The organism is Mucilaginibacter gossypii (assembly GCF_017569325.2).
GTDB lineage: Bacteria > Bacteroidota > Bacteroidia > Sphingobacteriales > Sphingobacteriaceae > Mucilaginibacter > Mucilaginibacter gossypii.
On record NZ_CP071878.2, the window covers coordinates 4495035 to 4610377 of the forward strand.

90 protein-coding genes, 2 tRNA genes, 3 rRNA genes and 1 pseudogene (2 of these 96 cut by a window edge) are annotated in these 115343 nt (G+C 42.8%); 44 read left to right on the top strand and 52 right to left on the bottom strand.

The window, feature by feature from the left end; translation table 11 throughout:
- Window positions 1-2197 carry the 5' portion of a glycoside hydrolase family 31 protein gene (locus tag J3L18_RS18730; RefSeq protein WP_129568391.1) on the bottom strand. 68 nt of this gene lie to the left of the window's left edge, so the window shows 2197 of its 2265 coding nt (coding positions 1-2197); its start codon is at window positions 2195-2197; its stop codon lies beyond the left edge, outside the window.
- Window positions 2198-2778: 581 nt separating this feature from the next.
- Between J3L18_RS18730 and J3L18_RS18735 the strand changes: the two genes are divergently transcribed.
- Window positions 2779-3165 carry a hypothetical protein gene (locus J3L18_RS18735; protein ID WP_129568390.1) on the top strand — a complete coding sequence of 129 codons (387 nt, stop codon included), beginning with the start codon at window positions 2779-2781 and terminating at the stop codon, window positions 3163-3165.
- A gap of 76 nt (window positions 3166-3241) precedes the next feature.
- On the opposite strand, the gene J3L18_RS18740 is transcribed toward J3L18_RS18735, so the two are convergent.
- Both J3L18_RS18740 and J3L18_RS18745 read right to left on the bottom strand, forming a co-directional pair.
- Window positions 3242-4144: a nucleotidyltransferase family protein gene (locus tag J3L18_RS18740; protein WP_090534248.1), complete on the bottom strand. Its 903-nt coding sequence runs from the start codon at window positions 4142-4144 to the stop codon at window positions 3242-3244.
- 96 nt (window positions 4145-4240) lie between these two features.
- Window positions 4241-5356, bottom strand: a complete 1116-nt coding sequence (locus tag J3L18_RS18745; protein ID WP_129568389.1) for a M42 family metallopeptidase — start codon at window positions 5354-5356, stop codon at window positions 4241-4243.
- A 243-nt stretch (window positions 5357-5599) separates the two neighbouring features.
- Here J3L18_RS18745 and J3L18_RS18750 point away from each other — a divergent pair, with 243 nt between their 5' ends.
- Window positions 5600-6496 (top strand): DUF6340 family protein, encoded by an 897-nt coding sequence (locus J3L18_RS18750; protein ID WP_129568388.1) that lies wholly within the window; start codon window positions 5600-5602, stop codon window positions 6494-6496.
- A gap of 37 nt (window positions 6497-6533) precedes the next feature.
- Window positions 6534-7439, top strand: a complete 906-nt coding sequence (locus J3L18_RS18755; protein ID WP_129568387.1) for a DUF6340 family protein — start codon at window positions 6534-6536, stop codon at window positions 7437-7439.
- Here the strand turns inward: J3L18_RS18755 and J3L18_RS18760 are convergent.
- Both J3L18_RS18760 and J3L18_RS18765 read right to left on the bottom strand, forming a co-directional pair.
- Window positions 7414-7848: a GNAT family N-acetyltransferase gene (locus tag J3L18_RS18760; RefSeq protein ID WP_091172066.1), complete on the bottom strand. Its 435-nt coding sequence runs from the start codon at window positions 7846-7848 to the stop codon at window positions 7414-7416. The genes J3L18_RS18755 and J3L18_RS18760 overlap by 26 nt on opposite strands.
- 194 nt (window positions 7849-8042) lie before the next feature.
- Window positions 8043-9584: an acyl-CoA carboxylase subunit beta gene (locus J3L18_RS18765; RefSeq protein WP_217633227.1), complete on the bottom strand. Its 1542-nt coding sequence runs from the start codon at window positions 9582-9584 to the stop codon at window positions 8043-8045.
- A 106-nt stretch (window positions 9585-9690) separates the two neighbouring features.
- Here J3L18_RS18765 and J3L18_RS18770 point away from each other — a divergent pair, with 106 nt between their 5' ends.
- The 5 genes from J3L18_RS18770 to can (J3L18_RS18790) all read left to right on the top strand — a co-directional run bounded on the left by J3L18_RS18770 (window position 9691) and on the right by can (J3L18_RS18790) (window position 14288).
- Complete coding sequence (locus J3L18_RS18770) at window positions 9691-10023, top strand: hypothetical protein (RefSeq protein WP_091172064.1); 333 nt, start codon at window positions 9691-9693, stop codon at window positions 10021-10023.
- Between the two features lie 82 nt (window positions 10024-10105).
- Complete coding sequence (locus J3L18_RS18775; protein ID WP_223266110.1) at window positions 10106-11710, top strand: SulP family inorganic anion transporter; 1605 nt, start codon at window positions 10106-10108, stop codon at window positions 11708-11710.
- Window positions 11711-11724: 14 nt separating this feature from the next.
- Window positions 11725-12441, top strand: coding sequence for a carbonate dehydratase (can, locus tag J3L18_RS18780; RefSeq protein ID WP_129568386.1), 717 nt, complete (start codon window positions 11725-11727; stop codon window positions 12439-12441).
- A 417-nt stretch (window positions 12442-12858) separates the two neighbouring features.
- Window positions 12859-13611: a YoaK family protein gene (locus tag J3L18_RS18785; protein ID WP_091172060.1), complete on the top strand. Its 753-nt coding sequence runs from the start codon at window positions 12859-12861 to the stop codon at window positions 13609-13611.
- A 20-nt stretch (window positions 13612-13631) separates the two neighbouring features.
- Window positions 13632-14288 (top strand): carbonate dehydratase, encoded by a 657-nt coding sequence (gene can / locus J3L18_RS18790; protein ID WP_091172058.1) that lies wholly within the window; start codon window positions 13632-13634, stop codon window positions 14286-14288.
- Between the two features lie 118 nt (window positions 14289-14406).
- Here can (J3L18_RS18790) and pruA read toward each other — a convergent pair whose 3' ends face one another.
- Window positions 14407-16044: an L-glutamate gamma-semialdehyde dehydrogenase gene (pruA, locus tag J3L18_RS18795; RefSeq protein ID WP_129568385.1), complete on the bottom strand. Its 1638-nt coding sequence runs from the start codon at window positions 16042-16044 to the stop codon at window positions 14407-14409.
- Window positions 16045-16196: 152 nt separating this feature from the next.
- On the opposite strand from pruA, the gene J3L18_RS18800 reads away from it, so the two are divergent.
- From J3L18_RS18800 to J3L18_RS18825, 6 genes are all read left to right on the top strand, one after another.
- The gene (locus J3L18_RS18800) at window positions 16197-17129 is read left to right on the top strand and encodes a DUF1444 domain-containing protein (protein ID WP_129568384.1); all 933 of its coding nucleotides are present in this window, start codon (window positions 16197-16199) and stop codon (window positions 17127-17129) included.
- A gap of 7 nt (window positions 17130-17136) precedes the next feature.
- On the top strand, window positions 17137-17520 hold the full coding sequence (locus J3L18_RS18805; RefSeq protein ID WP_129568383.1) for a DUF1801 domain-containing protein: 384 nt from the start codon (window positions 17137-17139) through the stop codon (window positions 17518-17520).
- 4 nt (window positions 17521-17524) lie between these two features.
- Complete coding sequence (locus J3L18_RS18810; protein ID WP_129568382.1) at window positions 17525-17875, top strand: VOC family protein; 351 nt, start codon at window positions 17525-17527, stop codon at window positions 17873-17875.
- Window positions 17876-18039: 164 nt separating this feature from the next.
- Entirely contained in the window at window positions 18040-18606 is a 567-nt protein-coding gene (locus tag J3L18_RS18815) for a pentapeptide repeat-containing protein (RefSeq protein ID WP_129568381.1), read from the top strand.
- A gap of 46 nt (window positions 18607-18652) precedes the next feature.
- Window positions 18653-19378, top strand: coding sequence for a M23 family metallopeptidase (locus J3L18_RS18820; protein ID WP_189549092.1), 726 nt, complete (start codon window positions 18653-18655; stop codon window positions 19376-19378).
- Window positions 19375-20133, top strand: coding sequence for a DUF4846 domain-containing protein (locus J3L18_RS18825; RefSeq protein ID WP_129568379.1), 759 nt, complete (start codon window positions 19375-19377; stop codon window positions 20131-20133). Before J3L18_RS18820 ends, J3L18_RS18825 begins: the two co-directional genes overlap by 4 nt.
- A gap of 198 nt (window positions 20134-20331) precedes the next feature.
- Here the strand turns inward: J3L18_RS18825 and J3L18_RS18830 are convergent, their stop codons facing one another.
- Entirely contained in the window at window positions 20332-21351 is a 1020-nt protein-coding gene (locus J3L18_RS18830; RefSeq protein ID WP_129568378.1) for an aldo/keto reductase, read from the bottom strand.
- A 417-nt stretch (window positions 21352-21768) separates the two neighbouring features.
- On the opposite strand from J3L18_RS18830, the gene J3L18_RS18835 reads away from it, so the two are divergent.
- Entirely contained in the window at window positions 21769-22095 is a 327-nt protein-coding gene (locus tag J3L18_RS18835) for a hypothetical protein (protein WP_091172039.1), read from the top strand.
- 399 nt (window positions 22096-22494) lie between these two features.
- Entirely contained in the window at window positions 22495-24105 is a 1611-nt protein-coding gene (locus tag J3L18_RS18840) for a mechanosensitive ion channel family protein (RefSeq protein WP_129568377.1), read from the top strand.
- A 151-nt stretch (window positions 24106-24256) separates the two neighbouring features.
- On the opposite strand, the gene J3L18_RS18845 is transcribed toward J3L18_RS18840, so the two are convergent.
- Complete coding sequence (locus J3L18_RS18845) at window positions 24257-25237, bottom strand: acyl-ACP desaturase (protein ID WP_091172035.1); 981 nt, start codon at window positions 25235-25237, stop codon at window positions 24257-24259.
- Window positions 25238-25687: 450 nt separating this feature from the next.
- Window positions 25688-26101, bottom strand: a pseudogene (locus J3L18_RS18850) (cellulase family glycosylhydrolase); the annotation flags it as partial.
- A 374-nt stretch (window positions 26102-26475) separates the two neighbouring features.
- Here J3L18_RS18850 and J3L18_RS18855 point away from each other — a divergent pair.
- The 9 genes from J3L18_RS18855 (at window position 26476) to J3L18_RS18895 (ending at window position 41449) form a co-directional block, all read left to right on the top strand.
- Window positions 26476-27822, top strand: coding sequence for a sensor histidine kinase (locus tag J3L18_RS18855; protein ID WP_091172029.1), 1347 nt, complete (start codon window positions 26476-26478; stop codon window positions 27820-27822).
- An 11-nt stretch (window positions 27823-27833) separates the two neighbouring features.
- On the top strand, window positions 27834-29921 hold the full coding sequence (locus J3L18_RS18860; protein ID WP_129568375.1) for a cellulose biosynthesis cyclic di-GMP-binding regulatory protein BcsB: 2088 nt from the start codon (window positions 27834-27836) through the stop codon (window positions 29919-29921).
- A 203-nt stretch (window positions 29922-30124) separates the two neighbouring features.
- Window positions 30125-31978, top strand: coding sequence for a glycosyltransferase (locus J3L18_RS18865; protein ID WP_129568374.1), 1854 nt, complete (start codon window positions 30125-30127; stop codon window positions 31976-31978).
- Window positions 31975-33543 carry a hypothetical protein gene (locus J3L18_RS18870; protein ID WP_129568373.1) on the top strand — a complete coding sequence of 523 codons (1569 nt, stop codon included), beginning with the start codon at window positions 31975-31977 and terminating at the stop codon, window positions 33541-33543. Before J3L18_RS18865 ends, J3L18_RS18870 begins: the two co-directional genes overlap by 4 nt.
- Window positions 33544-35718: 2175 nt before the next feature.
- Complete coding sequence (locus J3L18_RS18875; RefSeq protein WP_129571979.1) at window positions 35719-36462, top strand: hypothetical protein; 744 nt, start codon at window positions 35719-35721, stop codon at window positions 36460-36462.
- The gene (locus J3L18_RS18880; RefSeq protein WP_129571980.1) at window positions 36449-37159 is read left to right on the top strand and encodes a type II toxin-antitoxin system VapC family toxin; all 711 of its coding nucleotides are present in this window, start codon (window positions 36449-36451) and stop codon (window positions 37157-37159) included. The genes J3L18_RS18875 and J3L18_RS18880 overlap by 14 nt, the downstream gene beginning before the upstream one ends.
- 274 nt (window positions 37160-37433) lie before the next feature.
- Complete coding sequence (locus J3L18_RS18885) at window positions 37434-39326, top strand: ATP-dependent nuclease (RefSeq protein WP_129571981.1); 1893 nt, start codon at window positions 37434-37436, stop codon at window positions 39324-39326.
- Between the two features lie 131 nt (window positions 39327-39457).
- Window positions 39458-39712, top strand: a complete 255-nt coding sequence (locus J3L18_RS18890; protein WP_129571982.1) for a hypothetical protein — start codon at window positions 39458-39460, stop codon at window positions 39710-39712.
- Window positions 39713-40054: 342 nt separating this feature from the next.
- Window positions 40055-41449 carry a transposase gene (locus J3L18_RS18895; protein WP_208102422.1) on the top strand — a complete coding sequence of 465 codons (1395 nt, stop codon included), beginning with the start codon at window positions 40055-40057 and terminating at the stop codon, window positions 41447-41449.
- Window positions 41450-41570: 121 nt separating this feature from the next.
- Here the strand turns inward: J3L18_RS18895 and J3L18_RS18900 are convergent, their stop codons facing one another.
- From J3L18_RS18900 to J3L18_RS18930, 7 genes are all read right to left on the bottom strand, one after another.
- Entirely contained in the window at window positions 41571-42635 is a 1065-nt protein-coding gene (locus tag J3L18_RS18900; RefSeq protein WP_189549528.1) for an AAA family ATPase, read from the bottom strand.
- A gap of 446 nt (window positions 42636-43081) precedes the next feature.
- Window positions 43082-43321 (bottom strand): hypothetical protein, encoded by a 240-nt coding sequence (locus tag J3L18_RS18905; RefSeq protein WP_110585715.1) that lies wholly within the window; start codon window positions 43319-43321, stop codon window positions 43082-43084.
- A 207-nt stretch (window positions 43322-43528) separates the two neighbouring features.
- A 5S ribosomal RNA gene (gene rrf, locus J3L18_RS18910) occupies window positions 43529-43640 on the bottom strand.
- A 314-nt stretch (window positions 43641-43954) separates the two neighbouring features.
- Window positions 43955-46834 (bottom strand): 23S ribosomal RNA (locus J3L18_RS18915).
- Between the two features lie 225 nt (window positions 46835-47059).
- Window positions 47060-47136: transfer RNA gene (locus tag J3L18_RS18920), tRNA-Ala, on the bottom strand.
- Window positions 47137-47236: 100 nt separating this feature from the next.
- Window positions 47237-47311, bottom strand: a tRNA-Ile gene (locus J3L18_RS18925).
- Between the two features lie 212 nt (window positions 47312-47523).
- A 16S ribosomal RNA gene (locus J3L18_RS18930) occupies window positions 47524-49044 on the bottom strand.
- The 16S, 23S and 5S rRNA genes sit together here with 2 tRNA genes alongside, the layout of an rRNA operon.
- A 1613-nt stretch (window positions 49045-50657) precedes the next feature.
- Here J3L18_RS18930 and J3L18_RS18935 point away from each other — a divergent pair.
- The 4 genes from J3L18_RS18935 to porD all read left to right on the top strand — a co-directional run bounded on the left by J3L18_RS18935 (window position 50658) and on the right by porD (window position 54162).
- Window positions 50658-51584: an outer membrane protein assembly factor BamD gene (locus J3L18_RS18935; protein ID WP_129571687.1), complete on the top strand. Its 927-nt coding sequence runs from the start codon at window positions 50658-50660 to the stop codon at window positions 51582-51584.
- 31 nt (window positions 51585-51615) lie between these two features.
- Entirely contained in the window at window positions 51616-51948 is a 333-nt protein-coding gene (locus tag J3L18_RS18940) for a DNA-directed RNA polymerase subunit omega (protein WP_090529735.1), read from the top strand.
- Window positions 51949-52069: 121 nt separating this feature from the next.
- Window positions 52070-53272, top strand: a complete 1203-nt coding sequence (gene coaBC / locus J3L18_RS18945) for a bifunctional phosphopantothenoylcysteine decarboxylase/phosphopantothenate--cysteine ligase CoaBC (RefSeq protein WP_129571686.1) — start codon at window positions 52070-52072, stop codon at window positions 53270-53272.
- Window positions 53269-54162, top strand: coding sequence for a type IX secretion system protein PorD (gene porD, locus J3L18_RS18950; RefSeq protein ID WP_091173673.1), 894 nt, complete (start codon window positions 53269-53271; stop codon window positions 54160-54162). The genes coaBC and porD overlap by 4 nt, the downstream gene beginning before the upstream one ends.
- Before the next feature lie 355 nt (window positions 54163-54517).
- Here the strand turns inward: porD and J3L18_RS18955 are convergent, their stop codons facing one another.
- Together J3L18_RS18955 and J3L18_RS18960 are read right to left on the bottom strand one after the other, a co-directional pair.
- A complete protein-coding gene (locus J3L18_RS18955; RefSeq protein ID WP_129571685.1) occupies window positions 54518-55045 on the bottom strand; it encodes an adenine phosphoribosyltransferase in 528 nt (175 codons plus the stop codon).
- Window positions 55042-55911 (bottom strand): ComEA family DNA-binding protein, encoded by an 870-nt coding sequence (locus J3L18_RS18960; RefSeq protein WP_129571684.1) that lies wholly within the window; start codon window positions 55909-55911, stop codon window positions 55042-55044. The genes J3L18_RS18955 and J3L18_RS18960 overlap by 4 nt, the downstream gene beginning before the upstream one ends.
- A gap of 77 nt (window positions 55912-55988) precedes the next feature.
- On the opposite strand from J3L18_RS18960, the gene J3L18_RS18965 reads away from it, so the two are divergent.
- Window positions 55989-57743 carry a bifunctional lysophospholipid acyltransferase family protein/GNAT family N-acetyltransferase gene (locus J3L18_RS18965; RefSeq protein WP_129571683.1) on the top strand — a complete coding sequence of 585 codons (1755 nt, stop codon included), beginning with the start codon at window positions 55989-55991 and terminating at the stop codon, window positions 57741-57743.
- Between the two features lie 137 nt (window positions 57744-57880).
- Here J3L18_RS18965 and J3L18_RS18970 read toward each other — a convergent pair whose 3' ends face one another.
- The 8 genes from J3L18_RS18970 to rpsT form a co-directional block, all read right to left on the bottom strand.
- Window positions 57881-61195 carry a TonB-dependent receptor gene (locus J3L18_RS18970; protein ID WP_091173683.1) on the bottom strand — a complete coding sequence of 1105 codons (3315 nt, stop codon included), beginning with the start codon at window positions 61193-61195 and terminating at the stop codon, window positions 57881-57883.
- Between the two features lie 310 nt (window positions 61196-61505).
- Complete coding sequence (locus J3L18_RS18975) at window positions 61506-62051, bottom strand: Mpo1 family 2-hydroxy fatty acid dioxygenase (RefSeq protein WP_129571682.1); 546 nt, start codon at window positions 62049-62051, stop codon at window positions 61506-61508.
- 63 nt (window positions 62052-62114) lie between these two features.
- Entirely contained in the window at window positions 62115-63680 is a 1566-nt protein-coding gene (gene rny / locus J3L18_RS18980; protein WP_129571681.1) for a ribonuclease Y, read from the bottom strand.
- 242 nt (window positions 63681-63922) lie between these two features.
- Entirely contained in the window at window positions 63923-64213 is a 291-nt protein-coding gene (locus J3L18_RS18985; protein ID WP_090529762.1) for a cell division protein ZapA, read from the bottom strand.
- Between the two features lie 21 nt (window positions 64214-64234).
- A complete protein-coding gene (locus J3L18_RS18990) occupies window positions 64235-64525 on the bottom strand; it encodes a hypothetical protein (protein ID WP_091173696.1) in 291 nt (96 codons plus the stop codon).
- Between the two features lie 80 nt (window positions 64526-64605).
- Window positions 64606-67005 (bottom strand): phenylalanine--tRNA ligase subunit beta, encoded by a 2400-nt coding sequence (gene pheT / locus J3L18_RS18995; RefSeq protein ID WP_129571680.1) that lies wholly within the window; start codon window positions 67003-67005, stop codon window positions 64606-64608.
- A gap of 154 nt (window positions 67006-67159) precedes the next feature.
- The gene (gene radC, locus J3L18_RS19000) at window positions 67160-67858 is read right to left on the bottom strand and encodes a RadC family protein (RefSeq protein WP_129571679.1); all 699 of its coding nucleotides are present in this window, start codon (window positions 67856-67858) and stop codon (window positions 67160-67162) included.
- Window positions 67859-67942: 84 nt separating this feature from the next.
- Window positions 67943-68197 (bottom strand): 30S ribosomal protein S20, encoded by a 255-nt coding sequence (rpsT, locus tag J3L18_RS19005; RefSeq protein ID WP_090529771.1) that lies wholly within the window; start codon window positions 68195-68197, stop codon window positions 67943-67945.
- Window positions 68198-68443: 246 nt separating this feature from the next.
- On the opposite strand from rpsT, the gene J3L18_RS19010 reads away from it, so the two are divergent.
- The 3 genes from J3L18_RS19010 to J3L18_RS19020 all read left to right on the top strand — a co-directional run bounded on the left by J3L18_RS19010 (window position 68444) and on the right by J3L18_RS19020 (window position 71950).
- Window positions 68444-69202, top strand: a complete 759-nt coding sequence (locus J3L18_RS19010) for a class I SAM-dependent methyltransferase (protein ID WP_129571678.1) — start codon at window positions 68444-68446, stop codon at window positions 69200-69202.
- 87 nt (window positions 69203-69289) lie between these two features.
- Window positions 69290-70975, top strand: coding sequence for a MutS-related protein (locus tag J3L18_RS19015; protein WP_129571677.1), 1686 nt, complete (start codon window positions 69290-69292; stop codon window positions 70973-70975).
- A 15-nt stretch (window positions 70976-70990) separates the two neighbouring features.
- Window positions 70991-71950 (top strand): zinc dependent phospholipase C family protein, encoded by a 960-nt coding sequence (locus J3L18_RS19020; RefSeq protein WP_129571676.1) that lies wholly within the window; start codon window positions 70991-70993, stop codon window positions 71948-71950.
- Between the two features lie 36 nt (window positions 71951-71986).
- Here the strand turns inward: J3L18_RS19020 and J3L18_RS19025 are convergent, their stop codons facing one another.
- Entirely contained in the window at window positions 71987-72154 is a 168-nt protein-coding gene (locus tag J3L18_RS19025) for a hypothetical protein (RefSeq protein ID WP_189549484.1), read from the bottom strand.
- Window positions 72155-72341: 187 nt separating this feature from the next.
- Between J3L18_RS19025 and J3L18_RS19030 the strand changes: the two genes are divergently transcribed.
- Both J3L18_RS19030 and J3L18_RS19035 read left to right on the top strand, forming a co-directional pair.
- Window positions 72342-74453: a LamG domain-containing protein gene (locus J3L18_RS19030; protein ID WP_090529778.1), complete on the top strand. Its 2112-nt coding sequence runs from the start codon at window positions 72342-72344 to the stop codon at window positions 74451-74453.
- A 4-nt stretch (window positions 74454-74457) separates the two neighbouring features.
- Window positions 74458-75819 (top strand): vWA domain-containing protein, encoded by a 1362-nt coding sequence (locus tag J3L18_RS19035; RefSeq protein ID WP_189549482.1) that lies wholly within the window; start codon window positions 74458-74460, stop codon window positions 75817-75819.
- Between the two features lie 92 nt (window positions 75820-75911).
- Here J3L18_RS19035 and J3L18_RS19040 read toward each other — a convergent pair whose 3' ends face one another.
- The 10 genes from J3L18_RS19040 to J3L18_RS19085 form a co-directional block, all read right to left on the bottom strand.
- On the bottom strand, window positions 75912-76568 hold the full coding sequence (locus tag J3L18_RS19040) for a DedA family protein (protein ID WP_091173721.1): 657 nt from the start codon (window positions 76566-76568) through the stop codon (window positions 75912-75914).
- A gap of 45 nt (window positions 76569-76613) precedes the next feature.
- Window positions 76614-77354: a DUF4397 domain-containing protein gene (locus tag J3L18_RS19045; RefSeq protein ID WP_091173724.1), complete on the bottom strand. Its 741-nt coding sequence runs from the start codon at window positions 77352-77354 to the stop codon at window positions 76614-76616.
- 8 nt (window positions 77355-77362) lie between these two features.
- Window positions 77363-78055: a DUF4397 domain-containing protein gene (locus J3L18_RS19050; RefSeq protein ID WP_112653332.1), complete on the bottom strand. Its 693-nt coding sequence runs from the start codon at window positions 78053-78055 to the stop codon at window positions 77363-77365.
- A 114-nt stretch (window positions 78056-78169) separates the two neighbouring features.
- Window positions 78170-79294 carry a DNA polymerase III subunit beta gene (gene dnaN / locus J3L18_RS19055; protein ID WP_090529793.1) on the bottom strand — a complete coding sequence of 375 codons (1125 nt, stop codon included), beginning with the start codon at window positions 79292-79294 and terminating at the stop codon, window positions 78170-78172.
- A gap of 33 nt (window positions 79295-79327) precedes the next feature.
- Window positions 79328-81775: a gliding motility-associated ABC transporter substrate-binding protein GldG gene (gene gldG, locus J3L18_RS19060; RefSeq protein WP_129571674.1), complete on the bottom strand. Its 2448-nt coding sequence runs from the start codon at window positions 81773-81775 to the stop codon at window positions 79328-79330.
- A gap of 357 nt (window positions 81776-82132) precedes the next feature.
- Entirely contained in the window at window positions 82133-82735 is a 603-nt protein-coding gene (locus tag J3L18_RS19065) for a hypothetical protein (protein WP_129571673.1), read from the bottom strand.
- Window positions 82732-83316, bottom strand: a complete 585-nt coding sequence (locus tag J3L18_RS19070) for a hypothetical protein (protein WP_129571672.1) — start codon at window positions 83314-83316, stop codon at window positions 82732-82734. The genes J3L18_RS19065 and J3L18_RS19070 overlap by 4 nt, the downstream gene beginning before the upstream one ends.
- A gap of 114 nt (window positions 83317-83430) precedes the next feature.
- Window positions 83431-83889, bottom strand: coding sequence for a hypothetical protein (locus J3L18_RS19075; protein ID WP_129571671.1), 459 nt, complete (start codon window positions 83887-83889; stop codon window positions 83431-83433).
- Window positions 83890-83910: 21 nt separating this feature from the next.
- A complete protein-coding gene (locus J3L18_RS19080; RefSeq protein WP_129571670.1) occupies window positions 83911-84618 on the bottom strand; it encodes an ATP-binding cassette domain-containing protein in 708 nt (235 codons plus the stop codon).
- A 445-nt stretch (window positions 84619-85063) separates the two neighbouring features.
- Window positions 85064-85729: an FAD-binding oxidoreductase gene (locus J3L18_RS19085; protein ID WP_129571669.1), complete on the bottom strand. Its 666-nt coding sequence runs from the start codon at window positions 85727-85729 to the stop codon at window positions 85064-85066.
- A gap of 395 nt (window positions 85730-86124) precedes the next feature.
- On the opposite strand from J3L18_RS19085, the gene J3L18_RS19090 reads away from it, so the two are divergent.
- Entirely contained in the window at window positions 86125-87606 is a 1482-nt protein-coding gene (locus tag J3L18_RS19090) for a glycine--tRNA ligase (protein WP_129571689.1), read from the top strand.
- A 201-nt stretch (window positions 87607-87807) separates the two neighbouring features.
- Window positions 87808-88914: an AI-2E family transporter gene (locus J3L18_RS19095; RefSeq protein WP_129571668.1), complete on the top strand. Its 1107-nt coding sequence runs from the start codon at window positions 87808-87810 to the stop codon at window positions 88912-88914.
- A 340-nt stretch (window positions 88915-89254) separates the two neighbouring features.
- On the opposite strand, the gene J3L18_RS19100 is transcribed toward J3L18_RS19095, so the two are convergent.
- From J3L18_RS19100 to ligA, 7 genes are all read right to left on the bottom strand, one after another.
- Window positions 89255-90586 carry a M16 family metallopeptidase gene (locus tag J3L18_RS19100; protein WP_129571667.1) on the bottom strand — a complete coding sequence of 444 codons (1332 nt, stop codon included), beginning with the start codon at window positions 90584-90586 and terminating at the stop codon, window positions 89255-89257.
- A gap of 17 nt (window positions 90587-90603) precedes the next feature.
- Entirely contained in the window at window positions 90604-91983 is a 1380-nt protein-coding gene (locus J3L18_RS19105; protein WP_112654097.1) for a M16 family metallopeptidase, read from the bottom strand.
- A gap of 133 nt (window positions 91984-92116) precedes the next feature.
- Entirely contained in the window at window positions 92117-92815 is a 699-nt protein-coding gene (locus J3L18_RS19110) for a hypothetical protein (protein ID WP_129571666.1), read from the bottom strand.
- Window positions 92816-92968: 153 nt separating this feature from the next.
- Window positions 92969-94957, bottom strand: a complete 1989-nt coding sequence (locus J3L18_RS19115; protein ID WP_129571665.1) for a T9SS type B sorting domain-containing protein — start codon at window positions 94955-94957, stop codon at window positions 92969-92971.
- A 55-nt stretch (window positions 94958-95012) separates the two neighbouring features.
- Window positions 95013-97463: a DUF5686 and carboxypeptidase regulatory-like domain-containing protein gene (locus J3L18_RS19120; RefSeq protein WP_129571664.1), complete on the bottom strand. Its 2451-nt coding sequence runs from the start codon at window positions 97461-97463 to the stop codon at window positions 95013-95015.
- A gap of 83 nt (window positions 97464-97546) precedes the next feature.
- Window positions 97547-97777, bottom strand: coding sequence for a hypothetical protein (locus J3L18_RS19125; RefSeq protein WP_091173785.1), 231 nt, complete (start codon window positions 97775-97777; stop codon window positions 97547-97549).
- Between the two features lie 129 nt (window positions 97778-97906).
- Window positions 97907-99919, bottom strand: a complete 2013-nt coding sequence (ligA, locus tag J3L18_RS19130; protein WP_091173788.1) for an NAD-dependent DNA ligase LigA — start codon at window positions 99917-99919, stop codon at window positions 97907-97909.
- A gap of 198 nt (window positions 99920-100117) precedes the next feature.
- On the opposite strand from ligA, the gene J3L18_RS19135 reads away from it, so the two are divergent.
- Both J3L18_RS19135 and J3L18_RS19140 read left to right on the top strand, forming a co-directional pair.
- The gene (locus tag J3L18_RS19135) at window positions 100118-100732 is read left to right on the top strand and encodes a TNT domain-containing protein (protein WP_189549480.1); all 615 of its coding nucleotides are present in this window, start codon (window positions 100118-100120) and stop codon (window positions 100730-100732) included.
- A 20-nt stretch (window positions 100733-100752) separates the two neighbouring features.
- A complete protein-coding gene (locus J3L18_RS19140; protein ID WP_091173795.1) occupies window positions 100753-101088 on the top strand; it encodes a hypothetical protein in 336 nt (111 codons plus the stop codon).
- 70 nt (window positions 101089-101158) lie between these two features.
- On the opposite strand, the gene J3L18_RS19145 is transcribed toward J3L18_RS19140, so the two are convergent.
- On the bottom strand, window positions 101159-102079 hold the full coding sequence (locus J3L18_RS19145) for a DUF6263 family protein (protein WP_129571662.1): 921 nt from the start codon (window positions 102077-102079) through the stop codon (window positions 101159-101161).
- 153 nt (window positions 102080-102232) lie between these two features.
- Between J3L18_RS19145 and J3L18_RS19150 the strand changes: the two genes are divergently transcribed.
- Window positions 102233-102475 (top strand): hypothetical protein, encoded by a 243-nt coding sequence (locus J3L18_RS19150; RefSeq protein ID WP_091173800.1) that lies wholly within the window; start codon window positions 102233-102235, stop codon window positions 102473-102475.
- An 84-nt stretch (window positions 102476-102559) separates the two neighbouring features.
- Here J3L18_RS19150 and J3L18_RS19155 read toward each other — a convergent pair whose 3' ends face one another.
- Together J3L18_RS19155 and J3L18_RS19160 are read right to left on the bottom strand one after the other, a co-directional pair.
- Window positions 102560-104341, bottom strand: coding sequence for a DUF885 domain-containing protein (locus J3L18_RS19155; RefSeq protein ID WP_223266300.1), 1782 nt, complete (start codon window positions 104339-104341; stop codon window positions 102560-102562).
- Window positions 104342-104463: 122 nt separating this feature from the next.
- The gene (locus J3L18_RS19160; RefSeq protein ID WP_189549506.1) at window positions 104464-105354 is read right to left on the bottom strand and encodes an IS1595 family transposase; all 891 of its coding nucleotides are present in this window, start codon (window positions 105352-105354) and stop codon (window positions 104464-104466) included.
- 91 nt (window positions 105355-105445) lie between these two features.
- On the opposite strand from J3L18_RS19160, the gene J3L18_RS19165 reads away from it, so the two are divergent.
- Window positions 105446-105916: a DinB family protein gene (locus J3L18_RS19165; RefSeq protein ID WP_091173807.1), complete on the top strand. Its 471-nt coding sequence runs from the start codon at window positions 105446-105448 to the stop codon at window positions 105914-105916.
- A gap of 50 nt (window positions 105917-105966) precedes the next feature.
- Here J3L18_RS19165 and J3L18_RS19170 read toward each other — a convergent pair whose 3' ends face one another.
- The gene (locus tag J3L18_RS19170) at window positions 105967-107283 is read right to left on the bottom strand and encodes an alpha/beta fold hydrolase (protein WP_091173811.1); all 1317 of its coding nucleotides are present in this window, start codon (window positions 107281-107283) and stop codon (window positions 105967-105969) included.
- Window positions 107284-107569: 286 nt separating this feature from the next.
- Here J3L18_RS19170 and J3L18_RS19175 point away from each other — a divergent pair, with 286 nt between their 5' ends.
- A complete protein-coding gene (locus J3L18_RS19175; RefSeq protein WP_129570010.1) occupies window positions 107570-110014 on the top strand; it encodes an outer membrane beta-barrel family protein in 2445 nt (814 codons plus the stop codon).
- Here J3L18_RS19175 and J3L18_RS19180 read toward each other — a convergent pair.
- From J3L18_RS19180 to J3L18_RS19190, 3 genes are all read right to left on the bottom strand, one after another.
- The gene (locus tag J3L18_RS19180) at window positions 110011-110238 is read right to left on the bottom strand and encodes a KTSC domain-containing protein (RefSeq protein WP_129570009.1); all 228 of its coding nucleotides are present in this window, start codon (window positions 110236-110238) and stop codon (window positions 110011-110013) included. The genes J3L18_RS19175 and J3L18_RS19180 overlap by 4 nt on opposite strands.
- A 43-nt stretch (window positions 110239-110281) precedes the next feature.
- The gene (locus J3L18_RS19185) at window positions 110282-110662 is read right to left on the bottom strand and encodes a DUF1634 domain-containing protein (RefSeq protein ID WP_091173822.1); all 381 of its coding nucleotides are present in this window, start codon (window positions 110660-110662) and stop codon (window positions 110282-110284) included.
- A gap of 113 nt (window positions 110663-110775) precedes the next feature.
- Window positions 110776-111612, bottom strand: a complete 837-nt coding sequence (locus tag J3L18_RS19190; RefSeq protein WP_091173826.1) for a sulfite exporter TauE/SafE family protein — start codon at window positions 111610-111612, stop codon at window positions 110776-110778.
- Window positions 111613-111776: 164 nt separating this feature from the next.
- Between J3L18_RS19190 and J3L18_RS19195 the strand changes: the two genes are divergently transcribed.
- The gene (locus J3L18_RS19195) at window positions 111777-113615 is read left to right on the top strand and encodes a UbiD family decarboxylase (RefSeq protein WP_129570008.1); all 1839 of its coding nucleotides are present in this window, start codon (window positions 111777-111779) and stop codon (window positions 113613-113615) included.
- Window positions 113616-114109: 494 nt separating this feature from the next.
- On the top strand, window positions 114110-115006 hold the full coding sequence (dapA, locus tag J3L18_RS19200) for a 4-hydroxy-tetrahydrodipicolinate synthase (protein WP_129570007.1): 897 nt from the start codon (window positions 114110-114112) through the stop codon (window positions 115004-115006).
- 215 nt (window positions 115007-115221) lie between these two features.
- Here dapA and J3L18_RS19205 read toward each other — a convergent pair whose 3' ends face one another.
- On the bottom strand, window positions 115222-115343 hold the 3' portion of the coding sequence (locus J3L18_RS19205) for a BF3379 family histone-like protein (protein ID WP_090529881.1). The gene runs 58 nt beyond the window's last position; only the last 122 of its 180 coding nucleotides appear in the window; its start codon lies beyond the right edge, outside the window — the gene reads right to left on this strand; the stop codon is at window positions 115222-115224.

The following is a 115343-nucleotide window of genomic DNA, read 5'->3' on the forward strand; positions in this document are numbered from 1 at the left end:
AACCATGCAAAACAAATTTCAGCTGCGTAAACCTCGATTTAAATGAGCCTTCAACTGATGATAAACTGAGGCTCTTTTCTATGGGATTGAAACTGATAACACGTTTATAATAAACACCCTGCTCATAATCATATGATACGCCATCGTCTTCATAATAAATAAAACTATTTGCTTCCCTGCCGTTCCATACGTGTACCTGCAATATACCGTCGCCTTTTTCATTGGTGCTTTGTACAACACTTTGCATGGGGATAATACCGCCGGCCTTAACAAATACCGGCAAATCTGTTAGCGGCGCCTGAACATTAACAATCTGTTCTCCCTCATAAAACTTATCGCTGCTTAACCTATACCACGAGCCTTTAGGCAGGTAAACATCTTCGGTTAGTTTAGTGCTTTCAACAGGAGCAACCAGCATCGCGTCGCCAAACATAAATTCATTTTGAAAACGCTCATCAAAAACATTCCCGTCAAAACTATGCTCAATGGCTAATGTGCGACTTACCGGCAGGCCGGTTTGGATTGATTGATAAAAGCTGCTGTACAGGTAGGGCAGGAGTTTGTACCGTTGTTCAATGTCCTTCTTAATGATTTGTTCATTACCCTTACCCCATTCCCATGGCTCGCGCATTTTACTGCCTTGTATGGCATGGTTGCGGAACATTGGGGTATATACGCCCAATGAGTTCCAGCGCACCATGAGCTCAGGTGTAGGGTTGCCGCTGAAGCCGCCGATATCAACGCCGACAAAACTCATTCCTGTAATACCCAAACTATTTACCAGCCGTTGTCCTAAAAGCATATGGGCATCGGTGCCGGTATTATCGCCCGTCCACACGGCCGAATAGCGTTGTGTGCCCGAATAAGCCGCGCGGGTAAGTACAAACGGCCGTTTGTTTCCCATGATCTTTCTTGTGCCATCATAAGTGGCGCGGGCCATTTGCATGCCATAGGCATTACGCACTTCCGGCATAAACTTATCTCCAAACTTTACTATCCAGGGGATATTTTGCCCCCAGGCGGCAGGCTCGTTCATATCATTCCAGAAACCTTCAACGCCGGGTTGGGTAAGAGCGGTGAAGGCTGCTCCCCACCATTCGCGTACCTCTTCCCTGAAAAAATCTGGAAAGTGACAGCGGCCCGGCCACACATAGCCGGTATAATTTTCGCCGTCGGGATATTTGCCAAAATAATCCTGCTCAATACCCTCATCGTATTCCTTATAACCTTCTTCTACCTTAATTCCCGGATCAACAATGGTAACCAGCCTAAAGTCCATCGCCTTTAGTTTATCAAGCATTTGCTTGGGCTTAGAGAAAGTTTTTCTGTTCCAGGTGAATATCTTGAAATCGTCCATATAGTCGATATCGCAGTACATTACATCGGCAGGGATCTGTTTTTTGCGGAAGGTTTGGGCGATGTTCAATACTTCATCGGCGCTCATATAACTCCATCGGCATTGCTGATAGCCCAGGCTCCAGAGCGGCGGCATTTCCATCCTGCCGGTAAGCCAGGTATAATCTTCAATTATTTTGGCAACACCTTGTGCCCCGAAAAAGTAGTAATTCAAATCGCCTCCATCGGCACCGAACCAGCTTGTTTCCTCATCTGTGGATGCACCAAAATCGAAGTAGCTTTTGTGAGTGTTGTCAAGAAACAGGCCATAGGTAAGCCCGCTGTGCAATCCTATAAAAAACGGAAAGGTTTTATAAAGCGGATCGGATTCGGGCGTGTGGTTGGGCGCATCGGTATTCCAGTTTACATAGGCCGCGCTACGCCTGTCGAGGTTACCGGTTTTTTCGCCCAGGCCAATAAACCGTTCACCCTCAAACAACCGGCGATAACAGATCACCCGTTCGCCCTGCCAGTTTGTACCAAAGCGGGCGTCATCTTCACTCAGCGAGATACCTGCAGCCGTGAAAAAGTTGAACCTCAAAGGCGATTTTTGAATACTGAGCTTCAAGGCTGGTGTAGTAATATCAATATTGGCCGATGACTCATCAAAATCAAAATCGGCCAGTGGCTGCCTGATTACCGCAAAGGAAGGATCATCCGGGTTAAAATTCTTGCTGATGCTCACCCTGATAATTGTAGGGCTATAGATATAAACCCTTGCTTCGGCTTCGGCGGTTTTAATTGTTAAAATACCATCCTGTTGTTTAAAGCCCTGTACGTTACCTGCAATTTCTAAATTCATGCCTGTGGGGTACCCGGAATAGATAAAGGTACTTAAAGGCAACGTTGTTTGGTTAGGTTGGTTTTGTTAAATGTGAGTTTGAGATAAACGTCAACGGATTTTCCTCTTTTCATTTAACTCTCGCTCGTTTGTAACCATAGGTATTGGGAAGGGGAAAGTTGCTTTGGAAAACAAATAGAAACCATGTCATTGCGAGCGCAGCGCGGCAATCTCGTAGCCAATGCAAGTCCGATCTGTATAGCTACGAGATTGCCACGTCGCTCCAGGGGCTTCTTCCCCTGCGGCTCCTCGCAACGACATGGTTGTTAATTGAGCTTCAAAAACGTTGCATGGATTTTTCTATTTCACCCCCAAAAACGACCAACCCGCTTTCCTGCCCGATAAACGCCCTTTAATTTTCGACCAACTTGTAAAACACTGATAATTAGCATGTTTTTGGTGTTTGCCGAATACTTCCGGGTATTGGTCTATATCTTTTCGGTGCTGGTATAACACTTTTTAGCACTTAAAATTAATGTTGTTCATTTGATCATTGAAAATAACAAACACAAAATATTTAACACACTTAAAAGCTCAAAATCATGAAAACTTCAATAAAATTATCAGCATTATTCTTATTATTAAGCGCAGGTGTATTTGCTACTACAGCAGCTAAAGCCGCCGATGTAACTCCTAAAGCTAAAGAGGTTGTTACCTTTAAAGCCCTTGACCACGACCGCGGTGTTAAGTTAACGCTCGCAAAATCAGAAAACGGCCGTTCATTTATACGCGTTTACAGCAAACAAAATGAACTTTTGCTAAAAGATGTTGTATCAACCAAAACCGATGTTGAAAGGGGTTATGTTTTAACCAACCTTGAAGATGGTGATTACATTATGGAAGTTAAAACCAATAACCAGGTGGTTAAGAAAACCCTGCACGTTTATGAAGACGGTGATCAAAAAACATTCTTTATTTACCAGGACTAATTTAGGAAGCCATATCAAACAAAAAGCTCCCGTTCGGTTGGAACGGGAGCTTTTTGTTTGAAGGAGCAAATATTAATTAGTCCCAAAGTTTTTCGGGGTAAACGCCGCCTGTTACCAGGTCGGAGATACATTTTTGCACTATTGGCTTATCTTCCTTGTAAGTAACCCCAAACCATTTTGCACCGGTTGGGATCACCTTAAAAGAGGCTGTACCATTTTTGATCAGCTTATCGGCAACCAGGGGAATAAAGAACTCCGATTTCGGGTTGTTTTCGTTAGCAGCAACAAACTCCCTGAACATATCCTCACTTTGCTTGAAAATAGCCGGTGTAAATCCCCAGAAATTCATCGATACACGTGTTTCATTATCAAGCGGATGTTCGCCGGTTGCATCTTTATAAGCTACGCTGCCGTCCTCTTTAAAATAAACTTCAGTACGTTCGTTAATTTCAACCATGTTACCATTATCATCAACGCTGCAAACACCACGCGATACCGAGCCATAGTCAGATAATGTACGGTCAATCTGGTATCCGATTATTGAATACTGGTCGTCTTTAACGTCGGTGGTTAAAAATTTAGCCATTTTTTCAAATGAATCATAGCCGTAAAAGTCATCAGCATTGATCACACAAAAAGGCTCGTTGATCTGGTTGCGGGCCGCTAACACAGCATGGGCTGTTCCCCATGGTTTGGCACGTTCAATCTCTTTATCAATACCAAATGGCTTAAGATCAAAGCTTTGATATACATAGTCTGTTTCGATCCGGCCGGCAAGCTTAGGCTCAAAAATCGCCTTGAAGTTTTCGGCAAACTCTTCGCGTATAATAAAACTCACCTTGCCAAAGCCTGCTTTTATAGCATCATATATTGAATAATCAATAATTGTTTCGCCATTGGGGCCAAAGCCGTCAACTTGTTTCATACTGCCATAACGGCTGGCCATCCCTGCGGCCAATATCAGTAAGGTTGGTTTCATAGATAGTATCGGGGGTATTTGTTAAAAGCTATTTTATAATTAATGTTAATAAGGAATGGATTTTTGCCCTTATTGTTTTACAAATTGTACTTTTTGTTATTTGATGTACCTAAAGTCCTGGCCGGCCTGGATATTCAGCAGCGACTCGTATATCAAACGGATCACGTTATCAACATCTTCTTTGTGGATCATCTCGACGGTGGTATGCATATAACGTAAAGGTAATGAGATCAATGCCGATGGCACGCCGTCGTTTGAGTAAGCAAAGGCGTCGGTATCAGTCCCTGTTGACCGGGATGATGCCTGACGCTGGAACGGGATGCCCGCTTTTTGAGCGCTTTCAATAAGCAGCTTATTCAGGTTGTTTTGTACTGCCGGAGCATATGATACAACAGGGCCTTTACCGCAGGCTAAGTCGCCCTGGGTAATTTTGTTAATCATTGGCGTTTGGGTGTCATGCGTAACATCGGTAACAATAGCCACATTGGGTTTAATTTTATGCGCTATCATTTCGGCACCGCGTAAACCTATCTCCTCCTGTACCGCGTTAACTATATATAAACCAAAAGGAAGTTTTACATTGTTTTCTTTAAGTAAACGGGCAACCTCGGCAATTATGAAGCCGCCTGCGCGGTTATCAAGCGCACGGCCAACATAATAACGGTCGTTAAGCACCATAAATTCATCTTCGTAAGTGATAACACAACCTACGTGGATACCCAGTTTTTCAACTTCTTCTTTTGAGGTGCAACCGCAATCTAAAAAGATATTTTTAAGGGTAGGCGCTTCTTCTTTATCACCGCCCAGGCGGGTGTGGATAGCAGGCCAGCCGAAAACAGCTTTAACCACGCCATTATCGGTATGGATATTTACGCGTTTTGAAGGCGCTATCTGATGATCGGAGCCGCCATTGCGGATAACATATATTAAGCCATCGTTAGTGATGTAATTCACAAACCATGAAATCTCATCTGCATGAGCTTCAATAACTACTTTGTAATCGGCTTTGGGATTGATGATACCAACCGCGGTGCCATAATTATCAACATAATGAGTGTCAATATAGGGCTTCAGGTATTCGAGCCAAAGCTCCTGGCCTTTCCATTCAAAACCTGTAGGTGAGGGGTTGTTGATATATTTTTCAAAAAACGCGAGTGAAGTTTCGTTTACAACGGAAGTATGCTGTGGCGCGTCAGATTTCTTTTTAGCCATATTGAATTAATGTTTTCAATCTAAATGTAGTAATACAGCAAATATAATAAAGCTCATGACATTGCACTAAAATTAAACCGGATATAAGCGGTATATCAATTATATAAAATCAATATTAAACGTTTTTGAAAATATTTAGTCACAAGGAAGGCACTGGTTTGTTTTGATACAAAAATGACCGGTTATTTCATAAAGCTTTCATGCTTATGTTATACCTTTCCGCGATATTTAATTTTTAATAAGGTGAAACTATTCAGGCTAACTTGTATCCTATTTGCGGCATGTTTTTTAGCGGCATGCAGCGTTCCTCAATATGTAAATGTTCCGGTTGATTACGCGCCGAAGCTGAATTTTAACAGGGCAAAAACAACCATCGTGGTCATTAACCACTACATGCCCGATTCGACCCGTAACCGCAATAAACGCGTATTAACTACATTTAAAGCCGCCGCTTATACCGCTATAAACCATGCAGCGGTACAGCTGCATGCGCTGCCCGGTGTAAAAGTTGTACAACTGGTTGACTCGGTTAACTTTACCGCCAATACCGATTCGGTGAAATTTCTGGCAAAAAAATACAACGCTTCTTATGTGCTCGCGTTTGAGGATTTTAAAGGCGAAACCAAATTGGAGCAGGATTATTATAACGGCGTACCGTCGGTTTACCGGGTATCGGTGGTTAAAACCAGCTTTACTCTTTACGAAGCCAATGGCATCTACTTTAAAAAGCTAAACGGTGAGGCTGAAATAAATGATAATAATCCTTATGGTAATGCATCCAGCTTACTTGCCCATGGCGGGCCGTTATTTGATGCTATCCGTAATTCGGCATTGGATGCCCTAAAGGATTACCTGCCGTACACCGATTATCATGACAGGCCCCTGTATACCAATGGCGACCAGCTAAGCAGCTCGGTAGAACTGATCAAAGCCGGTAAATTTGATAAGGCTTTCCAGCTATTAAACCCGCTTATTGACGGGCCCGACCTGAAGCTTGCCAGCCGCGCAGCTTACAACCTTGCCGTAGTATATGAGGCGCAGGGCGATATCGAGGCCGCACTTGAGGTGGCCAAGATCTCGAACCAGAAACAGCCCAATGATTTTGCCAAAGCTATTATTGTTGATTTGATGAAAGAGTAAAGTCCTCAAAACCTAAACCAACCTTATTACAAATACCTTGAAAAACTTATTTGCCATTTGTGTGCTCGTTGCCATGGGTTTGGCAGCCTGCAGTGTAAATTATGAAATTACAGTACCGGTTAATTACGCCCCTAAACTGGAATTGGGGCATAACGAAACCAAAGTTGTAGTAGTAAACAGGTTTACTGTTGACTCGGTAGCTAATAAAAATAAACGCAAACGAGCTGTACTTAAGGGCGGCGCTTACAGCGCTATTGCAATGGCAGCCAAACAGCTTGATATGCTGCCCCGCATCCAAACAACAGTACTTGTCGACTCCGTTAATTTGATTGCAGATACCACGCCAATAAAAACACTTGCCGAAAAATACAATGCCAACTATGTTTTAACGCTTGACTCGCTTAGTGCCGATATCCCCGTAGAGCTTGTTGATACCATGGAAGTATATACCACGGTGGTTAATACAAGGTTTACTTTATACGAAAGCAACGGCAAGTATTTTAAAATTCTTAGAGGGAAAGCGAAGGATTTTCATTCGGAGAGCCGTTATTACGGTATAATTGCTGCCTTGCTTGTACATCCTACGGTAAAAGGCAATGGTGCGGCCATAAGCCAGTCGGCAGGTAATGCGGCTATTGATGCGATAAAGGATTATCTGCCATCTACATTAACTAACCAGCGGCAATTATATGCTGATAACGACAGCTTGAAGGTTGCTATTAACCACATGATAGCAAAGCGATATAATGAGGCCTTTAAAATACTGAATCCAATTATTGATGGGCCCGATCTTAAACTGGCCAGCCATGCGGCTTACAATTTGGCGGTGTTATATGAAGCACAGGGCGACATTGAAGAAGCTTTAAAGGCAGCAAAATTATCGAACGAAAAACAACAAAACGTTAAGGCGACTGCAATTATTCCTGATTTAGAGAAGGAGTAAGTTCTTTTTCGAGAATCTCATAATCGAAACCATTTTTTGAAAAGAAATTACCTGTGTGAATAAAACCAGCTTTGAGGTAAAATGGAATGGCCGATAACCTTGCGTTGCACCACAGGCGGGTCCCCCCGCTTACAAGGACAAAATCGGTAATATGCTGCAATACCGCACGGCCTATTCCCATGTTTTGCATGGTTTCATCAACAGCAAATTTGCGAAACTGCCAATCGTTCCCTTTATTAAAGAGTGATACTACCGCTATGATATGATTATCTTTAAATGCAGCAAAGTGATACCCGTGGTTATCCTCCTCCATCTCCATTTCGTACAGCTTGCTTTCGGGGTATAATATACGTTGCCTTAACCGCCAGGTAAGCTCGGGACGGATTTGTTCGATAGAGATATTTTTCATTGCGGATTTCGGATGTTCGATTTCGGAATTAGAAACGCAAAGGTAAACAAATCTGATTTTCTATTGCCGAAGGCACAAATAATCACGGCGCTGGCGGCCGCACATACTTGCGCCAGTAAACAGCCAGAAAGGCAATTACGGCATCTACAATAAAAAAGAAATAAATCCGAAATCGAACATCCGAATTCCCAAATCTACAGTGGAATATTCCCGTGTTTCTTCCTTGGGTTGTTCACTACTTTATTTTCCAGCATTTTAAAAGCCTGGATCAATTTAATGCGCGTTTCGGCAGGTTCAATAACTTCGTCGATAAATCCGCGTTCGGCAGCACGGTAGGGATTGGCAAAGGTATCTGAATATAATTGTTCCATCTCCAGCCATTTGGCTTCATGGTCTTCGGCCTTCGTGATCTCGCGTTTAAAAATGATTTCGGCGGCACCTTTGGCTCCCATTACCGCAATCTCGGCCGATGGCCAGGCAAAGTTCATATCGGCACCAATATGTTTGGAGTTCATTACATCATAAGCGCCTCCATAAGCCTTGCGCGTAATTACAGTAACACGCGGAACGGTGGCTTCACAAAAAGCATATAACAGTTTAGCGCCATTGGTGATAATAGCATTCCATTCCTGGTCGGTACCGGGCAAAAAGCCGGGAACATCTTCAAACACCAGCAGCGGAATGTTGAAGGAATCGCAAAAGCGCACAAAACGGGCAGCCTTGGTTGATGAATGGATATCCAATACCCCGGCCAAAAAAGCGGGCTGATTAGCCACTATGCCAATACTGCGGCCTGCCAGGCGCGCGAAGCCCACCACAATGTTTTCAGCAAAATCTTTATGCACTTCCAAAAACGAAGCTTTATCGATGATATGATCAATAACCTCGCGGATATCATAGGGTTGTGAGGCTATTGATGGCAGGATGGTGTTTAACTCGGGCCTAAGCTCGTCGCCGTTTTCGTAGGGAGCGGCAGGAGCTTTATCCTCACAATTTTGAGGCATATAGCTCAGCAGGCTTTTGATATGCTGAATGGCGGCTATTTCATTGGCACAGGCAAAATGAGTAACGCCCGATTTGCTGGCGTGGGTATTGGCACCGCCCAGTTCTTCGGAGGTTACCACTTCATGCGTAACCGTTTTTACTACATTAGGCCCGGTAACAAACATGTATGAGGTATGCTCAACCATCAAAATAAAATCGGTAATAGCAGGCGAGTAAACAGCACCACCTGCGCATGGCCCCATAATAGCCGAGATTTGCGGGATAACGCCCGATGCCATGGTATTGCGGTAAAAAATATCGGCATAACCGCCAAGGGATACCACACCTTCCTGGATGCGCGCACCGCCCGAGTCATTAAGACCGATAAGGGGAGCGCCATTCTTTAGGGCGAGATCCATGATCTTGCAGATCTTTTCGGCATGGGTTTCGGAAAGCGAGCCGCCAAACACTGTAAAATCCTGGGAAAATACGTAGGTGAGCCGTCCGTTTATGGTGCCATAACCTGTAACAACACCGTCGCCGGGATATTTTTCTTTCTCCATGCCAAAATCAATGGAGCGGTGGGTAACCAGCATCCCTATCTCCTGGAACGAGCCTTCATCCAATAAAAAATGTAAACGTTCACGTGCCGTTAATTTTCCTTTTTTATGCTGACTTTCAATACGTACCGGGCCTCCGCCCTGCATGGCTTCATGACGTTTTAGCCTTAACAGATCAAGCTTTTTATCCACAATTCAGGTTGTTAGTAATTGTCTAAAAATAGTAATTATATTGTAAGAATAGCTTTTGCTTACTTATTCTGGTGGTTTAATAACGGATTTTTATATATTTGTGTTGATGAAGATCAGGAACAATAAAATATGGGTAGTGGCGCTGTTCATGACCGTCTTTGTAATAAAGATGGGCATTTCGCTTGCACCTGTTTTTTTATATCTTGATAATAAAACGGTAAGTGCGGTGATCCTTCAGCTGGAGCAGGAAAGCAAAACTGAAAAAGACAGCCCCGAAAAAGACCTTGTGAAGGAGAAAAAAATCTTCGATGAGTATGACCTTCATACCATAAACTTCATCACATTTATTGCCGAAACCAAAGTTCTCCACAACCAGGAAAACGCATTATATAAACAGGTTTATCACCCTGTAGTTCCTACACCCCCTCCAAACGCATAAGGTGAATTTAACCGGATACTTCCCTATCCGGATAGCAATGCTTTTTAATTCATTTTAACAATCTTACTCAATTTTCATTCTTATGCAAATCAAGCAAGGTGAGGCTGCTATGGGCAATCTCAACCTAAAAAAATATTTTCTGCCCAAAAATTTAAAAAGGGATATTCCTTCAAGTGTCGTTGTATTCCTGGTGGCTTTGCCGCTGTGTTTAGGTATAGCGCTGGCATCGGGAGCGCCGCTCTTCGCAGGCGTATTAACAGGCATTATTGGCGGTATAGTAGTAGGTACGCTTAGCGGCTCGCAACTGAGTGTGGCCGGCCCTGCGGCTGGTTTAACAGTAATTGTACTTAACGCCATTACTACGCTTGGCGCTTACGAAACCTTTTTAATGGCCCTGGTACTGGCGGGTGTTTTCCAGATCATACTTGGAATTGTTAAAGCCGGAACCATTGCCAATTACTTCCCGTCATCGGTTATTGAGGGGATGCTGGCAGCGATAGGTATTATTTTGATCATGAAGCAGTTTCCGCACGCGGTTGGCTATGATGCCGATTTTGAGGGCGATGAGGGCTTTCGCCAAATTGATGAACATAACACTTTTTCGGGTATAACACGGGCCTTCGCCCGGATAAACTATGGCGCGGTGATCATCAGCGTGGTATCCCTGGCTTTTATGATTTACTGGCCTAAGTTCAAAAAGCTGGCTATAGTTCCGGCTCCTTTATTGGTGGTACTGGCCGGTATCGGGCTAAGCCTCGCGTTTTCCGGAACAGGCCTTGCCTTGCTTGATAAGCAGTTTGTACGCATACCGCTGGTGAACAGCAGTGCCGAATTTTTTGCGCTGTTTAAATCGGCAGATTTTAGCCAGATAGGCAACAAGCAGGTTTGGATAACGGCCTTCACCATTGCGGTGGTTGCCAGTTTAGAAACACTGCTGAGCCTGGAGGCTGTAGATAAAATAGATCCTATCAAACGTATCTCGCCCACTAACCGCGAACTGCTTGCACAGGGAACGGCCAATATCGTTAGCGGTATGCTTGGCGGCTTACCCATGACGGCAGTAATTGTTCGTTCGTCGGCAAACGTAAATGCCGGTGCCCGCACTAAAGTGAGCGCCATACTGCATGGTATATTGTTATTGGTTGCTTTACTGGCGATACCGTCTTTAATTAACCATATCCCGCTGTCGTGTTTGGCAGCGATCCTGCTTATGACTGGGTATAAACTGGCTCGTATAAGCCTTTTCAAGCACATGTGGCACCAGGGCTTGAGCCAGTTTATCCCTTTCGTAGTTACCATTGTAGCCGTTGTTATGACCGATTTGCTTATTGGTGTGGGCATAGGGATGCTGGTGGGGATCTTTTATATTCTGCGTACCAACCTGCGTAACCCTTATTTCTATCATCTGGAAAAGAACGGCAGCAAAAAAGTTATCAGGATTAAGCTGGCCGAGGAAGTATCCTTCCTGAACAAGGCTGCCATACAGGTAACGCTTACCAGCTTACCGCAAGGCGCCGAAGTGGTGATCGACGGATCAAACTCAAGGTATATCGATCCGGATGTGCTGGAGATCATCCACAATTACAAGCACAATGCCTATACCAAGGGCATTATTGTGCAACTGAACGAAGTAAAGGACAAGTACGATGTACCTCCTTTAAAAGAACTGGTTTATAACCCTAACTAAAAAATCGAAAAACAATGTCAACACAAGAAAAAACAAACGGTAAAGCCGTAATAGATACAAACAATATTAAACTGGCCCAGTCAAGCAGTTACAGTGCTTTAATTAAAAACAACGCCGCCTGGGTTGAGCGTAAAATTGCCGAGGATGGTGAGTATTTTAAGAACCTGGCCAAAGGTCAGAGTCCTGAAGTGCTGTGGATAGGCTGCTCAGATAGTCGTGTACCGGCTAATGAAGTAACCGGTACCAAACCCGGCGAAGTGTTTGTGCACCGCAATATTGCCAACGTATGCGTACACTCGGACATGAACATGCTGAGCGTGCTTGACTATGCCGTTAACGTACTGAAAGTAAAACACGTTATTGTTGCCGGCCATTACGGCTGCGGCGGTGTTGCCGCTGCTATGAGCAGCAAACAATTTGGCTTAATTGATAACTGGCTGCGCCATATTAAGGATGTGTACCGTTTGCATAGCCATGAACTTGACCGTATAACCGACGAGGCCACCAAAGTTAACCGCCTGGTTGAGCTTAACGTTACCGAGCAGGTATATAACCTGTGTAAAACCACCATTATCCAAAACGCGTGGAAAGAACGTCATGACCTTGAAGTACACGGTTGGGTAATTGACCTGGGCAGCGGCCTGGTTAAAGATCTGAAAGTTAGCAGCAGCAGCCCTCATAATTTAGGCTACGTATACGAGCTTGACGTTGAAGCTGTAGCAGCACACTAAAATATAATTTGATCAGTGCTTCCGACGCCGTAAGGGGCGTAGGGAGGTTTGATTGTTAAGTTGATCCCGGCTCTTAGGAAGTGGCCGGGATTTTTTTTAGCACCCCACCCAAACCCTCCCCGGAAGGGAGGGCTTAAAAATCTTTAATAAAAAATGTCATTTCGATAGAGCAGCGTGGGGATAGAGCGCAGGTGCGAAAGAGAAATCTTCTACGCCCTGTAAAGTGGATGCGCATAGTTCACGTATAAGATTTCTCCTCACTCCCCTCGCTTTTCCCCCGCATACTGATCGTCGAAATGACAATTTTTATATTTATTCCCAATTCGTTTAAAATATTATCCCTTGCATCAAACAAGCTTATATAAACGCGGTTAAGTTTTTTGTAATTTTAACAGAAACCCCTGCCGTGAAATATCTATGCTTAAAGCTGTAAAAGAACAACGTACCCTTAAAGAAAACCTGATGCTGGCCTCATCAACGGCATTTGTAGCAGGCGTTACCAATGTGGCGGGCATGCTGGCTTTTTTGGCTTTTACCTCAAATATTACCGGGCATGTGGCTAACCTCGCCAAACACATTATTGAACAGAACTACCGCCAGATGATCATCTTTTTAGTTTGGCTGCTAATGTTCTTTGCCGGGGCTTTTGTATCCAGTTTTATTGTACGCTCATTTGATGATAAAAGCAGGTGGCGGGCAAACTCCACCCCAATGGTAATTGAAGCTGTTATTTTACTGGGAGTTGCCATTTACGGGCATAATTTTTACCGGGAAACACAGATGGAGCGCGAAATTGTGATCAGCGCTATTTTGTTTTCGATGGGATTGCAGAATAGCCTGGTTTCCAATATCTCGGGCGGCCTGATCAAATCGAGTCATTTAACCGGTTTATTTACCGACCTGGGCAGTGAGGTGGCCGAATGGTTCCATCCGCGTACCAAAAATACGGAAGCCGCCGGTAATAAAATACTGATCAGGTTTACTGTGCTTGGCTTTTACCTGTTCGGCGCACTGGCAGGCGGATACTTCTTTAACCTGTATGAGTTTGCCATATTTTATTTTATCCCTGTTATTTTGCTTACCATTATGTATTATGATGTTTCGCCGCTTGCTTTGCATAAACTTAGCCGTATGTTTGCATCAGGCAGAAAACGTCAAACCGCATCTTAAAACATCAATTTTTTAAATATATGTGTGCTCAAATTCATGATACCAGTCATATCACCTATGAAGGCTTACTGGAAGGAAACAAAAAATTTATTGAAGGTGCTTTAGCCGAAGATCCTCTATATTTTGATAAACTGGCTAACGGGCAAAAGCCTCCTATACTTTGGATAGGCTGCGCCGACAGTCGCGTACCTGCCAACCAAATCACCAATACCGCCCCGGGCGAGATCTTTGTGCACCGTAACATTGCCAACATGGTTATCCACTCGGACATGAATATGCTGAGTGTGCTTGATTACGCGGTGAACGTATTAAAAGTGAAGCATGTAATTGTTACCGGTCACTACGGCTGCGGTGGTGTTAATGCGGCCATGGGCAATACCCAGTTTGGCCTGATTGATAACTGGCTGCGCCACATCAAAGATGTTTACCGCTTACATGCCGATGAGCTTGACGCCATTGAAAACGAAACCGAGCGCAGTAACCGCCTGGTTGAACTGAACGTGATAGAAAATGTGAACAACCTTTGCAAAACATCTATCGTGCAAAATGCCTGGAAAAATGGGCAGGAACTTTCGGTACACGGCTGGGTTTACAGCCTCAGCACCGGCCTTATCAACGATATGAAAGTAAGCACATCCAGCAATGAGAAAATGGATGCTGTGTTTAAGTTTAAGTAACCCCCCGGCCCCCTGAAGGGGGAGGAATGGTGCAAAAGAAAAAGCCTGTTTCCAATTGAGAAACAGGCTTTTTAATATAAAGTCTTTCTTTAACCTCCCCCTTTAGGGGGCCGGGGGGCTACACTTCTTTAGCCAAAAACGGGTATCTGTAATCCTTTGGCGGATCAAAGGTTTCTTTGATAGTTCGTGGGGATACCCAACGTAACAGGTTAATCATTGAACCGGCTTTATCGTTAGTGCCCGATCCCCTGGCGCCGCCAAATGGCTGCTGACCAACTACCGCTCCTGTAGGTTTATCATTAATGTAGAAGTTACCTGCCGCGTTGCGTAAACGGGTGGTAGCTTTTTCAATAGCATACCTGTCCTGCGAAATGATTGAGCCTGTAAGCGCGTAGATAGATGTTTTATCTACAACCTCAAGGATTTCATCAAATTTATCATCTTCGTAAACATATACTGTTAGTACCGGGCCGAAAAGCTCCTCGCACATAGTTACGTAATACGGGTCTTCAACTTTTAGCACAGTTGGCTCAATGAACCAGCCTTTGCTTTTATCGTAGTTACCGCCGGCAACAATTTCAACACCTTCGTCGGCTTTAGCAGCGTCGATGTATTTGGCCAGTTTGTCAAACGACAATTCGGTGATCACGGCATTGATGAAGTTTTCAAAATCTTCTACCGGGCCAATTTTAAACGAAGTAATGTCACGCTGCATGTTTGCTTTTACCGCAGGCCACAATGAAGCCGGGATATAAGCCCTTGAAGCAGCCGAACATTTTTGTCCCTGGTATTCAAAAGCGCCGCGAACAAGGGCAGTGCTTACCACATCGGCGTTAGCGCTCGGGTGGGCAAGTACAAAATCTTTACCACCTGTTTCGCCTACAATACGTGGATATGTTTTGTATTTGTGGATATTGGTACCAATTGTTTGCCAGATGTTCTGGAACACTTTGGTTGAACCGGTAAAGTGGATGCCCGCAAAATCAGGGTGGTTAAAGATCACCTCGCCTGCAACCGGGCCATCAACATAAATCAGGTTGATAACGCCATCGGGTACGCCGGCTTCTTTAAAAATCTTCATGATCACGTTAGCAGCGTAGATTTGCGTATAAGCAGGTTTCCAAACCACTACATTGCCCATCATGGCTGCAGATGCAGGCAGGTTCCCGGCAATAGCCGTAAAGTTGAATGGCGTAAGCGCGAACACAAATCCTTCAAGCGGGCGTTGTTCTACACGGTTCCAAACACCTTTGCCTGATACCGGCGGCTGTTGTTTGTAAATCTCGGTCATGTACTCCACGTTGAAACGCAGGAAGTCGATCAGCTCGCAAGCCGAATCGATCTCGGCCTGGTAAGCGTTCTTTGACTGGCCAAGCATAGTGGCTGCATTGATTTCGGCACGGTATGGGCCGGCTATCAGTTCGGCAGCTTTCAGGAATATGGCAGCACGTTGTTCCCAGGCCAGATTTTCCCAGTCGGCTTTGGCTGCAAGGGCAGCATCAATGGCTGCGGTAACGTGGCTTGCATCACCTTCGCTGAAGGTAGCCAGTAAATGTTTATGATCATGCGGCGGACGAATTTCCAACTTGGTGTTGGTACGTACTTCCTTGCCGCCAATGTACATAGGTATATCTAATTGTTGGGCACGACCGGCTTCTAAAGCTGCCTTAAGCGCCACACGCTCCAAACTCCGCGGACCGTAATTTAAAACGGGCTCATTTACCGGTGCCGGAACATTAAAAAATCCTTTAAGCATAGATGATAATTTATGTTGCCGCAAAGATAGGGATTTTGCAGGGGAAGGTTGGGTAGGCGAATGTCAAAATAATGGTGGAGGAAACCCGTAGTTGTAGTTAATTTATTTGTGGATGGAAAAAAGTTCGGCATCTTTAACATAAAATTCTAAATATGTTTTCATTTTTTAAACGCCCTCGTAATAATGTTGTAGCACCCAAATGGGCTTCCTTTTTTAGTGACACTGAATACCGGGATTTTATTAAAGCAATTGATAAGTTTTTTTACAAGAAGAACATCAGTTACAAGATAGAAGATGATGCTTCAATAAAGGTTGGGCCTAATGATTTTGGATTGAATATTTTAGGTTTAACAAATGTTGCACAATTATGCAAGCAAGACGAGAGGCGAAACTACTATGAATTAATTTCCGGCCATTTTGATGCACTGATAAGGACTTATCTGTTCGATAAGGATTTTAACGAGATCGTTGACGATTACGAAGCGATAGAGAAATATCTTGCCACCCGCCTTTATCCTTTAGGCTACCTGGAATACGGAGGCGAAGAAAATAAGATCTATAGCATGATTGCAGGCGAAATAGCGAAGGTGTTAGTATTTGATTTGCCGGATGCAATTCAGACAATAACACCTGAGCAAGCGGAAAAATGGAATAAAACCTACGATGAGCTGTTTGAAAAAGGCGTTGAAAATGTAAGGCAGAAATATCCGTGCAGTATTTCGAGGGAGAAAATAGGCGAATTTGAAGTCCTACTTGCCCAGGGCGATCATTTTTTCGCACCGAATATTGTATTTGACCTGGAGAAACAAAGTCTTGTTGGCGATTGGGGAGCGATTATCGGGGTACCTGACAGGCATGCTGCAATTATATATCCGCTTGAAACATTAGCGGTTGTCAATGCTGTTACTTCGATTATCCCCATCGTTGATAATATGAGTAAACAGGGGCCCGGAGGGGTTAGCAATAATCTGATCTGGTATAAGGATGGTGTTTTTGAACAACTACGATATAAAATAGAAGATAATAATATCGAGATTTATCCATCGGAAAAGTTTTTGGAAGTGCTGAACAATATGGCTGAATGATAAGGTTATGCAACTCACTCCAATCGACCACTTCTACCTCACCAAAGATGAACCTAACCGGAGCTGCCTGTTAGCCCTGCGCGATATTATCCTGGCGCAACACCCCGATATTACCGCCGAATGGAAATACAACATGCCTTTCTTTTGCTATAAAGGCAAAATGTTTTGCTACCTGTGGATCCATAAAAAAACACAACAACCGTTTTTAGGCATGGTTGAGGGCAAACACCTGCATTATCCCGATTTAATATTTGAAGACCGCGCCCGGATCAAGATCATGATTTTTAATCCGGAAGAGGATTTACCTGTTGATACTATCCGGTTTATTTTAAATGAGGCGATTGATCTGTACAGATCAGGATTGATTAAATTGCCGAAGAGGAAGAATTGAAGCAATGAAACTAAAATTACTAGTTATAAGAACTGCCAATATGCAAAAGCTGGTTTATTTTTATCAGCTACTTGGAGTTAGCTTTGATTATCATAAGCATGGCAATTCCCCATATCATTATTCAGCTATTGTTGATGGGACGGTGATTGAAATATATCCGCTTACAAAAAATCAAACTGAAGCGGATGGAAACCTGCGCTTAGGTTTTGAATTAGAAGATTTTGATAAGGTAATTAAATTATTAAAAGAAAGCCAGTTGCGATTCGCATCTGAACCTGCACAAACTGATTTTGGTTTTATGGCAGTAGTTGTTGATCCAGACGACAGAAAGGTGGAGTTGTATAAGAAACATTGATATAAACCGTTGTCATCCGACTGAGCGGAGCAAGGTTGCGCATAGGTGCGAAAGAGAATCTTGTACGCCATGCAAATCCGGTAAGCATGGTGGTTGATCATCTTTCTTTAATTTAAAGAGACCGGAAACCATCCCATTCCCTTTAACATTTTACATTTGCTCCCATGCAATCCCTACTCTACGAAGATCAAACTTTTACCAAAATAACCGCCAGCCAGCTCAACGGCGCCACTTACGAAAACTGTAAATTCATCAACTGTGACCTCGCCCACGCCCATCTCACGGGCATTACTTTTGTTGATTGCCTGTTTGACACCTGCAACCTGCTCCTTGCAGAGTTAGGCAATACCGGTTTGCAGAACATTCGTTTTAAGCACTGCAAAATAAGCGGCGTAAACTTTGGTAAGGCTAACGACTTTCTGTTCGAGGTACATTTTGAGGATTGTATTTTAGATAATGCCGTGTTTTATAAAAAGAAGAACAAGAAGGCTACCTACGCCGATTGTTCCATGATGGAAACCGACTTGACCGAGGCTGACCTGAGCGATTGTAAATTCATTAACTGTAATCTTAAAAACGCTTTCTTCAGTCGTACCATCCTTAAAAACGCCGACCTGAGCACATCCTATAACTTCATCATCGATCCGGATGATAACGTCATCAAAAAAGCAAAGTTCTCGCTTCATGGTTTACCGGGATTGCTTAACAAATATGATATCCGGATAGGATAACAATATTTCACCCGCTTATTAGTTAATGTTATTGATTATAAACCTTATGCAAAAACTTGTCCTGTTTTTTTCTTTTCTGTTGATAAGCACCGGGGCTTTAGCTCAGCGTAATACTTCTGCGTTTACCAAATTCAATGATTTTAATAACCTGGTTTTAAATGGTGGTGTCAAAAAAACGGAAGCTCAAAAGCAATTTGAAACCCTGTTAAAACGAATTAACATGCTGGAAATGATCCGTGCTGAGCGGATCATTCCAAAAACGCAATGGGTATTCCCCTTAAAAGGCTATAAAAGCAGCGCCATTGGCGGCACCCATGGTAATGGGTACTTTGATAAGGGCTACCGCTATCTTGACGGCAACAAACACGGGGCCCATCCTGCACACGATATATTTATTAATGATAAAAATCAGGATTGCATCGATGACCGTACCGGTAAGCCTGTTGAAGTAATTAGTGTAGATGATGGCTGGGTAATAGCCTGTACCAATCAATGGGAACCGAACAGCAATATGCGGGGAGGCAAATTTATCTGGATCTATCATCCGGCAACCCATATTTTCACGTACTATGCGCACAATAACCAGATTTTTGTAAAACCTGGCGACTACGTTAAGCAAGGCCAAAAAATAGCCGAAGTAGGCCGCAGCGGCTATAACGCCTACAAAAAACGCTCCCCTACTCACCTGCATTTTTCAGCATTCAAGCTTGCGGATGGCATCCCTGTACCTTATAACCCTTATGAACAGCTAAAAAAAGCCAAAACGTTATGAAAATCCTGATCACCTGCCTGCTCTTATTTTTGAATATTAACATTGCTCCTCCGGATAACGTGATTAAAAGATTCGCGGTACCGGCAGGCTATCAGCGTATAGCAGCGTCACCCGGCAGTTTCGGGGCATGGCTGCAGGCTTTACCTTTAAAGCCGGCGGGCACACCAACCAAAACTTATAGAGGCGATATTGCCCGTACCGATGTTTATACCGCTGCGGTTATTGACATGAGCATAGGCAGCCAGGACCTGCAGCAATGTGCCGACGCGGTGATGCGCTTACGCGGCGAATACCTTTATCAGCAAAAAAAATACAACGAAATTTCTTTCAACTTTACCAGCGGTTTTAAATGCGATTATGAACATTATGCTAAAGGCTATCGCTACAAAAACGACCATTGGATATTGAAAGCCAAACCCGATTATTCGTACCCGGCATTTTTAAATTACATGAATTTGGTATTCAGTTATGCGGGTACCCTGTCCCTGCAAAAAGAATTAAAAACTGTAACTAACCCCAAGGATGTAAAACCAGGTGATGTGTTCATCCGTGGGGGCTCGCCCGGGCATTGTTTTATTGTGCTTGAGGTAGTAGAAAATGCCGCTCATCAAAAGCAATTTTTACTGGCGCAAAGTTTTATGCCGGCCCAAAATATTCAGGTATTAAAATATGATTCACCCTGGTTTGCTATGGACCAGCACAGCGGGATCATGTATGGCGAGCTGATCAGTAAAAATTATCTGAAGCGGTTTTAGGAGGAATAATAAATACCCAATTGTCATTTCGACGAACCCGTTGGGGAAAGCGCGGGGCTGGTGAGGAGAAATCTTATACGCCATGCTGTAGATAAGTAGCAACGTTGTATACCACGTATAAGATTTCTCCTTTGCCCCAGTGCTCAAACCAGCCCTTGCTCAGTCGAAATGACAATTTTTATATAATGCAGGGGATAATTACCTTTTTTCAACCCTATCATAAAACCCGCCGAAGCTGTTCATTTTTACAGCATCCTCATTAAAAAAATCGCCGGGGAAACCTAATTCAATAGCGCTTACTTCATTCAGCTTTTTAAAATGTTCGGGAGTTAATTTTGTATCGATGGCCTTGAGGTTATCATTTAACTGGTCAATTTTGGTAGCGCCCACAATGGGGATACAGCTAAAATCCCTGTCCATCATCCATTGCAGGGCAACATGACTTTCGGATACCCCTAATTCAGCGGCGATGCCAACAACCGCTTCAGTAATAGTTTTTGCCCTGTCGTTACGGCGGTTACTTTCCGGTTTTACACGTCCCTGTTCGCCGCGCAGGTATTTGCCGGTTAAAGCACCACCTGCCAGCGGGGCCCATGGGGTAACCGTCATGCCATAGTGTTTTGCCATCGGTATCAGCTCCCGCTCGGCAGTCCGGGCCAGCAGGCTGTACTCAACCTGTAAGGCAATGAACTGGCTCCAACCCATCAGCTCGGCAAGGGTATTCCCTTTTGATACCACCCACGCGGGCGTATCACTGATAGCCGCGTAGTTTACTTTGCCCTGTTTTATCAGGTCGTCCAACCCGCGCAGCACCTCATCAATAGGGGTAATATTATCCCAGATGTGCAGGTACAGCACATCAATAAAATCAGTTTTGAGGCGTTTAAGGCTTTCTTCCACGCTACGCATCATGTTTTTGCGGTTATTGCCCGATGCATTAGGATTGGTAGTATTATCCTTTAGCGTGTACTTGGTAGCCAGCACAAAATAATCGCGGTCATGATTACCCAGGTATTCGCCAATAATCTTCTCGCTGGTACCCAGTTTATAAACATTGGCGGTATCAATAAAATTGCCGCCTGCGTTGGCAAAGGCATCCATAATGGCAAAGCTGGTATCTTTTTCGGCGCCCCAGCCGCCTTCGGTACCGAAGCCCATAGTGCCCAGGCATAATTCAGAAACTTTAAGGCCCGAGCGGCCTAATAATTTGTAGTTCATATATGGTGATGTTTTGTGTAGCGTTTTTAAAATATGTTATTGGCGAAGCGCGGCAATCGTGTAGCCAACATGTACAATTTGCAAGGTTGGCTGAGCATAGCTACGCGGTTCCCGCGCTATCGCTTATAATGACATGATTGTAGTCATTGATATTAAGTGTGTATTTTTATTCTTTTTTATAACATGGGCGTTGCCTGCGGCCCGGGCTTTACGCTGCAAATCCTCGCCTTGCCCAATGCGCGAAGGCCTGCGCAAGGCTGTGGGTTTTCCGCTGCAATCCCTAACGCGGCCCCGCACCACCCTGTTGGTAATGACACCGTTGATTTTAAGAATTTATAAAACCATCCGGGAAAATACTTTCCAAACAATCCCTCCTTCAACTTTGTACTATTTAATACATCGCTAATATACCAAATTATGAAAATCATCACCCTCCATACCAATACCGACATTAACCAGTTATACCAGTTACTGCACGAAAAACTTAACCCGCTGTTTCATGAGCAACGAAAAAGCGAATTAAATTTCACCGTTGAGCGCAAAGGCGGGGCGGTTGAAATTTCGTTGCCTGCTGTTTATGAAAGCGCACTGTTCAGCATTGCGATTAACGGTAACGAACTTTGGATTACCCGGAATGAACATTATGTTGATGACGTAAATTCGCTCACCGTCGAATCGATCCTAAACGATCTGTTCAGCAAAATTGCCGGTAATTTGGGGACGGATCTGGTACAGGAGGGGTAAAAAGTTTTGATTTACCGAAGAATAATACGTTAAAAAGAGAGACGACGAAGTAATCGCTTGTTATACAATGCGCTATTCATGTGCGGTTACTTCGTTCGCAAAAACATGGTTTCTGTTCCATTTGTTAAATAGGATGATAGTTCTAAGCATTACGCAGTTTAAAAATGCAAAATATTCATTGCCGTTGGTTAAAACCAACGGCAAAAAAGCTAAAGGTCCTGGCTTTAGCCCCAATTAGGCAAGCGAATTTAGGCTGAAGCCCTTTTATCGCTATTCATTATTCCGTTGGTTAAAACCAACGGTAATGAAGTTTTATCTACCGGTAAATGATATTCAACCACTTTAAACAGCTTCTTATTTCCGCTAAATAATTTTTAGCTTTAACAGAAAAACATCCCTATGCCTAAAATTTATAGCCTGCTCATCCTTTTTCTGTTTGCTGCATTTACCACACAGGCACAAAAACTCCCTGAAAAAAACGGCGAACCTGTGATCATTAACCGGGATACCCTGTTTAAATTTTATGCCCCGCAGGGATTGTTTGATCCTAAAGAGCGCGCCGGGATTGTTACCCAACGCATTAAGGCCCTGATGAGCCGGATAGATTTTAACCCGGATTCGTTAACGCTTAAAAACGATACGTCTGTATCGATAATAACCTACAACGGCCAGATGATCATGGGGGTTAATAATACCGATGCCTCTTACTCCGAACTGAACCGGCCGCAGCTGGCAGCAAGCTACTTATCCATACTAAAAAACAAACTGGGCAATGTTTTTGAAAGCAACAGCCCCAAACAATTAATCATCAACGTGCTCGAAGCCGTGGCGGTTGTTATTTTACTGATTTTACTGATCTGGAGTGTTAACAAGGGCTTCAGGTGGATAAAATTAAAGATTATACTGGGTTGGGAACGCCGGGTTGAAAAGCTGGCAGCCAAAGGGGCGCCCGTGGCTTACGCCTCACGCCTGCTTCCTTTTATCAGCGGACTTGTAAATATTGGCCGGTTGCTCGTTATCCTGCTGCTGGTTTACCTGGCTTTGCCCGTATTGTTTTATATCTTCCCTTCGTCGCAGCCTATCGCTACACAGTTGATCGGCTTTGTGGTTAACCCCTTAAAAAGTATCCTGCTGGCCATTGTTCACTTTATACCCAACCTGCTTACCATAACGGTTATTTACCTGGTTACCCGGTATATTGTAAAGCTGGTAAAATTTATAGCTACCGAAATAGCAAACGGGGCCATCGCTTTAAAAGGCTTTTACCCTGAATGGGCTATCCCAACTTACAATATCATCCGGGTACTGATGTATGCGTTTATGTTTGTGGTGATATTTCCATATTTGCCGGGGTCGCAGTCTAAAGTTTTCCAGGGAGTTACGGTGTTTATAGGCGTACTGTTTTCGTTAGGTTCCTCGTCGGCTATTGCCAATATGGTATCGGGTATTGTGCTTACCTATATGCGCCCCTTTAAAATTGGCGACCGCATAAAAGTTGGCGAAATTATGGGCGATGTAATTGAAAAAAACCTGCTGGTTACCCGCGTGCGCACCATTAAAAACGAAGACGTAACCGTGCCCAACGCTACCATTTTAAGCGGTGCTACGGTTAACTATACTTCATCGTCAAAAACATTGGGGTTGATACTGAATACCAGTGTTACTATTGGCTACGATGCCCCCTGGGAAACCATCCACAATCTGCTCATCAGTGCGGCCGAAGCAACAGAGGGGATCCTTGCCAATCCAAAACCGTTTGTACTGCAAACCGCTTTGAATGATTTTAATGTGAGTTACCAGATAAACGCTTATACGGATCAGCCCGGCAAAATGGCCATGATCTATTCGGTATTGTATCAAAACATACAGGATAAATTTAATGAAGCCGGCATGGAGATCATGTCACCGCACTTTACAGCTGTACGCGATGGAAGCCACATCCAGATCCCCGAAAACTATGTTGCCGATGGGTATAAAAAGCCGGGGTATAAAATAGAACGGGATAGCTAAAAGCCATTAATAAGCAGAAAGCCGAAGGCTTAAAGCAGAAAGCTATAGGAAAGAAGCTTAAAGCAAAAAGCTCTGAAAAAGAAGCACTAACCTAAAACCCGGTTGCAAGGAAAGCTTTAGGCCTTCGGCCTTTAGCTTTAAGCTTAAAAAGCTACCCGTTAATCCAGGTAAACTTATACTCGAGCATTGGGTTTTTCATGCGCTCGGCTACACGCAGTAAGCGGGCGGGAAGGTTTACAACGTAATCCCGGGCTTTTTCGCCGGCTTCGTCCAAACCTGTGATACTTTCGATATGCCAGTCGGTCAAAAGCTCTTTCAGGATATCCACATAGTCGATAGCGGTATAAATACCCAAACGCTGTGCGGCATCGGTAAAGTGGCCAAAAGTTTGCCCAACCTTTAAACCAACCTCACGCAGGAAGTGGGCAGGCATTACAATCTTTTTACGCATCATATCCTCAAAAGCTACCATAGCCTCGCTTGGATCTACCTCAAATATTTTTTCGATAAAGTATTTGTAAGCTTTGGCATGGCGGGCTTCATCAGATGCGATAACACCGCACATTTTTGAAAGCAGCGGATCGCCGTATTTTTTAGCCTGTGATGCTACACGGCGGTGCGAAACATTGGTTGCCAACTCCTGGAAAGAGGTATATATAAAGTTACGGTAAGGATCATGACCGGTACCGATATCAAAACCATCAGAGATGAGGTACTGGGTGGAAATCTCCATCATGCGCATATCCACACGACCAGACAGGTACAAGTATTTGTTAAGCAGGTCGCCATGGCGGTTTTCTTCACCGGTCCAGTGGCGGGTCCATTTCATCCAGCCGCCTTCTTCATTGTCAGATACCCCTTCAACCATGGTAAGCCATGATTCGTAAGTAGGCAACGCTTCTTCGGTAATGGTATCGCCAATTAAAACGGCGATCAGATCATATGAAAGACCTGCGGCGCTTTCCTGCAATTCCTTAATTTCAGTAAAGAACGAGTCCCTTGAAGAGTCGGGCAAAAAATCAGACGGCTGCCAGATGGTATCAATCGGTTTCAGGTATTCATGTATCTTTTCTAACATGAACTTTTCGATATGCACCATTACTTCTCTGCGCTTTTCTTCAAAAAATCTCATAATTGTATATTAGTGAGCAAAGGTAATAAAATTGTAACATTAATGTTTAAAATTTCACTTACGGCGCTAATTGTGTCCTCCATACACAAGGATAATTTTCTCGTAACCGGCCTGCCGTTAAACATTGAAAAACTACTGTTATAACCCCAAAGCATGCCAGGAATATCAAGCTCATTTAAAGCCCCGCGTACAGATTTAATATGAGGGCAGCGGCTATCTGCATCGGCATATTTGTTATAGATCCTTTAGGCACCGCAATAATGGGCACATCTATTTCAGGGGCCGTTTTTTTTACAATTTGCCGCTTATCATTTATGGATTGTTTGTTACCATCTCGCGGATAAGTCTGGTAATTGCTTTCGCCGGGGGTGTTTTTTGCTTTTTGATTAAGTGCAGGAAAATTTTCCGCATTGTATGGAAATGATACCCCGGTAGTTGCAACCTGGTCGCTTACCCGGCTTGTGCTCTGGTGAATAAAAAGAAAGGCTCGTAAAAGTGAAAAGTGCAGATGATATGGTCATCGGCCAGCCTTGACAACCTGCTTAGCTCATAGATGCTGTTATAGTTTGATGCACTTACAATCAGGGTTCGTTGTTTATCAAACCTACGGATAAGCGTAACAATATTATACGCGGCAACTTTCCTCAGTTTGGGGTTAATATGGGGCAGTTCATTATAATCCTCAATAAACAAGTTATTATAATCTGCGTTTTTATACCTTTTAGTTAATTTTAGCCACAAATCAATTACCAGGGCTGTTTCTGTAAGGTAATTATTATCATTTAAGCGGCCGTAATGATAATCTATAACTAACCTAAATCCGTAAGTATTGCATTGCTCAACAACTTTATCTATATAGGTAAATAGCTGCGCAGTTGTCGCCGGGCCAAAAGGAAGTAAAAGCTACAGGTAGCCTGATGCTTTTGAAGCCCAGTTTTTTGAACAGCATAAAATCGTTTTTTTTTAATAACGTTTGGGCCGCTGAGCTTTCGTTCCGGATTTGTGCAAGCCATAAAATACTGATGTCCTTGCTTAAACTTTAGCATAGTTTAAAAGCAACTTCCCGAACTTGCCGGGGAATTGGACGGCTTTTTGCAACGGCAATTATTACTGTAGGCAACAGTAACAACAAACCTGTTTAAATTATCGTATAACGAATATTTTTCGTCTACCAATATTAAACGGAGTTAATTTAAACAGCGGCCTTAATTTTTAATTACAATTCAAGATAACAAATAATGTTTGTTCAAATTACCAACGAAGAATTAATTAGAGAGACCTCCAAAAAAGCATGGTACCAAACCAATAATATAATCTGGACAATTATATTCCTGTACCCTCTTTTTAGTATTGTTGATTTTATTTACGCTACAAACTACTGGCTGCAGTTTTTTATTATCCGCATTATAACTATCCTTATTATATACGGCCTGTTCAGCTATTTTCAGCATAAACAATTTAGTTACCGCATATTATTGCACATCAGTTTCTTTATGCTTTCGGTAACGGCAGCTATATTATGTAACCTGGTAAACATTCAGTTCCTGACCATTTATTTTATGCTGTTTGCTACCACCCTGCTGTTTTTTAACCTGCAGGTTTTTTGGGAGCCCTTAAACTCCATCATCCAAACCTTAATGGCGCTATTGTTACTGGCTATTTTCTTTAACCTGTTAAGCGAATACAACCTCGACCTGGTTTTAAGTAACGGCGGGCAGATCTTTTTTATCATCTCGGGCATCTCCTGCTTAATACCCGGGGCGCGCTATAAGGTGATCCAGCGTGAAGTGCGTGCGCAGATCATGATCGAAAAATCAAACGAACAGCTTAAACAGCAAAACAAGGATATCAACGAAAAAAACAACCTCATCGACCATCAGTATGAGCAGCTCCGCAAGCTCGACAGCCAGAAGAACAGCTTTATCAATATTGCCGGGCACGACCTTAAAAACCTTATCGGCTCTATTATAATGAGCAACAACATGATCAGGGAGGAGGATTTCAGGCTGAGCACCGACCAGAAAGAATTTGTGGGCTACATCGCCGAATCGGCTGATAAGATGCAGTATATGCTTAACAAGCTCATGGATGTTAAGGAGATCGAATCGCCGGATATGAAATTCAACATGGAGATCTTTGATATCAACGTTGAAGTAATGCATATTTTTAAAGGCCTGTATGAAACGGCCCTCATGAAAAACATCCACCTGGTTGATAATATCCTGAAGCTGCCCCTCAACGTGCGGCTCGACAAAGTATTTGCCGGCCAGGTGTTTCAAAACCTGCTATCAAACGCCATCAAATTTTCGCAAACCAATAACAGCATTAAGGTAGTAACCAGCCTGCAGCGCCAGCGTTTTGTTTTCGAGATCATTGACGAAGGTATAGCCATAGGCCAGCAGGAGCTGGACATGATGTTCAACAAGCTTAAAACCCTTAACGATACATCGGGCGTTACCGAAAGCCGCCTGGGTTTAGGCTTATCAATTGCCAAGCTGATGACACAGGAAATGGGCGGCGAGCTCAGCTACCGCAGTGATGACAACGGTAATTATTTCAGAGTAGAATTTTACGTAATAAATTAATATTGATATCAATGAATAAGTTTTTTACCTTATTAGCCTTTATCCTATTATTCAACACGGCTTCGCAGGCCCAGGGCAACAGCATTGCATCCTTTAAAGCCTACGGCCATGACGATGACGTGGTATACGGCATGAGCGGCGCTATTTCATTTTATTTCAAGGTCACCCCTTTGATTGAAATGAATGGCAGTAAACTGGTTCTATTTTTTGAACCGTCGCAGGCATTGATAAAATCGCATTCGTATATCAACCTGGTTATTAATAACAAACCGGCATACAGCAGCCACCTGGGCCCCGATTCGATCCAGAAAATCATCATTAACCTGAGCCGTGCCGATCTGAGCCCCGATAAGTTCCTCAAGATCCAGATCAAAACCCTGCTCACCATTACCGATGATCAGTGTAAGGACCTGGATAACCCGGCGATGTGGTTAAAGATCAAAAACTACTCATACCTGTCGCTGGTTAAAAGCAATAAAAACTTTTTTGATAACGTAAATATCAGCAACTGCTTCGACTCTAAAAAAGCTATCGTTTACCCGTCAAACCCAAGCCTGCATGACCTTAAGGCCGTAGCATGGGCCTATTCAAGGTTAAAAAAGACCCAAACACGTGAAATAGCCGTTTACGAAGAAAGCAAACTGCCCGATAGCGTTCGTAACTACATCAGGGTAGGCGCCATTGATAAATTACCTGCCGATGCGCGCGCATTGGTAAAAGTTACCCCGCAAAATACGCAGGGTTTATTCTACCTGCATAAATCAGTAAGCCTGCTCACTGATACCATTGTGCACATGGTTGATATAAAAGGCCGGTTGGTGCCGGTTAAAACCGTATCGCAGGAGCAGGCCCCTAAAGAGGTGCTGTTTGTTACCGGCGGCGATGATACAGGTTATGAAAAGGCCATTACCGCCCTGGGCAACATGAACATCCTGAACTCAACCTATGGCGATTACCTGCTGATCAACAAGGCCGAAAACACCTTCTTTAAAACTATCGACGAAAACCGTTCAAAGCTATCCTTAAAGCAAATTGGCGGTGTGAGCGACTTCCTGTCGGGCATTGGCTCGTTGAAGAGCGCTTACAGCTTTAAAAACAGTGATTTCAGCTTCACCCCTAAAGAAGTGGAGATCCGGTTTGTTGCCAATTACAGCGGCCTTGCCCCCGGCGACCGTGGTTTCTTCAACATATACCTTAACGGCTTACTTATCAGCAGCGAAAAACTGGATGCATCGGGCAAGCTGAACAGCTCTATCACCATTAACCGTTACCAGCACCATAAATACAATACGCTGGAGGCCGAATTCAGGTTTTACCCAACCAACGGCAACTGTAAAAACAGCTTCACCAACTTTTTTGCCGAAGTTGACGTTGACAAATCATACCTCGAATCAAAAAACCCCTTCATCACCAGCGACCTGAGCTTTTACCAGTATCCCGAGGCCTTTAACAACGGCACCACCAAAATTGTGGTAAGCGAGGAATACGCCAAATATGCCGCCGGTGCTATGGGCGAGATCATTTACGAGCTTAACAATAACATCAACGCCAATAACTTCCCCGAGTTTGTTTACTCGAAAGATTTGAAGCCAACTGATCTGAAGCAATACAATATCATAGCCCTGCTATCAAAAGATGATAAAGTACTTAAGGAGTTTCGCGATGCCCCTATCCAGTTCGACAGGAACTTCAGGCTGTACAACACCGATAATAATAGCCCGGTTTACTCGCTGTCGGATACGGTATCAAACGGCCTGGCGCAAATATTTTACGGCGTAAGCAACAATGCTACCCTGGTGCTTACCGCTACCGGCACGCATGTTTCTGAAGCTTTCCTGGCGGTATCCAAATCCATTACCGAGCAGCTTTCAACCCTGTCAAGCAATGTTTGTATCTCGGATGTTAACTCCAACAAATACCTGTTCAACATCAACAAATCCAGCGAAAACCTGGAGTACATCGATACCAAGAGCGGCCTTACCCGTTTCTGGGACAGCTATAACCTGTACATTTTGCTGGGCATCCTGATCCTGATCCTGCTTTCGTTCCTGTATGTGCGGTCAAAAGTTCAAAAATCGCAGGATCTGTTTAACGATTAGTACCTCACCCTGCCCTCTCCAAAGGAGAGGGTTTTAAGAAAAATGAAGTTAAAGTCCTCTCCTTTGGAGAGGATTTAGGTGAGGCTAAGGCATCATCATAAATACAATGACAAACCGCCTGCCCTCTCCAAAGGAGAAGGCTTAAAAAAAAGAGCTCCCTCTCCTTTGGAGAGGGCGGGGGGTGAGGTTATAAAACACCTAATATGGATACATTGAGTATTTCTGTTCCTGAAATTTTGGTTGCCCACGGATTTATTTCGCCGGCCGACCAGGAAAAGATCCATGCTTTTTCGGAAAGATCGGGTATGTCATACCTCAAAATAGCCCTTAACTTCGGCTATGTTTCCCGCAAAAACTATGAACGCGCCTTAGGCAACGCGGGCTACCACTTTGCCGAGATCCGCCAGGAAGCCTTCGACCAGAAAATCCTCGACCAGGTTGACCTTAAATTTGCCAACGACCAGCTGGGCCTCCCCCTCCGCATCGAAAACAACAAGGTGGTTACCATCATGGCCGACCCCGGCAATGAACTTTTCCTTGATTTTGTAAGGTTTACGTATGACATGGAACCCGAAGTTATCGTAGCATCCGATTTGGAGATCACCTGGCTAAGCCACAAGCTTACCGGGCAAAAATATGTTAAGGCATCTGTTTTCGAGCTCCTTAAGCGCGACCCTAAAAGCTCGGCCTCAACAACGTTCACCACATCACAGCTGGTTTTCATTTTTGCCTTGTGGGGCATTACCGCCATCGGCCTGTTCCTCAATTTCAAAAACGTATCCATCTCCATTAACTTAATCATCAGCTCGTTTTTCCTCATCGCCATTATCTTCAAACTATTTTTGGCACTGGTAGGCTCCCGGTTCGAGCTACACCAGGCCGTCACCAAAAATGATTTGCGCACTATCGTAAACGAGGAGCTGCCTGTATACACCATCCTGCTGCCTGTTTACAAGGAGGATAAGCTGATCAAAAAACTCATCTGGAACCTGCAAAGCCTCGACTATCCACGCGAGCAGCTGGATATCAAACTGCTTATTGAAGAAGATGATGATAAAACATTAAACGCCGTAAAAAACCTCGATTTCCCCTCTGTTTTTGAAGTTATTGTGGTGCCTTTCCACATGCCTAAAACCAAGCCCAAGGCCTGCAACTACGGCCTGCATTTTTCGAGGGGCCAGTACCTCACCATTTATGATGCCGAGGATATCCCCGATACCGATCAGCTTAAAAAAGTGGTAGCCCTGTTTAACAAGCTGCCCGAAAATTATATCTGCATTCAAAGCGCCCTAAACTACTTTAACCGCAACGAAAACTTCCTTACCCGGATGTTCACGCTCGAGTATTCGTACTGGTTTGATTATATGCTGCCCGGTTTGGATACGCTGGATATCCCCATCCCGCTGGGCGGCACCAGCAATCACTTTAAAATGGACGCGCTGATTGAGCTTGGCGCCTGGGACCCCTTTAACGTAACCGAAGATGCCGACCTTGGTGTACGCGCCTACGCCAAAGGTTACAAGGTGGCCATAGTAAACTCCACCACGTATGAAGAAGCTAACAACAACTTCTGGAACTGGATCCGCCAGCGCTCGCGCTGGATAAAGGGCTACATGCAAACCTACCTGGTGCACATGCGCAACCCTCCGGCCCTCATCCGTAAAATAGGCTTTCGCGGTTTCCTGGGTTTTAACTTTTTCATCGGCGCCACATCAGCCACCTTTTTAATTTACCCGGTGCTGCTCATCATCTTTATCTGTTACCTCATATTTGATTTTTCAACCATCCGCAATTTGTTTCCGGACTGGGTGCTGTTCATGTCGATATTTAACCTCATGGTGGGCAATATCCTCATGATCTATATCAACATGATGGCCGTGTTTAAACGCCGCTATTTCGAGCTCATATTGTTTGCCATAGCCAACCCGGTTTACTGGCTCATGCATTCGGTAGCAGCCTATATGGGCCTGTACCAGCTTATCACCAATCCGTTTTACTGGGAAAAAACCAACCACGGTTTAAGTAAGGTTAATAACCCCACAAACGTTATTAAATGAAAATTGCCAAAAGTACATACCTGTTTATATTTACCCTGGTGCTGGCAGCCTGGTACCTGGTTATCGGCGTATACCTTAACCACTTAGGCTATTATAACCAGGAAAGCCTTTTTTATGTCGAAAAAACAAAGATCGTGTTTGAGGGGCTGGGCAACCGCCTTAAGGTAATGGGCTTAACCGCCCCGCTGCTGCCCTTTTACTCCTCGCTTATATTTTCGTCAATAAACAGTTACCTCGCCCCGGTCATCGCATCGGCGTTGGGTACGGCGGGCTTCTTTTATCTTATTTCGCGCTCGTTTGTTATCAGGGTGAAGGACGATTTTTACCTCATCATGGTAGCCCTGCTATTTTTGCTGCATCCCGGTATCATTTACATGGCCTGCTCGGGCAAAGCCATTTACCTGGTAGTGATCTTCGTGTACCTGTTTTTCCTTAACCTGCTTAAGTTTTACCGCTCAAACACCACGTTCCACGTATCCATAGCCAGCATGTGTTTGGTATTGCTCATTTTTTGCGATTACCGATTCATCTGGCTTACGCTGTTCTTTATCCCGCTGGTGCTGTCCATCACGCTGGCCAGCCTTAACCTGGGCGAAAAGGAATCCATTTTCAGGCTGTTCATGAGCTTTAACAGTCCGTCGTTAAGGCGTAAGCTTATTAATAAAACCTTTGCCATTTATGTCATCTTGTTTATCCTGCCTGTGGTATCGCTGGTTTGCTACAAGCTGCTTAACCAAACCCACGCCAGCGACTATAACTACTTTATGGAGAGCCCCCTGGCCACCTGGAATGTACTGGTCGATAAGTTGAATTACGATACCGCCGCCACTGCCGTAAACTACCAGCTGCCCGAGCTCAGCATCCTGGTATCATTAAGGGTGATTTATTTTTGTCCGCTGATACTGTTTGGCCTGTACCTGCTGCGCGAAAGCACTTATCATGTGCTCACCGTGCTCACCCTGTTTGCCTTTGTAGAGTTTTTGCACATTAAGTACGATAAGCTGTTCCTCACCTACCAGTACTATCTTATATTTTTATTTGTGGCGCTGCTGTGTATCATATTTAAGGTGCGTACCATTAAAAATATGCTGCCCCTTAAACTGGGCCTGGCCTTTGTAATGGTACTGCAGCTGTATACCGGCTACACCTTTTTAACCAACTCGCTCATTACCGACGAGCGCCGCTTCATCACCACCCTTAGCCGGCTGGAACCTAATACCGATCAAAACGAAAGCAAAGAAATAGCAGCCTATATCAATAGCCTGCCCGATGGTACGCACATCCTCATGGACGATGCCGTATCATACCCCATTGTGGCCTTTACCAACAATATCAAAAAACTAACCCTGCCCTACCAGCTCAACTCGTTCCTGTCGGCCATTGAAACCCCTTACAAATACGACGACTATATCCTGATAGCCACCCCCAAAAACCCCTTCACCGGCTACACCCAGCTCAGCGACCGGTACATCCCCGAAATCCGCCGCCTCAACAGCGGCGTAAACTACAAACGCGCCTACGAAACCGACGGCTGGATTTTGTATAAGGTTGTGACGTTGCAGTAATCAGTGGGCAGTTTTTGGTGGGCAGTTTGCAGTTAGTTTTTTAGTGGCAGCAGCAGTTGCAGTGATAGCGGCCTGTCACCCTGAGCCTGTCGAAGGGTCGCGCGCAGAGGCCTCACCCACCGTGCTTCGAGAACCTCAGCATGACACCCGTTTTAATGTTGTCAACCTGAGTGCAAAGGCCTGTCAGCCTGAGCTTGTCGAAGGTTCGTGCGCAGAGGCCTAACCCACCATGCTTCGAGAACCTCAGCATGACACCCGTTTTAATGTTGTCAACCTGAGTGCAAAGGCATGTCACCCTGAGCTTGTCGAAGGGTCGCGCGCAGAGGCCTCACCCACCATGCTTCGAGAACCTCAGCATGACACCCGTTTTAATGTTGTCAACCTGAGTGCAAAGGCCTGTCAGCCTGAGCTTGTCGAAGGGTCGCGCGCAGAGGCCTCACCCACCATGCTTCGACTTAGCTACCCATAACATGTTTAAAAAACGCCTGTCATTCTGAGTGATTTAAATCCAGCGACCTCTCTGAAGGGGAAATGACCAAAGAGGGCCAGTCAGTCTGAGCCTGTCGAAGACTCGCGCGCAGAGGCCTGCCCGCCATACTTCGACGAGCTACCCATGACAAGATAAAAAATGTGGTTTTTCGCAGCAGATCAGCTTCGGGTGAAAACGAGCAGAACGATGCTGGGCGGTGCGGCTGCAGGGGCATAGCAAGTTTTTGCAGAAGCGGAGGCATTGCGTGCGAATCGAGGCAAAATAATTGCAGCCCGTGGTTCTGTTCGTTTTGCAGGGTGAAGGCCGCGCCGATGGCTATGGGGCCAGGTTGTGCGCAAAGAAGCCTCTCTGCTGCAAGCCTTTTTGGTTACTTTTGTGGCAAGACAAACGGCGGAGCCTTCTTGAGCACCTTAAAAAATGAACAATAGCGAAAAACGTAACCGGCCCCGCGCGGCCAGGAGCGCGACGATGTAAGTTTATAGAATAAAGTCTTTTATCTGCCTGCTGGGGATTGCTTCGTAACTCAGCAATGACGTGGTGGATATGTCATTTCTCCTTCAGAAGCCCCGGATTTAAACACTCAGCATAACACCCGTTTCTCCATACCTTAAATCCGAAATCGAAAATCCCAATTCCGAAATCAAAATAATGGCGTTGCCTGCGGCCCGGGCTTTACGCTGCAAATCTTCGCCTTGGCCTCGCGCGCAGGCCTGCACAAGGCTGTGGGTTTTCCGCTGCAATCCCTAACGTGGCTCGGGCGCGGGGCCCGAAAGGGGATGAAAAATGGTTTGTCCGTCAGTTTTGGGGAAGGGGTAGTTGAGGACGGCTTTTTAAGTTTCTTCTTATGAGGCCAGGGTAAGCGACTTTGCTCACCGTTTAACCTTGCATACGGGCCAAGCCGGGAGGCTTGCGGCAGCGATTTGCTACCGCAACCGTCCTCGCGTGTGGTTCGTTATCATTGAATTTGCTTGCGGTAGCAAAGGTTGGGACAAAGATTATATTATAATGTATTGAGTAAATAAATTGATTGCATTTTCAATTTTTGCTTGAGAACACTTATGATTCGCGCCAACTTCGTTACATACATCTATCCAATATTTTTGAGAGCATCGTTTATTATTCCCTTTATGTCTATTGGGTAGCCCGAGTGCATGTTTAACTTTTGAAACAATACACGGTGACAATTGAATATAACTATGCATAAAATAAGTCACAATTGATGTCAACTACTTGTTTTTGTTAATGCTGCTTCTTTTCTAGCCTTTAAAGACTTCAGTTTGTCGCCCGGTTTTGGTTAAGCTTTACCAAGAAACGAAGCCTTTATAACCTCTTCAAAAGTACCATGTATTTTAAACTCGCTTTTTTCGTACTTCTCTAAACGTTTCTTTTTAAGTTCGTCGCCTTTTTGTCATACACAAATTTACTTAATTAAGTGAGCACAAGCGTTTGCCATTAACATTTTTTGGGCTTTCAATAAAGCGAACTGTATCTAATGCCTTACGTATATTGTATTTGTACCTGAACTCGTGGCAATAACGATGTAAATGTTTGGTTTATACTTTATGAAAAGCACCTATCTTCCAAATTTGCCACAAAATACATTTAACCATTTGATTATTAGTTAGTTTTACTATTTAATATATTTAGCGTAGATAATTAAACGTTATATATATATTTGTTAAGCCATGATAAAGTTTTCGATTAAGATAGATGATGAAGCCCATTCTTTGAATGAAGAAGACGGTATCGGACTGGACAAAATTGGCGATTTTCTTAAAAATCTTTACTGTGCTATCGATAACGGCACAGAGCATAAAGTAACATTAGGGAATGTTAGAGGCAACTGCTATGCACTTGATTTTTACACAAGAGACAATGCGCTTTACGAGAACTTTTTAACTGTTCATAAAAACATAGAACAATTGGATGTCGATTCACTTCCAATTGAACAAAAGAGATATGCGGCCTCTCTAAAAGCTATTTTAGGTGGTAAGTATTTTTTAACCGCGTATGATAAAAACGATCAAGAGGTAGCCGCAATAAATGAAATCGGCAAAAAGCAAATAGCAAGTTTTTACTATTCTACCGATACGGTTTATGGTATTTTATCTGAATTGGGAAGTTCAACCTTAACAAGTGCTAAAAAACACATATATATTGACGGAATAGGATATAAAATTTTTATATCCCGAGATCAAGATTTAGAGTTAAAACCATTTTATGGAACACATAAATTAAGAATAGAGCTAAGACAAAAACGTTCGTCTACAGATGGACATATAGTTAATTCGGAGTTACTTTCTTTTACTGCAGTAAGTAAAGGCAATCTAATAGATAATTTAAACGATAGTGATGCGATTGAACTTAAAATATTAAAAAACACCCATACGATAGAAGATATTCTGAATAGTATATATGCAAGTAGATAAAAAGAATGTTAGAGATTGGGAAACCATATTAATAGACACAGGTCTAATTTTAGCACTATTTCGTGCTAAAAATGGTTCTCAAGACCCTTATATATTATTTGTTAAAAAGCTACTTACATATCTATGTACGTCTCAAAGTGCAGAAAAAAACGACCGAAAGATTTATATCTCAACAATTACAGTGGGCGAAATATTAACCAAAGAAACGGAGCAAGCACAAGTAAATAGGATTTTAAAAGTATTAGATAGCAGTAACGTGGAATTTTTAAGTTTCGATATTGAGACTTCTTTGCAATTCAATATTAAAATGCAACCATACTTAGAAAAATCAGCCTTACACGAAAAGGCTAAAGAACTGGGCTTTGAGCCGAAAGACTACGGAATGGCAAGGCAATGGATTTCCAAAGATTATATGATTGCCATGACTGGCTTTACCAAAAAAGTAGATGCCATTTTAACGTTAGATAAAAAAACATTTTACCCAGTATGTTCTAACTTTGAAAATACTGAATGTATTTTAGCATACCCTGAATTATTTTTGCATTCAGAACAATATATTTTTGAATATGACTACGCCAATGTCGACAATTTTTTAAAAGGCATACCATTTCAAAGCCTAAACGACATCGAAGCACTAAAGCCAAAACCAATTACCCAAACTGATTTGTGGGGCGGAGTCTACACTACATTCAAATAAAAGAAATATAAACAAAAGGTATTGTGCTTGATGTGATCTCCCCCCAACCGGCACGAGGATGCAGCGCCGGCAAAAGCGTGGAAATTCTGTATTAAAAAAGATAAATTAGCCATTGCTAAATAGAAGGCTGGAATAAGCGCCAAATCGCAGTAAAATTCGGTATTCAATTCATCGTCATTGATAAATTATCGACGACGTATACGATGATTAAAAGGAATTAATTATTATATATTTGAATATTAAATTTCAAAAAACCAAATCCTAAACTATGTTAATGAAATTAACTAATGTCACTGTTAATAAATACAAAAGCATTCTAAAAAGCCAAAGTGTTGAAATAGAGCCCGACATTACTACAATTGTAGGGATGAACGAATCAGGTAAAACAAGCTTTTTACAAGCAATTGCAAAAACCAATTATTTTAACTCTGATAAAGACTTCAAGTTTGATATTACACAAGATTATCCGCGAAACAAATTAGTTGATTTTGAAAACAGCGGTGAGGATGAGGAAATATTAAGCTGTACTTATCTTTTATCTGACGAATTATTAAATACTATTAGTAATGATTTGGGAAAAGGGGTTTTTACAACTAAAATTTTCAGCTTCACTTATCATTATAAAGGAAGTAGCACCGTCAGCGGTATTGCAGGTAATGAAAAAAAATATTTAGAAGACAAATTAAAAACTTTAGCGCTTGCATCTGATACAAAAAAAGCGATTAATGCTGTAAATTCATTAAAAGATGTTGCTGCCATTGTGCCGTTAGAAAGTGATACCGATTTTCCAGCATTTAAAGCGGAGATAAAAAAAATAATGGATGCTTGTCCATCAGGCTGGGGAAATAGTTTTTTAGGATATCATATCTTCTCCACTTACATAAAACCTCATATGCCAAAATTTTGGTATTTCGATGATTATTATCATTTAGGTGGAAAAATTAATATTAACGAATTAAATAACGGAGCGAACGAAGAAAGACACAAAACAGCTAAGGCTTTATTAGAATTGGCGCGGATTGATATAAAGGATATTTTAAGTTCTTCCGACTATGAGCGATATATAGCATTACTCGAAGCATCGTCCAATAAAATAACAAGCGAGATTTTTAAATATTGGTCAACTAATAAAAATTTAGACATAGAATTTAGGATTCAAGATAAGGATGGCTTAAAATACCTTGACATTCGAGTTAAAAGTCAAAGGCACAAAATCACGCTACCGCTGGACAGACGTAGCAAGGGCTTTAATTGGTTTTTTTCGTTTATTATATGGTTTAGTAAAATTCAAGCTGACAAAAAATCCGATTATATTTTACTATTGGATGAACCTGGACTTAACTTACACGCTTCTGCACAGGCGGATTTATTAAGATTTTTTGAAGACCTATCTAAAAAATATCAAGTAATTTATACTACGCATTCGCCTTTCATGGTTGAATCAGATAAATTAAATCGAGTTAGAACAGTTTTGGAAACTGACGAAGGGACGATTATTTCTGATAGCATTCAAGAAAAAGATCCAAATACATTATTTCCGTTACAGGCTGCATTGGGATATGATATTGCGCAAAATTTATTTGTTTCTAAAAACAATCTATTGGTTGAAGGCCCTGCAGATTTACTTTACCTAACCGTGTTATCCAACATTCTTGAAACGGAGAACAGGACAGGTTTAAAGGATACTATAACTATAGTTCCAGTTGGTGGACTGGATAAAGTAACCACATTTATATCTCTCTTACGGGGCTCTAAATTAGCTGTAGCCAGCCTTCTCGACACCTTCACCGACCAAAAAGGCAAACAAAGAGTTTCAGATTTAATTCAACAGCGAATAATCAAGGATAAGCATATTAGATTTTTCAATGAATTTGCTAACAATGGCAAGTCAACAGCAGATATTGAAGACTTATTTAGTAAAGAAGAATATATTAAGTTGTTCAATTTAGCTTTTGATAAAGAGTTTCCAACAGTGAAAATAACTGACCTTGATTCATCAATAGATACAATACTAAAACAAATTAACAAAGTTATCGGAAAGGATAGATTCAACCACTACAAACCGGCAAACAAACTAAATCAACTTGGCGTAGATAAATCCTATTTCTCGGCTAATACGCTTGATAATTTCGAGAAAATGTTCATAGAGATAAATAAGTTATTCTAATTTGCAGTATGATTATTAAGAAGTAAACTTAAACATAACCCTCCGCTGGCGCACGCTTGTCGCATGTGCCCCTTATGCAAAATCGAATCGGAATTAGCGTAAATTGCAATATTTTATTTGGTGAAATAAGAATGTCTGAAAATTCACGAAGAAGAGCATTTGCTTTAAGAGTTGTATTACAAATTATAGTTGGGGCTTTATCATTCATTGGACTTGCAACTTTAATGGTCGGGGTACTAATGAATAGCGAATATGATACAATATCAATTTCTAATGTTGGGTTTGTTGTGCTATTAGCACTGTCAAATTCTTGTTTTTCCTGGGCTCGATCTTTAGATGATCCAAAATATAAGGACTTAAAGAAAGGATTAATGACAAGGCGATAAATGGTATAATAGCAGCCGTATGTTTTATGCTTGGATCGTTATTTAAATATCTGGCTATACACTTAGGAAAGAAAGATATAGTGCCGATAAAGGAATTCGCTGATATAGATTATCGAGTTTTTCACATTTTGTCATCAGTTATTTATGAAATCGCATTCCTTCAAACTATATGGTTTATTTTAGCAGTGATATACTTTTATAACGTTTATAAACATAGACGAGATTACCCAGAACCATTTTTATAAATCCGATAAGGCACACGCGACACGTGGCCGTTGCACAACGCGCCAGTTATTTTATAATAATTTATGTTAAGATACTGGTTTTTAGTATCTTAATGACATGCAAGGAAAGAAGCACTATCAAGAGAAACTCTTTACCAATTTCCAATTATCCGACCGTGTTCCGGCAGACAACATATACCGAAAGCTGAAAGAAACACTAGATCTTCAGTTTTTATATGCTTCTACCGCTAAGTATTACGGAAAAGACGGACAAAAAAGTATTGACCCGGTTGTTTTCTTTAAGTTATTACTCGTAGGCTATTTGGAGAATCAGCCAAGTGATAGGCGCATCATTAACATATCATCCATGCGCCTTGATATTCTTTATTTTATTGGTTACGATATCGACGAAGAATTGCCTTGGCATTCTACTTTAAGTCGTACCCGTCAGCTTTATGATGAAGACATATTTAACCAATTATTTAAACAAGTATTAAAGCAGTGCATAGACAAAGGAATGTTAACCGGCAAAAGACAGGCAGTTGATAGTGTGTTTGTAAAAGCGAATGCATCAATGAGTAGTGTTGAGGATATTTTAGAGGATGGACAGGTGTTCACAGACCAGTTAAAAGAAGGTCAGGCAACTGAAGGAGATGATCACTTATCCGATAAATCAGGAAGGCAAAAAACACAAAAGCGCAGTAATGCTAACCGGGCAAGTACTACTGATCCGGATGCGAGAATGTCTGTAAAACCGGGCAAGGTAACTAAGTTAAATTATCTCAGTCAGCTTAGCGTAGATACATCCAGCTATGTGATTACAAGCATTGGAGCCTGCCATGCAGACAAAAAGGACAACCAATGTCTTGATACAGTGCTTGATAAAGTTTGTGTCAATCTCGGAGATCATGGTTTGGAGGTAAAGGAAGTAATTGCGGATGCTAATTATAGCAGTTCAACTGTATTGCAAAGCCTTGTTTCAAGAGGAATTACCGGATATATCCCCAACACAGGCACTTACAAGTCAGAACGGCAGGGTTTTACATATAATGCTGAAAATGATACATACCAATGTAGTCAGGGTAATAGCTTAAAATTTATTGGTTATAAGGATCATCACGGCGTTTCTAAAGAATATATGAGTAAACGATCCGATTGTGCGGTATGTTCTGTTCGCAAACAGTGCCTCAAAAAATCAACCTATAAAACAATTACAAATTCGCTTTCTAAGCCGCTGTTTGACGACATGCACAAACGATTAAACGAGGCCTATGGCAAACAAATGATGGTCATAAGAAAAAGCACAGTGGAGCCTGTCATTGGAACGCTGGTTGAGTACCTGGGAATGAGAAAAGTAAATACAATTGGAATAGAATTAGCCAATAAATGCATGTTGATGGCAGGAATCGCTTACAATCTTAAAAAGTTAATTAAATATGAAGGAAAGTCGTTCTTGCAGGTAATAATGAGCCTTTTAGAAGCATTTAAAAGCTCCCGTTTTTACTACACATAATCAGGTTTTTCAGGAAAGTGATTAGATAACGAATACTTATTTGTTGTCTAAGTATTCGTTGTGCAACGGCCACGACACGCGTGCGCCAGCCTAAGGCCTTAAAGTCCCCTGTCGGGGAGATTTAGTAGGGCCTAAGCATCCTATTCACACTTCCCACACTCATCCCAAGCCGCTCTGCCACCTGCCGCTGGCTTAAACCTTCATCGCTTAATTTCTTAGCCTCCCGGTGCATATGTTCGCGTTCCTGCCTCGAGGCGTCGCGCAGGTGGTTTTTCTCGCAATCATTGCCTGTAAAAACAAACTTTAAAAAGCCTTGATGCCGTTCCAGTTGGGCAAGGCATATATTGTCGGCACCATAAGTTTCGGCAGTGCTGCGCTGCTTAATTTGCTTTAAATAGCGCTGGCCGGGCATGGAGTGGCTTTCGCCCATGGCAAAGGCACTGTCGCAAAAATTGATGAGCATTTTACTGCCCTGCAAATCATTGCGGCTCAGCGGCAGCCGCGGGTTACGCTTAGGCGTATGGGCCAACACCAGGATACTCAGCCCATGGCGGGTTTTAAGCTTTTTCAGTTCCTTCATCAGCAACAGGGCAGCCCCGGCGCTCTCGGTTCCGTTGCGCAGGCAGGTAATATTATCAATGATGAGCACCCGGGCATCGGTACGCTTAATGCCCCGCGTTAAAGCTTCAATCACATACCTGTCCAGCTTTTGATAATGCGAGCTTGCACGGTTAAACTGGTTGTATTCGCCGCGGTAAAACTCGGTGGCAAACTGGTAACGGTTTTGGCCGTCGGTATAGCGTTGTTCAAACTGCTTGCCGGTAAGCTCAAAATCAATATACAACACCGGCGAGGCCTCGGCCCCAAGCGTAAAGGGAGCAATGGGTTCGCCCCGGGTAATGCTGTCGGCTAGCTGCACAGCCAGCAGGCTTTTGCCCATATTGGTATCGGCAAACAGGATGCACAGCTCGCCTTCCAGCCAGAAGTTGCCAAACAGCATTTGCGGCGTTTCGTGTTCAGTTTCCATGGCCATCCACTCATTGGCCGGGTAAATATCAAACAGCTCAACCACAGCATCCGGGTCGGACATCATAACCTCTCCCTTTCGCCCAAGCTTAGCCGCCGCTTCCCGCACCTCATTTTGAATCATTTGAATAACCAGGGGTTTTTCTACAGTATGGTCCATAATTTGTCGCGCCCCTGTCCGGCCGCTCAAAAGCCCGAAACATCCATCGTTATTTGCCGCCAACCTGCCGGCAATCATGAAAGGCACTCAAATTTACCCACTAAAAAGCCCCCCAATGGTGACAGCATTTTGTCAGTGTTCAATTTTTAAAAACCGGGTGTTCAACGTTCAAAAACCAATTTACATAAACCACTGATTATCAAATACAAGTTGTTCAAATCACGATTTTTAACAGATTTACCAATTTACAACACACTGATTATCAGACGTTCAATTTTACAATAAAACACCAGGTGTTTACACTTTCAAAAATTGAACAGTACAATACAAGTAAGCGCCAATGCTCCGAAACCACCATTCCCCCCACACAACCAGACACCCCAACAAACAAAAAAGGCCCGCCAAACCCTGGCAGACCTTTTAAATCCTTCTACAAAACCAATCCCTTATTCCTTGCTCTTCTTCTTAGCAGGTTCAACATACTTTTCACCAAGGGCTTCAAGCGCGGCGATGAGTTTTTTGCGTTCTACGGCATTATCAGGCACGGTAGCCAGCTTTTCGCGACGGGCTTCCTCCACCTTGCGGATCTTCTCGTCAAAAGCCTTATTGATTTTATCAAGCTCGGGCGTGGTATCCAGTTTTGCTATTTCTGCTTTAATTTGGGCTGCTAATTTTTCAAATTCCATGGGGCTATTTTTGGAAGCGCAAACATAAAAAAATGATTGTAAGTTATTATTACCACAATAAAAAGTATGCGTGTTAACTTGTATTTTTTGTTGCCGCTGAAGCGCGCCATGGAGAGTATGACAGGCTTATCAAACGGCCAATAAACGCAAAAAGCCTTAGTTATTAGCTAAGGCTTTTGCGATTATTGCACTATTGAAAGTGATAAAGGGTGGCACCGACCTACTCTCCCACGTTTTACCGCAGTACCATCGGCTCTGGCGGGCTTGACTTCTCTGTTCGGAATGGGAAGAGGTAGACACCGCCGATATAGGCACCTGAATTTCTTTTGGTTCATTTGTTCATTCGTTCAGTAGTTCATTGGTATGAGCTTACTGATGAATGTTCATTTTATCGAACCTATTATTTTATTTGTTTCCTGTTCTTTTATCCACCATGCTTAGCCCTAATGAACCAATGACATCAATGAAACCAATGAACATTTTACAAATGACATATTATTGAAAGAAGTGATTGAATGTAAGAGAAAACAACAGCTTTTGTTGTTTTTGTTGTCACCGGCTCACTTATCCCTCATTCTACGATATTGCTACCAATGAACTACCGAACAAATGAACCAGTGAACGTTTTTCTATCTGAAGAAAGCTTCGGGCAATTAGTATTACTCGGCTATGATGTCACCACCTTTATACCTGTAACCTATCAACGTAGTAGTCTCCTACGACCCTCAATGGAAGTCTCATCTTGTGGCTAGTTTCGCACTTAGATGCTTTCAGCGCTTATCTATTCCCAACGTAGCTACTCTGCAGTACACCTGGCGGCATAACAGATTCACCAGAGGTTAGTCCAACCCGGTCCTCTCGTACTAAGGTCAGCCCCACTCAAACTTCCTACGCCCACAACAGATAGGGACCGAACTGTCTCGCGACGTTCTGAACCCAGCTCGCGTGCCACTTTAATGAGCGAACAGCTCAACCCTTGGGACCTTCTCCAGCCCCAGGATGTGACGAGCCGACATCGAGGTGCCAAACCTCCCCGTCGATATGAGCTCTTGGGGGAGATCAGCCTGTTATCCCCAGCGTACCTTTTATCCTTTGAGCGATGGCCCTTCCATGCAGAACCACCGGATCACTATATCCGTCTTTCGACCCAGCTCGACTTGTCTGTCTCACTGTCAAGCAAGCTTATGCTATTGCACTCCACGTACGGTTACCAAGCGTACTGAGCTTACCTTTGAAAGCCTCCGTTACCTTTTTGGAGGCGACCACCCCAGTCAAACTACCCGCCAAACAATGTTCTCCTCTTTGAAGAGTTAGACACCAAATACAGAAAGGGTGGTATTTCAACGTTGACTAACCGACTCCTAGCGAAGCCGGATCACAGTCTCCCACCTATCCTACACATCCTGTATCCGATATCAATGTTAAGCTATAGTGAAGGTGCATGGGGTCTTTCCGTCCCGTTGCGGGTAACCGGCGTCTTCACCGATACCACAATTTCACCGAGCTCATGGCTGAGACAGCGCCCAGATCGTTACACCATTCGTGCAGGTCGGAACTTACCCGACAAGGAATTTCGCTACCTTAGGACCGTTATAGTTACGGCCGCCGTTTACTGGGGCTTCGATTCAATGCTTCGCCTTGCGACTAACATCCCCTCTTAACCTTCCAGCACCGGGCAGGTGTCAGGCCATATACGTCATCTTGCGATTTTGCATAGCCATGTGTTTTTGTTAAACAGTCGCCTGGGCCTTTTCACTGCGGCTGACATTGCTGCCAGCGCCCCTTCTCCCGAAGTTACAGGGCCATTTTGCCGAGTTCCTTAGCCATGATTCACTCGAGCACCTTAGGATTCTCTCCTCGACTACCTGTGTCGGTTTACGGTACGGGTTTTTATTACCTGAAGCTTAGCGGGTTTTCTTGGAAGTCTGATTACCTGAACTATCACCTTGTCCGAAGATTTGGTGTACTATCAGCTTTCAGCAAAGTCTGCGTACTTAACTACAAACTCTATACCTACAGCCTTTAACGAACTATTCCGTCAGTTCGCGTCAGTGTCACTACTCCGTCACCGCATCGCAGTAATAAAAAGTACTGGAATATTAACCAGTTGTCCATCGGCTACGCCTGTCGGCTTCACCTTAGGCCCCGACTAACCCTGATCCGATTAGCGTTGATCAGGAAACCTTAGTCTTTCGGTGGGCGGGTTTCTCTCCCGCCTTATCGTTACTTATGCCTACATTTGCTTTTCTATTCCCTCCACAGTCAGTTACCTTCCTGCTTCGCCGGATAATAGAATGCTCCCCTACCAGTCATATTAATATGAATCCATAGCTTCGGTATACTGCTTGATGCCCGTTTATTATCCATGCCCGATCGCTCGACTAGTGAGCTGTTACGCACTCTTTAAATGAATGGCTGCTTCCAAGCCAACATCCTAGCTGTCTGTGCAATCGGACCTCGTTAGTTCAACTTAGCAATAATTTAGGGACCTTAGCTGATGGTCTGGGTTCTTTCCCTCTCGGCCATGGACCTTAGCACCCATAGCCTCACTCCAGCGTATATTATAAAGCATTCGGAGTTTATCTGGATTTGGTAGGATTTGACTCCCCCGCACCCAATTAGTAGCTCTACCTCTTTATAACTCAACCGCCAGGCTGTTCCTAAAAACATTTCGGGGAGTACGAGCTATTTCCCAGTTTGATTAGCCTTTCACCCCTACCCACAAGTCATCCGGAAACTTTTCAACGTTTATCGGTTCGGTCCTCCAGTACCTGTTACGGCACCTTCAACCTGCCCATGGGTAGATCACAAGGTTTCGCGTCTACCTCCCCTGACTATACGCCCTTTTCAGACTCGCTTTCGCTTCGGATCCGTGTCTTAAACACTTAACCTTGCCAGGGAAGAGTAACTCGTAGGCTCATTATGCAAAAGGCACGCCGTCACCCGTTGCCAGGCTCCGACCGCTTGTAAGTACACGGTTTCAGGTTCTATTTCACTCCCCTGTTCGGGGTTCTTTTCACCTTTCCCTCACGGTACTGGTTCACTATCGGTCTCTCAGGAGTATTTAGCCTTACCGGATGGTGCCGGCAAATTCCCACAAGGCGTCTCCGACCTCGCGGTACTCAGGATACCACTATCCTACTATCAATTACCCGTACGCAGCTCTCATGCTCTATGGCCGGGTTTCCCACCCCGTTCCGGTTCTCTTTAATATTCATGTTGTGGTCCTACAACCCCTGCTATGCCGTAACATAACAGGTTTGGGCTTCTTCCATTTCGCTCGCCACTACTCTGGAAATCACTATTGTTTTCTCTTCCTCTGCTTACTTAGATGTTTCAGTTCGGCAGGTTAGCGCATTTATGCAGTTATTCTTCAAATAACTAGGTTTCCCCATTCGGAAATCTGCGGATTAATTCATATTTGCTAATCCCCGCAGCTTATCGCAGCTTATCACGTCCTTCTTCGCCTCTGAGAGCCAAGGCATCCCCCGTGTACCCTTTCTTACTTTCTTCTACTCTTGCGCCTTTTGCGCCGCAAGGTATGTCTTTATTTTAGTCCGTCATTGGTTCATTAGTTCATTGGTTCATTAGTATTACTACTTATTTACCTTTGAAGTCTTGAATTCAACAACTTCCTATCTGTTGTTTTCTCTTGTTTTCAATTACTTCTTCCAATATGTCAAAGAACGTTAGTTTTCATCTGTAGCGTAACCTATATTATAGTTACTGTAGAATACTTGGTGGAGAATAACGGATTCGAACCGTTGACCCCCTGCGTGCAAGGCAGGTGCTCTAGCCAGCTGAGCTAATCCCCCGAAGGATAAATTAATTAGTGATTTGGTGATTTATTGAATTAGTGATTGCTTTTCAATTCACTAACTCACTAATTCCTTAACTCGCTAATTGCCTTTATAGTAGTCCCGAGCAGATTTGAACTGCTGACCCCTACATTATCAGTGTAGTGCTCTAACCAAGCTGAGCTACAGGACTAGTTGTTTTTAGTTGCAGTTATCAGTTGCAGTTTGCAGGACTTTTCTGCCTACTGCTGCTGCCACTGCTTACTGCCACTTGTCCTGTGCTTACTTTCGTTTGCACATTCCACAGATGGCTTCATCTTCTGGGTTTCCTTTTGTCTTTTTGTTTGTGTTTTAAGAAATATCATGTAGGTAACAGTTCCGAGTCTATCAGAGATTCTGCTCCAGAAAGGAGGTATTCCAGCCACACCTTCCGGTACGGCTACCTTGTTACGACTTAGCCCCAGTTACCGACTTTACCCTAGGACGCTCCTTGCGGTTACGCACTTCAGGCACTTCCAGCTTCCATGGCTTGACGGGCGGTGTGTACAAGGCCCGGGAACGTATTCACCGCGTCATTGCTGATACGCGATTACTAGCGAATCCAACTTCACGGGGTCGAGTTGCAGACCCCGATCCGAACTGTGAATGGCTTTAAGAGATTGGCATCCTGTTGCCAGGTAGCTGCCCTCTGTACCATCCATTGTAGCACGTGTGTAGCCCCGGACGTAAGGGCCATGATGACTTGACGTCGTCCCCTCCTTCCTCTCTATTTGCATAGGCAGTCTGTTTAGAGTCCCCACCTTAAATGCTGGCAACTAAACATAGGGGTTGCGCTCGTTGCGGGACTTAACCCAACACCTCACGGCACGAGCTGACGACAGCCATGCAGCACCTAGTTTCGTGTTCCGAAGAACTGTGACGTCTCTGTCACATTCACTAACTTTCAAGCCCGGGTAAGGTTCCTCGCGTATCATCGAATTAAACCACATGCTCCTCCGCTTGTGCGGGCCCCCGTCAATTCCTTTGAGTTTCACCCTTGCGGGCGTACTCCCCAGGTGGAACACTTAACGCTTTCGCTTAGACGCTGACCGTATATCGCCAACATCGAGTGTTCATCGTTTAGGGCGTGGACTACCAGGGTATCTAATCCTGTTTGATCCCCACGCTTTCGTGCCTCAGCGTCAATCATACTTTAGTAAGCTGCCTTCGCAATTGGTGTTCTGTGACATATCTATGCATTTCACCGCTACTTGTCACATTCCGCCTACCTCAAGTACATTCAAGCTCTTCAGTATCAAGGGCACTGCGATAGTTGAGCTACCGTCTTTCACCCCTGACTTAAAAAGCCGCCTACGCACCCTTTAAACCCAATAAATCCGGATAACGCTTGGATCCTCCGTATTACCGCGGCTGCTGGCACGGAGTTAGCCGATCCTTATTCTCAAGGTACATTCAACCCGGTTCACGAACCGGGGTTTATTCCCCTGCAAAAGCAGTTTACAACCCGTAGGGCCGTCTTCCTGCACGCGGCATGGCTGGTTCAGACTTCCGTCCATTGACCAATATTCCTTACTGCTGCCTCCCGTAGGAGTCTGGTCCGTGTCTCAGTACCAGTGTGGGGGGTCATCCTCTCAGATCCCCTAAACATCGTCGCCTTGGTATGCCGTTACCACACCAACTAGCTAATGTTGCGCATGCCCATCTTGATCCTATAAATATTTGATTATAATACGATGCCATATCATAATGTTATGCGGTCTTAATCTCTCTTTCGAGAGGCTATCCCCCTGATCAAGGTAGGTTACATACGTGTTACGCACCCGTGCGCCACTCTCATTAGGAGCAAGCTCCCAAATCCCGTCCGACTTGCATGTATTAGGCCTGCCGCTAGCGTTCATCCTGAGCCAGGATCAAACTCTCCATTGTAAAATGCTTTGTTTAACCACTGACCCTATTATTAATTAATAGAATCTGTATTATATATCTTTATACAGTCTCTCTTCTTTTTGTAACTCTTCAATCTTCCTCTGCCTTAGCTTTGGTTAATCTCCCGTTACGCTACATGATTTCCATTTCTTAAAAGAACTTGCTCGCTTCATCATCCGAATCAGCTATTATGTCGTCGCAATCTTCATCGCTTAACTTGTCAGTTTGTTTCCCCGAAAATCGCTTTCGGCTCTCTTGTTTTACTCATTAACTATTGTTAACTTTCTTCCTTCTTTTATTGACTGAACTCGCTCAGCCTCAACTTCTTTTGCTCTTTCAAGCTCCCTTCCGTTTGGGTCTGCAAAGGTAGAAAACCTTTTCTTATTTCCAAAACTTTTTTATTTTTTATTTTTCAAAGTTTCAGACCCGCTTCTCTCTCTCCTTTTCCTCTTTTGCGGGCTGCAAAGGTGTGGATTTTTTTTCATTCCCACAAAAAGATTTTAATCTTTTTTTCCTTTACTTTTCTATCCTTTTCAATGTACTAACCCCGCTTAACTCGCTTCCTCGTTTGCGGGCTGCAAAGGTAGCCACTTTTACGCCTTCTCCAAATTATTCTTTACTATTTTCCTTAATGTTTCCTTAACTAACTATTCCTCAACGAGAAAAAGTTTATACTCTCGTTTAAAAACTTTACTACGCTCTTTATTTCTACTCCCAGCCGCTTACAAACTATCGTTTACCATTTGTTTATACTATATATAATAAGCCACTCCGAGCCAAAAACAACTCTAATACGTATACCCTATCTTTCTATTATTACATAGTGCAACGCTTTTATACTAATAATACACGCTCAAACTATGGATACACTGACATTGGAGCTCCATTGCTATATATACATTATTAGTTTGGGTTAGACGGGAAGTAAATATTAACGAAAGCGGGTTACTAATGTAGTATCCACGTTATGGATTGAAGCGGATACCGGCCAATGAGCGTAATGCCCGCAGGTGTATGAGCGGATAGCCCGGCCAAAGGCAACGCCCAAATCTTATTTAATAGTAAAGCTGAAATCAAGCAACATTCACTACCACCAGCATGATGCTTAACCAAACTGTAGTTGTATGCCGCCGGCGCACCAAAATATTTTTTCCGCTGCAACCCTTTTGCACCTCTGGTGCAGCCGGCCGATTCTTTAATTTATATACTTTTATTTTCTGTTATTTACTAAAGCTGGCCATATCATCATCCAATGTCATTATCAAATTACTTAGAGAGATTTATAAGTAAAACCTTTTGTTGTGTATATGGCCTGGTGTCGCCATTTAATAATATTGAAACGCGAAGCATTCGCAATCAATCTCACTGAATACATCATTAACATCGCCCAGACCGTATGGCTTTCCACTTTAATGAATTTTCAAAAACCGACCTTTATCATATAAGAAACAACCATTTTAATCCTATTAGTTTAGCAAGTACACCACATCAAAACCCGCAATAGTTAAAAGATGTTAAATACGCTTTATATATAGGCATTGAGCCAAAGCGTCGTTATATATTAGCAGCTAAATAAAAATTGATTGATTTATATTATTAACTATCTTTGCAGAATGTTTAAAAAGCAACTAACGTTATTAGCCAGTGTTTTAGCTATCGTAATTATTACGTTTGGCAGTTGTAAAAGCAAATACGAAAAGTTAAAAGCCAGTAACGATTACGCTAAAAAATACCAAGAAGCTATTAAGTATTATAATAAAAAGGATTACAACAAAGCTTTAGGTTTATTTGAGGTGCTGGTGGAGAGATACCGTGGCCGTGAAGGTGCAGAAGATCTTTTTTATTACTACGCATTTACGTATTACAAACAAAAAGATTATACATCGGCAAGATATCATTTTAAAACATTCGCCGATACCTATCCTTCAAGCCCAAGAGCTGAGGAATGCCGCTTTTTCTCTGCTTATTGCTACTACCTTGATTCGCCGATATATTCGCTTGACCAGGATAATACGTTAAAAGCTATCGACGCTTTGCAGTTGTTTATTAACCTTTATCCAAAAAGCGACCGTGTGGCCGAGGCCAGCAAGCTGATACAAAATCTGCGCGATAAATTAGAAACCAAAGCTTACGCCAACGCCAAACTTTATTTAACCATCAGCGATTATCAATCGGCAGTGATTGCGTTCAACAATGCACTGCGCGACTATCCTGATACCAAATACGGCGAGGAAATGGAATACCTTATTGTTAAAGCGCAATATCAGTATGCTTACCATAGCTTTGAAACCAAACAGGAAGATCGTTTTAAACAGGCTATAGCTTATGCCGATCAGTTTGCCGAAAAATATCCGAACAGCAAATACCTGCACGAAACTCAGGCATATGTTAAAGACAGCCAGCAGGGCATAAAACAGGCGCAGCGTTTAATTGCCGAAGCAATGAGCAATGAAAAAACCGCAAAGAAACTTTTAAAGAAAGATACCGTAACAACAACATCGCCATCTGAAAAAAATCAGCCGCAAAAAATACCATATTAATTAAGATATATTAAAGAGTTTAAATTAAGATATGACAGCTAACAACAGTAATAAACCAGCAGCAGCCAGCAGCACTGTAACCCGCGATTTACGCGAGCTGGATACCAAAACAGAGAACATCTATGAGTCGCTTGTGATTATGTCAAAAAGGGCAAACCAGATCTCGAACAACATTAAAGAAGAGCTTCACCAGAAACTTTCTGAATTTGCATCATCAAATGATAACCTGGAAGAAGTATTTGAAAACCGTGAGCAAATTGAAATTTCAAAGTACTACGAAAAATTACCTAAACCGTCATTAGTTGCCGTTCAGGAATTTTTAGATGGTAAAGTATACTACCGTAACCCAACTAAAGAAGTTTAGTCTCTCGGCTCCTAAAAAAGCAGCTTCGGAAATTTATTTATATCGTGAAAAACTCCCCTATCGGGAGTTTTTTCTATTTTAGCCTATATTTATCCTTTCGCCTATTGGCGGATCTGAGCTTATGCTTAAAGACAAAAACATTGTTTTAGGAGTTTGCGGCAGTATTGCAGCCTACAAATCGGCACTGCTGGTTAGGCTGCTGGTTAAAGCTGGCGCTAACGTTAAAGTGGTGATGACTGCCGATGCCACTAACTTTATTACACCGCTTACACTATCAACGCTTTCAAAAAACCCGGCGCTGGTTGATTATTTTAAGGCCGATACCGGCGAATGGAACAACCATGTTGAACTTGGGCTTTGGGCCGATATGATGGTTATTGCCCCCGCCACGGCCAACACCCTTGCTAAAATGGCTAACGGCCTTTGCGATAACCTGCTTAGCGCGGTATATCTTTCGGCCAAGTGCCCTGTTTATTTTGCTCCGGCTATGGACCTGGATATGTGGCTGCACCCGGCTACCCGCCAAAACGTAAGCAGGCTGCAATCATTTGATAACATCATGATTCCGCCCGGTAACGGCGAACTTGCCAGCGGTTTGCATGGTGAAGGCCGGATGGCCGAACCTGAAGAAATTGTTGCTTTCCTGGAAGCTGAATCAAAAAAAAAACTCCGTTTAGCCGGTCATAAAATATTGGTAACCGCCGGGCCAACTTATGAAGCTATAGACCCTGTACGGTTTATCGGCAACCATTCGTCGGGCAAAATGGGTTTTGCTATCGCGGATGAACTGGCTTTGATGGGGGCCGATGTTACTTTAGTGACCGGGCCTACTGCGCAAATCAGCAAGCAGCAAAATATAAAACGGGTTAATGTTATTTCGGCGGCACAAATGTTAGAGGCGTGCTTAACCGCTTATGGCGATGCGAAGGCTTGCATTATGAGCGCTGCCGTTGCCGATTATACCCCGGCTGATGTAGCAACTCAAAAGATCAAGAAAAAAGACGACGATCTCAGTATCGAACTGAAGAAAACCACTGATATATTAAAAACGCTCGGCGAGGCCAAACGGGAAGGACAAATTTTGGTTGGTTTTGCTTTAGAGACCAACGACGAGGAAATGAACGCGATAACCAAGCTGCAAAAGAAAAACCTTGACTTTATTGTACTAAATTCGCTTAATGACGCGGGTGCCGGTTTTGCAGGCGATACCAATAAGATAACCATTATTGATCGTGAGCTTAAGAAAACTACCTTCGAGCTGAAAAGCAAGGAAGCAGTAGCCCGCGATATTTGCAATAAAGTTGCCCAACTGATAAACGGATGAAAAGATTGCTGCTTTATACTTTGCTGATGTTTCTTTGCTGCCGGACTGTAGCCCAGGACCTGAATGCACGTATACAAGTGTTATCGCCCAAGATACAGGTTGCGAATAAGCGCGTTTTTCAAACGTTGGAAACTGCCATGAAGGATTTCCTTAACGGCCGCAAATGGAGTGCTGATCCAATTTTGCCGCAGGAGAGAATAGATTGCAATTTTGTGCTGAACATTACCAACTGGGATGGCAGCAGTAATTTTACCGGCGAACTGCAAGTACAATCGTCCCGACCGGTTTATGGCACATCCTATACCTCTACCCTATTAAATCTTAATGATAAAGATATTAGCTTTAGTTATACCGAGGGCCAGACTATTGATTATACCGATCAAAATTTTCAGGGAAATTTAAGTTCGATCATGGCTTTTTATGCCAACATTATTATCGGTCTTGATTATGACACGTTTTCAAAATTTGGCGGCACGCCATATTTTTTAGCTGCACAGACCATCGTAACCAATGCGCAAACATCATCATATGGTGGCTGGAAAGCGTTTGATGGCAATGTAAACCGTTACTGGTTATCCGAAAACCTGAATAATAAACTATATAACCCGCTGCGCAGCTTTTTGTATGATTATCACCGCAACGGCCTTGATTTAATGGCCGATAATGTAAGCAAAGGCCGTAAAGCTATTGATGCCTTGCTGCCTTTACTACAGCAAATAGACCGGCAGCGTGTGGGTGCGATGCTTCCGCTTATATTTTACACAGCAAAAAGTGATGAACTGGTTTCCATTTACAGCAAGGCCGATAACCAGGAACGGTTAACTGCCATGAACCTATTTTTAAAGCTCGACCCTGCGAATGGGAATAAATATCAAACGTTGCAGAAATAATCCTTACTGTTAGTTTGAAAACAAATAAAGAAGTTGAGGAACGGCAAAGTAATCCCTACTTACAAGAGCAGGCTTTTTAGTTTGGCTTATTGATAATTACAATTTGTAAGTTAAAGATTATTTCCATTTCGATCAGCTTTATAATATGGGCGTTGCCTGCGGCCCGGACTGTAACGTTACAAGTCCTCGCGTTCCCCATTGCAAAGTCATTCGCACGCTGCGGGCTTTACACTTCCATCCCTAACGCGGTCCCGCACAGGCCCGCAATTACCAACCAAACTGTAAGCAGGACAAGCGTTGTCCATACCCTCCGACAAAAAAATCAACAAAATGGATAGCCCATTTTGTTACGGGCTTAATAATTCGCCAGTACTATCAGCTTATCACAAATAGGTATAATCCTTTCTTTTCCATTCAAAAAACCAAGCCCGACTACAAAGGAAAAACCGGCAACTATACCGCCCATTTCCTTAATAAGTTCGCTGGCTGCAGTCACCGTACCACCGGTAGCCAGCAAGTCGTCATGTAATAATATATGCTGGCCGGGTTCAAAGGCATCTGTGTGTAATTCAATAGTAGCGGTACCGTACTCCAGCTTATAAGCTTTTTGTTTTATAGTGAAAGGCAGCTTACCCGCTTTACGCACGGGTACAAACGGCACCCCTAATTTGGTTGCCAGTGTGAGCCCAAACAGGAAGCCCCTGCTTTCGATACCGGCCACCGCGTCAATACGGGTTCCCTGCAATTGCTCAACAAAAGCATCGATGATGCTTTCGCATAATCCGGGGTCTTTCAATATGGGCGTGATATCTTTAAAAACAATTCCCGGTTTCGGAAAATCGGGAATATCCCTTATGGCTGCTTTAATTTGCTGGGCTATCATTTGAAAACTAAATAAGGTCCAATTTTACGCAAAATTCCGTCATTAAGTATCGCAATATTTTTTAGATCGGTCAAATCATTGTAGTTACCATGCTCATCGCGGTAAGCTACAATGGCATCCATTTGTTTGTAGCTGAGATAGGGGAAGCGCTTAAGTTCATTAAAGGTAGCCGTATTGATGTTCACCTTAATGATATGTTTGCCATCAACCGCAATACCGGTTTCAATCTGGCCGTACTTTTCCTTATCAATGCCATAAACCTCCTTCAACTGCTCTTTATTGTAAAACCCGCCTATCCGCTCCCGGTAATGAACAATACGCCGGGCAAATGCAGGGCCAATCCCATGGATCATGGTAAGCCTCGCCGAGTCGGCCGTGTTGATCTCTATCACTTCGCCTGGTTTGGTTTTATTTATGTAATAAGCGGGGCCATCGGGCAGGATAATATAGGGCTCAAGAAGTTTATACTCCGCCGGGCTGATGCTGTACATTTTTTGCACATCGCCTTTGGTGAAAAAACGTCCGCCCTTTTCTTCATAATGCTTAATTACCTCTGCCTGATGTTCAGTGAGGCCAAGTTTTACCCAACTGGCAAGGGGTAAGTTATTGGGATTAAATTTAAAGAGTGTAGCAAGCCGGGCATTGCGATTACCGGCAGAAACTTCGTCCCCTTCCGTAAGATCGCCCGTTTTATCGGAATCCGTTATCGCTTTATCAAAAGCCTTAAAATTTATTATATTATCTTTGCGGTTTGCCTGAAACATATAAGGAGCCAGCAAAACCATTGCAATTAAAACAATCAACACTACCATACCGTTCCACTCTTTTTTAGTGACAGACAGGTAGTTTTTAATTTGCGGCCTCATTTATAATATGTTCCAGGCGTTAAATTAAATAAAAATTTAGGATATTTATTTGTTAAAACATACTGCTATTAAAAACAATGAAAGTTATAACCACCGAAGAGTTTGCCAAAGCCACCAAACTGGATAAGTTGAAAATGCCGGGCCTGGCCGCTTTATTGATGGAACTAATGAAAATAAACCAGGTTAACGACCTGTTTGCCCAGGCACAGCCCAAGCAAGGCCCTGAGTTTGTTGATGCCATATTAGAAGGTTGTGGTATTGATGTTGAGTTTGATGAACGAGAGCTCCGTAACATACCTAAAGACGGGGCATTTATCGCTATAGCCAATCACCCATACGGTGGTATTGAGGGTATGGTGTTATTAAAAATCCTGTGCATGGCCCGCCCCGATTCAAAACTGATGGCCAACTTCCTGCTTAAAAAAATCCCCAACCTTGCCGACTATTTTATAGCGGTAAACCCTTTTGAAAATGTTGAACATTCATCAAGCATAAGCGGCCTAAAAAACACCCTTGAGCTATTGAAACAGGGCACCCCGATAGGTATTTTCCCCGCTGGCGAGGTATCAACCTTTAAAGTTGAGCAAAAACAGGTGACCGACCGTATGTGGCACCCGGTTGTAGGTAAGATCATTGCTAAAGCCAAAGTGCCGGTGGTTCCTATTTATTTTCATGGTAACAACGGCCTGTTGTTTAATCTGCTCAGCTTATTGCACCCTGCCCTGCGCACAGCCAAGCTACCGTCAGAGTTGTTTAATAAACACGGGCATACCATTAAACTACGGATAGGTAAGCCCATTAACGTAACGGAGATTCCGGAGTATACCAATACCACTAAGCTCCTTAACTTTCTGCGCGCACGTACCTATGCTTTAGGTACCGGCCTGGAAGAGGAAAAAAAAATCTTCAGCCCTCGAAACCTGTTTAAGATCAAACGCGAAGCCGAAGAGGTTTCTCCTGAAATAGATAGTGCCATTCTTGAAAAAGAAATTGAGCCGCTTCGCGAAACCTATAAGGTTTGGACTGAGAAGAACTACGAGGTATTCATCGTTCCGACGTCAACCATCCCTAATGTGATACGGGAAATAGGCAGGCTGCGCGAGATCACTTTCCGCGAAGTTGGTGAAGGTACAAACAAAGCTATCGACCTTGATGAGTACGATATTTATTATCATCACCTGTTCATCTGGGATTTTGAAGCCAAACGGATTGTAGGCGCTTACCGCATTGGTTTGGGCGACGAAATATTTTACAGTGTCGGCAAAAAAGGATTTTATGTAAACGAGTTGTTTAAGCTCAAAACCCAGTTTATACCTGTATTGCGCCGAAGCCTTGAGCTTGGCCGTTCATGGATCCGCAAGGAGTATCAAACCAAACCTTTACCGCTATTCTTATTATGGAAAGGTATCCTCAAATTCCTGATCGATAATCCACGTTACCGCTACCTGATTGGCCCTGTAAGTATCAGTAATTCCTTTTCAAAATTTTCCAAATCACTCATTGTTGATTATATAAACCGCAACCACTTTGACCATGAAATGGCTCAATATGTTAAACCGCGCAAAAAATTCAAGGTTGATTTTGCTAAAATTGATACCGACCTGCTCATGGCCGGTGAAGACAGCTTTAAAGGTCTCGACAACCTGATATCAGAGGTGGAAACCCGGAACATGAAAGTACCGGTATTGCTCCGTCAGTACATTGCCCTAAACGCTAAGATCATCAGCTTCAACATCGACCCTAAATTTGCCGACTGCCTAGACGGTTTCCTGGTACTCGATCTTGAAAAAGTACCGCAGGATATACTGGATAAGCTTGGTAAAAACTTGTAGTAAATCTTCAATCCATAGAAACAAAGAGACACCGGCTGGCCGGCTCTTTTTTTATAGCGATATTAAATCATTACCCAAAGCAAAACGCCCCCAATATTTATCGGGGGCGTTTTTATTAACTATATGTTGTTTTACAATTACCAGCTGTAGCGTACACCAAACTGCATTTGCCAGCGTGAAGCGAACAAATCAACAGAATATGGTATACCAGGGTTAGTGAAGTTGTAAGTTGGGTATGATGCAACATTACCGTTTTTAACAAAAGCAGGGCCACCGGATGCTCCAGGCAGTTTGCTTACTGGTGTTAAACCAACACTTGCTGAAGAGTTGAATGTGTTTGCTGAGAAGTAATATTGTCCCCAGCTCTTATTCAATAAATTGGTAAGATTGATGATGTCATAAGTAAATGTGATCATCTGCTTGTGTTTACCATTACCAAATTTAAAGTCTTGAGTAAAGCGGAAGTCTAATTGATTATTCCAAGGTGTAAAAGCAGCATTACGTTCAGTAAACTGACCACGACGTGAACTTAAATATTTGTCGGCATCAACATACGCATTAAACGCAGCTAACTGTTGTGCAGCAGTTTGTACTACCACACCATTTTTCACCTGATCAACAATCATCTTAGCTGCCTCATCTCTGGTTGGAATATAAGCCAAGCTTAATTGCTGACCTGTTCCGTCGATAGCGTTTGGATAGGTATCCCAGGTATATGGGTTACCACTTTGCGCGCTAAAGAAGAAAGTGAAGTTAGCTGTATAGTTGTGCCCGGCATCCCAATCATGTTTAAAGTTCACGTTTGATACGATACGGTGACGGATATCAAAGTTTGAATTGGCTAAACCCGGATTATTAGGGTTCAAAGCCTGATTCAATTGCCAGTTAGACTCCATTGAGTTACGGATACCATTGGTAACATCTTTTGAATGACCATAGGTATAGGCAACTGAGAAGTTTAATGCACTCTGCTGATCAAACTGGGTGAATTTTGCTACCTGTACAGTGGCGCTGTAACGGTAACCTTCGCTTGTGTTTGATAACAAATAAGCATTGGTATATTTTGAGTTGATTCCCTTGTTAATAAATATAGGCTGCTGGTGCTGGGTATCATAAGGATAATAAGTTACGCTATCCTTAGTATTTACCTGCTGAAATTTCAAGTCATGAATAACTTTGGTATAAATACCTTCGGCAGTAAATTTCCACTGGTTGTCCGTTGTATAATCAACAGCTAAACTGCTTCTCCATACCTGTGGCATTTTGAAGTTGTTATCAATCATATCCACCTGGGTAGAACCGGTAGAACCAGTATTAAAGTTACCTTGTTGATTAACAAAGTTTAAACCACCATTAGATGGCGCTTGCACGGGGTTAGTACCGGCTGTAAACGGACCTGCAGATGATTTTTTATCATAAGCACCGTAAGTAGCACCGTTGTTATAAAACGCATAACCAAACCATGCAAACGGAACACGACCAGTAAAGAAGCCGCTACCACCCCGCAAAATAACACTTTGATCACCGTTTGCATCATAGTTAAATGATACGCGTGGGTTCCACTCTATATTACCCAGGTAATTTTGTTTGATATCTTTAGGTTTGGTATAGGTGTAGGTAGTGCCGTAGTTTGGATCAACCGGAGCGTTGGTTGTTTTATCACTCAATGGCTGTTTGTTTGGTACACCAGCATAATCAGCACGTAAAGCTACTGTCAATTTGAAATTATCAGTTAACTGAATATCATCCTGACCATATAAGCTCAACAGGTTAACTTTAAACTGAGCTGAAGGGTGCGCTAAGATATAATCGCGTGTGTTATCAGTATAGTTAAAGTTGGCACGTACACGTGCTGGAGCATTATTAATAAAATCTTCAATACTGTTATAAGCAATACGACCATTCCACGAATTCACAAAGTTATAAGTGATGTTGTAAAACTCATTGTGCGTACCAAATGTAAACGTGTGCTTTCCTTTTGTCCAGGTTAAGTTATCAGTAAACTCAGCTGTTTTCTGGTGCATATCAAATATAGCAGCCTCGCGGTCGGTACCCATGAATATAGTTGTACCAGGAGTACGGCCGGTGATTTCGATTTGCGGTAAAGCAGGGTTTGAGTTAGGATCACGGTAATCGTGAACAGCTGAATAGCCAAGAACCAGGCTATTGCTCAGGTTACCGTTAAATCTTGATTTTAACTCGGCAACGGTTGAAGTTGAGTTATTATGTGAAGTGTAATCAATACCACTGAAGCGGAAGTTTTGCTGATCGCGCTCTAAGTTAGTAGCCTTTGAGCTGATGGTATTGTTACGGATAGTTAACTGGTTATGATCATCGATATTCCAATCCAAACGGTTAAAGAATTTGTTTGAGTTTGAGAAAATCGTGGTATTGTTATATGTACCCGGATCCAAACCGCCTGTAAATGTTTTAAAAGCAGTAACTAATTTATCACCATCGGCCTGACTTAGTATATTAGACGCGCCGTTGTGATCAAGACCACGGATAACAGGATCCTGCCTGCGGGCAATTTCTTCGTTGGTAAAGAAGAATAATTTATTTTTAATAATAGGGAAGCCTAAACGGATACCGCCCTGATAATCATGAAAATCGTTCAGTTTTGAACCATCGCCACCTAAAGCAGCTTTGGCATTGTTAGCGCCAACCATGAATGAGCCACGACCGTAACCATAAACAGCGCCACTAAAATCGTTTGTACCGCTACGGGTTACAGCGTTTATACTACCACCTAATACGTTACCGATTTTGATATCGTAAGGGGCAACATAAACCTGGATATCCTGGATAGCATCAAGAGAGATAGGGCTCGTACGGGTACTGCTGCCTACCTGGCCTGAAGCATTGTTCTGACCACCTAATGAAGGGCTAAAACCAATCGCGTCGTTATTGATAGCACCGTCAAGCGTTACGTTGTTATAACGGTAGTTGGTACCCTGAAACGAGTTATTGTTACTTTGAGGGGTGTTTCTTGTTAAATCCTGTAAGCTGCGGTTAATTGACGGAGCAGTACGGATCTGGTTTTGACCAATGCGGGTACTTGCACCTGTTTTAGCCGGACCAGCAGATGCTTTTACTTTAACTTCCTGCAAGGTTGTAGTTTCATCCTGCAATATAAAGTTTAATGTAGCATTGCCTAACTGGAGGGTAAGGTCGCTTTTTTCGTCTTTTTTGTAACCGATAAAAGTAGCGGTTACGGTGTAAGGACCACCCGGGTTAATGTTATTAACCGAGAAACGGCCCTCGCCGTTGGTTTGTGCACCATACCTGGTACCTGTGCTGGTATTAAGTACAGTAATGGTTACACCCGGAAGAGTGGTACCTTTTTGATCTGTAACTTTACCGGTAAGTACCGAGGTGGTGATCTGAGCGTTTGCAACGCCCCCAACCCCAATAATTATTAGTGTTAAAATAATAAAGTAGAGCTTTTTCATTTGTGAATTTTTATTGCACAAAATTGCCCTACCAATGTTAATTCTACATTAACATCAGATTATTATATTAACAACTACTTAATGATTTCTTTTCTACCTGACACAGGCCCCTGAAAACCAATAAAAAAATACTGATTATCAATAAAATACAAAATAAATACACCAAAGTATTAAGTTTCTATATATCGCCTATAGGAGTTAAATTACACAACTATGTTCGTCACAGCTAAAAAATGCCCCTATTATATAGTATTTAAAGGGCAACGGTAACGAGCATTTTAACAAATACTTAATACGCAAATAATTAAAATCAATTTTTGATTCTCAACTTATTGAGCAATTGATTCAGCAAGTATGCGGGCGCTACGGCTAATGATTTAATGTTGAGTCCGTTTGCTGCAAACTGCGGCTCACGGCTATTGCCGATAAGTAACGCGATTGCAGAGGGAATAAACGCAGAAACACATAATAGCCACATAACGGGCCCTCCCGTTTGCTGCCAGGTTACAAGCTCCATTATACCGTAACTAAATCCTAATAAAATAAACAGGATGAAGTAAGATATAATTGGCGATAGCTTTAAATAGAAGTAGATGGCAATAGCTATAACAAAGGAAGCCCAGTTAAAATAGCCATTGTAGGCCCCTAAAAAGCCTAAATGAGGAAAAGGAATAGCCCAGATCAATCCAAAGAGACTAAATGCCAAAGTTGGAATACAGACATAGTGTATGATTTTGTTAACCCTATCCTGGTGAGCTTCTTCATATTCCCTGAAATAACGATCAACAGGGCGTTCATCAATATTTGCAGTAGTTTTAACTGCTGCCTTTTGTTTGGTATTTGCTTTTGCTGCCACGCTGTAAAAATAAAAAACCCCTTCGGTTTTGTGCCGAAAGGGTTTCGTTTAATTTTATAATGATTACTTGGCAAATGCTACCGAACGGGTTTCCCTGATAACGGTAACTTTAATTTGACCAGGATAAGTCATTTCTGTCTGGATCCGGTTTGAAATATCAGCAGCCAAAACTTCTGATTGCGCGTCGCTGATCTTTTCACTTTCAACAACCACACGTAACTCCCGGCCCGCCTGTATTGCAAATGTTTTCTCAACACCAGGATATGACAATGCCAGTTCTTCAAGTTCTTTCAAACGTTTAATGTAGCTTTCAACAACCTCGCGGCGTGCACCCGGACGTGCACCTGATATAGCATCACAAGCCTGGATTATCGGCGATAACATTGAGGTCATCTCAATTTCATCATGGTGGGCACCTATAGCATTGCAAACTTCAGCATGTTCCTTGTATTTTTCGGCCAGTTGCATACCCAAAATAGCGTGAGGCAGTTCAGGATTATCATCAGGTACTTTACCAATATCATGAAGTAAGCCGGCACGTTTTGCCATTTTAACATTCAAGCCAAGTTCGGCAGCCATGGTGGCACAGAAATTGGCAACCTCACGTGAGTGCTGCAACAGGTTTTGCCCATATGATGACCGGTAACGCATACGGCCAACCATCCGGATCAGTTCGGGGTGTAAACCATGAATACCCAAATCAATTACAGTACGCTCACCTATCTCAACAATTTCTTCTTCTATCTGCTTTTTGGTTTTGGCAACTACCTCTTCAATACGTGCCGGGTGGATACGTCCGTCGGTAACCAAACGGTGCATTGCCAAACGGGCTATCTCGCGCCTTACCGGGTCAAAACCCGAAAGGATAATAGCCTCGGGGGTATCGTCAACAATGATTTCGATACCTGTTGCGGCTTCAAGTGCACGGATATTACGCCCTTCACGGCCAATGATCCGTCCTTTGATCTCGTCGTTTTCAATATTGAAAATAGACACTGTGTTTTCGATAGCGCTTTCGGTAGCAGTACGCTGAATAGTTTGGATAACTATTTTCTTAGCCTCTTTAGTAGCAGTAAGCTTAGCCTCGTCAACAATATCTTTGATCTGGATCATCGCTTTGGTACGGGCTTCCTCGCGCAGGGTATCAACCAATTGGTTTTTGGCATCATCGGCCGATAGGCCGGCGATGGTTTCCAACTGTTGAATGTGCTGATTTTTAAGATGCTCTACCTCGTCTTGCTTTTTAACAACTATCTCGGTTTGTTTTTCAAGATTTTTACGGGTGTTATCAAGTTCGCTCTCCTTGCGGTTAACATTTTCCAGGCGCTGATTTAATGATTGCTCTTTTTGTTTAACACTATTTTCGCGCTGGTTAACAGCATTGTTTTTATTGTTTACTTCCTGTTCATGTTCAGCTTTCATTTGTAAAAACTTCTCTTTGGCTTCAAGCAGTTTGTTTTTCTTCAGGATCTCGGCATTATTTTCAGCGTCTTTTAAGATCTTTTTCACTTTATTCTGAGCCGATGTTTCCTGGTCTTTAAAAAGCTTTAATAATAGGAAGCGACCTATGAGCACGCCAATGATGGCGCCTGCCAGCAGGCCGATGATGACGTATAGTAATATGTCCATTTTAGGTTTGGTGGTGTTATATATGTATGTAAATAAAAAAACCGCAACTAATTTTTAAGTATCATGTATTTAAAACCTCATTTCGGATATTGGGGACCATGGGTTGGTTAACGTTAATCGCAACTAACGCATGCCTCTTGATCCGCTTAATATTGAAGCGTTAAGTTTTTAATAGTGAAACCTAAAATTTAACTGCGGTTAAATCTTAATGTGCTCTTGTATATTTATGTAAAGAACGTTTATTACTTCGAAAAAAATTCGGTCAACAAATGATCTAAATGATAAACTTTTTCAGTCACCTCTGTATCCTCAACGGTAACTTTCTTTTCCGCCTTCAATGATGATGTTGCGTAATGCAGCACACACATTGAAAGTAAATCCTGCTTATCCCGAACCGCATAATTTTCCTGATATTCTTTTATCCGGTCGTTGATCAGCTTAGCCGCCCTGCGTATTATTTCTTCTTCCTCCATGTTAACCTTTAAGGGGTAAACACGGTCAGCAATATTTATTTTTATTGAGATTTCTCCCATTTGAGCTTTTCACTTTTTGTACTATTTTTTCAATAATACAATACACTTATCTATTTCCTGCACAAAGTCGTTAATTTTTTGCTTAATGTCAACACTTTTTTCATTTGTTTCAGAAAAAGACTTGGCAACTTTAACAACTTTTAATTTTTCTTCCAGTTCTTTTGTCTTGGCCTTACTGGCGTTCAGAGCTACCGTAAGTGCCTCACTTTCCAGTTTTAAAAGGTCATTTTCCTCCTGCAAAGCAGCGCACAGTTCAATCAGGCGCTCGGTTTTATCTACAATTTTATTTAACTGCTCTGCTAATGAAGGCATCTTCAATTACTGAATTATTGATTTATTGAATTACTGAATTTTAATTTCTAAATCCGAAATCGAAATTCCGAAATCCGAAATTACTTCCTGATCTCCGCTCCGGCTTCTTTTCCTAAATTATAAATTAATTTCTGCATAATAGAATCAATTGCCTTATCTGTTAACGTTTTTTCCAGATCCTGGATGATAAAGCTTAAAGCATATGACTTTTTACCCGCAGGCAGCTTATCGCCCTGGTAAACATCAAACACATCAACTTCCTTCAGCAATTTACGCTCGGTGCGCAGTGCAATTTGCTTTAACTGACCGAATGATACGCTTTGATCTATCAGCATAGAAAGATCGCGCCTAACAGCCGGGAATTTTGAAACCTCCTGGTAAACAATCTTATTTTTACGGATAGCTGCCAGCACAAGGTCGAAATTAAAATCAGCATAAAATACCTCTTTGTCAACATCCGCCTTTTTTAAAGAAGCTGCAGCTACCGACCCAAATTTCACCAATTGCTTACCATTCAACATGTATTGAATGCCAAACGACATTTTTTTGCAAGTTGCATCCTCAACTGTAAAGTTACTGATGTTCAGGCGCTGCAAAATACCATCAACCACAGCCTTGATATTATAGAATGATACAGGCTTTGATTTCTGGTTCCATTGTTCGGCAGTATTAGCCCCGGTGATGAAAATACTGAAACGTTGTGTTTCGATGTACTTATCATTTTCCAGCTTGTATACCTTACCAAACTCGTAAAATTTCAAATCCGGGCTACGGCGGTTCTGATTATAGGTTATGGCTTCCAAACCAGAGTACAGCAACGTTTGGCGCATTACATCCAGATCGCTGCTCAGTGGGTTCAGAATCTTAACGGCAGTATCCAGGTTATCCGAATAGGCGGATTTGGTAAGCGAGTTGGCCAGGATCTCGTTAAACCCATTTGCGCTCAACAAATCAGATAGCTGATTTTGAACAGTATCTTTCTCCGGACGAATGGAGTTATTTAGGGATGCCCTGATCTGTGTAGGGATTTCGATGTTGTTATAACCATATATCCTCAGGATCTCTTCAACCACATCCACATCGCGGGTAACATCCACACGATATGGAGGCACTTGTAATGATAATGAATCCGCAGTTTCATTCACTATCTTAATATCAAGCGCCGTGATAATACCTTTGATCTCATCATGGCCAATCTTTTTACCAATCAACTTATCAATGGTATTATAGGTGATTTCCACAGCAAACGGCGCAACCGGGGCTGGGTAATGATCAGAAATCTCTGACGACACCTCACCACCCGCAACCTGCTGAATCAACAATGCCGCACGTTTCAAAGCAAAAACGGTCATGTCCGGATCGGTACCACGCTCAAACCTGAATGAAGCATCTGTTTTTAAACCATGCCTTTTTGAAGTTTTACGAACAGATACCGGGTTGAAGTAAGCGCTCTCCAGGAAAATATTTTTAGTTGATTCCTTAACGCCTGATTTTGCACCGCCGAATACACCTGCTATACACATAGGCTCTTCAGCATTACCGATCATCAGATCATCGGCAGATAGTTTCCTGTCAACATCATCCAAAGTTTTAAATACAGTACCTTCGGCATAATTTTTTACCAGCACTTTATCGCCGGTTATTTCATCTGCATCAAAAGCATGTAAGGGCTGACCAAGCTCATGCAGGACATAGTTGGTAACATCCACAATGTTATTGATAGCACGCACGCCGATAACAGCCAAACGCTCCTTTAACCATTGCGGCGACTCTTTAACTTCAACACCGCTGATGGTTAAACCAGAGTAGCGCGGTGATGCCTGCTCATTCTCTACAATAACCTCAATAGTACGGCTTGTATTATCAACTTTAAACGCACTTACATCGGGCTTGTGAATACCTATTTTCAGGAAAGCGGCAATATCCCTTGCAGTACCTAAATGCGAAGCTGCATCGGCACGGTTAGGGGTTAAGCCTATCTCGTACATGTAATCGTCATTCAGCTTAAAGTATTCTTTAGCAGGAGTACCTACAGGTGCATCATCCGGCAATACCATAATACCAGCGTGGCTGGATCCTAAACCTATCTCATCCTCAGCACAGATCATCCCGTGAGATTCTTCGCCCCTGATCTTTGATTTTTTGATAGCAAAAGGCTCGCCGCCGGTTGGGTAAACAGTAGTACCTACTACAGCAACCACCACTTTTTGCCCGGCAGCTACGTTAGCAGCGCCGCAAACAATCTGCAGGTCTTCCGCACCGCCAACATCAACTTTGGTAACATGCAGGTGATCAGAATTGGCATGGTCAACACACTCTTTCACATAGCCAATTACCAGGCCTTCCAGTCCGCCGGGAACAGCCTGTACCTTTTCCAGGCTTTCAACCTCCAAACCGGTTCCGGTAAGGATGATAGAAATCTCCTGGGGCGTTTTATCAGTATCAATAAATTCTTTAAGCCAGTTATAAGATATTTTCATTATTCCGAAATGATAATCGGCAAAGATACGATTTAGGCTGAAAGGTTAAAGGCGAAAGGTAAAAGGTGTTTTATTTAAAAATTAATCCAATTTGAAGATTTGAAAATGTTAGGTCAATTTCAAATCGCCTCATTTTCAAATCTTCAAATTAAAACTACATCAACCCTTCATCGGCCAAACTTAAGTAGCCGGCGTCGGTAATGATTAAATGATCAAACACGCCCATGTCCAGCATCCGGCCGGCGGCGCTTATTTTTTTGGTGAGCTGGATATCTTCGTTACTGGGTTTCAGGTTACCCGACGGATGGTTATGCACCAGTATGAGGCCGCTGGCCTGGTATTGCAGGGCTGAATAAAAGATGATCTTCGGGTCGCATACCGTAGCCGACAAACCTCCTTTACTGATCAGCTCCTTCCCTAATACTTTGTTGGAACGGCCTAATAGTATGATCCAGAATTCCTCGTGGTTCAGGTCCATCAAATGGCGGCGCATAATATTGTACCCATCCCTGCTTGACGTGATCACCTCAATGGCACCCGATTCAAATTCATTACGGCGGCGGCCGATCTCCAGAGCGGCAATAATAGATATAGCTTTGGCTTCCCCTATTCCTTTAAATTTGGATAATTCGGCTATGGAAGCCTTACCAAGCTTGTTCAGGTCGTTATCATAATGGCGCAGGATGCGCTTACTCAGTTCAACCGCGGTTTCGGTGCGGCTGCCCGAGCCGATAAGGATGGCGATCAGCTCGGCATCGGTAAGGGCGCGGCGCCCTTGTCCACTAAGTTTTTCACGCGGGCGGTCTTCCTCAGCCCATGATTTAATACTGATCTTGCTTTCGTAGTTTTCCACGGCATTAAAGTATGAAAAAGCGCCAAACAAAAAAAGGGACAGCGTTGGTGCACTATCCCCTTCGGTATATTTTAAAAGCTGAGATTAGCTTAAGCCGTTAACAAATTTAGTAAGCTTTGATTTATTGTTCGAAGCTTTGTTTTTGTGAATAACGTTCTTTTTAGCTAAACGGTCAAGCATTGAAATCACTTTACCCAACAGTGCAGAAGCATCGGCTTTGGTAGTAGTGTTTCTTAATTTCTTAATAGCGTTCCTGGTTGTTTTAGCCTGGTACCTGTTGCGCAGACGCTTCGCAGCGTTTGCCCTGATTCTTTTTAATGATGATTTATGATTTGCCATCTCGTATAGCTTGTTATTCTTTTCTACTTATTTTAAGGACTGCAAATATAGAGCGATTAAATTTAATATGCAAGTGGTTTTTTGATTTATATTTCAGGATGATTAGGTTGATAATGTGATTGATTACCTGAACCCTTAAGACGTGAAGACCTCTCAAATTAACAAGCTGTTAACCCCGCATTCACGAAGTGTTTATACAACACAATGATTTTTGCTGCGTTACTATTAATTAAAACTATTGCGTTTATGGTTACCAACAGCACCACTAGGTTCAGCAACCGGGTTGAAGATTATGTAAAATACCGTCCCGGCTACCCCGACGAACTTGTTAAGTTTTTACATGACGCTTACGGCTTAACACAGGATAAGCTCATTGCCGATATTGGTGCAGGTACAGGGATCTCTACCGCATTGTTCCTGAAAAAAGGCTACCGGGTAATTGCCATTGAACCAAATTTGGAGATGCGCGAAAAAGCTATCGAGTTACTCGGTTCATATAACGGTTTTATCCCCCGAAACGGCACTGCAGAAAATACCGGCATCGAGAGTAATAGCATTAATGCTATTATAGCCGGACAGGCTTTTCATTGGTTTGATGCCGTAAAAACCTGTGCTGAATTTAAAAGGATCCTGAAACCGGATGGCATTGTTGCCCTCATCTGGAATGAAAGAAAAACAACATCGGCCTTTGAACAGGAATATGATGAACTCATTGTAAAACATGCCCGCGATTACGTAAAGGTTGATCACCGCAACATCGATACCGAACATATCGCTGCTTTCTTTAAGCCGCAACCCGTTCAACTGGAAATATTCGCCAATAAACAGGTATTTGATTTTGAAGGATTAAAAGGCAGGCTGCTGTCATCATCATACATGCCTGCACGTGGCGATGAGGGGTACGGGCCAATGATTAACGATTTGCATGCACTTTTTGATAAATTTCAGCAGGATGGCGTTATCGTTATTAATTACGATACGAAGGTTTATTCGGGGAAACTGTAAGATCAACATTATTTCGTATCGGTGAAACAATTGCACGCGGGTATTATCTAATTAGCAAACACAGTGGCTTATTAATACTACTTAAACATGATATACTGGATCATTATTATAATACTGCTGCCTTTTATATTTATTTTAATAAGCCATTTAAAAAGCAAAGCCCAACAAAAAAAGAAACTTACCGAAATAAAAGAACGCTGGGGCAAACCCATAATTACAAGCAGAAATTTCAAACCGATCAGCACCTACCTTACAGCTTATGGCGGCTCAAGCGGGATCTCTGCCGATACGGCCACCGACCTTGACATCGACAGCGTATTTGAATTTATTGACCGTACCAATTCAAAACCCGGGCAACAATATCTATATAAGCAATTAAACTCCCCGCAAATTTCAGAAGCGTATTTTGAAACGCTTGAACAGCGGATCGGCAATGTCACCGTCGATAAAGAATTGAGAGAGGCGGCCGAGCTTAAATTATCTGAGTTAGGGAACAATGATGCCTACTACTTACCGGAGCTTTTTAAGAAACCGCATCATTCCATGTTTCCGGCAATTGGCAATTTTTATATCAGCATAGCGCCGTTTTTGATCATTGGAGTGGCATTTAGCCTTTTTATTGTTCCTAACCAGTTTATGCTCTTGCTATTGCTGGTATTAATGATAGCCAATGTAGTTATTCATTACAGTAATAAAACCCAGATGCTGAACTACACACATTCGCTACCGCAGCTGTTGGTTTTATTCAAGGTATCAAATTGGCTTAAGAACCACAACCTGCTCAGGGATAATGAAAATACCCGCCTCAGTATGGTTAATATGGGCAAACTCAAAAATTCGTTAAATTATATCACCCTGCAAAATAAAGCCGCTATTGACCCTACCGATATTTACTACCTGGTTACCGAATGGCTGAAAATGTTCCTGCTTATTGAGCCGCTGGTATTTATAAAATCCATCACCAAGGTAAACAAATACCTTAGTGACATTAAAGTTGTTTATGAAGCGGTGGCTGAGGTTGATGTTGCCATTTCCATCCAATCGGTACGTGATGGCGCGGCTCATTATTGCAAACCTCAACTTACAACCGGCAATACTCATATCATTATTAAAAATCTTTATCACCCGCTTATTGAAAACTGCGTGTCAAATTCTATCGCTATAGATAATACACAAGGCATTTTGGTAACTGGTTCCAACATGTCGGGTAAAACCACTTTTATCAGGGCTATTGCTATAAACGCTTTGCTATCGCAAACCATTAACACCAGTTTTGCTACAGTATACCAGGCTCCTCCGCTCAAAATATTTACCAGCATTGATATGACCGACGATTTGGGCGATAATAAAAGCTATTTCCAGGCCGAGGCATTAGCTGTTAAAAATATAGTGGCACAAACCATTGCCAGCAAACCCATAAACAGCCTCGTAATCATTGATGAAATTTTCAGGGGTACAAATACCATTGAACGGATAGCCGCCGCGAAAGCCGTACTAAGCTACTTTATCCACAATCAAAGCTTCGTTTTTGTATCTACACACGATCTGGAACTAGCCGAATTACTGGGCAGCGATTACAAAGTTTTCTCTTTTGAGGAAGTGATTGGTGATGACCGCTTGGTATTTGATTATAAAATTAAAGAGGGATTGCTCAAAAACCGAAATGGCATCGCTGTTTTAAAAGGCGTCGGTTTCCCGGAGAGTATTATTGATGAAGCCAATAAGGTAAGCAGCCAATTAAGGGAGAAGTATAATTTAAAACTCCCCCTTTAATTGCATCTTTGCCTCATGAACCGCCGCATAATTTTAAGCATAACTGGTACCTGTTTAATCATGTTATGCTCATCATGGGGATTCTTTGCACATTATCGTATTAACCGGCTGGCGGTTTTCACGCTACCTAAGGCCATGGCAGATTTTTACAGATGCAATATCGATTATATAACCGAACATGCCGTTAGCGCCGACAAACGCCGCTATGTTGACTCATCAGAAGCGCCACGCCATTTCTTTGATGCCGACCGTTATGGCAAAAAACCCTTTGAGGCTATGCCTAAAAAATGGAAGGATGCCGTTGCCAAATACTCAAAAGATACCATCATTAAATACGGCACTGTTCCCTGGACCATTCAGTACCAGTATTATAGGCTGGTACGGGCTTTGAAAGCCCATGATACAACGGCTATCCTTAATGCATCTGCCTATTTAGGGCATTATATTGCCGATGCACACGTACCGCTGCACCTAACCCAAAACTACAACGGCCAGCTTACGGGGCAAACCGGCATCCATGCCCTTTGGGAAAGCCGCCTGCCCGAGTTATTTGCCAATCATTATAATTACTACGTTGGCAAGGCCCGGTATATTGAAAACCCGTTGAACGAAGCATTCCGTATATGCAAGGCTACTTACAAAACCGTTGATACGGTTTTACGCTTTGAGCGCATACTGAACAAAACCTACCCGCAGGACAAAAAGTACGCGTTGGTACAGCATGGCAAAAAACAAATTACCGATTACTCCGTGGCCTATAGCCTGACTTATCACAAAATGCTGAAGGGGATGGTGGCAAGGCAAATGCGGGCATCTATTCTTTCCGTGGGTAGTTTCTGGTACTCGGCCTGGGTTGATGCAGGGCAGCCGGACCAGAGCAAGCTTATCGCACAGCCTTTAAGCATCGAACAAAAGGCAAAGCTTCGGCAAGAAGAAATGCTTTACCGATCAGGCAAAGCATTAATAATAAAATAGTTAACAATCAAACCCGGCAGCCTTCCCCTGCCTTCTTTATATTCTCCGCATCAGCTCCACGAAAACAGCGAAAGGGATAACGCCGGCTATCACCTTTCTTATCTGAAACAATCGTAACATGGCAGCATAATCAATCATTAAAAATATTCCTGCCTCATCTGCTTCATTTCCCGTTATCATGGTATTTATACGCAATTTTTCCATTAGGTATTTATACGCTATTACCCGGTTTACAACCCTCCTAACTTAGTTAAATCAATCAGGAAGTTGATTTGACCTCCCCTTTTAGCCACAGGCCCTAAACCTAATAGAGAATTAAATAAACAGGAGGCCATATCGAGTGACTGGCGTTTTATATCACTGAATATTTACATCTATAAACTATCATCTTATGGCAAATTTAACTTTAGCACCACGATGGGCATCAAGTGTGCTGCAACTCGGAAACACCGCTTATGTAGATTGCGGTACACCAACCGTACTAAACAATTTAACCTCCTTTACCCTGGAGGCCTGGGTAAACGTGTCGAGCCTTAACGGATTTCAATCCGTAGTTGGCAATGTTGACAATGCGGTTGGCGGACAATACCAATTATTTCTTGAATCCGGTTATGTTTACGCCTATGTAGGCATCGCACCGTATCTGATCAAATCAACTTTACCCATCACTGTCAACGAATGGCACCACCTGGCCTCTGTATTTGATGGTACAACTTCCAGCTTATCGCTTTATGTTGATGGCGTGGCTGTTGCGCAAAGCACCTTTTCGGGAACGCTGCCTGCAAGCGGTACCAATATGCTGCTGGGGGCTGTAATGCAGCAGAGTAGCCCGATCTGGTACCTACAGGGCCAGCTTGGAAGGATTATGATCTGGAATAGCGTGCGCGACGCTGAAGATATCCTTAATGATTCGGTACAGGTGAATAATTATAGCGCTGTCCAAAATCCCAACCTTATATTTTACAGCGACTTTTCGGAAATGCCGGGGGTAGACAGTTCCGGAAATAATATAGCCCTTAATTTCAAAAACAATGTACAATACGCGTTCAATGTTCCATCTGTTGTACTGGGAGCGGATGGTTATGTTGATTGCGGCTCCTTTCCCGAATACAGCATTCCCGGAAACGCCCCTTATACCATTGAAGGCTGGTTCTTCCCGGGCAGCAGCAGCAACGGTATCCTGTTAAGTTATGGCCTGAACGGCGCATGGGAATACAAAGTAAGCTATCAAAACAACCAGGTTATAGGCCAGCGTAACAGCGACAGTATTTCTTTAGCATCAGCAGCCTCAGTTTTGCCGCTAAGCTATTATCATTTTGCACTAAGTTATGATAGCGATGTTAAAGCCCTTAGCTTGTACGTAAACGGTAACCTTCAGGCTATCGATTATTTTCCTTCGCCGGTTACCGCGGTTCCAAACGGGCATGTACTCGTAGGCGCTCAATATGATTCGAACGGAAATATCATCGACAACTTCGGCGGTTCTATCCAAAACCTGCGCATCTGGAATGTATGTTTGGAACAATCAGAAATTGTTCAATGGATGTACAATGACGTGATAACCGATAACCGTTTAATTTCAAATTTTGATTTCACCGTTAACCCGCCGATAGATACAACCGACAAATCAACCCTTGAACTGGATAACGGTGCTGTGCAGCAGCTCCAAACCGTAAACGTTTTAACTACCGAGCAGATTGCGCTTTTGGGCATCCCACAATCCATCAACGCTATTTATCTCAATCAAAACGTAGAAACGCCTGTACCGCCGCCTACTGATATCCTATTTGCCAGTCAGCCCAAAGTTTTTACCGAAGATCATAAAGAGGAAAGCTGGGCACAATTTGAAGATTGGTTCGGCAGTAAAAACGGAGGCCCGGCAACAGAAGGCTTTCGCCAGCAGTTTGATAACGCTTATGAAAAAGCCCGGCAAATGTTTGACGAAAATGCCAATCTGTCCCGCGTTTTTACCCGCACCGATACCAATGGCATAACCCGTATTATTTACCATGGTGTAAAGGCAGACATGCTCGTTTACGAAGGGGCTATAGGCGCCGAATCAGACTGTACGCTCTGGTGGATCCAATTCATCTTTGCGCTTACTGTAGGTTTCCTTCAGGCTGTGGGGCTGGCACCTACCACCGGCAATATCGCCACGCGTATTTATAATCTGCTCCGTGCAAATCAAACGGTAATGAATGCCATGAGCTCAATGGCCGGAAAAGCAATCAGCGCCACAGCCGCTATTGGTTTTGTAGGTGTAATATATCAGCAGGGACTTATGTGGACCATTATCAAGTTTGTGCTGACATCCGCAGGATGGTATGCCTTATTCTGGATCCTTCGTAAAGTAATAGCCATAGTAACAGGCCTGGAAGCAGCCGCCATACTTGCCGGCTTTATTGTATGGGCTACTCAGCTTACCATACTTTCACTTAAATACAATACCGCATGCGGTCAGCTTCTCCAATCAACTAATGTTTCACCTTCTTTTAATTCATAAAGCCATGCCAACTTCAACACCTGTTGTCGCTATACCTGTGGTAGACACTTCATATAGCATGACATCTTCAAATTATGTCGCAATCACAGTCATCGATACCAAAGCTTTCCTGAACAATGCGCTCCCTGGCGATTATATTGGTGTGGCATCCTACGACACCAACGGAAGAGTAACCTATAACCTGACACAGGTTGATCAAAACCTTACCGTACCGGTTACAGCAGCTGCAGCTGTACAAAACCTAAGTTTCACCGGAAGCTGCACCAATATGGGAGGGGGGCTTCAAACCGCTGTAAATATGCTTTCAAGTGCTCCTGCCGGTGTAAATAAAGGCCTTGTGCTGCTTTCTGACGGTTATCAAAACTGCGGCACCAATCCCCTGCCATTACCAGCCGGCACCCCTCCCGTATATTCATGTGCAATGGGGCCGGCGTCTGACCAAAACTTAATGCAGCAAATTGCAACCCAGAGCGGCGGCCAGTATTATTATGCCCCCTATGTTTTCAACATGATGCAAATTTACAACCAGATCAGGGCGCAAACTCCTGCTGCACAATTACTTGCAAACGGATACAAGGTAGCCCAGGCCTATGATTACCTGTTGATTCCGGCCACCGTATCCGCAGGCAACGACCTTGGACAGTTTTCGGTTGTATGGAGTGATCCTAATTATACGTTCACAAATGGCCAACCCGGACTTAATCAATTAAGTGTAACACTTGTAACGCCGGCCGGCGTGGTAATTACACCAATGCCTACCTTACAGGGAGGGGCCTATGTGGTTTTTAACATTCCTAACCCGGCGGTAGGCCTATGGTATATCCAGATCATGTATGGCGGTACAACCCCGCAGGGCCTGACAGGCGGTGCCTTTGAATATGCACCTTCAGGCAATGCCGCTCCGCTTCAGCTTACAGTTGATGCACCCTCTGTTGTGCGCAAAGGACAGCCTATTACTTATCATGCACATTTAACGGATGATGGAAAGCCGATAACCGGACAACAAATACGTGCTTTGGTTACCCGTCCCAAACTAAGTCAGCATAGCGCAATTAAAGCTTATGCATCAGACCTTAAAAACATAAAGCTGCCTGAAGAAACAATGGACACTATACAACATCCCGATTTGGCGAAGCTCGATCTGCTTTACAGGCAGCGGTTGACGGAGGAGGACCTTTTGCCGCACATAAAGGGCGGGAGTATCCTGTCAGCGGCAAAGCAAGGTGGGTACGCCGGTACTATACATGAAACGCACGAGGCCGGAAGTTACACAGTAGAGCTGGAAGTAACCGGATTTTCAGATAAATCTAAAACGCCGTTTTCCAGAAGTCGTCGCTTTAATGTAGTGGTTACCGATGGCGATTGAATAAACCACCATCCTGTTTAATAAACAAAAAGCCTGTGCCGGGAATTATATCCTGCACAGGCTTTTGATATTTGAAACGTTGAAACAGCTTTTTATTGCCCCTCAGAAACCTTGGCACTACGGCCTTTTATAGCGGCAAAAATGGGTGGCAATATCGAGATGAGGATGATGATCACCCCTACCAGCGAAAAGTTTTTAGCTATCACCGGTACCTGCCCTAATTTGTAACCCGCAAACAGGAACACAATGATCCATGATGCACCGCCGACGATGTTATAAAGGCTATACTTTAAAAAAGGCATCCTGCCAACACCGGCCACAAAAGGTGCGATAGTGCGGATAATAGGCATAAAACGGCTAAAAATCACCGCCTTGCCGCCATGTTTATCAAAAAAAGCTTTGGTTTTAAGATAGTATTCCAGCTTGAGGATCTTATTTTCCTCTTTAAAAACTTTAGGCCCTAAATAGTTGCCTAAAAGATAATTCACCGTATTACCGATAAAGGCAGCGGCAATTAATATGATACCCAGCAGCCAGATATCCAAACCCGAACTACCACCGGCTATTAACGCGCCAGCCGCAAATAACAGTGAATCGCCTGGTAAAAAAGGAGTTACTACAAAACCTGTTTCGGCAAATATGATCAGGAAAAGGATCAGGTAGGTCCATCCCTGGTAAGCGCTGGTTATTTGTACCAGGTGCTTGTCAATATGCAGTATAAAGTCGATTATGCTTTTTATTACTTCCACAGGCTAAAATTTTGCCCAAAAATATAAATATTAAACAAAACGCAGCTACTGAAGTGTCTTACTAAGCAGATTATTAGTAAGTACCCCCGCTCCAAAGGCCAATGAGTCGGCGCTGCCAACAATACCTTTGGTATAAATGGTGTAGGCGCGGCCGTCCTGTATAGTTACATTTTGCAGGGTTGTTTCTATTGTCGTGGGCGTTCGGGTCGTGGTAATGGTAAAGTTATAATTACCGGCAGTAAGTTCAACGTATTTAGATACCTTGTTAAAGGTAGTACCTCTAACCACAAGGGTGTCATTAGCCCGCAGATCCAGGGCTGAGGTATTGGGTGAAGTATGCACAAACCTTACTTTTCCTTTACCTATGGCTGGCAAACCGGTACTATCAGATAGTATAAATGAACTAACAAAAGAACTATCCTTTCTGAAGCCGGTTATAAACATCGTGTATTTCCTGTTGGCTTTAAGCGTAGTATCAAATTGCAGCAAAATAACCGGCGCCGCGGTAGCTGTACGTAACTGTAACGGCGGTTCAAGTGTTGAAAGGTAAAAATATCCCGAACTGTTTGGATAAGTATAGGTAGTGGTATTATACCTGATAAAATGCTGATAAAGGTATACCGGCTGGATATCGGGACTTAAATTAACGATTTGAAACTGGGTATTGAGGCCTACTGATGATGCATTGCCCCCCTTACCGCACGAAGAAACAGCACAGATGAAAAGTCCGCATAGCACAACTATAAAAAACGAAACCAGTACCTTGCTTTTATTTTTATTAGCCATTAATGTAATTATTGATTGATGAACAGGCCGGTTGCCAGGCCTGTGCTTTTATTACCAAAACCGTAGTAGGTATACACCTTTCCTCCTACAAGCTGCACTGTATCCCTTACAATAGTGCCCGAAAACGCCGCCGAATGCAGCGCCATATTGTGCTCTCCGGGCGTTACCAAATAAAACGTCGAGGTACCTTTAAAAGCAAGGTCCTTTACCTTTTCGGTATCTAAGGCAGCAGTTGTACCTTCAAAATGCACGCTTATATTCCCGGCATCCGGCGAAGCATTTACAAACCTTATTTTAGCAGATGGTACCTTATTTGTATCTGCAGCTATGATGTCGGTAGTTTTAAAAACCTGATCTGTTGAATTGCCGGCTATGTAAAATGAATACACCGAATCCTTACTTAAGGTTAGGGGTAGGCTAAACAGCGGATTGGGATTATTAGGCCCATCCAACTTAACCGAATAGTTTTGTGTACCCGCTTTAACAGTAATATATCCAAGCGTACCTCCCGGATAAAAAGTTGTTGTATTGTTTACCCTTGTGCCATTAAGATAAACGTTAACATTGTTGAAAGTAGCATTAATAACATTTAACGATGATGTTGACGAATCAACCACATCGGGTTTATCGTTGTTTTTTTTGCACGATGCAAAGCAACCTGCCGCGGCTATCAACAATAAAACTTTAACCTTTATATTCATATACAATTATAAGCTATAACTGCTTACTGTAATTTTTGGTATTGGGTGTTGAACAAAAAAAGTCCGGTTTTATGTTACCGGACTTAGTTTTGGATTTATAATTTAAGTTTACACTTAAGCATAGCTATTGAGCATCACCGGCATAACCAGCATCAGCACATCTTCATTCTCATCTCCGCCTTGTGGCAGCAATAAGCCGGCACGGTTTGGAGTCGACATTTCCAAAGATACTTCTTCGCAACTTAAATTCTTCAACATTTCTATTAAAAATCTTGCATTGAAGCCAATTTCCATGTCTTCGCCCTCATATTGGCAGCTTAAACGCTCGTGGGCCTCGTTAGCAAAGTCAATATCTTCTGACGAAATATTTAACTCGCTGCCATTTATTTTAAGCCTTACCTGGTGCGTGGTTTTGTTAGCATAAATAGCCACACGGTTTAACGAACCCAGGAAAGTAAGCCTGTCGATATTTAATTTATTAGGATTATTTTGAGGAATAACCGCCTCGTAATCAGGGTAACGCTCGTCAATTAAACGACACACCAGGTTAATATTGCCAAACTTGAAGAAAGCACTGGTGGAATTATACTCAACAGATACATTTACATCATCGCTTGGTAATGATGATTTAAGCAGGGTTAAAGCTTTTTTAGGCAGTATGAATGATGTAGTGCTTGCAGCCTTTGCATCTTTACGTCGGTAACGAACCAGCTTGTGCGCATCGGTAGCAACAAATGTAAGTGCCGATGTTGTAAGCTGACAGTAAACACCTGTCATAGCCGGGCGCAATTCGTCATTACTTACCGCGAAAATGGTTTTGTTGATAGCTTCGGCCAAAACTGAAGCAGGCAGGTTTACTGATGAAGCGTTTTCAACAACAGGAATCTTTGGAAAATCCTCGCCGTTTTCGCCACTCAGTTTGTATTTACCATCACCGGCATTAATTTCAATGGCGAAGGTTTTATCATCAACCGAAAAAGCAACAGGCTGCTCCGGTAATGATTTCAGGGTCTCTAACAATATACGCGACGGGATAGCAATCCTTCCGTTTTCTTTAGCCTCAACTGGCAAAGAGGTGGTCATGCTGGTTTGCAGGTCGGTAGCAGAAATGGTCAAGTTCCCATCCTTTATCTCGAACAAAAAGTTTTCCAGTATCGGCAGCACAGTACTGCTGCTTAACGCACCACTTACCGATTGCAGTTGTTTGAGTAATGTTGAGGTAGAAACAATAAATCTCATATGGTTGTAATTAATCTATCAAAAATAGAAAATTTAACGGGCATACTTTTGCCTGCGTAAATAATGTTGAAAAATAGCACATATTAACACTAAAACCAGCGGCGCAATGGTATTAACCAGTTGCCAATACATTTTTTCGTTTATAGCAATTCTAATGTTGAATTTATCATATTGGAAAAGCACCTTCTCGCCCCTTATTCTTGCCCTATCCAGCAGGCGGATCTTAATTTCCTTGGTACGCAGGGCTATCAGTCCCGAATCATCGGTCATGTAATCGGCTATGTTGAGCAGCAGGTTTTTATTTCCGTAGGTTTGGTGCGTATAATGATCGTAACCTAATGGGTAAGGTGAGCCATCGCTGCCTACCTGGTTCTTTAAAACATCACCATCGCTAATCACTATCATTTTGGTAGGCTCGCTTTGTTGCTTTATGGCAACCTGCTCTTTAAGTCCTTCGGGCAGCGGGCGGTTTTGCCAGTCGCTTACAAAACTACCTTCCAATAACAGGCCGGTTATTTTGGGTGTGCTTTGAAACTCTTTAGGATTTGGCTCCTGCTCCAAAGCCTGCAATGATAATATATGCGGGGCAGTTAGCTTTTTATTATAAGGCGATGAGGTTAGCAGTACCGTTTTGTTTACATTTTTGGTATCGAGGATATCGATAGTGCTTGCAAACTCGCTGCTGATACCATCCAAATTTTTCACCACCGGGTGTTTGCTTAGCGGGATAAATACCGGGTAATACAGCCATGGCAGCATCTGGATCTGCGCCTGCCCGCCAACATTTCCGGTACTGATAGGAATTTGTGAGCAATTCATATCAGCAATCAGATCATAATTGATACGGATACCGTAACGGAAAAGCTGATCATCCAGGTTAAGCTGTTTGGGGAATGCCAGCTGCTCGCCACCATGCCCGCGAAGGCTATCCAGTTCGGCGCTTACCTGATCGATAGTCCACAATACCCGGCCTCCGTGCATGATGTATTGATCAAGCTTGAATTTCTCTACCTCGTTGAATTTCTGATCGGGTTTGGCTATCACCAGCAATTTGATCTTTTGCAAATCGGCGGTGGAGATAGCATTCAAATCAACCCGGCCCACCTGGAAGCCATCGGCAAGGGTTTTCATGGCATCGTTTAGTTGCAGGTCGGTTAGTTCATGGTGCCCTTCGGTAAAACCTATTTGCGGTCGTCCTCCGTTAACAGCTTTCTTTATGGCCGATGAAAAAGCATACTCCAGATTTTGGATAGAGTTATTCAGTACCTCATCGGGCGAGAGACCAATACGGCTTAACAATAGCTTTACCGGGATATCCTTACCATCTGCCGATACCAGCGCCGACGGAAAAATGAGCTTTTGCGTTACACCGTTATCTGTTTTAACGCTCAGGTTGGTAGGTTCAACACCTTCGGCGGCCATGTTCTGGATCAGCTCATTTTGCTGATCGTTATTTAAACCCTTCAATGGGTCACGAAACTCAAACTGGATTTTGCCGTGACTGTAAGCCTGTAAATCGCTCAGCATATCACGGGTAGCGCTTTGCAGGCGCTTAAAGCCGCCCGGCAGATTATCGCCCTGTAAATAAACTACCACTTTAACCTTTTTCGGCAGCTTATCCATGATCTGCCTGCTGACGGGCGATAAGGTATAACGCTTTTCGGCAGTAAAATCAAGACGGCTGAAAGTAAATGATGACAATATGCCCAACAGAAACAAAACCCCTAACACACTGATCATCAAAGTATCGCCCAACCCTTTTTGACGTTGCTTTGCAAGCACAAACAGCGTAAGCCATATAAAAATGCCTGTGGTGATGATGAAGTAAGTCAGATCGCGGGTATCCAGCACACCGCGGCTTACCGATTCATAATGCTGGGTTATGCCTAAACTCTGCAATCCCAGGTCCTGCAGGGATAACAGCTGACTGATAGAATCGAATCCGCTGTAAAAAAAGAAACACAGGAAAACGGATATAGTAAAGGCAATGATCTGATTTCTGGTAATGGATGAGGTAAACAAACCTATACCCACAAATACAGCACCTAATAAAAACAACCCGATGTATGAGCCTATTACAGCCCCTGTATCAATATTGCCTTGCGGCATGCCCAATGCACTTACCGAATAGTAATAAACCAGCGTGGGCAGCAAGGCAAAAAGCACGATGAGCAAACAGGCAAAGTATTTGCCCATTACTATCTCCCAATCTTTTAATGGTCGGGTAAACAACAGCTCAAAAGTGCCTTCATTACGCTCTTCAGCAAGGGAACGCATGGTTATTGCCGGGATCAGGAACATGAACAGGTACGGGGCAGTGCTAAAAAGGCTTTCGAGCCCTGCATAGCCATATTCCAGGATACTAGAATCGGGAAATACCCATAAAAATAAGCCAAGCACCAGTAAAAACACACCTATAGTAACATAGGCTACCAGCGAACTGAGGTAGGATATTATTTCTTTTTTAAGGATGCTCAGCACGTTATAAAATATTGTATTGAGCGCCGAAATTACAACAATATTGCGCTAAAGCAAAGAAGCAGTTTGATATCGGATTTCGGAATTTCGATTTCGGATTTAGTTATATGGCAAGTTTAAGCGTCCTCCGCTTGAACCTTAAATAAGGCAAGCGTCCACACCTACGTTAAACCGGAAAGCGTGGACGTTCCTGTTAAAGCGTAGTTTAAGCGAGGGACGCTTGAACTTGTGGGGGAGTAATCTCAGGCTTTTATAGAGCAACACTACTGCAACTGCCACTAAATATCTGCTACTAAAGCCTCTGCCCGTCCGTTTCCAGAACCGGCCATCTGTGGCCAGAAGCCCGACAACTACAAAATTCTAAAACCTATACTTATATGCAACATTTAAACCCAGCTGACTGACAGGGCGATCGTGATCAACATTTTTATAACCTCTTTCAAACTGCAACCCAAAGTCAAGTCCGTGATGAGGGCCGATAGGCACAACAGCCCCTGCCCCTCCTGCATATATAAACGAGGTACGTGCGCTGTTATTGATGCTGAAAGCGCTGCCGGCTTCGGCATTTACATAAAAGTATTTTGCCCAGTAATATTTAAATCCGGCAGTTAATGGCAAATAAGCGTAAAGGCTATGAAAGCTGTCGTCGTAAAAAGCGTTTGAGCTGTTGCTTGAATAACCCTGATTAACATTAAAATATAAATAACGCGGGTCTGATTCGGTAAACACCAAACCCGTACTTATTGTAAAATGAAAGGCAGAAGTTATCGGCTTTTCCAGCTTTAAATTTATGCCTAAACCTGTTTGAGGATAAAAGTCAGACCCGGCATAACTGTCGCGTATCGGTATAATAGCTTCGGTGCCTACGCTTAACGATGTTTGTTTGCCCTGCTGTGCTTTGGCGGTAAATGAAAGTACAATAAATAATATAATTAATGTGATGCAGATAGGTTTATTAGTCATGTGATAAAAAGTTTAGCAGTGCTATATAACGATAATACGCCGTTTAGTAATATATTGCTGCAAAAAATATATTGTCTCCCAAACCGATACGCAAACCTGATAGCTGTTTGCTGCAAGGTATGAGCCGACCAGCTTTCGTACCTCAAGCCCAATTCAAAATTGCGGTTATCGGTACCGGTAGGGATCATAATTGCCGGACCAACAGAAAAGGCGAACAGTTTGCGCTCGTCATAATTAAGTTCGATAGCGCTGCCTGCCTCGGCCTCTAAAAACACGCCCGAACCTACATTATACCGTACACCTGCTTTTAGCGGTACAAAGATATCACCGCCCGAATGACCGTTGTTAAAAGGCGAATCTTTGCGAAAGAAACTACTGAACCCCGCTGTGAGCGTAAGGCTTACCGGGTTTACTACCGGCTGCTCCAGCTTAAGCGAAGCACCAACACCTACGTTATATAAACTGCGCGATGGAATACCAAATTCAACACCGGCACTGAAGGCGGTTGAAGATTTCGGTACATCCTGGGCATAGGTTTTAAAAGCAGGGAGGATAAGGAACAGCAATAATAGTTTTTTCATATCGGGCCGAAAATACAATATTGCCCGGCTAATAATTATGAAGAAAATATAAAATAAGCAATAGGTTAATATTGATTTCTGTCGAAATAAACTCTGATAGTATCTACGCTTTGGCTATTGCATTTTTTTAGCTTCAAGAAACGCTATTAATTGTTTAATGAATGAAGTACGTTGACTATAAGAGAGATAATATATTTTATGGCCCACCAATATTGCATTACTTATGTTATTGAGACTGGCCTTGGATTTGTAAGCAATAGAACTGTATTGTTTGATAAAATCAATACTCATTTCAAAAGTTCTGCTATCTATAATCAATGATTTCCAAAAACCGTTTGATAATTTCCATGAATCCGGCTCCTGCGACTGGCGAGGCTGTTTTTTACCATTTATTTTTACAATGTTCATTGCCGATTCGGCGGTAATCTTTTTATCACTTATAAAAACAGTTTTAACAGGCTTGTCCTCCCACCCTATATGTACAATTTCAATAAAATCTACCTCGTTGTTTTTGTGATCGTAAAAACTGTTTGCCAGCAAAATAGAGATAATTAAAGCAAACTTAATTCTCATAACCTCCCTTCTGCCACAACCTTAATTGTTGGTAAGACTGATAAACACCTCCTCTAGCGATTTGCCGCCGTTGTTTTTCCGGAGTTGCTGGAGGGTATCATTGGCTACGATAGTTCCTTTATTAATGATAATCACCTGGCTGCACACGGCCTCTACTTCCTGCATAATGTGGGTTGAAAGTACGATGGTTTTGGTTTTACCAAGGTCGAGGATTAACTGGCGGATCCCTATCAATTGGTTTGGATCGAGGCCGGAAGTTGGCTCATCAAGTATCAGTACTTCAGGGTTATGCAGCATAGCCTGTGCCAAGCCTACCCTTTGGCGGTAACCTTTTGAAAGCTGCCCTATCTTTTTATGCTGCTCGGGGCCGAGGCCTGTTTGCTCAATAATATCAGCAATACGTTTGGCAGGCTCATGAATTTTATGGATGCCGGCGACAAAGCCCAGCGACTCCTTCACATACATATCCGTATACAGCGGGTTACTTTCGGGCAGATAACCTATGCAGCGCTTAACCTCAAGCGGCTGTTTAGCCACATCAAACCCACATACCGACGCCGTACCTGATGTTTGCGGAATAAAGCCCGTAAGGATTTTCATGGTGGTTGATTTACCTGCGCCATTAGGGCCTAAAAAGCCCAGTACACCGGGCTGGGCAGTAAAGCTAATTCCATCAACAGCTTTTTGTACGCCGTAAACCTTTGTTAATGCCTCGACACTGATACTCATGGCTGTAAAAATATGCTTTAGATATGAGATTTGAGACGGGAGATTTGAGATTCATGCAAAACGAAGGAGTGGTTTTGAGGTGTCCATCAGTCTGGAGAAAGTCGGTGGCTAAAAACAATCACGGACTATTGTTTACAGCCTAAAAATTGTGAGATTGTTATATCTTCCGGGGCTTTAGTTCATGTGAATGTAATTCTGCAAATCTTTTGAAGCTACAGGGCAACATGTAGTTTGTAAAAAACGTATTACATTCCGTAGCTGATAAAATCTGTCTGCTTTCGTCCGCCGAAGTGTGATTCCCCTTGACGGAGGGACGACGTTACAGCTTTACAATGCTGCTTAATAAAAGGTGTTTTGCAGAGGCGCACCACATGTGTCTGTAATATGCAGGGATAACATGCAAGACAAAGCATAGAAGACCGCACGTGATGCGTCTCCGCATAAACTACCTTTCAAATACCACGGAGTCACTATTGGCTCCGAGTTGCCCTAATATGTCACTGAGCTCAGTAACCATCGCGTCAGGGCCGCATATATAAAAATGCTTTGAGAAATCTTTTATTTCAGCTTTCAGAAAATCAGCATCTATGCGCCGCTGATCATACGTACTGTCCTTTTGGCCGGTAATAGTAAAATGCGCGTTTGCACCAAGGATGCTTTTCAGTTCATCCCTCAAAATGATATCCTTATCAGTTTTATTGGAAAAGAAAAGCTTATTATCGGCAATTGAACCATCTCTATTTAATTGCCTTAGTATAGCCAAAAAAGGGGTAATACCTGCACCACCTGCAATAAAGTAACCGGGCCCTTTATATTCAATAGCCCCCCAAACGTCGCGAATTATAAGCTCATCACCTTCATTAACATTGCTTAGCCTGTTGGTAACACCATCATGGTCGGTATAAGTTTTTATGGTAAACTCAAGGTAATTATCATCGTTAAGGCAAGTAAAAGTAAAGGGACGTGTTTCATCACGCCAGCCCTCCATATTGATTGATAATTCAGTAGCCTGACCCGGAATAAAGCTGTAACCGGCAGGTTTTTCAAGCCTGAACTGCCTCACATTGTGGGTAACATATTTTGCGGAAAGTATTTTTACGATTTGTTCCATTTGTGATCGGTATCGTAGGCTTAATACAATAATAATGCAAAACAGCCAATAGTTTATAACTATTGACAATAATTGCAGATGGTTTACAAATTATGAGAAATGGCTGACCGAATATGCGGAATATATGAAGGTAAGGTTTCTCAAAAGTTAACACCCCTTAAAGCATCGTTTGATAACAAACAATGAATGCAATCCTGTTTACTGGACTGGTTTGTATAGTTTTGTATAGTTATGAATGCTCTTTCAATACGCGTTCAGAAAAGAAGGTACCTGGAAATAAAGTTTTATTAGCAGCAGCTTTTAAGAAAACGATATTTTTAGGTAACACTTATCTCAAAGTAAATCCGAAATCGAAATTCCCAAATCCGAAATCAAAAATTATCTTTGCAGCTATTATGAGCAAATCAACCGACGAACTTTTTAAAAATGTTATATCGCACGCCAAGGAATATGGCTTTGTTTTCCCTTCCAGCGAGATTTATGATGGCTTAAGCGCAGTTTATGATTACGGCCAAAATGGCGCCGAACTCAAAAACAACATCAAAACCTACTGGTGGAAAGCCATGGTGCAAATGAATGATAACATTGTAGGCATTGATTCGGCCATATTTATGCACCCTAAAATCTGGAAAGCAAGCGGTCACGTTGATGGCTTCAGCGACCCGATGATCGACAACAAAGATTCCAAAAAACGCTACCGCGCCGACCAATTGCTGGAAGACAAGATAGCTAAATACGACAGCGAAGGCAAAACCGATAAAGCTGAACAACTACAGCATGACATGGACGAGGCCCTGAAAGCCGAAGACTTGATCCGCCTGCGCGATCTGATCATTGAGCATGAAATTGCCTGCCCGGTAAGCGGTACCCGCAACTGGACAGATGTACGCCAGTTTAACCTGATGTTCAGCACCCAGATGGGGGCTGTTGCTGATGATGCCGATACGATTTATCTGCGTCCGGAAACTGCGCAGGGCATATTTGTAAACTACCTTAACGTACAAAAATCGGGCAGGATGAAAATCCCTTTCGGTATTGCGCAAATTGGTAAGGCTTTCCGTAATGAAGTGATTGCCCGCCAGTTCATTATCCGTATGCGCGAGTTTGAACAAATGGAAATGCAGTTTTTTGTTCGCCCCGGCACACAAAAAGAATGGTTCGACCAGTGGAAGGCAGCCCGCCTAAAATGGCACCTTGCTTTGGGGACCGATGCTGCCAAATACCGTTACCATGAGCACACCAAGCTGGCCCACTACGCTGATGCTGCTTATGATATTGAGTTTGAGTTTCCGTTTGGATTTAAAGAGGTTGAAGGGATCCACAGCCGTACCAATTTCGACTTAAGTCAGCACGAGAAATTCTCCGGTAAAAAGCTTCAATACTTTGACCCTGAAGTTGATCCTGAAACAGGAAAGCCGTATGGCAACTATGTACCTTACGTAATTGAAACATCGATAGGTTTAGACAGGATGTTCCTGCTTACCATGATCAACGCTTACGAAGAGGAAGACCTAAGCACCGAAGATAAACAGGACAGCCGCACCGTATTACGCCTGCACCCTTGCCTGGCACCGGTTAAAGCCGCTATTTTCCCGCTTACCAAAAAAGATGGCCTGCCCGAAAAAGCACGCGAGATCATGGATAAACTAAAACTCGACTTCAATATCCAGTACGAAGAAAAAGATGCTATCGGTAAACGTTACCGCAGGCAGGATGCTATCGGCACGCCATTCTCCATTACGGTAGATCATCAAACCTTAGAAGATAACACCGTAACTATCCGCCACCGCGACAGCATGGCCCAGGAACGCGTCCCTGCCGATCAGTTGGACAAGATCATCGGCGATTTGGTTAGCTGGCGGAATGTATTGAGTTAGTAGAGTAAATAGATTAACAAGTAATTATAATATGTCCAAAGCCTGCATTAACCGTGCAGGCTTTTTTGCAATTCCCGACAGGCTATTTCGTTCACAAAACTGACGGACGTTACACCAACCCGATCAGCATCCCCCCGGGCTAATTATCGGCGAAGCAAACAATTGTTTGTCTTGTTCCTTTCAGTGTAAAATCCTGCGTCTATGCCTGCTGTTAAAGAATACCCCTTTTACCTTAAAAGTACTGTTATACTTTTTGGATTGATATTATTGGTTTACGTGTTTGCCCAACTGGCAGATGTGATGATCCCGCTTGCCTTTTCGGCTTTTATTGCCATTTTGCTTAACCCTGTTAGCAACTGGCTGCAGGAACATAAAGTGCCCAAAATTTTGTCTATATGCCTGGCTATGCTGCTTGGCGCTATTTTACTGACAGGGTTGTTCTATTTTCTTTCTACCCAAATCATTCAGTTTGGAGATTCGCTGCCCACGCTTAAAAAGAAGTTTGGTGAAATGTTCGTCACATTTAAAGACTGGGTAGCCGCCACTTTCAACTACTCTGTTCAAAAGCAGGATAAGCTTATCAAAGACGCTATGGATAACAGCCAGGCGCTGGTAGGCCGCACACTCGGCAATGTATTAAGCACGTTTGGGTTGATATTTGTGGTACCCGTATATGTTTTCCTGGTATTGTTTTACAAAACCCTGCTCCTTAATTTTATTTACGAAGTATTTTCTGAAGAAAACTCCAAACAGGTTGCCGATGTTTTGAAAGAAACCAAATCGGCCATCCAAAGCTATATCCAGGGTTTATTGATTGAGATGGTAATAGTTGCTGCCATGAATTCGCTGGCCCTGATATTACTCGGTGTTAAGTATGGCATCCTGATAGGTGTAATAGGCGCTATCCTTAACCTGCTGCCCTATCTGGGCGGCATTATAGCCATCTCCCTTCCTGTGCTGATGGCTACGGTTACCAAAGATGGTTACACAACGCAGTTAGGGGTGATCATAGCTTATCTTGTTATCCAGTTTATTGATAATAATATCCTGGTACCGCGCATTGTATCATCAAAAGTGCAGATCAACGCGCTGATGTCAATTGTGGTAGTATTGTTAGGCAATATGCTTTGGGGCTTATCAGGTATGTTCCTTTCTATCCCGTTCATAGCTGTTCTCAAAATCATTTTCGACAGGATTGACACCCTCAAACCCTGGGGCAAGCTCCTGGGCGACACCGTACCCACCAGGCCCAAAGGGGCCGGCTGGACTAAAACCAGGAAAAAAGCGGTGTTACCTGAAGAAGGTTAAAGGCGAAAGGTTAAAGGTTAAAGGCGAAAGGCCAAAAACAAAAAGTCGAAAGATTAAAGATTAGCACAGATGCAGCTACCTTTAACCTTTCGCCTTTATCCTTTTACCTCAAAAAAGGCGAAAGGTAAAAGGCGAAAGGCCAAAAACAAAAAGGCGAAAGATTAAAGATTAGCACAGATGCAGCTACCTTTAACCTTTCGCCTTTATCCTTTTACCTCAAAAAAGGCGAAAGGTAAAAGGTGAAAGGTGAAAGCCGAAAAACAAAAAAGGCGAAAAGTAAAAGATTAACACAGATGCAGCTACCTTTAACCTTTCGCCTTTATCCTTTTACCTCAAAAAATCAGTGCATCACCGGATTATCGCCATTATGCAGCGTACCGTTGATATACAGCAATTGGTTTACTTTTTTAGGATCGCCCTGGTATACCCATACAATATTGTTGATGTACTTGCGGAAGGCGTTGCTTACATCATCAGTGGTTAATTTCTTTACATCATCAACCAGGGTTAACGAGCGTTTCCAGTTATCATGCAATACTTCATTTGCCGCTATTGATGATGCCTGGGCGCTGTTAGTTTCGTTTTTATAGTAGAAACCTGTTAGGTAAGTAACCTTCATGTCGGCTACATCTTCAGGTTTAAAACCTTCGCGTTTAATTTTATCAACCAGCTTATCAAATACAGCTATGTATTTATCAGGCTCGGTTGTTGAAACAGAAAACTTGGCGGTTGAGGTTTGACCCGCGCTAAACCAGGCCTGCGGTGCATATGACAAACCGTTATTGGTACGTACCTCTAAAAAGTGCATGTTCGAGAAAATGCGCATAGCTACGTTAAAAGCGTTAAAATCAGGCGTACCGGCGGCAGGACCACTCGCGATACCTTCTACATAATTGGTAGCCAAATCACGCTTTTCAACATTGATGCTGTTTTTGTCGGCTCTGAAAGTTGATTTTTTAAACGCGAAAGCCGGACCTTGTTTAATACCGCTCAGCATACCCTTTACTTTAGCTTCAATAGCAGCCTGATCAAGATCAGCAACCACCACAATTACCATGCGAGATTTGGTCAGTATGGACTGATAATAAGCTTTTGTTTCGGCAGGGGTTAGGGCTGTAACAATAGCTACGGTTCCACTTGGGTCTTTAGCGTAGTTGGTACCGGCAAAAGCTACTTTATCGGCATATTTATCAATGGCATTATCGGGCTGTGAATCTTCCTGTTTAATGTTATTGATGGCATCCTGCTTAATGCGGGCAAATTCCTTTTCATCAAATTTGGGCTGGGTTATAGCCTCAACATACAACGGCCAAACAATATCAAAGTCGCCTTTAATACAATTCATCCGTACTACCGAATAGTTTTTGTTGCTGCTGCCGTAAACGGTAGCGCTTACTTTATCCAGTTCATCTTTAAAGCTATTTTTATCATGCTTTAAAGTACCGCATTCGGTAAGGGCGCTCATTGCCAACGACTCAATACCCGCTTTGGTAGCCGGATAGTTTTGCACACCGCCTTTTATGATGGTTTGTACTTCCACAATATCGTTGCCGCTTGGCTGTACAATAACCTTTACGCCATCTACCGTGGTTTCATAGGCCTGTTTTTGTGCCTTAGCTGTATTCCCTATAGCCGCTGCTACCAGCAGGCCAATTATATATTTTTTCATCATGATGAGGTAGTTTTAAATTACTTGGCTGCAAAAAATGAAGCTGCATTTACTGTTTTATTTAACTCGGGCGCTATGATCATACCGGCAGCATATGGCTTGCCAATTACGTAAGTATCCAGGTACTTTTTAATATCGGCACGGGTAACTTTCTGATAGTTGGCATCCAGGTCGGTATAAAAATTAAACGAGGTGCTGCACCATTGGTAGCTGATCTGACTTGGTAGCGACGAGGGCTTTTCCTTGGCATGAATATCGTTCCGGTGCAGGATAGCTTTAGCAGTGGCCATTTGTTCGTCGGTAAAATAGTCGTCCTTGTTCCACATGCTTACCTGGTTCATTAACTCGGTATAGCATTCTTTAAGCTTGTTAGGGTTAGGTACCACGAAAATATCAATAGGGCCTACATAACGGCTGGTAGTATAATTTACGTAAACACCGCTGGCCAAACCTTTATCAACCAATGCCTGCTGCAATTTTGACGAATTTAAGCCTACAATGGTCGAAAACACGTCGGCAGCAACAGTTGAAGCTGAATCCGTTGGATATGAAGGCCCCTGCCAGGTAAACTCCATATAAGGTGTTTGTGCAATGGTTGCTTCCTTAACAAAATACTCAGGTTTGGTTAAAGGCTTAAATGCGGGGATAGGAAATTTGGTTTGCGGATCGAAACCGCTGTTGGCCCAGTCGCCAAAAATGCTTTCGGCCAGGGCAAAGGCATTATCATGCTTAACATCGCCGCAAATTGTTAGCAAGCTATTATTAGGGAAATAATATTTATCCTTAATGATCATCATTTTTTCGGGCGTAGCCGTGTTGATCACTTCGTGAACTCCGATAGGGTTTTTGCGGGTAATGAGATCACCCCAAAGCTTTTGCTGCATGCCATACCAAAGCTGGAAACCCGGATCACTTTCGGCACGCTGAAACTCTCCGTCAACCACCGGGCGCTCTTTCTTCATATCTTCCTCACGGTAAATAGGGAAACGAATAGCCGCGTTCATGAACTTTAAACCCGCTTTAAGGCTGTCCCTGTCAAAAGTGAAGTAGTAGTTTACGCGCTCGGTATTGGTGGTGCCATTCCAGATAGCGCCGAGCTCCTGCGTACGTTTCAAAAACTTCTCCTGGGTTGGATAATCTTTATTGGCTTTGAAAAACATGTGCTCAAACAGGTGCGACAAACCGCTGAACTCCGGGCCTTCGGTATAAGCGCCGTTTTTAACAGCTATTTCAATGGTGGTTAAAGGTACTTTGCTGTTTTCAATCACCAGCACATCCAGGCCGTTTGGCAATGTTTTAAGGAAGTAGCCTTCCGGCAACCTCACCTGGGCATTAGCAATGCCGGCGCTAAAAACCGCGGCCACGCCTAATGCAAAAATTTTGATAAAATTTCGGTTCATATATTTACAATATTTTTAACACTATAAATATATCGGTATAATCTTAAACAAGTGAATGATTTAACCGCTTATCCCTGATTTTTCAAGACGAAATTAAGCCTGTGGTGATTTTGGCATATTTACAAACCAGCAATTAAATACCGGCTTTAATACTATTATAAGGCAAACCCATGTCATGAGCGGCGTATTGGGTAAGCACACTGTCTTTTATGGTAATATAGTCGCCAGCCTGGCTAACATGCAGCTTTTCAACACCATCCCGGTTATCCATGAGGGGAATGGTACGGGATACTACTGTGCCCGTGGTATCAAGCTCAATAATATAAGTTTCTTTTTTACCGCCTGCCATATCAGTAAACGGAATAATAACAGTATGGTTATTATCATCAATAAACCTGCCTATGATATTTTTCCCGTCAAGGTCGGCGGGGTTTAAACCAAGCAGGTATTTTGCTTTTTCGGGCGACAGGCCAAGTATGTTTAGCCTAACGGTATTGCCATCAGCATCTTTAGTGGTATCCTGCATGGTAACTTTATCTCCTTGCGGATAGCGGGCTACGGCGTAAAAGGTATTAGCACCGGTACTTTTATCATTATGACCAGGAAGCAAAAAGTTAAGCTGCAGGTTGCTCAGCTTAGCACTGTCGGCTTTAATTTGTGAGGTGATACTCAGCAGTTCGCCCCATTTAAGCCTGCCATCTATTTTAACGGTTAACTGGGTGGCTGTATCTGATTTGGTAACCCTTGATATGGTGTAATGCGGCACATTTTTTTTAGTACAGCCAAAAGCCACAAGCATGATTATTAAGCAAGCGAAGATATTCTTGATCATGTGGCAAAGTTAAACCGTTGGTTTGAATTTGATGACGTTGATTTCGCTGATTTTTTTGCCCCGGTTATAATATCCATTTACAGCAACACTGATCATGGAAAAACAGGCTAAGCCGGTCATTTAGCTCGCCTATTGTAAACAAACACATTTAAGCTACCTCAGCAAGGTTACATACCCTTTTTTAACCTCAACCTGTCCATCGCCCATGGTATAGTTGCACAACCAGTAGTAAACACCTGTAGGCACAGGTTTCCCGTTATAATTGCCATTCCAACCATCATATATACTTTCCGACTCAAATAACCGCTGGCCCAGGCGGTTAAAAACCTTGAGTTTATACGCTATGGGATTACTGCTTTGATTAGGCCTGAATAAGTCGTTTACGCCATCGCCGTTAGGTGTAAAAGTATTAAAAAACGTAACCGGCTCACATGAATCCTGCGTTATCATAATATCCAATTCCGTAATGATGCAACCTTGCTTATCCAACAGGACAAAGTGGTTGGTGCCGGCGCTGAGACCTCTTATTGTTTCATCGGGTGTATAACTTTGGCTACCATGCTTAATAGCGCCGATAGCTACCCCTTCTACATAGGTGTTAAACTTTACCTGCCCCGCTAATGTACAAATCGCGTTTTTAGCGGTATATGATACATAGGGTTTGGTCAAAGTAAAATCGGGTACGGTAACTTGTTTTTCAGCCTGGGATCCGCCAGATGAAGTAATTACTAATTGATAGGTACCCGGTAGCATCCTGTTAAAAACGCCGGTAGTGTTGCTTATACCGTTTAAGCTATACGTATAATTATCCGGATGAGCTGCTGTGAGCACGGTAACATTTGCTTCGCCGTAAAAGTCACATTCGGGTTTGATGACAATATCATTTACAACAATTGGCGGGCATACTTCCTGTACGAGGGTGCAATCTTTTTCGTAAAGCAAACAGCCGTTTGGTGTTATAATTGAAAAGTGATAAACACCCGGGATTAAATCTGCGAAAACATGGTCAATGGGGTAAACCGCATTGTTATATTTTATCCGGTACAACGCTTTATCGGCGTTTGTTTCCAATTTAATCGAACCCGCGATATCACAAATCGGATCCGTTTTATTAAAAGTAACAACGGGGTCTTGTATTGAAAAATCAGAAATAGTAAATGGATATTTTTTAGGCTCTTCCCCACCAAATGAGGTAATAGTAACCTGGTAATTACCAGGAAGCAGGTTATCAAAAATACCCGTTGTGTTACTTTCTCCGGTATTAAGTTTGTAAGTGTATTGATTTCCGTGCGGGGCACAAATAATTTCGGCCCGCCCTTTATTCACCACATTGCACTCCCGGGTTACGTCGATGCGTTGAAGCGTAATTACCGGTATTTCACCTGTTTCAACAGTACTGCCAGCATCATAAACGGAATAAGGCAGCGAACCAGCCGTACCTTTTAATAGCATATTTTTCAGGTCGAGTTCGATAAGCTCCGACCTTCCCCCTTGATCGTCAATAGCGTATACCCTTACAGCCCCATTGGAAACTACCGATGTTAAACCCAATATATACCGGTCTGTAATAGGTATTACTAATTTACTTTGAGACGGATCATCGAGGGAGACTTCAACAATGCCACTATAGCTTGCCATGTATAGCTTGTCGTCATAAAACACGAGGTCGCCTGAAGCCCCGTACGGCATAATTCCCAGGTTAACAAGCACAGGATTTTTAGGATCGAGTTTGTACAGCGAGTTCCCACCGGCCATGTACAGTATCCCGTTTTTATCAATCGTCATTGAATTTACGGGGGGTACCGGCGCCAAATACTGGCAATTAGTTACCTGGGGGGTATTACCTCCGGTTATATCGGCTACATTCAATCCAGCGGAAAACGGGGTAATATAGATATAATAGATCTTATTACCCCACAGCGCAATCGAAAAATAACCCGACCCGCAACCGTTAACATTTTTTGAAACCGGGCCATTAGGGGTAATGGTTACCTGTTGTAAAATTCCCTGGTCGGTAGCGGCATAAAACTGCTGTGCGTACCCTTTAACAAAAGTTAAAAGTATAACACTAAACAGCAATGCAGCTCTTTTTAGTAAAAGGTTTAAGTTAATGATATGTTCAGGCACAATAGTATGACCCAAATATACAGTATTACTAATATCTACACCGTATTAAGTGCAATTAATAATTAGCATATTACAAGCTTATCCCAAGCCTTATTGCCGATTTTGCCTCAGTACCTCCATTGTATGATACGCCATACATCAAACGGATATTAAGATATTGTAAACCAAAACCCAGTTCGGTATAGTTTTTAAGCGTGGGCGTATAAAGGTAATTTACATCGACAATTTCCTGTAGTTTAAACTTGCGAATCAGCGGGATCTTATTGGTGATGAAACCCGAAAAGTTGTGTTCAAAATGCCCTTCAAGATATTTATCAGGCGTACTGAAATCGTAGTAATCCAGCAAGAGAAATCGGTTTAACCTCGGCTTGTATGAAAGCACCTCGTTGCCTGCAAAGTGGAAATAATCGGGGAAGAATACGCTCTTAGCATTCAGGAATTTACCGGCTCCTATAAAAAATGAGCTGCTGCCATAAAAACCCATACTAATATCTGCCTTTGAAATCTCGGCGCTGATTTTATCATAATTAACATCCGAACCTAATACATTGCTGATACCTTTAGTGTAGTTTAAACTGATGGTTGGATATTTGGATGGCAGATAGCGCCTGCCCGAAGGATAGGTTTCGTATTTATTGCTGAAATCATAACTGGCCTGCAGGTTTACGGTGAGCGACTGATTTTCGGCGAACAACAGCGTATTATGATCAGGATCCAACGGGTTATTGGATGTAAACTGATGCGAGTGTGGATCAAATACACTAAATGAAGCTGTATTTAACAGTGCCTTACGGTTAGCCCATTCAACGGAGGCGCTGCCGCGCAGCCCTCCTGTTATCCTGCCCGAAAGTGAAGCCAAAGCAAACTGCTTTTGATATAGTTTTTTAAAGTTTTGTTGCGAAAGCAGACTGTGAACCGTATTCACAAAGGTTGACATAGGCGCCTGGCTATTTAGATCGACTACATCCGACCCTCCGCTTAAACTCAATGTAAAACGCTGCATTACTGGTAAGGCAACACCTCCCGAGCCATTTAACAGGTGATTGGAAAAGCCATACCGCACTTTGCCATTCAGCATAAAATAGCGGTTGTTTACGGTATCAATCAACTTGCTGTATGATGCGCCGTAATCAAAAGCCAAACCTTCTACTGTGTTATAAAGCAGGGAGCCGATGATTGGATCGTAATGAAAATATTCTTTTTTGTATCGATTGCGGGTATTGATGCCGGTGAAAAGCAGGTTTACCGGTTTAAATTTATTGTTGGCTTTATCCAGGGAGTCGAGGTACTCTTTTGATTCCCGTTTTTTGGCGAGTTTATCTTTATTGGTATAATCGGTAACCTCTTCGGCGGTAAGCGGGATTGGCCGGGCCTGGTTCCAATAAGTTGAGTCTTTGCTGATGCCTTTGGTGATCCGGAGCACTTCGTTAAAATCGGCTTTGTTCAGCGCAGGGTCGAGGTTGTAGTTTTTATAGATCGAAATAAAGTAACCTCCTAATTTAAATCCGAACAAACCTCCTGTAAATTCAAATTTAACAGAGGATGTCATCCAAATCTTTTCGCTAACAGGGAAAAACTGCTGGTTAATTTTAAGGGTATCAACAAAATTAATATTAGCCCTTTTGGTAATGTAAAGCTGCAGCCCGTAAATGCGCCAGCTATCATCCAAAATATAAATATATCCCTCAAAACATGGGTCGTGCAGCCGTTTAGGGCTTACCTGGATCTTGTTAATAGTTTCGCCATTTTCAACCGAAGTACCTATGTACCTGTAGTTATAATAAAACATGGCGTTATCAGCTACCGGCGATACCAGCGGGCGGTTGCTCAAGCCCCGCCAGGTTTCATAGTTCTGGTAAAAATTAACCGCCATATCCGATGCCCGGTTAAAGCTAAACGCCCGGTTACGGCCCGACACTTTTGACGACACCTGTTCCTCATGCACCTTATCGGGCCTTATAAAGCTATATTTTGACTCTGACTCAGAAAGGTAAACTATCCCGCGGCGATTTGAATCAAGGCCGGCTTCACTGGTAGCTTTTTGCACATCAAAACCCATAAAAGTTTTTGGGGCGGCCAATAGTTTTTGTAAGCCTTTGATGTAGATATCGCAGGTATAGGCTTTAACTTCGTTAAGATAGGTTTTCCGTTTTTTAATAGCCTTACGCATAATTGCATAAGCTGGATCTTCAGCCCCTGCATGCACAGTAACATCCTTAAGCTGGTAAGTTTCTGTTTGCAGGCTGATGTTGATAACCTGGTTAGCCGCAAGGTCAACAATTTTGCTTTGCTGGGCATAGCCAACTGCTTTATATTGAATTTCCCGCATGCCGGCATTTAAACGCAGCAAGTAAGTTCCTTCGCTGTTGGCAGATACTCCTATAGTAGTATTTTTTATAAAAACGGATGCAAAGGGGACGGGCTTACCTTCCTGGTTGGTTATTTTACCGCTAATGCTGAATTGCTGGGCATATGAAGAAAAATTGAATATTAAAAATAACGCAACTAAGGCTGGCTTCATTAAGCAGATGTTTATGCTAAGATGAAACTTATTAATTGATTGTTACAGCACTAAATTGTTAAATAATGTGAAAAGACACCCGGTTAGGATGCCTTTTTCTTTGATGTATCTTTGCTGCCAAGAGGCGGGTGTGGCTTATTTTTGATGTTCCAATCCTTAATATCAACCAGGCCTGGCTTTGTTTGATAATGCGATTTGCTTTTAGGGCACCTCACAATAAATTTACCTTTAACCTGTTCTATAACCGGCCTTTCGCCGCATTCCTTACAGAGTTCACAAAAGATATTTTCTTGTATAGGTATAAATTTTTCCATAGTAAATTACTCGAACATTAGTACGTTTAATTAATTATGGGGCCCTTTCGGTAATACAAATAACGTAATTTCTGAGCTCAAAAAATAAAATTCCTCACTAATAAACAAAAATAAACAACACAGGAATGCTTATTTTATCAGTGCAAGTAAATCTTCATCGCTGATAATAGGTATATTAAGTTTATTAGCTTTTTCTAACTTGGCAGGGCCCATATTTTCACCTGCGACCAGGTAATTAAGTTTAGCCGATATACTGCTCAATATCTTGCCACCGTTTTGTTCAATGATATCTTTCAGCTCATCACGCGAAAAGTTGCCAAATGTTCCCGATATAATAAAGTTCATTCCGGCAAGCTTTTCACTGGCCAGTACAACTTCTTTTTCTTCGGCAATAAATTGCAGGCCCTGCTCCCTTAGTTTTTGTATTTCCTGCCGATGGATTTCACCTGCAAAATATTCGATTATGCTTTGAGCTATCCGTTCGCCTATCTCTTCGGCAGCCGTAAGTTCTTCAACCGAAGCTTCCATTAATTTATCTATCGATTTAAAATGGAAAGCCAGCTTGCGGGCCACTGTTTCGCCTACATAACGGATGCCCAAACCAAACAGCACTTTTTCGAAAGGCATTTTTTTGGATGTTTCAATACCATCAAGCATATTATTGATCGATTTTTCGCCAAAACGGCCCAACTGTTTCAATTCGGCAGCATGGGTATGCAGCTCATAGATGTCGCTGATGTGGTTTATGAAGCCTCTGCTATATAAGGTTTCGATAGTTTCATCACCCAGCCCATCAATATTCATCGCTTTACGGCCAATGAAATGCTGCATCTTTCCAACAATCTGCGGCGGGCAGCCTTCATCATTGGGGCAATAAAACGCAGCTTCGCCTTCCTTGCGCTCAAGCGGAGTATCGCAGGCCGGACAGGTAACACGGTAAACAACAGGCACGGCGTCGGCCTTACGTTTTTCTGGGTTTACGCTAATGATCTTGGGGATAATTTCGCCGCCCTTTTCAACAAAAACTGTATCACCCTCATGCAGATCAAGTCGGATGATCTCATTGGCGTTGTGCAGCGTCGCGCGTTTTACCGTAGTACCTGCAAGCAGTACAGGCTTTAAATTGGCCACCGGGGTTACAGCACCGGTACGGCCTACCTGGTAAGTCACTTCAAGAAGCTCAGTCTCTACCCTTTCGGCCTTAAACTTGTAAGATATGGCCCAGCGCGGCGATTTGGCGGTAAAGCCAAGCTCCTGCTGCTGTGAGTAATTATTTACTTTAATAACAATGCCGTCAATATCATAGCTCAGGTTAAAACGTTCCTTATCCCATTTATTAATAAATTCCAAAACGCAATTAATATCCCCGCAAAGCTCACTATGCTCATTGGTATGGAAACCCCAGGTTTTAACAGCCTGCAGGCTTTCCCAATGGGTTTTAAATACAGTTTTTTCAGTATACAAAAAGTACAGGAAGCAATCAAGCGGGCGTTTGGCCACCTCTGCCGAATCCTGCATTTTTACTGTGCCTGAGGCAAAGTTACGGGGATTAGCATAAGGAACCTCCCCGCTTTCGATACGTTCATTATTCAACCTGTCAAAAGCTTTGCGGTGCATGAACACTTCACCGCGGATGTCAAAATAACCGGGGTAGCCTTCGCCGTGTAAACGTTTAGGTATGGTATGAATGGTTTTAATATTGGTGGTAACCTCGTCACCCTGTACACCATCGCCGCGGGTAACGGCCCGTACCAGTTTGCCGTCTTCATAAGTGAGGCTCATGCTCAAACCATCAAACTTAAGCTCACATACGTACTCAAAGTTATCACCAATGGCTTTGCGTATCCGCTGATCAAAATCAAATAGTTCCTGTTCATTATAGGTATTGCCCAACGATAACATCGGCCAGCGGTGCCTAACGGTTACAAATTCCTTGGTTATATCACCGCCTACTTTTTGTGTTGGCGAATCAGGGTCAGCAAACTCCGGGTATTCTTTTTCGAGTTTATTAAGCAACTCCAGTTTTTTATCAAAATCAAAATCAGAAATGGTTGGCATGGCCAGCACATAGTAGTTGTAATTGTGCTGTTTAAGTTCGGCGGTTAATACCTCTATTTGTTTTTTTGTTTCAGCTGATGACATAGGTACGAAGGTAATAATTTAGTTTATTTCATCCTTTTTACCGCGGTAAATACCAGCTTTAGGTAATAAAGTTTTTGTTGCCGGTAATAACAATAATTAGTATATGATATTTCATATAATACCTATAAAATAAATATGATAATTCTCTTTCATAAACGCGGCGCACATAGTAGATTTATCAAACAAAAACTACATCGAATGAAAACACTAAAAATCCTGATCCTGTCAGTATGGTTGATGCCTTTTTTGGCAACCGCGCAAACAAAACCACTAAAACATGCCCACAACCCTGCTGCAAACCATCACAAACTGCCGGTACGGGGTATTACTTATGATGACTTTAAAAGCTCGGTTGCTGATTTTGCCGACACCAGCAGTAAAAAAGCCCTTGCCGATTCGGCCTGGCTGCTATGGAAAACCGAGAAATGGGACGCCCTCGAAAAGTTCTTTACCGCCAACAACCTTAATGGCGGCTGGCCTCCAAATCGTGGCGCAGTAAATCTTATCATCATTACTTTAAAAAAAGGTGTGTTGATTGACCGTTATGGTGGTTATACCGATACTACCGGTACTTTCCAGGATAAAGGCACCTTTGTATCGCCAAAAGGTGTACCATTCCCTATGCGTGCTTTGCCGGATAATACCCTTAGCAAGCCATACAAAATTTATAAGGTTTTAAAAGCAATAGCCAAAGTTAGGCAAGGCAAGATTATTCCATGGTTTGGCAAACCAGGCTTGGGTATCCAGTATGAAGTACCAGCCACTGTTAACGACCTGAAAGCAGGCGGTTACATTGAAGAAGTAAAACAATAAAAAACGCGATATATTAAAATATGATCACAAAATATGAAGTAACAAAATCATTGTTGTTTGATGGAGACGAAGCCGAGGTCATACATAAAACCTTTAAACTGCCTGCCGGTGATATAAAATTCGGTGATTTTGCCAATAACAATTTTGAAGATCTGCATAAGGTAATTACACCCGACGACTTTAAAACCATTGTAAAAACAGGCGGCTTTAATGCCGATTTTCTTAATTTATACAAGGGCAGCGAAAAGCTCAGGCTATATTATGCTAAAAAGGGGAACTCTATTGCTGTTTTTGCATATGGCGAGTTTCAGCCCACACGGTATAAGCTTTATTTTGAAGGCTTGTGGATGTTGTAATACCAGCTGTTTATACAACAAAAAAACCTGCTATAACTGGCAGGTTTTTTTTGATTATTATCTTCTTTAATTAATGGTCAGTACTTGATGTTTCGCTGGCAACACTCATAGGGAATGTTAAACCGCCCGGAACCTGCGGGTTATCTTTTATTTCGACAGTACCGTCAATGTTTTGCTTTAATTTTGAACTGGAGATCCAGCCGGTAGCCTTGTCAACAACAACATCAGCCACCATAGTGCCTTTCATATTGTATTTCATGGGCATATTACTAACGGTTTTATAACCGGCAGTATTATCTGTTTCAAGTGTGGCATTTCCGTGTATCAGGTAGCTCTGTGGAGTGATATCAACCAGTTGATAAACAGCTATGACCTTCGCGCTCATAGCACCTTCCAGGTTATTTTTAATTGTCCATTTATCATTTTTTGCCACAACCGTTTCGGGCAGCACCGACATAGCCATTTCCAGGTTGCTTTTAAGCGCTCCTGATCCAAACGATTGGGTTAACTGCGTTTTCAACTGCTCTTTCTTTTCGGCCGGTACCTCCTTAAAGCCATCTATCATAGATGTGATCATATTCTCGGCGTTCTCTATCGACCTGATCCGGCCACTTCTGGTTAGCGTTGCGGTAAACGGTTTATTGGTTATGCCCGACATGATCCTGGCCATAATATTTGTGGTATCCTTATTATCAGAATCAAAGGCTACATTACCCGTGGGCAGCTGCATTTTCATACCCACTTTGGTATAATTAACCTCCATATAATAAAGAGAATCATTAACATTTAATACTTTGAATGACATTTTGCCGTCAATCGTCATATCGATATTATTAACCTGACCGTTTATAGTTTGCTTTACAACAGAGTGCGCTGTGGTAGACAAGTAATAACCATTGCCTTTAATTAGTTTTAAAGCCGGTTTTACCTTCTGCCCATAACCTGTTACCGCTCCTATAGCCAGTAAACCGGTCATCAAAATTTTCTTCATGATTGGTAATATGTAAGCGCTAAATATATTATAATATCTCTTACAAAAAACTCAAAATTCCTAACAATTAATTAAAAACAAATTCGTTAACTTTATACTGCGCTGGGGTCTTTAATTTTTCACACACCTAATTTAGCGGAAAGAGAGGTTTTTATGTTACAGCAGATAGCATTTATACCACAGCACCAGTTTCATGTGCTGATCAATTTTTCGGGAGAAGATGAACGTATTTTGGCAATTTTACCCAACGACGCAGGGAATTTCCGTGTGATTTACCAGGGTAAGACAATTGCCGAACTTAACCTGAATAAGGACGGCTGTACCTGCTATAAGGGTAAGCTAAAGAAAAACGTCATGGCCCAGCTCGAGCATCAGATAAAAAATCATTACGCGTAAGCTGTTAATAAAAAAGAATTTGATAGTTCATGGGAGATAAACCCATGGTTCATAGTCCATGAGTTTATACCCGTGGACTATCAATTAATTTCCGCTGTTTTTAGCCAGCATGGCTTCTCTGATAAATTTAACCGGTGCACTGCCGTAACTCAGGAACTTTTCGTTAAACTCTTTCAGTTTATATTTATCCCCCATTTTTTGTTTATAGGCATCCCTCAAATCTATAATTTCTTTATAGCCGGTATAATAACTTGTAAGCTGAACACTGGTTACGCTAACGCGTTTCCATTTGCCATCAGCTTCGGCCTGTTGTTGGAAAGCTTCGCGGGTTAATAGCTTAATTGCTTCATCTTTGGTCATACTGCCGCTATGAACACTATAATCCAAAATGGTGTTACATACCGAACGCAGGTTCCATTTATACCACATCAGCATCATTTCCGGCTCGTTATTGCCAAAGCCGTTCTCCAGCATCATTTGCTCGGTGTATACGGCCCAGCCTTCGGCCATGGCACCGTTACCAAACACAGCTTTGATGATACTTGGGGCTTTATTGGAGTATACACCCTGAACATAGTGCCCGGGCACAGCTTCGTGAATGCTCAGGATCTGTAAAATATAATTATTGTATTCACGCAGGTAGCTTTCGGCCTTTTCCTTGCTCCAGCCTGCCAGGCTGCCTACGTTATAGTACGAATTACCATTTTTATCGTACGGGCCAGGGCCGCTCATAGATGCGCCTGCCACACCCGCCATATAACCAGGCTCTTTACGAATGATCAATGGTTTTGACGGATCGAGCGTTAACAGGTCTTTAGCTTTAACAAAGGCATTAAGCTTTGGTATGATTTGTTCAATTGATGACTGAAAATCTTCAGGCTTTACATGCTTTGATGATAGGGTATCTATCAGCTGGCTTATCATCAGCAGACTATCGGCAGGTGCAGCCTGTTTACCAAAGTATTTTGGCCAAAGCTGCTTGCTGATCTTAGTCATCTCACGGTGAATGTATTTTTTTCGTTCAACGGCAGCATTGTAGATTTTCTCGGCAGTGTTGGTAGCTACAATTTCGTATTTAAACTTATCCTCATATAAATCCTTACCCAGCCTGAAACTTCTTGGGCGATCATTTTTAAGCGCTTTAAGCCAATCGGCATAGGCTTTAATAGCAACAACGCTCTGCGCAGCCCTGTCGGTCATTAGCTTTTGCTCAGCTTTGGGGATAGCGGTTTTCTTAAGCGAATCGGCAAAGTCTTTTCCTATTACATCAAGCCCACCCAGATTTTGCTCAATAGCCAAACTGGTAAGTTCAGCTACCGGGTTTTTAATCTGCTTTTGGGCGTCTTTATAATACTGCGGAATAAACGACATACGCTGATAAAAATGACGCAGACGTTTAGGCAAAGGCTCATAGTGCTCGTTCAGGATGTAAGCGAACGTGCCGATAACGTTATATGACGATGGGTCCCACTCATATTGTTTTAACTGGCGCACCTGCCATTGCAGGTATTCAAGCTGATTTTGCAGAATCTTGTAATCTATTTTATTAGCTTCAGACAGGGTATTTACCTCAAAGCGACTCAATGAATCAACCTGGTATTTGGCAAAGGTCACCAGCTTATCGCGGCTTTGCTCATTAGGCAACACCATCAGGCTGTCGTATTTATGATACCCTGCAGAGGTAGCCCAATCGGGGTTCAACTTCCAGAAGTTATCCAGAAACGTGTTCTCGTATTTAATAAAAGCTTCATCATCCTTCCCTAACAATGGGCCGGTGCCGCTGCCCCCATCTTTTTTACAGCCGATAAAGGCAACCATGAATAAAACAACGGCGAGTGCTAATTTTAAGAATATGTTTCTGACCACAACTGATGAGTTTTACAATGAAGCATAAACTTAAAACTTTTAAGCCAAATAAATCAAACCGGCGACGAATTTGTTACTTTAACAAACATTTGGCCCCAGGCTCTCGAGAGAGTAATAGCCCATCAAGAGGCAGTAGCCATTTTGTTAATTAAAAAGTTAAACACCTGGTTATTGCCTCTATTGTTATATTTAAATGTGAACTCATTCAGGTATGATTGCAAATGTCTGAGCGATACTTTATGGTATTGACCATATATCCCCCGTTTTAACAATGTCCAAAAGCCCTCAATCGTATTGGTGTGATACTCTCCCCGGGCATACTCTTCTTTTTCCTTGTTTAATACCTGATGTTCACGGAATATTTTATTTAAACCGGCATATCCACCAAAGCCGTCCGTTACAATAGTAGCATCTGTGCTCACTGATTGTTCAACAATGGGTTTGAGCGTTTTCCCATGTGCCTTATCTATGACCTGAAGCTTTAGACGGCCATCCCGCTCCAATAACCCAATCACGGGCTGTTTATCCTGCATGCCGGTGACCTGCAAATTATTATCGCGCCTTTCCTGCCGCTTTTTCTTTGAGTGATTGGCTTTTTTACCACCTAAATAAGTCTCATCTACCTCAACAATACCCTTAAACAAACCGCCATCCCCGCCGTCCCGCATGGCTTCCCGTATCCGCATCTGCAAATACCAGCCTGTCTTACGATTGCATCCCAGATCCCTGCTTAACTGACGTGCAGATAACCCCTTTTTCGCATTCAGCATTAATGAAATAGCCAAAAACCATTGCGGCAAAGGAAGTTTGGTGCCCTCGAAAACAGTGCCGACCAAAACGCTATAGCTGCGGTTACAGCTATTGCAAATATGCCGTTGGCTTTCCTGGCGCTTGCTGCTCCGTTTGCTGTTGCAATACGGGCATTCTGGCAATCCTTGCCATCTTAATCCTTCAAGATAGTCTATGCAACTGGACTGGTCTGGAAAACGCTTAATCGTCTCTATGATATTCATTATCATAAATATACAAATTATTCCTGCCTTTTCATGGGCTATTACTCTCTAAAGGGGATGCGTAACTAACTATTATAATTTTGATTTACCTATGAATAACGAACACCAGGTTTTATTTGATGAGATCACTCATTTACTACGGGGCGGCAACGCACATGCTGATCTGAAAAAAGCGCTCGATGGTTTACCGCCCAATCTTCGTGGGGTTAAAGTTGATAAACTTCCTTATACTATATGGCAACTGGTTGAACATATCCGGATAGCCCAGTGGGATATGCTTGAATTTAGCAAAGACGGCAGCCACGAATCACCAAACTGGCCCGATGATTACTGGCCAAAAGAGCTTGCACCCAAAGATGATGCAGCATGGGATAATAGCCTTGAACAGATTGACAGTGATTTGGAAGAGCTAATAGAAATGGTGAAAAGCGAGGATATTTATAAAAAAATTCCGCATGGCGATGGGCAAACTATACTCCGGGAAGCGTTACAAGCAGCCGATCATAACGCTTACCACATTGCCGAGATCATCATGATCAGAAGGTTATTAGCGGCCTGGTAATTATTTTCATGTCATTGCAAGCGTAGCGCAATGACATGAATTTAGTGTTATTACCTTGTCGTCTTCAGCACAAAATTAGTTATAGCCGTTACAAACTCCGGTTTAAGCGGTAAATCAGGCTCATTATAAGTTGCCTTGTTCTTTTCCTTATCTGCCGGGGCTTCTTTCAGCACATGGTTCATGTTAGGGATAATATCAAGTATAGCATCCGACTTTGCTTTTTTCAGCTTTTCGGCGTCACCAACAGTTACCTGTAAATCGGTGGTTCCCTGGATGATCAATACCGGGGCTTTTACCTTCCTGATCTCGCGCTGAGGGTTATACCTGAACCACGACATCAGGTATTTTTGAATACTTGGCCTGGCTATAAAGTATAATGCAGGGTCGATATTATCGGTTGTTTTTCCCCGCTTCAGGCTATCCAGCATACGATTAAATCCATCTGATATAAAAGCAGGCTGCGATTTCATTTGCTCGGTAAGGATCTTATCGGCCGAATCGCCGGCACCGGCTACAGATATAAAGCCCTTTATCGGCTCATCAAGCGAAGCCATCATGCCAACTAACGAACCTTCGCTGTGTCCAAGAATAATTATCCGTGAAAAACGCTCATCTGACGAAAGCATGTTAAGCAAGGCGGCGGCATCTTCTACATAATCCTCAAACCTGATCTCGTTTTCCTTAATGGAAGTTGTGCTTTGCCCAACCAGGCGTTTATCGTAACGAAGTGATGCTATGCCTTTTTTTCCCAGTTCATTAGCTATCATTTTATAAACATTGGCGTGAAGCCCCAATTTAGGACTGTTACCGTCCCTGTCGGTAGGGCCAGAGCCTGCAATGATCAATACCAACGGCACCTTTCCGTTAGCATCCTTAGGCATGGCCAATGTTCCGGATATTGAACCCAATAAAGTTTTAACAGTTACAGGCGACTCAACCAAAGAAGGATCGGTAGATATGCTTGTAGCCGCCGCCGTACTTGGCGCAGCAGTTGCAGCCGGCGCTTTGTACGGTGTCAATGACAGGCCTGTAAATTTATTATCGGCATTTAATGATATATTTAATAAAAAAACACTTTTCTGAAATGTAGCTTTATAATGCGCTATCGGGGTTTCATAGCTTTCAAAATCAGCCTGTAACAATGAGCCCAATTGTGTTTTTAACTGCACAGTTGTACTTTTGAAATCGGCTTGTGAAAGTGCCTTCTTCATTTCTGGCCCAAACAAGCTGTACACGCTATCCGGCTGGTTATTGTTATATAGTTGCTTAAACTTATTTAAAGCCACAGCATAGTTGGCCGGTGGCATTTGGGCAAACAATTTCCCTGCAAAACAGGTAATTAATATAAACAGATACAGTTTTTTCATGTTATAATGGTCAATATACAGTGCGATGATGTATTGAGGCCGAAAATAAAGAAAAAATCATGTTGTTTTGTTTATTTATGCCATTGCGCGCGTTTTGGCAAACAATATTTAGTTGTAATAATGTAAACCCTTTTACCCGGCATAATCCATACTAATGTTGCAACATTGTTTGATATTATATCGTTAAAATACCAATGCAATACATATAGTTTTATATATATTGTATTATATTGCGATACATTTTATAATTTTTTAAACTATAGCAAACTTCTACATCTACTAATTAATGAGGGTTTTAACAGCAGGCTTTTTTTTTGCATTCCTGACAGGAATGTATTGTAATTCGTTTGCTCAAACAAAACCTTCAACAATACAGGGTAAAGTTTTAATCGAAAATAACCAACCGGCCGATGCAGCCACCGCAGTATTGCTTGCTGCTGCCGATTCATCTGTATTAAAATCAAACATGGTAAATAAAAATGGCCAGTTTGAATTTCAGGGACTACAGCCTGATAGCTACCTCGTGCTTATCAGCAAAATAGGTTACGTAAAAGTTTATGCCGGCCCTTATAAAGTTACCGCAGGCCAAAAAATAACAGCCAACGATATTGTTTTAAAACTTTCGGATAACCAGCTAAAAGAAGTTAAGGTAGTTGCCCGAAAGCCATATATTGAGGTAAAACCCGGTAAAATTGTATTAAGTGTACAAAACAGCATCCTGGCCGAGGGAAATTCGGCCTTTGATATCTTGCGGCAATCGCCTGGGGTAAGGGTTAACAGCAACGAAACTTTAAGTATTAACGGCAGACAAGCAGCATTAATAACCATCGACGGTAAACCTACCAACCTTACCGGCGATGATCTTACCAGTTTGCTCCGCAGTATGCAAAGCAGCACTATTGACCAGGTTGAAATGATCAGCAGCCCATCGGCCAAATACGATGCATCAGGCGGGGGCATCATCAACATCATTTTAAAAAAGGGTAAAAACCTGGGCACCAACGGTACGGTTACTGCCATGGCGGGTTATGGAAAGTATTACAAAAGTACAGCAGGCATTGTTTTCAACAACCGCACCAGTAAACTCAATATTTTTGGAAATTACACTTACGATAATAATAAAGGCACACGCACTATTACAACCAACCGTAATATTACTTATAACGAAACCCTGAGTAATTACGATGTTGATTATAACAATATTCAAAAAACCACTAACCACAACTTTAAAATAGGGGCCGATTATACCATCAACCCAAAGCAAACTATAGGCTTTTTAGTAAGCGGAATTATCAGGAGTGATGATTTTACAAAGCACAACGACCTCTACATCAGCAATCAGCATCAGCTCGATTCAGTAATCAGGGCCCGTTCAAACCTCGACAGGGGCAGCAACTATTTAAACTACAATATCAATTATAACGCGGTGTTGGATAAAAGCGGCCGCAGTATCTCGGTAGATGGTAACTATTCAACCTACACCCGCCACTCTAATGAATTTATTACCAATAGCTTTTTTACCCCGGCGGGCAATACTTACCGCGATGATCTTGAGTTGGAAAACCTTTCGCCGTCAGATATTCACATCTGGACATCAAAAGTTGATTTTGTTAACCCATTAAATAAAACCTCACGATTGGAGACAGGCATTAAATATAACAACACCCGCAGCAATAATAATCTCATTTTTGGCCCCAAAATAAACAACATATATGAGGCCGACCCCAATTTCAGCAACAGGTTCCTTTACACCGAAGCAGTGAGCGCGGGGTATATCAATTATGTAAATAAAATAGGTAAGTGGGATATTACCGCAGGTGTACGTGCCGAAAACACTCATGCAACCGGCAAATCATGGGGATTAAATGAGCGGGTACCGATGATAAATACCAATAATTATTTTAACCTCTTTCCGCAGTTACAGATAAGCTATGAGGCCGATAAAAAAAACATCATCGGTATTGGTTATAACCGTGGTATTCACAGACCGCTTTATGAAGATATCAATCCATTTTTGTACTATACCGACCTGTATGATTATCGTGCAGGCAACCCTCAGCTAAAGCCGGAATACACCAACACTATACAGATTTCCCATACTTATAATCAAACTTTTTCAACTGAGCTATATTATACGGTTACTAATAATGCTTATGATTTTCCAGTATATCAGCAAAATGATTCGACTAAGGTTAACATAACTCTCCGTAAAAACTTCGGGCAGATCTTTGTTTACGGGGCTTCATTCTATGCGCCTGTGCAATTTACCAGATGGTGGTCGGCCAGTTTTAATCTTGATGCTATTTATGTGCGTTACAAAGCGTACGCGCAAAACGGGGATTTTGACAGGGGTAAGCAGGACATTATTTTTGGCAGCACACAAAATTTCACCATCACCGGTACATTACTTGGTGAAATATCGGGCAGGTATGAAACCCCAACTATTTACGGCATCAATGAATTAAAAGCAAGCTATTCGGTAAACGCGGGTATCAGCAAGCAAATATTGGATAAGCGGGGCACTGTTAAATTAGCACTAAACGATGTATTTAATACCGACAGAGGGCGCAACCATGCCAGCTATCAAAACATTGACCTTTCGGAGGTAAACAAACGCGATACGCGCATTGTAAGGCTCAATTTTACCTATCGTTTTGGCAAAAGCACCATTAAATCGGCTAACAAACGCAATACGGGTAATGATGATGAGCGCCGCCGCACCGGAAATTAATAATGCGCATACCTAACCTTTAATTCAGGGTATTTGCCTTTTATATGGGTAACAAAGAAATGCCCAAGCGAATCGGAGCTAATAAACTTGTTATAGGCAGATAAAGGAAAACCAAAGTACTGCCACACACCGTCATTTTCCCGAAATTCGAGTTCAAGAATGCGGGCCTCAGGGTCATAGCCAACGCTGCTTAAAGCCGATGATTGTACTGTACGTCGTTGCATTTATTATATATACTATATTAAATACAAAAAAGTTTTTAAAATATCAGCCCGCGTGACCGCTTATCATACTGGTTAAAATGATAAGCAGTACAAGTACAGTAATGGCTGTGTACAGGTAATCTTTTTCCATAACAAAGCCAATAGCCGAAAACACCACCCTGATAACCGGCGTAGCTATCAGCAAAATTATCCCGGCCTGAATAATGGCCCTGCCGCGTAAGGTAAATATCCCCTGTATAATACCACCCGGATTACTCACAAAATCGGGCACACCAACAAATTTGCTATAATCAACGTGGGTTTGTCCATGTCTGTACAGGTAAATAACCCCACCAATAAAAATAACGCTCATTGATACCAGCACTCCCGTGCGCAGTATCCAGCCTATTACGGCTTGCATATCGGTATCTTTGAATTTGTTCATTAGCTCAATTGTTCATTAGTTCATTGGTGGCTTAGTTCAAAAAGCATTCATTAAATCTGTCATTCTATACTTCAGAAAAGACCAATGAACGATTGAACTAATGAACCAGTGAACTATATAGTTCCTGTAATTCCTTTATATATCATTTGCGATGCCAAAAAAGTAACCACCACGGCAAAAACCACGCGTAGCCATCCCGATGAAGAGGTATGTACCAATATTTTTGATCCGCTTAAGGCACCTAATAAAACCCCTATAGCTACCGGCATCGAAAGCCCCGGATCAATGTACCCCCGTTGCAGGTAAACTACTGCACTTGCGGCTGCCGTAACCCCTATCATAAAGTTACTGGTAGTAGTTGATACCTTAAAAGGGATGCGCATAATGCCATCCATCGCCAAAACCTTCAGCGCTCCCGAACCTATGCCCAGCAAGCCTGATATTACGCCTGCAAAAAGCATCATGAAAAATCCACCGCCTACGTTCCTTACCGAATAGGTTACCTCCCCTGTTGGGCCGGGGAAACTGCCGTTTAATTTTAGCTTTTCGGCTAGTACACTTTTTTGCTGATGGATTTGCTGCGATTTTTTCCGTAACGACATTACTGCCGAAAGGATCAGGATCACTCCGAATAAAACTGCTATAAAATTAGTCGGGATATAAACCGCTATCAGTGCGCCAACCATGGCGCCAGCCGTTGTGGCAATCTCCAGGAACATCCCCAGCCTGATATTGGTGATTCCTTCTTTAACGTACGCTGCGGCAGAACCTGATGATGTAGCAATAACCGAGATCAGCGAAGCCCCGATGGCGTATTGAATATCCACCCCAAGTAAAATAGTGAGCAGCGGAATAATAACAACCCCGCCACCCAACCCGGTTAACGAGCCCAGCAAGCCCGCCAAATATGACCCAACAAGTATAATAAGTGTTAGTACTGTTACCGACATAGGGTAATTGATATTTACTGGCTAAAGTAAGGATTTTATCATTAGGTAAGGGAGCCGACAAATCATTGCTTATGTTAATGGTAGTTTTGTAATACAACTATTGAAAATATCCTGATGACAATGAAATGAATCCTCCCAATGAACTAATTTCTTAATTTCGCCCTATGGGTTACTCAAGTTTACAAGCCTGCATTACCGATCTCGAAAAAAATGGTCACTTGGTTCGTATCAAAGAACAGGTTGATCCCTATCTGCAAATGGCTGCAATACATTTACGTGTATTTGAAAATGAGGGGCCCGCTATATTATTTGAGAATGTAAAAGGCAGTAAATTCCCCGCAGTATCTAACCTGTTTGGTACACTCGACAGGTCGAAATTCATATTCAGGGACACGCTCGAAAAGATCAAGGTTCTGGTCGATATTAAAAACGATCCCATAAAGGCTATAAAAAATCCTTTTAAATATGCAGGTGTTGGCTTAACGGCGCTCTCGGCATTGCCTATGAAAAGCGGTGCAGGCGCGCCTATTAAATTTGGCAAATGCAACATCAGCGATATCCCGCAAATTGTTAACTGGCCTATGGATGGCGGCCCATTTGTTACCATGCCACAGGTATATACCGAAGATGTGGATAAACCCGGCATCATGAACGCCAACCTGGGTATGTACCGCATTCAGCTGGCTGGTAATGATTACATCCCAAACCAGGAAATTGGTTTACATTACCAGATACACCGGGGTATTGGTGTGCATCAAACCAAAGCCAATGCCAAAGGGCAACCCTTAAAAGTTAGCATTTTTGTAGGCGGGCCACCGGCACATCCGGTAGCTGCCGTAATGCCCCTGCCCGAAGGCTTATCAGAAATGACTTTTGCAGGCGCATTAGGGAACCGTCGCTTCCGATACTTTTATGATGCCGAAGGTTTCTGTATTTCGGCTGATGCTGATTTTGTGATCACTGGCACAGTTATGCCGCACGAAAATAAACCTGAAGGACCATTTGGCGATCATTTGGGCTATTACAGTTTGGTACATCCTTTCCCGCTGATGAAAGTACATAACGTTTATCACCGTAAAGATGCTGTATGGTCGTTTACTGTGGTTGGTCGCCCGCCGCAGGAGGATACCAGTTTTGGGGCACTGATCCACGAAATTACAGGTTCGGCTATTCCTAAAGAAATTCCGGGCTTGCATGCAGTTAACGCTGTTGACGCGGCAGGTGTACATCCCCTCCTTTTTGCCATTGGCAGCGAGCGTTATACCCCCTATCTTAAAGAGCGCAAACCACAGGAGATAGTTACTATCGCCAATCACATATTGGGCAAAGGCCAGCTAAGTCTTGCTAAATACCTATTCATTGCCGCGCAGGAAGATGACCCAAAACTTAATGTAAACGATATTGGTGGTTTCCTGAAGCATATTCTGCAAAGGATAGATCTTACCCGCGACCTGCATTTTTATACCAATACAACCATCGATACACTTGACTATAGCGGCGAAGGCTTAAACTCGGGTAGTAAATTAGCTGTTACCGTAGCCGGCGAAATCAAGCGTGAACTGTGGGCTGAGCTGCCCGATTGGTTTAGTCTCCCCCGCCCTATCAGTGCTTACAAAATGGCCATGCCTGGTGTGCTCATGGTTGAAGTGCCCAAACATGTAAATCACAAGGACATAGATAATATTATCAGCATTATAGAATACAGCCTGCAGGATGAAGACCTTACCGGCTTGCCCTTAATGGTACTTTGCGATGATGCCCGTTTCGCCGCACAAACCGTCAACAATTTCGTCTGGGTAACCTTTACCCGCAGCAACCCATCGCATGATATTTACGGTGTGGGCAGCTTTACAGAACACAAACACTGGGGTTGTAAAGGCCCAATGATTATTGATGCCAGGATAAAACCCCATCATGCCCCTGTGCTTGAACGGGTACCTGAGGTTGAAAAAACAGTGGACAAATTGGGCGAAAAAGGCGGATCGTTGTTTGGGGTTATTTGAGTCTGAACCGGGATTAAACAGATTCGGGGATTTATAGGATTTCCAATTCTGTTAATTCTTAAATCCTGCAAATTCTTATTCAGACAGCGTTAAGGATTGCAGCGGATACCGGCCATGTGGCTAAGGCCCGCGCAGTATGCGCGGAAAGCCTGGGCCGCAGGCAACGCCATTATTGATTTCGGATCTGGCATGTTCGATTTCGGATTTGAAAATATTATTGTCTTAAAAAGTCACAAGTGAGCCACGCACAATCAAGCGCGCAACACTTGCGCCAAAAGAAGAAAATACATATATCCTCGTTGCCGTGTCCCCACGGCAACTTTTGCCTTAGCCGAGTATTTAAAGAGAGGCTCCAATCTATTCAAATTAGATACTTCAATTACTCAAAATCTAACTTTAAACGCAACCAAGGCACTTTTTCAAAAAATAAACCTCTAATAAACTCTTAATCTACAATCACTAATCACTATATTAGCATCCTTTTAATTTTAATCATGGATATATTTTACGGAACAGGGGTAGCTATGGTAACCCCTTTTCATGCGGATGGTCAAATTGACTACAACGGGTTGAGAAACCTGATTGAACATTTGATTGATGGCGGGGTGGAATACCTGGTGTCGTTAGGTACAACCGGCGAAAGTGCCACATTGAGCGAGGCTGAGCGAAAGCAGGTTTGGGCTTTCACAGCCGAAGTGGTAAATAAGCGCGTTGGCCTGGTGGCGGGTATTGGCGGTAATAATACTCATGAAGTTGTTGAGCAAATAAAATCGTTTGATACAGAAGGCTATGATGCTATACTTTCAGCAAGCCCGCATTATAACAAACCTACCCAGGAGGGCATTTATCAGCACTACAGGGCTATAGCACAAAATACTAAACTACCTATAATCCTGTATAACGTACCAAGCCGTACAGGCAGTACCATCAGCGCCGAAACAACTGTACGCCTGGCAAAGGAGTTTAAAAACATAATCGGCATCAAAGAAGCATCGGGCAATTTCGACCTGTTTAACCAGTTGATGCGCGACAAACCCGAGGATTTCCTGTTTATATCAGGCGATGATCCGGTTACTTTGCCCATGATGGCTTTAGGCGGGGTTGGTGCGATATCTGTTATTGGTAATGCTTTGCCGCGTCAATTATCTGACATGGTTAGGCTTTTGCTGAATAATGATTATAAAGGCGCGCACGAAGCACATTTTAACCTGATTGAGTTTACCCGATTAATGTTTGCCGAAGGTAGCCCTGCAGGTGTTAAAACTGCCCTAAAACAATTAGGCATCTGCGGCGATACAGTACGGCTACCATTGGTACAGGTAAGCGAAAAAACTGCAGATGCTATTGCCGTTGAGCTTAAAAAGCTGGCTCCGGTAGCAGTAAAAGCATAAAATACAAGAATCCTCTACAAGCGTCATTGCTATGTACGAAGCAATCCCCTATTAGCAGGTATGCCCTGTAAAGTTTGCCATTGCTTCGTACCTGGCAATGACGTTTTTTATATTCCCTGGAGTGCTTTTTTAGCCACATGTCGAAGCTTTCCATAAAATAAAAAACCCGGTCAATGGACCGGGTTTTTTATTGGAATAAGATGATAAAAATCTTACTAAGCCTCTTTATTCTTCGCCTCCTGAACTTCAAGGCGGATTGCCTGTGCCAGGTTTTTTAGATCCTGCATACCTTTACGTACACGTGTACCGGCAGCGCTGTTTCCTTTATTGTAGAATT

Bases quoted from the DNA above. Each gene is read 5' to 3' on its own strand.
- J3L18_RS19065 (WP_129571673.1), bottom strand. From the start codon at position 82,735: ATGACTAATAAACCTATCTGCATCACATTAATTATATTATTTATTGTA.
- J3L18_RS19090 (WP_129571689.1), top strand. From the start codon at position 86,125: ATGAGCAAATCAACCGACGAACTTTTTAAAAATGTTATATCGCACGCC.
- J3L18_RS18735 (WP_129568390.1), top strand. From the start codon at position 2,779: ATGAAAACTTCAATAAAATTATCAGCATTATTCTTATTATTAAGCGCA.
- J3L18_RS19195 (WP_129570008.1), top strand. From the start codon at position 111,777: ATGGGTTACTCAAGTTTACAAGCCTGCATTACCGATCTCGAAAAAAAT.
- J3L18_RS19160 (WP_189549506.1), bottom strand. From the start codon at position 105,354: ATGAATATCATAGAGACGATTAAGCGTTTTCCAGACCAGTCCAGTTGC.
- J3L18_RS18990 (WP_091173696.1), bottom strand. From the start codon at position 64,525: ATGCCTTCATTAGCAGAGCAGTTAAATAAAATTGTAGATAAAACCGAG.
- J3L18_RS19135 (WP_189549480.1), top strand. From the start codon at position 100,118: ATGAAAACACTAAAAATCCTGATCCTGTCAGTATGGTTGATGCCTTTT.
- J3L18_RS19085 (WP_129571669.1), bottom strand. From the start codon at position 85,729: ATGGAACAAATCGTAAAAATACTTTCCGCAAAATATGTTACCCACAAT.
- pruA (WP_129568385.1), bottom strand. From the start codon at position 16,044: ATGCTTAAAGGATTTTTTAATGTTCCGGCACCGGTAAATGAGCCCGTT.
- J3L18_RS18810 (WP_129568382.1), top strand. From the start codon at position 17,525: ATGAAACTAAAATTACTAGTTATAAGAACTGCCAATATGCAAAAGCTG.
- J3L18_RS19070 (WP_129571672.1), bottom strand. From the start codon at position 83,316: ATGAAAAAACTATTATTGCTGTTCCTTATCCTCCCTGCTTTTAAAACC.
- J3L18_RS18740 (WP_090534248.1), bottom strand. From the start codon at position 4,144: ATGAAACCAACCTTACTGATATTGGCCGCAGGGATGGCCAGCCGTTAT.
- J3L18_RS18905 (WP_110585715.1), bottom strand. From the start codon at position 43,321: ATGGAATTTGAAAAATTAGCAGCCCAAATTAAAGCAGAAATAGCAAAA.
- J3L18_RS19025 (WP_189549484.1), bottom strand. From the start codon at position 72,154: ATGGAAAAATTGCGTATAAATACCATGATAACGGGAAATGAAGCAGAT.
- J3L18_RS19035 (WP_189549482.1), top strand. From the start codon at position 74,458: ATGCCAACTTCAACACCTGTTGTCGCTATACCTGTGGTAGACACTTCA.
- J3L18_RS18985 (WP_090529762.1), bottom strand. From the start codon at position 64,213: ATGGGAGAAATCTCAATAAAAATAAATATTGCTGACCGTGTTTACCCC.
- J3L18_RS19170 (WP_091173811.1), bottom strand. From the start codon at position 107,283: ATGAAAAAACTGTATCTGTTTATATTAATTACCTGTTTTGCAGGGAAA.
- J3L18_RS18830 (WP_129568378.1), bottom strand. From the start codon at position 21,351: ATGAACTACAAATTATTAGGCCGCTCGGGCCTTAAAGTTTCTGAATTA.
- J3L18_RS19095 (WP_129571668.1), top strand. From the start codon at position 87,808: ATGCCTGCTGTTAAAGAATACCCCTTTTACCTTAAAAGTACTGTTATA.
- J3L18_RS18935 (WP_129571687.1), top strand. From the start codon at position 50,658: ATGTTTAAAAAGCAACTAACGTTATTAGCCAGTGTTTTAGCTATCGTA.
- porD (WP_091173673.1), top strand. From the start codon at position 53,269: ATGAAAAGATTGCTGCTTTATACTTTGCTGATGTTTCTTTGCTGCCGG.
- rpsT (WP_090529771.1), bottom strand. From the start codon at position 68,197: ATGGCAAATCATAAATCATCATTAAAAAGAATCAGGGCAAACGCTGCG.
- J3L18_RS18870 (WP_129568373.1), top strand. From the start codon at position 31,975: ATGAAAATTGCCAAAAGTACATACCTGTTTATATTTACCCTGGTGCTG.
- J3L18_RS18955 (WP_129571685.1), bottom strand. From the start codon at position 55,045: ATGATAGCCCAGCAAATTAAAGCAGCCATAAGGGATATTCCCGATTTT.
- J3L18_RS18875 (WP_129571979.1), top strand. From the start codon at position 35,719: ATGATAAAGTTTTCGATTAAGATAGATGATGAAGCCCATTCTTTGAAT.
- J3L18_RS18835 (WP_091172039.1), top strand. From the start codon at position 21,769: ATGAAAATCATCACCCTCCATACCAATACCGACATTAACCAGTTATAC.
- coaBC (WP_129571686.1), top strand. From the start codon at position 52,070: ATGCTTAAAGACAAAAACATTGTTTTAGGAGTTTGCGGCAGTATTGCA.
- J3L18_RS19015 (WP_129571677.1), top strand. From the start codon at position 69,290: ATGATATACTGGATCATTATTATAATACTGCTGCCTTTTATATTTATT.
- dapA (WP_129570007.1), top strand. From the start codon at position 114,110: ATGGATATATTTTACGGAACAGGGGTAGCTATGGTAACCCCTTTTCAT.
- ligA (WP_091173788.1), bottom strand. From the start codon at position 99,919: ATGTCATCAGCTGAAACAAAAAAACAAATAGAGGTATTAACCGCCGAA.
- J3L18_RS18805 (WP_129568383.1), top strand. From the start codon at position 17,137: ATGCAACTCACTCCAATCGACCACTTCTACCTCACCAAAGATGAACCT.
- rny (WP_129571681.1), bottom strand. From the start codon at position 63,680: ATGGACATATTACTATACGTCATCATCGGCCTGCTGGCAGGCGCCATC.
- J3L18_RS18880 (WP_129571980.1), top strand. From the start codon at position 36,449: ATGCAAGTAGATAAAAAGAATGTTAGAGATTGGGAAACCATATTAATA.
- J3L18_RS18815 (WP_129568381.1), top strand. From the start codon at position 18,040: ATGCAATCCCTACTCTACGAAGATCAAACTTTTACCAAAATAACCGCC.
- J3L18_RS19010 (WP_129571678.1), top strand. From the start codon at position 68,444: ATGGTTACCAACAGCACCACTAGGTTCAGCAACCGGGTTGAAGATTAT.
- J3L18_RS19080 (WP_129571670.1), bottom strand. From the start codon at position 84,618: ATGAGTATCAGTGTCGAGGCATTAACAAAGGTTTACGGCGTACAAAAA.
- J3L18_RS19165 (WP_091173807.1), top strand. From the start codon at position 105,446: ATGAATAACGAACACCAGGTTTTATTTGATGAGATCACTCATTTACTA.
- J3L18_RS19100 (WP_129571667.1), bottom strand. From the start codon at position 90,586: ATGATGAAAAAATATATAATTGGCCTGCTGGTAGCAGCGGCTATAGGG.
- J3L18_RS18890 (WP_129571982.1), top strand. From the start codon at position 39,458: ATGTCTGAAAATTCACGAAGAAGAGCATTTGCTTTAAGAGTTGTATTA.
- J3L18_RS19185 (WP_091173822.1), bottom strand. From the start codon at position 110,662: ATGAACAAATTCAAAGATACCGATATGCAAGCCGTAATAGGCTGGATA.
- J3L18_RS18970 (WP_091173683.1), bottom strand. From the start codon at position 61,195: ATGAAAAAGCTCTACTTTATTATTTTAACACTAATAATTATTGGGGTT.
- dnaN (WP_090529793.1), bottom strand. From the start codon at position 79,294: ATGAGATTTATTGTTTCTACCTCAACATTACTCAAACAACTGCAATCG.
- can (WP_091172058.1), top strand. From the start codon at position 13,632: ATGTGTGCTCAAATTCATGATACCAGTCATATCACCTATGAAGGCTTA.
- J3L18_RS19180 (WP_129570009.1), bottom strand. From the start codon at position 110,238: ATGCAACGACGTACAGTACAATCATCGGCTTTAAGCAGCGTTGGCTAT.
- J3L18_RS18855 (WP_091172029.1), top strand. From the start codon at position 26,476: ATGTTTGTTCAAATTACCAACGAAGAATTAATTAGAGAGACCTCCAAA.
- J3L18_RS19190 (WP_091173826.1), bottom strand. From the start codon at position 111,612: ATGTCGGTAACAGTACTAACACTTATTATACTTGTTGGGTCATATTTG.
- J3L18_RS18940 (WP_090529735.1), top strand. From the start codon at position 51,616: ATGACAGCTAACAACAGTAATAAACCAGCAGCAGCCAGCAGCACTGTA.
- pheT (WP_129571680.1), bottom strand. From the start codon at position 67,005: ATGAAAATATCTTATAACTGGCTTAAAGAATTTATTGATACTGATAAA.
- J3L18_RS19050 (WP_112653332.1), bottom strand. From the start codon at position 78,055: ATGAATATAAAGGTTAAAGTTTTATTGTTGATAGCCGCGGCAGGTTGC.
- J3L18_RS19020 (WP_129571676.1), top strand. From the start codon at position 70,991: ATGAACCGCCGCATAATTTTAAGCATAACTGGTACCTGTTTAATCATG.
- J3L18_RS19120 (WP_129571664.1), bottom strand. From the start codon at position 97,463: ATGAAGCCAGCCTTAGTTGCGTTATTTTTAATATTCAATTTTTCTTCA.
- J3L18_RS19110 (WP_129571666.1), bottom strand. From the start codon at position 92,815: ATGATCAAGAATATCTTCGCTTGCTTAATAATCATGCTTGTGGCTTTT.
- J3L18_RS18860 (WP_129568375.1), top strand. From the start codon at position 27,834: ATGAATAAGTTTTTTACCTTATTAGCCTTTATCCTATTATTCAACACG.
- J3L18_RS18865 (WP_129568374.1), top strand. From the start codon at position 30,125: ATGGATACATTGAGTATTTCTGTTCCTGAAATTTTGGTTGCCCACGGA.
- can (WP_129568386.1), top strand. From the start codon at position 11,725: ATGTCAACACAAGAAAAAACAAACGGTAAAGCCGTAATAGATACAAAC.
- J3L18_RS19145 (WP_129571662.1), bottom strand. From the start codon at position 102,079: ATGAAGAAAATTTTGATGACCGGTTTACTGGCTATAGGAGCGGTAACA.
- J3L18_RS19140 (WP_091173795.1), top strand. From the start codon at position 100,753: ATGATCACAAAATATGAAGTAACAAAATCATTGTTGTTTGATGGAGAC.
- J3L18_RS18900 (WP_189549528.1), bottom strand. From the start codon at position 42,635: ATGGACCATACTGTAGAAAAACCCCTGGTTATTCAAATGATTCAAAAT.
- J3L18_RS19125 (WP_091173785.1), bottom strand. From the start codon at position 97,777: ATGGAAAAATTTATACCTATACAAGAAAATATCTTTTGTGAACTCTGT.
- J3L18_RS18895 (WP_208102422.1), top strand. From the start codon at position 40,055: ATGCAAGGAAAGAAGCACTATCAAGAGAAACTCTTTACCAATTTCCAA.
- J3L18_RS18745 (WP_129568389.1), bottom strand. From the start codon at position 5,356: ATGGCTAAAAAGAAATCTGACGCGCCACAGCATACTTCCGTTGTAAAC.
- J3L18_RS18820 (WP_189549092.1), top strand. From the start codon at position 18,653: ATGCAAAAACTTGTCCTGTTTTTTTCTTTTCTGTTGATAAGCACCGGG.
- J3L18_RS19030 (WP_090529778.1), top strand. From the start codon at position 72,342: ATGGCAAATTTAACTTTAGCACCACGATGGGCATCAAGTGTGCTGCAA.
- J3L18_RS18800 (WP_129568384.1), top strand. From the start codon at position 16,197: ATGTTTTCATTTTTTAAACGCCCTCGTAATAATGTTGTAGCACCCAAA.
- J3L18_RS19075 (WP_129571671.1), bottom strand. From the start codon at position 83,889: ATGAGAATTAAGTTTGCTTTAATTATCTCTATTTTGCTGGCAAACAGT.
- J3L18_RS19175 (WP_129570010.1), top strand. From the start codon at position 107,570: ATGAGGGTTTTAACAGCAGGCTTTTTTTTTGCATTCCTGACAGGAATG.
- J3L18_RS18775 (WP_223266110.1), top strand. From the start codon at position 10,106: ATGCAAATCAAGCAAGGTGAGGCTGCTATGGGCAATCTCAACCTAAAA.
- J3L18_RS18785 (WP_091172060.1), top strand. From the start codon at position 12,859: ATGCTTAAAGCTGTAAAAGAACAACGTACCCTTAAAGAAAACCTGATG.
- J3L18_RS18845 (WP_091172035.1), bottom strand. From the start codon at position 25,237: ATGAGATTTTTTGAAGAAAAGCGCAGAGAAGTAATGGTGCATATCGAA.
- J3L18_RS19105 (WP_112654097.1), bottom strand. From the start codon at position 91,983: ATGAACCGAAATTTTATCAAAATTTTTGCATTAGGCGTGGCCGCGGTT.
- J3L18_RS18825 (WP_129568379.1), top strand. From the start codon at position 19,375: ATGAAAATCCTGATCACCTGCCTGCTCTTATTTTTGAATATTAACATT.
- J3L18_RS18760 (WP_091172066.1), bottom strand. From the start codon at position 7,848: ATGAAAAATATCTCTATCGAACAAATCCGTCCCGAGCTTACCTGGCGG.
- J3L18_RS18965 (WP_129571683.1), top strand. From the start codon at position 55,989: ATGAAAGTTATAACCACCGAAGAGTTTGCCAAAGCCACCAAACTGGAT.
- J3L18_RS18885 (WP_129571981.1), top strand. From the start codon at position 37,434: ATGAAATTAACTAATGTCACTGTTAATAAATACAAAAGCATTCTAAAA.
- J3L18_RS18960 (WP_129571684.1), bottom strand. From the start codon at position 55,911: ATGAGGCCGCAAATTAAAAACTACCTGTCTGTCACTAAAAAAGAGTGG.
- J3L18_RS19150 (WP_091173800.1), top strand. From the start codon at position 102,233: ATGTTACAGCAGATAGCATTTATACCACAGCACCAGTTTCATGTGCTG.
- J3L18_RS19045 (WP_091173724.1), bottom strand. From the start codon at position 77,354: ATGGCTAATAAAAATAAAAGCAAGGTACTGGTTTCGTTTTTTATAGTT.
- J3L18_RS18770 (WP_091172064.1), top strand. From the start codon at position 9,691: ATGAAGATCAGGAACAATAAAATATGGGTAGTGGCGCTGTTCATGACC.
- J3L18_RS18840 (WP_129568377.1), top strand. From the start codon at position 22,495: ATGCCTAAAATTTATAGCCTGCTCATCCTTTTTCTGTTTGCTGCATTT.